The organism is Mesorhizobium sp. L-8-3, assembly GCF_016756615.1.
In the GTDB taxonomy this organism is placed as follows: domain Bacteria; phylum Pseudomonadota; class Alphaproteobacteria; order Rhizobiales; family Rhizobiaceae.
In genome coordinates, this window is sequence record NZ_AP023262.1 from 2,955,052 (window position 1) to 3,070,394 (window position 115,343).

General features: G+C 64.9%; 99 protein-coding genes, 1 tRNA gene and 1 pseudogene (2 of these 101 only partly in view). 45 read left to right on the forward strand and 56 right to left on the reverse strand.

Annotated elements, in window-relative coordinates:
- Both JN302_RS13875 and JN302_RS13880 read right to left on the reverse strand, forming a co-directional pair.
- Positions 1-631, reverse strand: partial view of an efflux RND transporter periplasmic adaptor subunit gene (locus JN302_RS13875; RefSeq protein ID WP_202333277.1) — the 5' portion only. 539 nt of this gene lie to the left of the window's left edge; the window shows 631 of its 1,170 coding nt (coding positions 1-631); the start codon lies at positions 629-631; its stop codon lies beyond the left edge, outside the window.
- A 251-nt stretch (positions 632-882) separates the two neighbouring features.
- The gene (locus JN302_RS13880) at positions 883-1,710 is read right to left on the reverse strand and encodes a MurR/RpiR family transcriptional regulator (protein ID WP_202333278.1); all 828 of its coding nucleotides are present in this window, start codon (positions 1,708-1,710) and stop codon (positions 883-885) included.
- 192 nt (positions 1,711-1,902) lie between these two features.
- Between JN302_RS13880 and JN302_RS13885 the strand changes: the two genes are divergently transcribed.
- The 16 genes from JN302_RS13885 (at position 1,903) to JN302_RS13960 (ending at position 21,368) form a co-directional block, all read left to right on the forward strand.
- A complete protein-coding gene (locus JN302_RS13885; RefSeq protein ID WP_202333279.1) occupies positions 1,903-2,727 on the forward strand; it encodes an N-formylglutamate amidohydrolase in 825 nt (274 codons plus the stop codon).
- Between the two features lie 9 nt (positions 2,728-2,736).
- Positions 2,737-3,249, forward strand: a complete 513-nt coding sequence (locus JN302_RS13890) for a TRAP transporter small permease subunit (protein ID WP_202312893.1) — start codon at positions 2,737-2,739, stop codon at positions 3,247-3,249.
- Complete coding sequence (locus JN302_RS13895) at positions 3,246-4,571, forward strand: TRAP transporter large permease (RefSeq protein WP_202312894.1); 1,326 nt, start codon at positions 3,246-3,248, stop codon at positions 4,569-4,571. Before JN302_RS13890 ends, JN302_RS13895 begins: the two co-directional genes overlap by 4 nt.
- A 119-nt stretch (positions 4,572-4,690) precedes the next feature.
- Positions 4,691-5,755, forward strand: coding sequence for a TRAP transporter substrate-binding protein (locus JN302_RS13900; RefSeq protein WP_202333280.1), 1,065 nt, complete (start codon positions 4,691-4,693; stop codon positions 5,753-5,755).
- A 118-nt stretch (positions 5,756-5,873) separates the two neighbouring features.
- Positions 5,874-7,244 carry a glutamine synthetase family protein gene (locus tag JN302_RS13905; RefSeq protein ID WP_202333281.1) on the forward strand — a complete coding sequence of 457 codons (1,371 nt, stop codon included), beginning with the start codon at positions 5,874-5,876 and terminating at the stop codon, positions 7,242-7,244.
- A gap of 116 nt (positions 7,245-7,360) precedes the next feature.
- Positions 7,361-8,746, forward strand: a complete 1,386-nt coding sequence (locus tag JN302_RS13910) for an aldehyde dehydrogenase family protein (protein ID WP_202333282.1) — start codon at positions 7,361-7,363, stop codon at positions 8,744-8,746.
- A gap of 27 nt (positions 8,747-8,773) precedes the next feature.
- Entirely contained in the window at positions 8,774-9,946 is a 1,173-nt protein-coding gene (locus tag JN302_RS13915; protein ID WP_202312899.1) for an iron-containing alcohol dehydrogenase, read from the forward strand.
- A gap of 317 nt (positions 9,947-10,263) precedes the next feature.
- Positions 10,264-11,370 (forward strand): ABC transporter substrate-binding protein, encoded by a 1,107-nt coding sequence (locus JN302_RS13920; protein ID WP_202312901.1) that lies wholly within the window; start codon positions 10,264-10,266, stop codon positions 11,368-11,370.
- 91 nt (positions 11,371-11,461) lie between these two features.
- Entirely contained in the window at positions 11,462-12,328 is an 867-nt protein-coding gene (locus tag JN302_RS13925; RefSeq protein ID WP_244846655.1) for an ABC transporter permease, read from the forward strand.
- On the forward strand, positions 12,325-13,116 hold the full coding sequence (locus JN302_RS13930; RefSeq protein ID WP_202333284.1) for an ABC transporter permease: 792 nt from the start codon (positions 12,325-12,327) through the stop codon (positions 13,114-13,116). Before JN302_RS13925 ends, JN302_RS13930 begins: the two co-directional genes overlap by 4 nt.
- A gap of 14 nt (positions 13,117-13,130) precedes the next feature.
- The gene (locus JN302_RS13935) at positions 13,131-14,195 is read left to right on the forward strand and encodes an ABC transporter ATP-binding protein (RefSeq protein WP_202312906.1); all 1,065 of its coding nucleotides are present in this window, start codon (positions 13,131-13,133) and stop codon (positions 14,193-14,195) included.
- A 503-nt stretch (positions 14,196-14,698) separates the two neighbouring features.
- The gene (locus JN302_RS13940; protein WP_202314752.1) at positions 14,699-15,832 is read left to right on the forward strand and encodes an efflux RND transporter periplasmic adaptor subunit; all 1,134 of its coding nucleotides are present in this window, start codon (positions 14,699-14,701) and stop codon (positions 15,830-15,832) included.
- Positions 15,829-19,014, forward strand: coding sequence for an efflux RND transporter permease subunit (locus tag JN302_RS13945; RefSeq protein ID WP_202333285.1), 3,186 nt, complete (start codon positions 15,829-15,831; stop codon positions 19,012-19,014). Before JN302_RS13940 ends, JN302_RS13945 begins: the two co-directional genes overlap by 4 nt.
- An 86-nt stretch (positions 19,015-19,100) precedes the next feature.
- A complete protein-coding gene (locus tag JN302_RS13950) occupies positions 19,101-20,003 on the forward strand; it encodes an endonuclease/exonuclease/phosphatase family protein (protein WP_202333286.1) in 903 nt (300 codons plus the stop codon).
- Between the two features lie 16 nt (positions 20,004-20,019).
- Positions 20,020-20,865, forward strand: coding sequence for an EamA family transporter (locus tag JN302_RS13955; RefSeq protein ID WP_202312909.1), 846 nt, complete (start codon positions 20,020-20,022; stop codon positions 20,863-20,865).
- Positions 20,866-20,984: 119 nt separating this feature from the next.
- Positions 20,985-21,368, forward strand: coding sequence for a rhodanese-like domain-containing protein (locus tag JN302_RS13960; RefSeq protein WP_202312910.1), 384 nt, complete (start codon positions 20,985-20,987; stop codon positions 21,366-21,368).
- 619 nt (positions 21,369-21,987) lie between these two features.
- Here the strand turns inward: JN302_RS13960 and JN302_RS13965 are convergent.
- Together JN302_RS13965 and JN302_RS13970 are read right to left on the reverse strand one after the other, a co-directional pair.
- Positions 21,988-22,581 (reverse strand): OmpA family protein, encoded by a 594-nt coding sequence (locus JN302_RS13965; RefSeq protein ID WP_202333287.1) that lies wholly within the window; start codon positions 22,579-22,581, stop codon positions 21,988-21,990.
- 41 nt (positions 22,582-22,622) lie between these two features.
- Positions 22,623-22,916 (reverse strand): hypothetical protein, encoded by a 294-nt coding sequence (locus tag JN302_RS13970; RefSeq protein ID WP_446720755.1) that lies wholly within the window; start codon positions 22,914-22,916, stop codon positions 22,623-22,625.
- Here JN302_RS13970 and JN302_RS13975 point away from each other — a divergent pair.
- On the forward strand, positions 22,825-23,082 hold the full coding sequence (locus JN302_RS13975) for a hypothetical protein (RefSeq protein ID WP_202333289.1): 258 nt from the start codon (positions 22,825-22,827) through the stop codon (positions 23,080-23,082). The genes JN302_RS13970 and JN302_RS13975 overlap by 92 nt on opposite strands.
- Before the next feature lie 394 nt (positions 23,083-23,476).
- Here the strand turns inward: JN302_RS13975 and JN302_RS13980 are convergent, their stop codons facing one another.
- From JN302_RS13980 to JN302_RS14000, 5 genes are all read right to left on the reverse strand, one after another.
- Complete coding sequence (locus JN302_RS13980; protein ID WP_202333290.1) at positions 23,477-25,090, reverse strand: FGGY-family carbohydrate kinase; 1,614 nt, start codon at positions 25,088-25,090, stop codon at positions 23,477-23,479.
- A gap of 127 nt (positions 25,091-25,217) precedes the next feature.
- Positions 25,218-25,946: an SDR family oxidoreductase gene (locus JN302_RS13985; RefSeq protein ID WP_202333291.1), complete on the reverse strand. Its 729-nt coding sequence runs from the start codon at positions 25,944-25,946 to the stop codon at positions 25,218-25,220.
- Positions 25,947-26,070: 124 nt separating this feature from the next.
- Positions 26,071-27,324, reverse strand: coding sequence for a sugar ABC transporter permease (locus tag JN302_RS13990; protein WP_202333292.1), 1,254 nt, complete (start codon positions 27,322-27,324; stop codon positions 26,071-26,073).
- Positions 27,321-28,139 carry an ATP-binding cassette domain-containing protein gene (locus JN302_RS13995; RefSeq protein ID WP_202333293.1) on the reverse strand — a complete coding sequence of 273 codons (819 nt, stop codon included), beginning with the start codon at positions 28,137-28,139 and terminating at the stop codon, positions 27,321-27,323. Before JN302_RS13995 ends, JN302_RS13990 begins: the two co-directional genes overlap by 4 nt.
- Positions 28,140-28,213: 74 nt before the next feature.
- Complete coding sequence (locus JN302_RS14000; protein WP_202333294.1) at positions 28,214-29,260, reverse strand: ABC transporter substrate-binding protein; 1,047 nt, start codon at positions 29,258-29,260, stop codon at positions 28,214-28,216.
- Positions 29,261-29,533: 273 nt separating this feature from the next.
- Between JN302_RS14000 and JN302_RS14005 the strand changes: the two genes are divergently transcribed.
- Positions 29,534-30,571 (forward strand): substrate-binding domain-containing protein, encoded by a 1,038-nt coding sequence (locus tag JN302_RS14005; RefSeq protein ID WP_202333295.1) that lies wholly within the window; start codon positions 29,534-29,536, stop codon positions 30,569-30,571.
- Positions 30,572-30,673: 102 nt separating this feature from the next.
- Here JN302_RS14005 and JN302_RS14010 read toward each other — a convergent pair.
- Together JN302_RS14010 and cpdR are read right to left on the reverse strand one after the other, a co-directional pair.
- Positions 30,674-30,748: transfer RNA gene (locus tag JN302_RS14010), tRNA-Val, on the reverse strand.
- 104 nt (positions 30,749-30,852) lie between these two features.
- Positions 30,853-31,215: a cell cycle two-component system response regulator CpdR gene (cpdR, locus tag JN302_RS14015; RefSeq protein ID WP_202312920.1), complete on the reverse strand. Its 363-nt coding sequence runs from the start codon at positions 31,213-31,215 to the stop codon at positions 30,853-30,855.
- 211 nt (positions 31,216-31,426) lie between these two features.
- Between cpdR and JN302_RS14020 the strand changes: the two genes are divergently transcribed.
- Complete coding sequence (locus JN302_RS14020; protein WP_202312921.1) at positions 31,427-32,320, forward strand: N-formylglutamate amidohydrolase; 894 nt, start codon at positions 31,427-31,429, stop codon at positions 32,318-32,320.
- Between the two features lie 311 nt (positions 32,321-32,631).
- A complete protein-coding gene (hisN, locus tag JN302_RS14025) occupies positions 32,632-33,405 on the forward strand; it encodes a histidinol-phosphatase (protein ID WP_202312922.1) in 774 nt (257 codons plus the stop codon).
- A gap of 108 nt (positions 33,406-33,513) precedes the next feature.
- Here the strand turns inward: hisN and JN302_RS14030 are convergent, their stop codons facing one another.
- Positions 33,514-34,500, reverse strand: coding sequence for an alpha/beta fold hydrolase (locus JN302_RS14030; RefSeq protein ID WP_202333296.1), 987 nt, complete (start codon positions 34,498-34,500; stop codon positions 33,514-33,516).
- A 379-nt stretch (positions 34,501-34,879) separates the two neighbouring features.
- On the opposite strand from JN302_RS14030, the gene JN302_RS14035 reads away from it, so the two are divergent.
- The gene (locus tag JN302_RS14035; protein WP_202312925.1) at positions 34,880-35,344 is read left to right on the forward strand and encodes an Hsp20 family protein; all 465 of its coding nucleotides are present in this window, start codon (positions 34,880-34,882) and stop codon (positions 35,342-35,344) included.
- Between the two features lie 87 nt (positions 35,345-35,431).
- Here the strand turns inward: JN302_RS14035 and JN302_RS14040 are convergent, their stop codons facing one another.
- The 3 genes from JN302_RS14040 to JN302_RS14050 form a co-directional block, all read right to left on the reverse strand.
- Positions 35,432-36,481 carry a threonine aldolase family protein gene (locus JN302_RS14040; protein ID WP_202312927.1) on the reverse strand — a complete coding sequence of 350 codons (1,050 nt, stop codon included), beginning with the start codon at positions 36,479-36,481 and terminating at the stop codon, positions 35,432-35,434.
- 295 nt (positions 36,482-36,776) lie between these two features.
- Entirely contained in the window at positions 36,777-37,193 is a 417-nt protein-coding gene (locus tag JN302_RS14045; protein ID WP_202333297.1) for a hypothetical protein, read from the reverse strand.
- Positions 37,190-37,441 (reverse strand): type II toxin-antitoxin system prevent-host-death family antitoxin, encoded by a 252-nt coding sequence (locus tag JN302_RS14050; RefSeq protein ID WP_202333298.1) that lies wholly within the window; start codon positions 37,439-37,441, stop codon positions 37,190-37,192. Before JN302_RS14050 ends, JN302_RS14045 begins: the two co-directional genes overlap by 4 nt.
- A 609-nt stretch (positions 37,442-38,050) precedes the next feature.
- Between JN302_RS14050 and gltB the strand changes: the two genes are divergently transcribed.
- The 4 genes from gltB to JN302_RS14070 all read left to right on the forward strand — a co-directional run bounded on the left by gltB (position 38,051) and on the right by JN302_RS14070 (position 44,995).
- Positions 38,051-42,757: a glutamate synthase large subunit gene (gene gltB / locus JN302_RS14055; RefSeq protein ID WP_202333299.1), complete on the forward strand. Its 4,707-nt coding sequence runs from the start codon at positions 38,051-38,053 to the stop codon at positions 42,755-42,757.
- Between the two features lie 131 nt (positions 42,758-42,888).
- Entirely contained in the window at positions 42,889-44,343 is a 1,455-nt protein-coding gene (locus JN302_RS14060; RefSeq protein WP_202333300.1) for a glutamate synthase subunit beta, read from the forward strand.
- Positions 44,344-44,489: 146 nt separating this feature from the next.
- A complete protein-coding gene (locus JN302_RS14065) occupies positions 44,490-44,744 on the forward strand; it encodes a type II toxin-antitoxin system Phd/YefM family antitoxin (protein ID WP_202333301.1) in 255 nt (84 codons plus the stop codon).
- Positions 44,741-44,995, forward strand: a complete 255-nt coding sequence (locus tag JN302_RS14070) for a Txe/YoeB family addiction module toxin (RefSeq protein ID WP_202333302.1) — start codon at positions 44,741-44,743, stop codon at positions 44,993-44,995. Before JN302_RS14065 ends, JN302_RS14070 begins: the two co-directional genes overlap by 4 nt.
- A 172-nt stretch (positions 44,996-45,167) precedes the next feature.
- Here JN302_RS14070 and JN302_RS14075 read toward each other — a convergent pair whose 3' ends face one another.
- Together JN302_RS14075 and JN302_RS14080 are read right to left on the reverse strand one after the other, a co-directional pair.
- The gene (locus JN302_RS14075) at positions 45,168-46,397 is read right to left on the reverse strand and encodes an SGNH/GDSL hydrolase family protein (protein ID WP_244846326.1); all 1,230 of its coding nucleotides are present in this window, start codon (positions 46,395-46,397) and stop codon (positions 45,168-45,170) included.
- Between the two features lie 152 nt (positions 46,398-46,549).
- Positions 46,550-47,773 carry a lytic murein transglycosylase gene (locus tag JN302_RS14080; RefSeq protein WP_202333303.1) on the reverse strand — a complete coding sequence of 408 codons (1,224 nt, stop codon included), beginning with the start codon at positions 47,771-47,773 and terminating at the stop codon, positions 46,550-46,552.
- Positions 47,774-48,139: 366 nt separating this feature from the next.
- Here JN302_RS14080 and galU point away from each other — a divergent pair, with 366 nt between their 5' ends.
- Entirely contained in the window at positions 48,140-49,024 is an 885-nt protein-coding gene (galU, locus tag JN302_RS14085; protein ID WP_202333304.1) for a UTP--glucose-1-phosphate uridylyltransferase GalU, read from the forward strand.
- Between the two features lie 558 nt (positions 49,025-49,582).
- Here the strand turns inward: galU and JN302_RS14090 are convergent.
- Positions 49,583-51,322 (reverse strand): outer membrane beta-barrel protein, encoded by a 1,740-nt coding sequence (locus JN302_RS14090; RefSeq protein ID WP_202333305.1) that lies wholly within the window; start codon positions 51,320-51,322, stop codon positions 49,583-49,585.
- Between the two features lie 174 nt (positions 51,323-51,496).
- Between JN302_RS14090 and JN302_RS14095 the strand changes: the two genes are divergently transcribed.
- A complete protein-coding gene (locus JN302_RS14095; protein ID WP_202312947.1) occupies positions 51,497-52,528 on the forward strand; it encodes a KpsF/GutQ family sugar-phosphate isomerase in 1,032 nt (343 codons plus the stop codon).
- A gap of 165 nt (positions 52,529-52,693) precedes the next feature.
- On the opposite strand, the gene JN302_RS14100 is transcribed toward JN302_RS14095, so the two are convergent.
- From JN302_RS14100 to JN302_RS14165, 14 genes are all read right to left on the reverse strand, one after another.
- Complete coding sequence (locus tag JN302_RS14100) at positions 52,694-53,677, reverse strand: isopenicillin N synthase family dioxygenase (protein WP_202333306.1); 984 nt, start codon at positions 53,675-53,677, stop codon at positions 52,694-52,696.
- A gap of 30 nt (positions 53,678-53,707) precedes the next feature.
- Positions 53,708-54,631, reverse strand: coding sequence for a pseudouridine-5'-phosphate glycosidase (locus JN302_RS14105; RefSeq protein WP_202312951.1), 924 nt, complete (start codon positions 54,629-54,631; stop codon positions 53,708-53,710).
- Complete coding sequence (locus JN302_RS14110; protein ID WP_202333307.1) at positions 54,621-55,742, reverse strand: carbohydrate kinase; 1,122 nt, start codon at positions 55,740-55,742, stop codon at positions 54,621-54,623. Before JN302_RS14110 ends, JN302_RS14105 begins: the two co-directional genes overlap by 11 nt.
- A 51-nt stretch (positions 55,743-55,793) precedes the next feature.
- Positions 55,794-56,288 carry an NfeD family protein gene (locus tag JN302_RS14115; RefSeq protein ID WP_202333308.1) on the reverse strand — a complete coding sequence of 165 codons (495 nt, stop codon included), beginning with the start codon at positions 56,286-56,288 and terminating at the stop codon, positions 55,794-55,796.
- A 12-nt stretch (positions 56,289-56,300) separates the two neighbouring features.
- Entirely contained in the window at positions 56,301-57,245 is a 945-nt protein-coding gene (locus tag JN302_RS14120) for an SPFH domain-containing protein (protein ID WP_202312957.1), read from the reverse strand.
- A gap of 145 nt (positions 57,246-57,390) precedes the next feature.
- Positions 57,391-58,428 carry a ferrochelatase gene (gene hemH, locus JN302_RS14125; protein ID WP_202333309.1) on the reverse strand — a complete coding sequence of 346 codons (1,038 nt, stop codon included), beginning with the start codon at positions 58,426-58,428 and terminating at the stop codon, positions 57,391-57,393.
- Positions 58,429-58,573: 145 nt separating this feature from the next.
- On the reverse strand, positions 58,574-60,550 hold the full coding sequence (locus JN302_RS14130) for a 5'-nucleotidase C-terminal domain-containing protein (RefSeq protein ID WP_202333310.1): 1,977 nt from the start codon (positions 60,548-60,550) through the stop codon (positions 58,574-58,576).
- A 192-nt stretch (positions 60,551-60,742) separates the two neighbouring features.
- On the reverse strand, positions 60,743-61,984 hold the full coding sequence (locus tag JN302_RS14135) for a phenylacetate--CoA ligase family protein (protein ID WP_202333311.1): 1,242 nt from the start codon (positions 61,982-61,984) through the stop codon (positions 60,743-60,745).
- Positions 61,985-62,153: 169 nt separating this feature from the next.
- The gene (locus JN302_RS14140) at positions 62,154-62,528 is read right to left on the reverse strand and encodes a hypothetical protein (protein WP_202312964.1); all 375 of its coding nucleotides are present in this window, start codon (positions 62,526-62,528) and stop codon (positions 62,154-62,156) included.
- 163 nt (positions 62,529-62,691) lie between these two features.
- Complete coding sequence (locus JN302_RS14145; protein ID WP_202333312.1) at positions 62,692-64,137, reverse strand: homospermidine synthase; 1,446 nt, start codon at positions 64,135-64,137, stop codon at positions 62,692-62,694.
- Between the two features lie 137 nt (positions 64,138-64,274).
- Entirely contained in the window at positions 64,275-65,201 is a 927-nt protein-coding gene (locus JN302_RS14150; RefSeq protein WP_202334285.1) for a heme-dependent oxidative N-demethylase family protein, read from the reverse strand.
- A 44-nt stretch (positions 65,202-65,245) separates the two neighbouring features.
- Positions 65,246-65,896, reverse strand: a complete 651-nt coding sequence (locus JN302_RS14155) for an aminotransferase class IV family protein (RefSeq protein WP_202333313.1) — start codon at positions 65,894-65,896, stop codon at positions 65,246-65,248.
- A complete protein-coding gene (locus JN302_RS14160) occupies positions 65,857-66,993 on the reverse strand; it encodes an aminodeoxychorismate synthase component I (RefSeq protein WP_202334286.1) in 1,137 nt (378 codons plus the stop codon). Before JN302_RS14160 ends, JN302_RS14155 begins: the two co-directional genes overlap by 40 nt.
- A gap of 58 nt (positions 66,994-67,051) precedes the next feature.
- The gene (locus tag JN302_RS14165; protein ID WP_202334287.1) at positions 67,052-68,866 is read right to left on the reverse strand and encodes a M3 family oligoendopeptidase; all 1,815 of its coding nucleotides are present in this window, start codon (positions 68,864-68,866) and stop codon (positions 67,052-67,054) included.
- A gap of 327 nt (positions 68,867-69,193) precedes the next feature.
- On the opposite strand from JN302_RS14165, the gene JN302_RS14170 reads away from it, so the two are divergent.
- On the forward strand, positions 69,194-70,720 hold the full coding sequence (locus tag JN302_RS14170; RefSeq protein ID WP_202312967.1) for a sigma-54-dependent transcriptional regulator: 1,527 nt from the start codon (positions 69,194-69,196) through the stop codon (positions 70,718-70,720).
- A gap of 283 nt (positions 70,721-71,003) precedes the next feature.
- Positions 71,004-72,836 carry a DUF882 domain-containing protein gene (locus JN302_RS14175; protein WP_342215952.1) on the forward strand — a complete coding sequence of 611 codons (1,833 nt, stop codon included), beginning with the start codon at positions 71,004-71,006 and terminating at the stop codon, positions 72,834-72,836.
- 127 nt (positions 72,837-72,963) lie between these two features.
- Here JN302_RS14175 and JN302_RS14180 read toward each other — a convergent pair whose 3' ends face one another.
- Positions 72,964-73,602, reverse strand: coding sequence for a 2-dehydro-3-deoxy-phosphogluconate aldolase (locus JN302_RS14180; RefSeq protein WP_202333314.1), 639 nt, complete (start codon positions 73,600-73,602; stop codon positions 72,964-72,966).
- A 259-nt stretch (positions 73,603-73,861) separates the two neighbouring features.
- On the opposite strand from JN302_RS14180, the gene trhO reads away from it, so the two are divergent.
- Both trhO and JN302_RS14190 read left to right on the forward strand, forming a co-directional pair.
- Complete coding sequence (gene trhO, locus JN302_RS14185; protein ID WP_202312969.1) at positions 73,862-74,782, forward strand: oxygen-dependent tRNA uridine(34) hydroxylase TrhO; 921 nt, start codon at positions 73,862-73,864, stop codon at positions 74,780-74,782.
- A 209-nt stretch (positions 74,783-74,991) separates the two neighbouring features.
- Positions 74,992-75,753: a tellurite resistance TerB family protein gene (locus tag JN302_RS14190; RefSeq protein ID WP_202312970.1), complete on the forward strand. Its 762-nt coding sequence runs from the start codon at positions 74,992-74,994 to the stop codon at positions 75,751-75,753.
- Positions 75,754-75,804: 51 nt separating this feature from the next.
- Here the strand turns inward: JN302_RS14190 and JN302_RS14195 are convergent, their stop codons facing one another.
- Together JN302_RS14195 and JN302_RS14200 are read right to left on the reverse strand one after the other, a co-directional pair.
- A complete protein-coding gene (locus JN302_RS14195) occupies positions 75,805-76,782 on the reverse strand; it encodes a LysR family transcriptional regulator (RefSeq protein WP_202312971.1) in 978 nt (325 codons plus the stop codon).
- 458 nt (positions 76,783-77,240) lie between these two features.
- Positions 77,241-78,209 (reverse strand): IS5 family transposase, encoded by a 969-nt coding sequence (locus JN302_RS14200; protein ID WP_202328731.1) that lies wholly within the window; start codon positions 78,207-78,209, stop codon positions 77,241-77,243.
- A 459-nt stretch (positions 78,210-78,668) separates the two neighbouring features.
- Here JN302_RS14200 and JN302_RS14205 point away from each other — a divergent pair, with 459 nt between their 5' ends.
- From JN302_RS14205 to JN302_RS14215, 3 genes are all read left to right on the forward strand, one after another.
- A complete protein-coding gene (locus JN302_RS14205) occupies positions 78,669-81,686 on the forward strand; it encodes a calcium-binding protein (protein WP_202333315.1) in 3,018 nt (1,005 codons plus the stop codon).
- A gap of 791 nt (positions 81,687-82,477) precedes the next feature.
- Complete coding sequence (locus JN302_RS14210) at positions 82,478-83,227, forward strand: SDR family oxidoreductase (RefSeq protein ID WP_446720725.1); 750 nt, start codon at positions 82,478-82,480, stop codon at positions 83,225-83,227.
- A gap of 81 nt (positions 83,228-83,308) precedes the next feature.
- Positions 83,309-85,045 carry an HAD-IIIC family phosphatase gene (locus JN302_RS14215; protein ID WP_202333317.1) on the forward strand — a complete coding sequence of 579 codons (1,737 nt, stop codon included), beginning with the start codon at positions 83,309-83,311 and terminating at the stop codon, positions 85,043-85,045.
- A 4-nt stretch (positions 85,046-85,049) separates the two neighbouring features.
- Here JN302_RS14215 and JN302_RS14220 read toward each other — a convergent pair whose 3' ends face one another.
- On the reverse strand, positions 85,050-86,234 hold the full coding sequence (locus tag JN302_RS14220; protein WP_202333318.1) for a pyridoxal phosphate-dependent aminotransferase: 1,185 nt from the start codon (positions 86,232-86,234) through the stop codon (positions 85,050-85,052).
- Positions 86,235-86,316: 82 nt separating this feature from the next.
- Here JN302_RS14220 and JN302_RS14225 point away from each other — a divergent pair, with 82 nt between their 5' ends.
- The 4 genes from JN302_RS14225 (at position 86,317) to denD (ending at position 89,262) form a co-directional block, all read left to right on the forward strand.
- On the forward strand, positions 86,317-87,003 hold the full coding sequence (locus JN302_RS14225) for a GNAT family N-acetyltransferase (RefSeq protein ID WP_202333319.1): 687 nt from the start codon (positions 86,317-86,319) through the stop codon (positions 87,001-87,003).
- 10 nt (positions 87,004-87,013) lie between these two features.
- Positions 87,014-87,952: a cation diffusion facilitator family transporter gene (locus JN302_RS14230; protein WP_202333320.1), complete on the forward strand. Its 939-nt coding sequence runs from the start codon at positions 87,014-87,016 to the stop codon at positions 87,950-87,952.
- A gap of 121 nt (positions 87,953-88,073) precedes the next feature.
- Complete coding sequence (locus tag JN302_RS14235; RefSeq protein WP_202315358.1) at positions 88,074-88,280, forward strand: hypothetical protein; 207 nt, start codon at positions 88,074-88,076, stop codon at positions 88,278-88,280.
- Between the two features lies 1 nt (position 88,281).
- The gene (gene denD, locus JN302_RS14240; RefSeq protein ID WP_202333321.1) at positions 88,282-89,262 is read left to right on the forward strand and encodes a D-erythronate dehydrogenase; all 981 of its coding nucleotides are present in this window, start codon (positions 88,282-88,284) and stop codon (positions 89,260-89,262) included.
- 38 nt (positions 89,263-89,300) lie between these two features.
- Here denD and JN302_RS14245 read toward each other — a convergent pair whose 3' ends face one another.
- From JN302_RS14245 to JN302_RS14270, 6 genes and pseudogenes are all read right to left on the reverse strand, one after another.
- The gene (locus JN302_RS14245; protein WP_202333322.1) at positions 89,301-90,125 is read right to left on the reverse strand and encodes an alpha/beta fold hydrolase; all 825 of its coding nucleotides are present in this window, start codon (positions 90,123-90,125) and stop codon (positions 89,301-89,303) included.
- Between the two features lie 91 nt (positions 90,126-90,216).
- Positions 90,217-91,823 (reverse strand): annotated as a pseudogene (locus tag JN302_RS14250) (MFS transporter).
- Complete coding sequence (locus JN302_RS14255) at positions 91,823-92,266, reverse strand: DoxX family protein (RefSeq protein ID WP_244743313.1); 444 nt, start codon at positions 92,264-92,266, stop codon at positions 91,823-91,825. Before JN302_RS14255 ends, JN302_RS14250 begins: the two are co-directional and overlap by 1 nt.
- Positions 92,267-92,299: 33 nt before the next feature.
- Positions 92,300-94,207 carry an amidohydrolase gene (locus tag JN302_RS14260; RefSeq protein ID WP_202334288.1) on the reverse strand — a complete coding sequence of 636 codons (1,908 nt, stop codon included), beginning with the start codon at positions 94,205-94,207 and terminating at the stop codon, positions 92,300-92,302.
- Positions 94,208-94,260: 53 nt separating this feature from the next.
- A complete protein-coding gene (locus tag JN302_RS14265; protein WP_202312982.1) occupies positions 94,261-94,536 on the reverse strand; it encodes a XapX domain-containing protein in 276 nt (91 codons plus the stop codon).
- A gap of 75 nt (positions 94,537-94,611) precedes the next feature.
- Positions 94,612-95,280, reverse strand: coding sequence for a hydrolase (locus tag JN302_RS14270; RefSeq protein ID WP_202312984.1), 669 nt, complete (start codon positions 95,278-95,280; stop codon positions 94,612-94,614).
- A gap of 58 nt (positions 95,281-95,338) precedes the next feature.
- On the opposite strand from JN302_RS14270, the gene JN302_RS14275 reads away from it, so the two are divergent.
- The gene (locus tag JN302_RS14275) at positions 95,339-95,722 is read left to right on the forward strand and encodes a winged helix-turn-helix transcriptional regulator (RefSeq protein WP_202333323.1); all 384 of its coding nucleotides are present in this window, start codon (positions 95,339-95,341) and stop codon (positions 95,720-95,722) included.
- Positions 95,723-95,834: 112 nt separating this feature from the next.
- On the opposite strand, the gene JN302_RS14280 is transcribed toward JN302_RS14275, so the two are convergent.
- The 4 genes from JN302_RS14280 to JN302_RS14295 form a co-directional block, all read right to left on the reverse strand.
- The gene (locus tag JN302_RS14280) at positions 95,835-96,950 is read right to left on the reverse strand and encodes a nickel/cobalt transporter (protein WP_202333324.1); all 1,116 of its coding nucleotides are present in this window, start codon (positions 96,948-96,950) and stop codon (positions 95,835-95,837) included.
- A 5-nt stretch (positions 96,951-96,955) separates the two neighbouring features.
- Positions 96,956-97,615 carry a DUF1007 family protein gene (locus JN302_RS14285; protein WP_202333325.1) on the reverse strand — a complete coding sequence of 220 codons (660 nt, stop codon included), beginning with the start codon at positions 97,613-97,615 and terminating at the stop codon, positions 96,956-96,958.
- Between the two features lie 79 nt (positions 97,616-97,694).
- Entirely contained in the window at positions 97,695-98,594 is a 900-nt protein-coding gene (locus JN302_RS14290) for a LysR family transcriptional regulator (RefSeq protein WP_202312992.1), read from the reverse strand.
- 6 nt (positions 98,595-98,600) lie between these two features.
- The gene (locus tag JN302_RS14295; RefSeq protein ID WP_202333326.1) at positions 98,601-99,788 is read right to left on the reverse strand and encodes an amidase; all 1,188 of its coding nucleotides are present in this window, start codon (positions 99,786-99,788) and stop codon (positions 98,601-98,603) included.
- Positions 99,789-100,335: 547 nt separating this feature from the next.
- On the opposite strand from JN302_RS14295, the gene odc2 reads away from it, so the two are divergent.
- Both odc2 and JN302_RS14305 read left to right on the forward strand, forming a co-directional pair.
- On the forward strand, positions 100,336-101,469 hold the full coding sequence (gene odc2, locus JN302_RS14300; RefSeq protein WP_202312996.1) for an ornithine/lysine decarboxylase: 1,134 nt from the start codon (positions 100,336-100,338) through the stop codon (positions 101,467-101,469).
- Between the two features lie 158 nt (positions 101,470-101,627).
- The gene (locus JN302_RS14305) at positions 101,628-102,215 is read left to right on the forward strand and encodes a GNAT family N-acetyltransferase (RefSeq protein WP_202333327.1); all 588 of its coding nucleotides are present in this window, start codon (positions 101,628-101,630) and stop codon (positions 102,213-102,215) included.
- Positions 102,216-102,286: 71 nt separating this feature from the next.
- Here the strand turns inward: JN302_RS14305 and JN302_RS14310 are convergent, their stop codons facing one another.
- Together JN302_RS14310 and JN302_RS14315 are read right to left on the reverse strand one after the other, a co-directional pair.
- A complete protein-coding gene (locus tag JN302_RS14310) occupies positions 102,287-102,799 on the reverse strand; it encodes a hypothetical protein (protein WP_202333328.1) in 513 nt (170 codons plus the stop codon).
- Between the two features lie 135 nt (positions 102,800-102,934).
- Positions 102,935-103,216 (reverse strand): SCP2 sterol-binding domain-containing protein, encoded by a 282-nt coding sequence (locus tag JN302_RS14315; protein ID WP_202312999.1) that lies wholly within the window; start codon positions 103,214-103,216, stop codon positions 102,935-102,937.
- A gap of 279 nt (positions 103,217-103,495) precedes the next feature.
- Between JN302_RS14315 and JN302_RS14320 the strand changes: the two genes are divergently transcribed.
- From JN302_RS14320 to JN302_RS14335, 4 genes are all read left to right on the forward strand, one after another.
- Positions 103,496-104,371: an SDR family oxidoreductase gene (locus tag JN302_RS14320; RefSeq protein ID WP_244743315.1), complete on the forward strand. Its 876-nt coding sequence runs from the start codon at positions 103,496-103,498 to the stop codon at positions 104,369-104,371.
- The gene (locus tag JN302_RS14325) at positions 104,371-105,981 is read left to right on the forward strand and encodes an acyl-CoA carboxylase subunit beta (protein ID WP_202313000.1); all 1,611 of its coding nucleotides are present in this window, start codon (positions 104,371-104,373) and stop codon (positions 105,979-105,981) included. Before JN302_RS14320 ends, JN302_RS14325 begins: the two co-directional genes overlap by 1 nt.
- 228 nt (positions 105,982-106,209) lie before the next feature.
- Positions 106,210-107,391: an acyl-CoA dehydrogenase family protein gene (locus JN302_RS14330; protein WP_202333329.1), complete on the forward strand. Its 1,182-nt coding sequence runs from the start codon at positions 106,210-106,212 to the stop codon at positions 107,389-107,391.
- Positions 107,388-109,343, forward strand: a complete 1,956-nt coding sequence (locus JN302_RS14335) for an acetyl/propionyl/methylcrotonyl-CoA carboxylase subunit alpha (protein ID WP_202333330.1) — start codon at positions 107,388-107,390, stop codon at positions 109,341-109,343. The genes JN302_RS14330 and JN302_RS14335 overlap by 4 nt, the downstream gene beginning before the upstream one ends.
- 15 nt (positions 109,344-109,358) lie before the next feature.
- Here the strand turns inward: JN302_RS14335 and JN302_RS14340 are convergent, their stop codons facing one another.
- The 8 genes from JN302_RS14340 to JN302_RS14375 form a co-directional block, all read right to left on the reverse strand.
- Positions 109,359-109,790 carry a MarR family winged helix-turn-helix transcriptional regulator gene (locus tag JN302_RS14340; protein WP_446720756.1) on the reverse strand — a complete coding sequence of 144 codons (432 nt, stop codon included), beginning with the start codon at positions 109,788-109,790 and terminating at the stop codon, positions 109,359-109,361.
- 284 nt (positions 109,791-110,074) lie between these two features.
- The gene (locus tag JN302_RS14345) at positions 110,075-110,626 is read right to left on the reverse strand and encodes a hypothetical protein (protein ID WP_202333331.1); all 552 of its coding nucleotides are present in this window, start codon (positions 110,624-110,626) and stop codon (positions 110,075-110,077) included.
- Positions 110,623-111,045 carry a hypothetical protein gene (locus tag JN302_RS14350; protein ID WP_202313008.1) on the reverse strand — a complete coding sequence of 141 codons (423 nt, stop codon included), beginning with the start codon at positions 111,043-111,045 and terminating at the stop codon, positions 110,623-110,625. Before JN302_RS14350 ends, JN302_RS14345 begins: the two co-directional genes overlap by 4 nt.
- Before the next feature lie 140 nt (positions 111,046-111,185).
- On the reverse strand, positions 111,186-111,731 hold the full coding sequence (locus tag JN302_RS14355; RefSeq protein WP_202333332.1) for a rod-binding protein: 546 nt from the start codon (positions 111,729-111,731) through the stop codon (positions 111,186-111,188).
- Positions 111,732-111,809: 78 nt separating this feature from the next.
- On the reverse strand, positions 111,810-112,193 hold the full coding sequence (locus JN302_RS14360) for a hypothetical protein (protein ID WP_202333333.1): 384 nt from the start codon (positions 112,191-112,193) through the stop codon (positions 111,810-111,812).
- Positions 112,194-112,197: 4 nt separating this feature from the next.
- The gene (fliR, locus tag JN302_RS14365; RefSeq protein ID WP_202334289.1) at positions 112,198-112,911 is read right to left on the reverse strand and encodes a flagellar biosynthetic protein FliR; all 714 of its coding nucleotides are present in this window, start codon (positions 112,909-112,911) and stop codon (positions 112,198-112,200) included.
- Between the two features lie 148 nt (positions 112,912-113,059).
- Positions 113,060-115,147 (reverse strand): flagellar biosynthesis protein FlhA, encoded by a 2,088-nt coding sequence (gene flhA / locus JN302_RS14370; protein WP_202333334.1) that lies wholly within the window; start codon positions 115,145-115,147, stop codon positions 113,060-113,062.
- A gap of 112 nt (positions 115,148-115,259) precedes the next feature.
- On the reverse strand, positions 115,260-115,343 hold the end of the coding sequence (locus tag JN302_RS14375; RefSeq protein ID WP_202333335.1) for a helix-turn-helix domain-containing protein. It continues 849 nt past the right edge of the window; only the last 84 of its 933 coding nucleotides appear in the window; its start codon lies off the right edge, out of view; it ends in the stop codon at positions 115,260-115,262.

Below are 115,343 nucleotides of genomic sequence, written 5' to 3' on the forward strand. Positions count from 1 at the left end.
TCTGGGTCGTGACGTAGTTGCCGACCTCGACCGGCAGGATACCGACGATGCCTGAAATGGGCGCTTCGACGGAGCGGCGCTCGAGCGCCAGCTCGGCATCGCGCACCGCCAGTTCGGCATTGCGCTGCGCCACCTCGGCATCGGCGAGCTGCACGGCCGTTGCGGTGTTGGAGGTGCGCAGCGTCTTCATGCGAACGAGTTTCGCCTGGGCATCGTCGAGCGCGATCTTCGCTCGGTCGAGCACGATCTCCTCGGCGTTGGAATCGAGTCTGGCGATGACATCGCCCGCCCGAACCAATGTGCCGGCTGTGACGGCGATCTCGGTCAGGCGGCCGGAGGTGAAGGGATTGACGGTGACGGAGGCGCGGGCGCGGCCCGTGCCGATCGCCTGCAGCCTGTCGTTTATCCTGGCCACGACGACCGGCGCGGTCACGACGTTGGGAGCCGCGCCGCCGCCACGCTGCCCGCCATTGTCGCCCGCCGGCTTCGCCGTATTTTGCGTCGCCGCGATCGCCCAGTCGATCCCCCACCGTGCCAGCACTTCGTCTGCGCCGGGGAAGAACTTCAGCCAGGCGAGGGCGGCCGCCGCCAGCAGCACAAGGGAAAAGGCGATCTGTTTCCAGACGGACATCAATCACTCCGGCGCGGCATCTGGCCCGCGGCTTGGGCCGTCGCGTCGTCCGATAGCGGAAGCGTAGGCCGGACCGGTCGATCGCACGCCCTTATGGCAATTCTCCGACGCCTGCGCATCCAGTTTATCATTAAATATCGGTAAGGTATGCAGCCGTCTTCGCGGCCGGCCGCACCGGGCCGAATCGGACGCGCCGCCTCGCGGCCGGGCGGCCCGAATCGAGGCCAGGCCTGCCTTCCGTCGCTGCCAGCTCAGCGAAGGTCCTCCATCTCGCGGATGCGCCTGGCGCTGTCCTGTTCGAGCGCGCGGGTCAATTCGCCGATCAGGGTTTCCGCGAAGACGAAGAGGGCGGCCGAGGAGTCCCAGGCCGAGGGCACGGCCGTGCGGCCGGCGACGACATGGCGGGAGAAACGGGCGATCGGCGAAAGCCACTGGTCGGTGAACAGGATGATCTGAGCGCCCCGCTGATGTGCCTTCTCGGCCAGGCGGACGAGGCTGTCCTGATAGCGGCGTATGTCGAAGATCAGCATCACGTCGCGCCTGCCCATGTCGATCAGCCGGTCGCGCCAATTGCTTTCCTGGCCTGCCAGATGAAACACGTTCGGCCGGATGATCGTCAGATGCGCCGCCATGTAGCGGGCGATCGGATCGGTGAAGCGGCCGCCGACAAGGAAGACCTTGGAGCGACGTTCGGCGAGCAGGGCGACCATCTCGTCGACCTGCTTTCGGGACACGTGGCGGAAGGTCTCGCGGATGTTCTCCAGCGTGGCCTCCACCACCGGCGTCGCGCCGCGATGCCCGACGGGTTCCGGCGCGGTCGTGCGCGATGCCGGCGACTGCAGCTGCGCCGCCAGTTCGTCCGTCAGCGCAGACTGGAACTCCGGATAGTTCTGGAAGCCGAGCCGGGCCACGAAACGCAGGATCGTGGGCGAGGAAACGCCCGCCTGGGCCGAGAAATCGGCGACCGTCTTCAAACCGATCATCGGATAGTTGGCGACCAGCGCCTGGGCAGCACGCCGCTCCCCGGTCGGCATAGCGTCGATGCGGTCGGCGATCAGTTCCGCGATGCTTGCCGCCATGTCCCCGTCTCCTCCCATCTGCCGGGGAGACGGCCCTGCCGGGCTCTCCCTCGCTCGATCTGTCCCACGGCTTCCCCAGAAGGCCTCAAAAGGCGTTTGACAAAGCGCGGCAAACTGTATGAAATCATCCGTGAAGGCGCAATGCTCTCTAATGTGTAACAAACGTTACGGCGTCGAGGGGAATGGGAGCGGATGGGAAACAGGCGGCTTGCCGAGGAAGTCTCGGAGTCAGTAACGGTCACGAACAGGGGTGGCCGGTCTCCGTTCGTCCTCCTCTGCGACCATGCCTCCAACGCCCTGCCTGCGGAGTTCGGGACGCTCGGCCTCGCCGCCCCCGATCTCGATCGCCACATCGCCTGGGATCCGGGCGCCGCGCCCGTGGCATCGCGGATGGCGGAGGCCCTCGATGCCGAGCTGATTTCCTCGCGTGTGTCGCGGCTCGTGATCGACTGCAACCGCCCGCTCGACGCACCCGATCTCATCCCGGCGGTAAGCGAGACCACGGCCATTCCCGGCAACCAGGCGCTGTCGGCATCGGCGCGGGCGCGCCGCGTCGCGCTGGCCTATGATCCCTACCATGCCGCGATCGACGACGTTGTGTCGCGCCGCCTCGCGGCGGGGCAGGAGACCATGGTCGTCTCGGTTCATTCCTTCACCCCAGTCTACAACGGAGTGTCCCGGCCGTGGCATATCGGCATCATCCACGATGCGGATCGTCGGCTGGCAGCGCCGCTGATCGAGGCGCTTTCGGCGTTGCGCGGCGTAACTGTGGGCGTCAACGAGCCTTACTCCCCGGCTGACCGGGTCTATTTCACGCTGGAGCGCCATGCGCGATCGCGCGGCCTGCCATGCGCGATGATCGAAATCCGCAACGACGAGATTTCGGCTCCGGCCGGACAGCGGAAGTGGGCGGACCTCCTGAGCGGCCTCCTCGCGCAAAGCGCGAGCGAAGCGCGCGTTCCTGCCGGGCAGGGCCTGTCACATCGTGTCGGGTCCGACGCCCAAACGGGTGAATAGGAGGAGACCTTGCCCAAGGCGACTGTGCTGTTCGTCCGTTACGTCGATGCCATGAACGCCTGGATCGGGCGTTTCGCCATGCATCTCCTGTTCGTCATGGCCGCGATACTCCTGACGTCGACGCTTTCGCGCGTCTTCTTCGGCGTGCCGATCAACTGGGCGCTGGAGATGTCGCAATTCCTGCTTTCCGCCTACTACCTGCTGGGCGGCGCCTACACGATGCAACTCGACCAGCATGTGCGGATGGATCTGTTCTATGCGCGCTTGACGGCGCGCAGGCGGGCCTTGACCGACGCGATGACCATTCTCTTCGTGATCTTCTATCTGGCGGTGCTGTTCGGCGGCGGCTTGTCCAGCACCAACTACGCAATCGTCTATGGCCAGAAGAACTATTCCGCCTGGGCCCCGCCGCTGTGGCCCATCAAGACGATCATGACCTTCGGCGTCTTCCTGATGCTCCTTCAGGCCGTCTCGGCCTTCTTCAAGGACATAGCCATTGCTCGTGGAAGGCCGATCGAATGAGTTCGGAAGCCATCACGCTTTTCATGTTCGGCACCATGATGGTGCTGCTCTTCACAGGACAGCGCGTCTTCGGCGTGATCGGTTTCGTCGGCTCGGCGGCCGCATTGCTGCTGTGGGGGCAGGGCTCGTTCGAGATGCCCTTCAACGCGTCCTTTCAGGTGCTCAACTGGTATCCGCTGATCACCGTGCCCTTTTTCATCTTCATGGGGTACATGCTGTCGGAATCTGGCATTGCCGGCGATCTGTACCGGCTGTTCCATGTATGGTTCGGGTCGGTGCGCGGGGGACTGGCGCTGGGAACGATCGGCCTCATGGTGCTGATCGCAGCGCTCAACGGCCTGTCGGTCGCCGGCATGGCGATCGGCGCCACCATCGCCATGCCGCAGTTGCTGCGGCATGGCTACGACAAGGTGATGGTGACCGGCGTCATCCAGGCAGGCAGCTCGCTCGGCATCCTCATCCCTCCGAGCGTCGTTCTCGTGCTGTTCGCCATGATCGCCCGTTTGCCCGTCCTCGACCTGTGGCTGGCAGGCGTCGGGCCGGGACTGCTGATGGCCGTCATCTTCGGCGCCTATGTCTATCTGCGCTGCCTCATACAGCCTGAGATCGGACCCGCGCTGCCGGCGGAGGAACGGGCCCACATCACCCGGGCCGAAAAACTCGCCCTGCTGCGCGAAGGCCTGCTGCCGCTGGCGATCTTCGGCATCATGATGGGCCTGTTCATGACCGGCGTGACGAGCCTCGTGGAGAGTTCCGCGGTCGGAGCGGCGCTCGCGACCGGGGCGGCCTACTGGGCGGGCAACCTGAACTGGAAGGTGTTCGAACGCTGCACCCGCAACACGCTGACCATAAGCTGCATGTTCTTGTGGATCATCCTGGGGGCGCTGTGCTTCAGTTCGGTCTATGACGGGCTCGGCGCGGTGAAGGCGGTCAAGGCGCTGCTCATCGACACCTGGGACCTCAGCCCGTGGATGGTGCTGACGCTGATGCTGGCTTCGTTCCTCGTCATGGGCGCATTCCTTGACGACACGGCGATGCTCGTGATCGTTGCGCCGCTCTATATTCCGCTGGTCCGAAGCCTCGGATTCGATCCGATCTGGTTCGGCGTGCTCTATACGATCACCTGCCAGATCGCCTACATCACGCCGCCCTTCGGCTACAATCTGTTTCTCATGCGCGCGCTGGCGCCGCCCGAGATTTCGCTCATGGACATCTACCGTTCGATCGTCCCGTTCTTCTTCCTGATGGTGCTGGCGCTGGTCACGATCATGGTCTTTCCGCAGATCGCCCTGTGGCTCCCCGGCCTCTATTCCGGACGATGACGGCCGCAGCAGCAACGAGAAAAGCAGGCTGACACCAGAAGGAAGGAGAACGTCACAGGGGAGAATTCCGGCCGGCAGCGGCACCTAATCCGATCCAAGAGCAATGGGAGAATCGTGACATGAAAGACAGGAACACGCTGAGCAAACGGGACTTCCTCAGGAGGTCCGTGCTGACGACGGCAGGCGCCGTCGGCGCCACGACGCTGGCTGCCCCCTATGTCAGGGCGCAAAGCCCGATCAAATGGCGGCTTCAGACCTATGCCGGCGCGGCGCTGGCGGAGCACGTCGTCAAGAACTCGATCGACGCCTTCAACAAGGCGGCCAACGGCGAGATGACGATCGAGCTCTACACGTCCGATCAACTGGTGCCCCAGGGCGAACTTTTCCGCGCAGTGCAGTCCGGAACGATCGATGCGGCGCAGAGCGACGACGATTCCGCCGCCGCACCGGTCGATGTCGCTGTGTTCGGCGCCTATTTCCCCTTCGCCAGCCGCTACAGCCTCGATGTTCCGGCGCTCTGGCACTGGCATGGGCTGAAGGAGATCTGGGAGGAGGCCTATGCTGAGGTTCCGGGCGTCACATGGCTGTCCACCGGCTCCTGGGATCCGTGCAACTTCGCGACCACGAAGCCGATCCGCTCGCTGGAGGACCTCAAGGGGTTGCGCGTCTACACCTTCCCGACGGGCGGGCGCTTCATGTCCCGCTTCGGCGTCGTTCCGGTGACGCTGCCCTATGAAGACGTGCAGCCGGCGATGCAAACCGGCGAACTCGATGGCGTCTGCTGGTCCGGCATCACCGAGGTTCACACGGTCGGCTGGTCGGAGGCGACGAAATACTACCTCACCAACCCGATCTCGGGAGCTTGGGCGGGATCCTATTTCGTCAATACCGAAAAGTGGAACGCGCTGCCCCCGCACCTGCAGCAACTCTACCTCATGTGCATCGACAACTCGCACTATTACAGGCTGCACTGGTACTGGGCCGGCGAGGCGAACTATCGCATAAACGGCAAGCTCGAACTGACCACCATCCCGGATGCGGAGTGGAAGCAGGTGGAGGACGAGGCGCTGAAGTTCTGGGATGAGATTGCAGCACAGAGCCCCCGCAGCGCGAAAGTGGTCCAGATCCTGAAAGACTACCGCGAAGCGATGACGAAGGCCGGTCCGCCGTACCGCTATAGCTGATCGGGATTGAACGAACCATCCGACAGACAAGCAGATCCGGCCGCGTCCGCGGCCGGACTTCCCTATGACGAGCAATCGCTCGACCTGAAAAGGCCAGCATGGCCGGAGTATGAATAGAATGGCCGGAAATTCCTCGTTCGATCAGTTGAAGACAGCGGTCGCCGCAGGCGAAATCGACACGGTTCTCGCCTGTGCCGTCGACATGCAGGGCCGCCTCATCGGCAAGCGTTTCCTGGCAAAGTTCTTCGTCGAATCCGCCTATGACGAGACGCATGGCTGCAACTACCTCCTGGCCAACGACATCGATATGGAGCCGGTGCCGGGCTACAAGGCGGCAAGCTGGTCGAAAGGCTATGGCGACTTCGTGATGAAGCCCGACCTGGCCACGCTGCGCCATATCCCCTGGCTGGAAAAGACCGCGCTGGTGCTGTGCGACGTCAAGGACCATCACAATCACGGCGACCTGGCGCACTCGCCGCGCGCGATGTTGCGCAAGCAGGTGGCCAGGCTGCAGGAGCGCGGCTATCTCGCTTATTTCGCTTCCGAGCTCGAATTCTATCTCTTCAGCGAGAGCTACGATACGGCACGCGCCAAGCACTGGCAGAACCTCGACACCGCCTCGCCCTATATCGGCGACTATCTGATCGGCATCACCACCAAGGAGGAGGACGTGATGCGCCGGCTGCGCAACGAGATGGAGGTGGCCGGTATCCCGATCGAGAACTCCAAGGGCGAATGGGGGCCTGGCCAGGAAGAGATCAATGTGCGCTATGCCGAGGCGCTGGAGATGGCGGACCGGCATGTCATCCTGAAGAACGGCGCCAAGGAGATCGCCTCCCAGATGGGCAAGTCGATCAGCTTCATGGCGAAATACAATTACGGGCTGGCCGGCAATTCGAGCCACATCCACAATTCGCTGTGGAGCGCCGACGGCAAGACCCCGCTCTTCTTCGACAGGCAAGGCGACTGGACGCTGAGCGAACTCGGCCGGCAATGGGCGGCGGGCCAGCTCAAATACGCCAAGGAGTTCACCTGGTTCCTGGCGCCCTACATCAATTCCTACAAGCGCTTCCAGGCCGGCACCTTCGCGCCGACCAAGATCATGTGGAGCGAGGACAATCGCACGGCCGGCTTCCGCCTGTGCGGGGAGGGGACAAAGGGCATCCGCATGGAGTGCCGCATCGGCGGCGCCGATCTCAATCCCTATCTCGCCTTCTCCGCGCTGATCGCGGCAGGACTTGCCGGCATCGACGAGAAGCTGGAGCTGCAGCCCCCCTTCGTCGGCGACGCCTATCAGGCGAGCCAATTGCCGGAGATCCCCAAGACGCTCCGCGACGCCACCGAGACCATGGCCAGGTCGGAGATGCTGAAGCAGGCCTTCGGCGAGGAGGTGATCGAGCATTATGTGCATACGGCGCGATGGGAACAGTTCGAATATGATCGCCGCATCACCGATTGGGAGCTGCACCGGGGCTTCGAACGGTATTAGAACCGTCGGACTCTTAAGCCGGCATCGATTTCCAACGCGGTCGATGCGGGGCGGGCGGCCACCGCGATCCGCTTCCTCCGTGAGGCGCGCGGCAACAACAGGAAAGGACCAGGAAAATGACCGAGACGGTCAAGCTGAAATCCCCGATCGACGGTTCGATCTATGCCGAGAGGCCCGTCGCCACCGACCAGGCCGTGAACCAGGCCGTGGAGCGCGCTCGCACGGCACAGGCGGCCTGGGCGCAGACCTCCATCGCCGAGCGCGGCAAGCTCATGCTCGCCTTCCTCGAGGCGCTGGTCGCCATGAGCGACGAGATCGTGCCGGAACTTGCCTGGCAGATGGGCCGCCCGACCCGGTATGGCGGGGAGTTCGGCGGCGTCAAGGAACGCGTCAACTATATGGTCGAGATCGCCGAGCGGGCGCTCGCGCCCGTCGTGGCCAACGACAAGCCCGGCTTCCGTCGTTACGTGAAGAAGGATCCGCTCGGCGTCGTCATGGTGATCGCGCCGTGGAACTACCCCTATCTCACCGCGGTCAACACCATCGTGCCGGCGCTGATGGCAGGCAGCACGGTGATCCTGAAGCATGCCGCGCAGACGCTGCTGGTCGGCGAGCGCTTCCAGCAGGCCTTCGACAAGGCCGGCCTGCCGAAGCACGTTTTCCAGAACATCGTGATGAACCACGGCCAGACCGAGAAAGTGCTCGCCTCCGGCCGGATCGACCATGTCAACTTCACAGGTTCGGTTGCCGGCGGACGGGCGATCGAGAAGGCGGCGGCCGGCACCTTCATGACGCTCGGTCTCGAACTCGGCGGCAAGGACCCGGCCTATGTTCTGCCCGATGCCAAGCTCGACCATGCCGTGGCCAATCTGGTCGACGGCGCCTTCTACAATTCGGGGCAGTGCTGCTGCGGCATCGAGCGCGTCTATGTGCATGAGAAGGTCTATGACGAATTCGTCGAGGGCTTCGTCGCCGAAACGAAGAACTATGTCGTGGGCAATCCGCTCGACCAGGCGACCACGATCGGGCCGATGGCGCAGGCACGTTTCGCCGACTTCATTCGCGAGCAGAAGGCAGAGGGCCTGCGCAAGGGTGCCAAAGCCCATATCGGGATGAAGGTCGAGAACGACCGCGAGGGCTCGCCCTATCTGGCGCCCGAGGTGCTGACCAATGTCGACCACCAGATGAGCGTGATGCGCGAGGAGAGCTTCGGACCCATCGTTGGCATCATGAAGGTGCGAAACGACGAGGAGGCGATCGCCCTGATGAACGACAGCCCCTATGGCCTGACCGCCTCGATCTGGACGCGCGACACCGATCATGCCGCGGCGATCGGCGACCGCGTCGAGACCGGCACGGTGTTCATGAACCGCTGCGACTATCTCGATCCGGCATTGGTCTGGACAGGCGTGAAGGACACCGGCAAGGGCGCAGCGCTGTCGGCGATCGGCTACGACAACCTGACCCGGCCGAAATCCTACCATCTGCGTGAAGCGATCTGATCCTTATTTCCCGAAAGACTCCCATCGATGTCCAAGCTTGTCTCCAAGTGGAACTACCCGACCACCGTCCGCTTCGGCCAGGGGCGTATCTCCGAATTGCCGGACGCGCTTGCCGCCACCGGCATCAAGCGCCCGCTCTTCGTCACGGATCCGGGCCTCGCCAAGCTGCCGGTGGTTGCCAGGACCCTGAAGCTGCTCGCCGACGCCAAGGTGCCGCACGGCGTTTTCTCCGAGGTCAAGCCCAACCCGGTGGAATCGAACCTCGCCGCCGGCATCGAGGTCTACAAGAAAGGCAAGCATGACGGCGTGATCGCCTTCGGCGGTGGTTCGGCGCTCGATCTCGGCAAGCTGATCGCGTTCCAGGCCGGCCAGACCCGGCCAGTCTGGGATTTCGAGGACATCGGCGACTGGTGGACCCGCGCCGATGCCGACGCGATCGCTCCCATCATCGCGGTGCCGACGACCGCCGGCACCGGCTCGGAGGTAGGGCGCGCCGGCGTGGTGACGCATGAGGCGACCCACACCAAGAAGGTGATCTTCCATCCGAAGATGCTTCCTTCGATCGTGATCGCCGATCCCGAACTGACGTCGGGCATGCCGCCCTTCATCACGGCGGGCACGGGTATGGACGCTCTCGCCCATTGTCTGGAGGCCTATTGCGCGCCGGGCTACCATCCGATGGCCGACGGCATCGCGGTCGAAGGCATCCGGCTGGTGTTCGAGAACCTGCCGAAGGCCTATGCCGACGGCAAGGATCTGACGGCGCGCGCCCATATGATGTCGGCTGCCGCCATGGGCGCGGCCGCATTCCAGAAAGGCCTCGGCGCGATCCATTCGCTGTCGCATCCGGTCGGCGCGCTGTACGACACCCATCACGGCATGACCAATGCCGTCTTCATGCCTTATGTGCTGGCCTTCAACCGCGACGCGGTGGAGGACCGGATCGCCAGGCTTGCCGCCTATGTCGGCATCAAGGGCGGCTTCGACGGCTTCGCCAAGGCGGTGCTGAAGCTGCGTAAGGAGTTGAAGGTGCCGCACGCGCTTCCGGGCCTGATCAAGGGGCTCGACATGGACAAGAAACGCAAGAACCTGATCGCCGACATGGCTGTGGTCGACCCCACCGCCGGCGGCAATCCGGTCAAGCTGACCAAGAAGGCGGCGCTCGCGCTGCTCGACAAGGCGATCGAAGGCACGGTCTGATCCTTCCCGAAGGAGGCGGGGAGAAGGGTTTGCCGCAAACGCATCGGCGCGAAAACCGGAGACGATTTCGCGAGGCACGATGCGTAGGCCAAGCGCTTGAAGCGTCCTTTGGGCGTCCATGGGACGCGCGGCGGGCGAAGCTTCGTACGGCATCGATATTTAGCCGGAAAAATAGTTCGGGCGATTGCGGCATGCTGGCAAAAGTAGTTAACTTTTCACGTCTCGGGGCTGCTCGCGCCTGCGTTTCACGCAACTGTCATCTGACAGGGATACCGCAGCGCTGGCGCCGAGTGACGCCAGTTCAACGGAGAGACACCATGTTCAAGTTTGCAGGGAAAGTGCTTTCCCTCACCGCAGCGTCGCTGATGGCGGCGACGGCGATCTCGTCGGCCCAATCCATGGACGAGCTGGTCGCGGCCGCGAAGGCCGAAGGACAGCTCACCACCATCGCGCTGCCGCATGACTGGTGCGGTTACGGCGCGGTCATCGAAGGCTTCAAGAAGAAGTACCCGGAAATCACGATCAACGAGCTCAATCCCGACGCGGGCTCCAGCGACGAGATCGAGGCGATCAAGGCCAACAAGGACAACAAGGGCCCGCAGGCGCCCGACGTGATCGACGTGGGCCTTTCCTATGGTCCGCAGGCCAAGGCCGACGGCCTGATCCAGCCCTACAAGGTCTCGACCTGGGATTCGATCCCGGACAGCGCCAAGGATGCGGAGGGCTACTGGTACGGCGACTATTACGGCGTGCTCGCCTTCGAGGTGAACAAGGACCTTGTCCCCAACGCGCCGCAGGACTGGGCCGATCTGCTCAAGGACGAATACAAGAACGCCGTCGCGCTGGCGGGTGATCCGCGGGCCTCGAACCAGGCCATCCAGGGTGTCTACGCGGCCGGCCTGTCGAAGGGCGCCGCGGCCGGCAAGGCCGCCGGCGAAGCCGGGCTCGAATTCTTCAAGGAGCTGAACGCGAACGGCAATTTCGTGCCCGTCATCGGCAAGGCAGCGACGCTCGCCCAAGGCCAGACGCCGGTCCTCGTCCGCTGGGACTACAACGCGCTCGCCGACCGCGACACGCTGAACGGCAATCCGCCCGTCGAGGTGGTCGTGCCCAAGTCGGGCGTCGTCGCCGGCGTCTATGTCCAGGCCATCAGCGCCTATGCGCCGCATCCGAACGCCGCCAAGCTGTGGATGGAATATCTCTACTCCGACGAAGGCCAGCTCGGCTGGCTGAAAGGCTATTGCCACCCGATCCGCTTCAACGATCTGGCCCAGAAGGGGCTGATCCCGCAGGAACTGTTGGACAAGCTGCCGCCGGCCGCTGCCTATGAGGCAGCCGCCTTCCCGACGCTCGACGAGCAGGGAGCCGCCAAGGAGGCCATCACCAAGGGCTGGGATTCCGTCGTCGGCGCCAACGTGCAATAGCTTCATCCTTCCGGGCGGCCGAGCGGCCGCCCGGATCATACCGGATCCACCCATGGCAGATGCCGCAGTCTCCAAGCCCGCAGATCTTTCGATGCCGCCCGCGACGGAACGCGGGCTGCGCCTTCCGACGCAATGGCTCGGCGTCGCGCCGTTCTTCCTCTTCGCACTGTTCTTCCTGATCCTGCCGACCGCGTATCTGGTCGTCGGCGCATTCCAGAACAATCAGGGCGAGTTCACCTTCGACAACATCGCCGCCCTGTCGCAGCCCTCCATCGTCGCGGCCTACTGGATCTCGATCCGGATCAGTCTGGCCTCGGCGCTGATCGGGGCATTGGTCGGCCTCGCCATCGCGATCGCCATCGTGCGCGGCGGCCTGCCGGGCTGGGTGCGCTCGGCCACGCTCACCTTCTCCGGCGTCGCCTCCAATTTCGCCGGCGTGCCGCTCGCCTTCGCCTTCCTCGCGACGCTCGGCCGGCTTGGCCTCGTGACCGTGCTGCTCGGCAGCCTCGGTTTCAATATCTACGCGCATGGCTTCAACATTCTGTCTTTCTGGGGCCTCACGCTCACCTATCTCTTTTTTCAGATCCCGCTGATGGTGGTGATCATCACGCCGGCCATCGACGGATTGAAGCGCGAGTGGGGAGAGGCGGCGGCCACGCTCGGCGCCACGCAGCTTCAGTACTGGCGCATGGTGGTCATCCCGGTGATCTGGCCGAGCTTCCTCGGCACGGTGATCCTGCTTTTCGCCAATTCCTTCGGTGCGATAGCAACGGCCTATGCGCTCACCGGCTCCTCGCTCAACATCGTGCCGATCCTGCTCTACGCGCAGATCCGCGGCGACGTGCTGCACAATCCGCATCTTGGCTATGCGCTGGCCTTCGGCATGATCGTCATCACCGGCCTGGCCAATGTGTTCTACATCTGGTTCCGGACCCGCAGCGAGAGGTGGCTGAGATGAAGGGCACCCGCTTCTGGGCCTGGCTCACCTTTGCCGTCGGCGCGATCTATTTCTTCGTGCCGCTGATCGCGACGCTGGAATTCTCGCTGCGCATGCGGCGCGGCGAATATTCCTTCGATGCCTACAGGGTCGTGCTCGGCGACGTCCGGTTCCAGGAGACCTTCCTCTACTCCGTCACGGTCGCCGTGTTCACGATCCTGCTCGGCATCCTCGTCGTGGTGCCGACCGCCTACTGGATCCGGCTCAGGATGCCGTGGCTCAGGCCTATCGTCGAGTTCATCACGCTGCTGCCGCTCATCATCCCGGCGATCGTCATCGTCTTCGGCTACATCCGCATGTATGGCTCGTCGTCGCCGCTGCCGTTCCTGGCCACGGCGCGCGGTACCGACGTGCTGCTCATCATCGGCTATGCGACGCTCGCTCTGCCCTACATGTACCGGGCCGTGGACACAGGTCTCAGGACCATCGACGTGCGCACCCTGACCGAGGCCGCGCAGATCCTCGGCGCGGGCTGGACCACGATCGTCGTCCGCATCATCCTGCCAAATGTGCTGATCGCGGTCCTGTCGGGTGCGTTCCTGACCTTCGCCATCGTGATCGGCGAGTTCACCATGGCTAGCCTGCTCAACCGGCCGGCCTTCGGCCCCTATCTGCAGAATATCGGCGCCAATCGTGCCTATGAACCGGCGGCACTCGCCATCATCGCCTTCGCCATCACCTGGGGCTGCATGTCGGTGATCCAGATCCTGTCGCGCTTCGCGCCGAAATCGGCCAGCCGGCCGAATTGAGAAAGTAGAAAGCCATGGCCGATCCCTTCCTCAGCATACGGCACATCCGCAAATCCTTCGGCAGCGCGACCGTCGTCCAGGACTTCAATCTCGATGTCGGCGCCGGCGAGTTCATCTCGCTGCTCGGGCCGTCCGGCTGCGGCAAGACGACCGTGTTGCGCATGGTGGCCGGCTTCGAGGAGCCGAGCGCCGGCAACATCGTCGTCGGCGGCAAGGACGTCACCAGGCTGAAGCCGAACCAGCGCAATGTCGGCATGGTGTTCCAGGCCTATGCGCTGTTCCCCAACCTCACGGTGGCGCAGAATATCGGCTTCGGGCTGAAGGTCGCCGGCGTGCCCAAGGCCGAGGCCGATGCCCGCGTCGCCGAGATGCTCGGGATCATCAAGCTGCCCGATTTCGGCGGCCGCTACCCCTACCAGCTCTCCGGCGGCCAGCAGCAGCGTGTGGCGCTGGCACGCGCGCTGGCGCCCAAGCCCAAGCTGCTGCTGCTCGACGAGCCGCTGTCGGCGCTCGACGCCAAGGTGCGAGTCGCGCTGCGCGACGAGATCCGCTCGATCCAGAAGGCGCTGGGGATCACCACGATCTTCGTCACGCACGACCAGGAAGAGGCGCTGTCCATCTCCGACCGCATCGTCGTCATGTATGGAGGGAAGGCCGAACAGGTCGGCACGCCGTTCGAGATCTACAACCGGCCGGCGACCCGTTTCGTCGCCAATTTCGTGGGCACGCTCAACGTGCTGGAAGGCACGGTGGCGGATGCTTCGAGCGGCACGGTGCGGCTTGGCGACAGCCAGCTTTCGCTCAAGGGATCGCTGAACGGCGCCAAGACCGGCGACGCGGTCTCGCTGGCGCTGCGCCCCGAAGCCATTGCGCTCGGCCGCCAGCCCGGCCGCGATACCAGCCTCGGCGGAGAGATCGCCGATGTCAGCTTCCTGGGCTCGGTGATCCGCGTGCGTGTCGGCATCGGCCAGAACGCGGTCTCGCTCGACACGTTCAACAATCCCGCCTCGCCGCCGCCCGCCGTCGGCGCCAAGACGGAGATCAGCTTCTCGTCGGGCGACGTCCTGGTCCTGCACTGAGGCTCGCGGCGCGCTGCAGGGCGGTCCGCCGGGGGACGGCGCCACTTTTCATGATGGCCGGCTACCGATCGTCGAACGGCTACACGTCGTCGTGATCGATCATCGGTCTCGCCACCCGGCTGCGGAATCGGTATAGAAAGGCGGGCGCGGGGAAGACGAGAAGTCCAGCAAGGTGACCTTATCGCGGCAAACACGGAAAACGGCCTTCGTGCCTTCGGTATCGCCCGGACGTCGGAAGGATCGGCCGACGGCGCGATGTATCGCTTCTGAAACCCGGAATGCCGATGGCGCGCTGAAGCGGCCGCGCGGAGCCCCGGGCATCGACATGGAAGCCTGTGACCGGCTCCCATCGCCGGCATGAAGCGGTGGGGTGGCGGCTACGGCCGGCCGGGGCGTAGCCTGGTGGTCGGTCGCTGGCATCCCTCGGCCCTCGAATGTCGAAACAACTCTGTAAAGGAACGGATGTGCAGCGCTTGAGAGAGTTTGGTCGCTCGACGCCCCTGATGCCGCGCCTCGCGGCCGTGCTTCTGCTGCTGTGGTTTCCCACCGGCCTGCGCGCCCAGGAAAATCTCCCTGTCGTGACCACCGCCAAGCCGGTTGTCCGCCAGGTTGTCGAAAGCGACAGTTTCGTGGGGCGCTTCGAGGCGGTCGATTCCGTCGACGTCCGGTCCCGCGTCGGCGGCTATCTCGACGAGGTTCATTTTACGGACGGCGCCATGGTGAAGACGGGCGACCTTCTCTTCACCATCGACAAGCGGCCGTATCAGGCCGCGTACGACTCGGCGAAATCGCGGGTGGACGTCGCGACCTCGGTGCTCGAATTCGCCACGTCGCAGCTCGAACGGGCCGACGCGCTCGCCAAGTCGGGCAATCTGGCGATCTCCGTGCTCGACGATCGCCGCCGCGAGCATCTCTCGGCGCTCGCCCAGCTCGAAGGCGCCAAGGCGGACCTGCGCAACGCCAGCCTCAATCTCGACTTCACGGAGATTCGGGCGGCGATCTCCGGGCGCATCGACCGCAGGCTGGTATCGCCGGGAAACCTCGTCCAGGCCGACAGTACCCTTCTCACCACCATCGTGTCGCTCGATCCGATCGACTTCTATTTCGACATCGACGAGCGTTCGGCCTTTGCCTATGCGCGCGACGCGCGCGAGCGCGGCGGATCGCTTCAGGAGGGCGCCGGCGGACTCGACGTCAGCGTCAGGCTGAACGATCGCGACCCGGTTTCGTTCGCCGGCAAGCTGGACTTCTCGGAAAACCGCCTGGATTCGCAGACGGGGACGATGCGCATGCGGGCCCGCCTCGCAAATGCCGACGGCATAATGCAACCTGGAATGTTCGGCAGGATCACCATGCCGGGCTCGCTTCCCTATAAGGGCATCCTCGTTCCCGACGAAGCGATCGGCGCCGACCAGGACCGACGTGTCGTGTATGTGGTGGACGAGACGGGAACGATATCGGCCAAGCCTATCCGTACGGGTCCCATACTCTACGGCTATCGTGTCGTCCGAACCGGCCTGACCGGAGACGAGACGATTGTCGTTGACGGGCTGGTGCGCGTCCGGCCGGGCGTGAAGGTCAAGGCCGAACAGGTGACGCTTCCCGCCGAAGCGGAAGTTGCGGAGCTGCCGCGATGAGATTCGCGCATTTCTTCGTCGACAGGCCGATCTTCGCCTCGGTCCTGTCGATCGTGTTCCTGATCGTCGGCTCGATCGCCTACTCCCAACTGCCTGTGGCGCAATATCCCGAGATCGCGCCGCCGACGATCGTCGTGCGCGCGCAATATCCCGGAGCGGACGCCGATACCGTCGCCGCAACGGTGGCGACGCCGCTGGAGCAGGAGATCAACGGCGTGGAGAACATGCTCTACATGTCCTCCTACTCGACCGGCGACGGCTCGATGTCGCTTACGATTACATTCCGGCTCGGCACCGATCTCGACCAGGCCCAGGTGCTGGTGCAGAACCGCGTGTCGATCGCCCAGCCGAAGCTGCCGGAGGAGGTGCGCCGGCTGGGTGTGACCACCACCAAGAGTTCGCCAGACCTGATGATGGTCGTCCACATGCTGTCGCCCGACGACAGCTATGACCAGCTCTACGTGTCGAACTACGCCCGCTCGAACATCCGCGACATCCTTCTTCGCCTCGACGGGGTCGGCGATCTCCTAATCTTCGGGGAACGTGAATATTCGCTGCGCGTGTGGCTCGATCCCGAGAAGCTCTCCATCTACGGCATGACGGCCGGAGACGTCGTGAACGCCTTGCGCGAACAGAACGTCCAGGTTTCGGGAGGCGCGATCGGAGCGCCGCCCACCAACCAGGGCAACGCTTTCCAGTATACGGTCACGACGCAGGGCCGTTTCAACGAAGCGCGCGATTTCCGCTATGTCATCGTGAAGTCGACCGAGGACGGCCGACTGGTCACGCTGGAGGATGTGGCGCGCATCGAGCTCGGCGCGCGCAGCTACGTCACCAATTCCTACCTGAACGGAAAGCCCGCGGTCGCCCTGGCCATTTTCCAGCGGCCCGGCACCAACGCGCTGGCCGCATCGGCCGAAATCCAGGAAACCATCGCGCGGCTGTCGCGCGATTTTCCACAAGGCATCGGCTACCAGATCATCTACAACCCGACCGAGTTCATCGCCGAATCGATCAACGAGGTCTACAAGACCATCCTCGAGGCGGTGCTGCTGGTCGTCATCGTCATCATCGTCTTCCTGCAGTCCTGGCGCATGGCGATCGTCCCGATCGTCGCTATTCCGGTTTCGCTCATCGGCACGCTGGCGGTCCTGCTGGCCTTCGGCTTCTCCCTCAACATGCTGACCTTGTTCGGCCTCGTGCTGGCGATCGGCATCGTGGTCGACGATGCGATCGTCGTGGTGGAGAATGTCGAGCGCAACATCGCCCTCGGGCTTGACCCCAGGGACGCGGCGCACCGCACCATGGACGAGGTGGGCGGCGCGGTGGTGTCGATTGCCCTGGTGCTCACGGCGGTGTTCGTGCCGACGGCGTTCATTCCCGGCATCAGCGGCCAGTTCTACCTGCAGTTCGCCGTCACCATCGCCGTGTCGACGATCATCTCGGCCTTCAACTCGCTGACGCTCTCGCCGGCGCTCGCGGCGCTGCTGTTCAAGCCGCATGCGGCGTCGCACGAGCCGCCCAGGTTCTTGCTCGCCCGCTTCGGCAATGCGCTGGCGAACGGCTTCAACAGCGGCTTCGATTGGATGGCGGATCGCTATGCCGGCATCGTCCGGGTCATGGTGGGGACGCGGGTCGCGCTCGGCGTCATGCTGGCGGCTTTCGCAGTTCTCCTCTACGCGACCTATCATATGCTGGAGACCGTGCCTCGCGGCTTTATTCCGGCGATGGACCAAGGTTATGCGATCGTGGTCGTCCAGTTGCCCGACGCGGCGTCCCTTTCGCGCACGGACGAGGTCATCCGGACGGCTTCCGAAATCGTGCGCGAAACTCCGGGGGTGGTCAATTCCGTCGCCTTCTCCGGATTCTCCGGCGCGACCTTCACCAACGCCAGCAATGCGGGCGTGATTTTCGCGCCCTTCGATAGTTTTGAGCATCGCCTGGCGCAGGGGCTGTCGCAGGACAAGATCATCGGCAACCTGTTCGGCCGGCTGCAGAGCATCCAGGAGGCCTTCATCATCGCCCTGGCGCCGCCGCCGGTCCGGGGCATCGGCAATTCGGGCGGATTCAAGCTGCAATTGCAGGAGCGCCAGGGCACCGATATTCGCAAGATCCTCGAACTCGCCCACCAGGTCGCCGCGAAGGCCAACCAGACGCCCGGTCTGATGGGGGTGTTCACGACCTTCTCGGCCTCCAGCCCGCAGTTCTTCCTCGACATAGACCGCAACAAGGCGCGCATGCTGAACGTGCCGATACCGAACATCTTCGAGACGCTGTCGGTCAATCTGGGTGCAGCCTATGTCAACGACTTCAACGCCTTCGGCCGCCTCTACCAGGTGCAGGCGCAGGCCGACCAGTCGTTCCGGCTGCAGCGGGAGGACATTCTGAGGCTGAAGGTCCGCTCCGCGACGGGGGCACTGGTGCCGCTCGGAACGCTGGTCGACATTCGCGATGTCACCGGCCCTCAATTGGTGCAGCGCTACAACATGTATGTGTCTGTCCCGGTCCAGGGCAGCGCCGCGCCCGGCGTCTCGACCGGCACGGCGCTCGACCTGATGGAGGGCATCTCCGAGGAGATCCTGCCCGAAGGCACATCCTATGAATGGACCGAACTGGCGTTCCAGGAACGCAGCACGGGCAATACGGCCGTCTTCATCTTCGCCTTGTCGGTGCTCTTCGTCTTCCTGGCGCTCGCGGCGCAGTATGAGAGCTGGGTCCTGCCCTTCGCGATCGTGCTGATCGTGCCGCTGGGCGTGCTTGCCGCGCTCGTCGGCGTCGCGCTGAGAGGGCTGGACAACAATGTGCTCGTCCAGATCGGCCTCATCGTGCTTGTCGGGCTGGCGGCAAAAAACGCTATCCTCATCGTCGAGTTCGCGCGTCAGGCGCAGGAACGTGGCGCCTCGGTTGTCGAGGCGGCGGTCGAAGCATGCCGTCTGCGGCTGCGGCCTATCCTGATGACCGCCTTCGCCTTCATCCTGGGTGTCGTGCCGCTTGTCATCGCCGTCGGTCCCGGCGCCGAGATGCGCCAATCGCTCGGCACGGCCGTCTTCTCGGGCATGCTCGGCGTCACCTTCGTCGGACTGTTCCTCACGCCGGTCTTCTATGTCGTGCTGCGGTCGCTGTTCCCCGTGAGGGTGCCTGCGCCGACGGCGCCGGCCGAGATGCCCGGCCCCGCCGAATAGCGAGTCCCTGCACGACCGGGGCCGGGCATGTTCCCTCCTTGCCAGTCGCCAGCCGACAAGCCACGCTGGGTGAGGGGGCAATCCGGTTGAAGTTCGTCAGCTACAACATCCAGTACGGTTTCGGCGCCGACGGCCGCTACGATCTGGAGCGCATCGCCCGCGCCGTGGCAGATGCAGACGTCATCGCGCTTCAGGAGGTCGAGCGTCACTGGAGGCGCAGCAACGATGACGACCAGCCCGAGATCCTGTCGCGCCTCCTGCCGGACCATCACTTCGTCTACGGGCCGGCCTTCGACATGGATGCCAGCACGCGGGACGCCGACGGTCGGCTGGTCAATCGGCGGCGGCAATTCGGCACCATGCTGTTGTCGCGCCTGCCGATCGTCTGGTCGCGGCTGCATCTACTACCCATGCGGCGCGTGGTGAGCCCGCTGAATACCCAGAACCCGGCGCTCGAATGCATGATCCGGACGCCGTGGGGGCCGCTGCGCGTGTTCTCCCTGCACCTTGCCCATATCGGCGCCGAAGAGCGGCTCGAGCAGATCGACTTTCTCCTGGAGCGCCATCGCCGCGTGCCGTTCGAGGGCGGTCCGTGGAGCGGCACCGACGACGAGCCGCATCGCGACTGGACGAATGGGGAACCAGAGCCCGAAGCGCCGCTCGCGGCAATCTGGATGGGCGATTTCAACAGCGAGCCCGGCAGCGCCGAATACCGGCGCATAACAGGTTCCAATCCATACCATCCGTCGGTCGCCTGTTTCGGCGGTTTCGTCGACGCGACGATGATGGCGGCCGGCGGGGAGGTGTCCCATACCCATGTGAGGCGGCTCGCCGACGACACGCTGCAGGAGCGCCGGCTGGACTATTGTTTCGTGAGCGGGATGCTGGCGCAGCGTGTACGCTCGCTGCGCGTCGATCTCGATGAACCTGCCTCCGATCATTTCCCGGTCTGGGTCGATATCGATCTCGAAACGGCGGACGGGCGGTGACGGAGCGTGTGCCGGAATGAGCGCCGCCGTCTTTGTCGCGGTGCTCGCCGCCGCTCTTATGCATGCGGTCTGGAACGCGCTGATCAAGGTTCGGCTCGACCGTTTCGCCTCGATCCAGCTCATGACTCTCGGGATGGGCGTGGCGGCCCTGCCGGCGCTGCCCTTCGTCGAGATGCCGCACGGCATGGTCTGGGTCTGGATCCTGACGTCGACCGCGCTGCACACCGGCTACCGGCTGTTCCTGATCAAGGCCTATGAGACGGGCGACCTTTCGCTCGCCTATCCTCTGGCGCGGGGCACCGCGCCCCTGCTGACGACGCTCGGTGGCATTCTGCTGGTGAACGAAGTTCCCGGTTCGCTTGCCATGGCCGGCATCCTGTTCCTGTGCGCCGGCACGGCGCTCATGTCCTTTCGCGGCGGCACCGATATCGGCGGGGTCGACCGCCGCGCCGTCGGCTTCGCGCTCGTCACCTCGCTTTTCGTGGCGGGCTATACGTTGACGGACGGTTCCGGCGCGCGGGCCGCGTCGACCGCTTCCTCCTATGCCGTCTGGTTGTTCGTCGTCGACGGGCTGTGGACTCTCGTTCTGTCGCTTTGGCTACGCGGCCGGCCGATCGTCTCGTCCATGCTGCTCGAATGGAAGACAGGCGTCGTCACCGGCGCGCTCGCCGCCGGGGCCTACTGGATCGCCATGTGGGCGATGACGAAGGCGCCGATCGCTTCCGTCGCCGCGTTGCGCGAGACCTCGATTCTCTTCGCCATGTCGATCTCCTTCCTCGCGCTGCGCGAGCGGCTGACGGCATGGCGCATCGCGGCTGCGCTGTTCATCGTCGCCGGGGTGATCGCGTTGCGGTTGGGCTGACATCCGCGAAGATCATCAGTCTTCCGCAACAGCCCGCCTGCCGGCTTGGAAGAAAAACGACCGCTTGTCGTTTTCCGCATCGGTTCTATTCTTGGACCTCTGCCCGAATGGAGGAAGACATGGCCACGAGCGTCAAGGAAATGATGGCAGCGGCAAATGCCGCGGTGCCGAAGGTCTCGCCGCAGGAGGCGCGCGAGATGATATCGAAGCAAGGTGCTCTCGTCGTGGATGTTCGCGACGCGCCGGAACTGCAGGCGAGCGGCAAGGTCAAAGGCGCGCTGCATGTGTCGCGCGGCATGCTGGAATTCCGTGCCGATGCCGACACGCCCTACCACAATGCGGAGTTTCGCAAGGACCGGCCGATCATCCTCTACTGCGCTTCCGGCGGCCGTTCGGCGCTCAGCGGCAAGGTGCTGAAGGACATGGGCTACGAGAAGGTCTACAATCTCGGCGCCTTCAAGGATTGGGCCGAGGGTGGCGGCGAAGTCGACAAGCCGGCCTGACGGGGGCTGCCGATCGGTACACGCCTCAGCGCGGTCCGGCCCGCCGCGCCGGACCGATTTGCATGCTCGCCGGTTCGAGCCGGCCGGCGCTACGGTGTGGATCGAGTGGGACGCGTACGAAACAATTGCCGACCATGGGCAGCGCAACCATCGCCAACTGGCAGTAGCGCCCAGGCAATGGTTCTCCAACAGATGAGATCGAGGACGACACGCCGACCGAAGGCGAGGGATAAATAAAGCAGCCGGCAGATCGGCAATGGATCGTCATGCCAACCGCCGGCCGCTTTTCGTTCGCCCCTGCGAACTACATCTTTTTGAACTTCAGAAGCCCGAGCCTCTCGCGCTCGGCTTCCGGGTAGGCGGCATCCCTTTCAGTGAATCCCACGTCCCGACTGGAAGTCTATCGCGCAGGTGACGGGCGGCTACCTGACCAAAAGGCGTATATGCAAGATGGCAAGCGACGAACTCCCGGGCCTCGGCCCGGGAGCCCGCCATAAGCTACGCATGCCCTTCTCCCGAAACCGGTACCCACTTTCGGGAGACATGCTTCAGCAAATTCTCAAATAGCGCCGCCCGCAATTGCTTCGAGGCGAGTCAGAAAGAACGCCTCAGCTGCTTGTCAGAGCGGACCAATATTGAGGATCGCGACACGCCGGTTGGCGCCGCTGAACGGGTCCTTTTGATCGAAGAGCTGCTCTTCCCCCAGGCCCAATGCAACCAACTGACCCTGTGGGACGCGGAACGTGTTCACCAGCATTTCCACGACCGCCGCGGCGCGTTTCTGGCTCAGTTCGAGATTGTAGGTCCGTGTTCCCTTGGCGTCTGTGTGGCCGACGACGAGGAAGCGGTTGCTCATGAGAAGCGGATGGTGAAGCGCATCGGCTATGCGTCCCACGGTAACCCAGGATTCGGGTCGGATGACGTCGGAGCCCAGATCGAACTGGATTTGAACGATGAAATTCGGAAGATTCTTCAATACGTCCGCAATAGGCGGGGCGCCGGTGGCATTTTCCGTGCCATCCGCCTGGATACGGGCCTGAATATCGCGACGAATTGCTTCCGTATCGACACCGACTTTCTCGGCAGATTTGCCAGTCTGACTTAACTCCTTGATCGCCTGCCCATATGTGATCCCTTCCTGCGCGTATGACTGGCCCGCGACCGCGCCGAGAGCGAGCATCGTTGCAAGGAGTAGCGCTTCTTTACTCTTCATCTTCCGTCCCCTGATCTGCCTTTCACCTGACCGCTGCCCTGCTACTGGATCTTCGCTATCTGATCGAGCCAGCCGGCGGCCTGCAGGGCCTGCTTGCAGGCTGTCGTCAGCCTCCGGAAATTGTCCCGCCGCATCAGGCAGTGCAGTTTCCGGGCCTGCCCTGTCCCTTGGCTTGCGCAGAATTCTTTGACGTCGAAGGCACAAAGCTGCGGCGCGGCCTGCTCGGCGGCAAGGCGGGCTTCCATGTTCGCGACAAATGCCGCCGTGGCGGACTTGCAGGAAGAAGAGGCCTTTGCCTGGAGGCATGAAGCCAGCTTGCCGCTGCCCGGCCTTATGCTCCTGCAGGATTTTTCGACATCGGCGCGGCAAGCCTGCGCCCACAGCCCAACCGAATCCCCGAAGCTCATGGTCTGGGCGGCAGCCGGATGCGTGATGAAAGACGAAGCGGTTAAGCAAAGCGCGAGGCAAATTGTCTTGAATCTCATACCTTCTCTCCATTGAGTAATCCAGGCACATCACAGCTCAGCACAAAAGCCGATTCTGTTGAAGTCCAGATCGCGGCGGCGCGCCGGCGACTTTCTCGAACTGCAATTCCAATCTGCTTTTCTCAAAGAATCTTGCCGTGCCCCTGAAAGTCAGCATAGGCAGATGCCGCGGGCAGATGGACGTAGTTTACGGTAGGTTACGGCGTGGGCGATCCCGCCCAAATCAAGATGCGGCCGAATGAACAGGAAGCTCGCGCATCCGGCGGCGAAGAGCCGGGTTCGAAAACTCTGCTCGTTCAATCTTTCCTGTCCGGCGGCTGTTCGACAGGACCGCTTTTCTCGACCCGGTGCGAAAAGCCTCGTCCGAGATGCGCGGCCTTAGGCCGGGGCGGCTGCCTCGCTGGCCGAGGCTAGCAGCTTCTGAGCGTCTGCGCGTCGATCTGCAACCGCTTGAAACCTTCGAAGCGCCGCCGGTGGATATCGGCGATCTCCCCCTGCGCGGGCCGATAGGTGCGCTCGGCGGAGGAAAGCCTCGCCATGGCGTCGCGCATGTCCGCGAATTTTTCAGCTGCGGCCGCGCCGAGGATCGCCGCTCCCAGCAGCACCGGCTCCGATGCCCTCGGTGCGACGACGGGCTTGCCGCTCGAGTCGGCCAGCAACTGGCGGACAAATTCGTGCTGGCCTGCGCCGCCGCTGATGACGACATTTTCGACCGCGGCACCTGCTTCGGCCTGGGTGTCGATGATCTGGCGCAGGCCGTAGCCAATACCGCAGAGACCGGCGACGTAGAGAGCAACGAGACTGTCGATGTCCCGCTCCATGCCGAGGCCGACGATCACGGCCCGCGCATGCGGATCGGCGTGCGGTGCGCGATTGCCGAGGAATTCCGGGACGACGTGAAGACCGGTCGCCAGCTTCACCGCTTCGCTCGGTGTGCTGCATTTCGCCGCCGCGAGATCGGCGAGCAGGACGGGCAGCGCGGCGCCCTTGCGTTGCGAGAGCTCGGCGGCTTCCGCAGCCGCAGGGTGGAAACGCAGAAGCTGGTCGATCGCCGCGCCCGCCGCGCTCTGGCCGCCCTCGTTCAGCCACATGCCGGGCACCATCGCCGAATAGTAGGGACCCCAGACGCCGGGGACGAAGACCGGCCCGGCGGTGCTGGTCATGGTGCAGGAAGACGTGCCGAACACATAGGCAAGATTGGCCTGCGGCGCACCGCCGATCCCCACCGTACCGATGCCGCCGGCGTGAGCGTCGATCATACCGGCGGCGACCGCGGTCCCCGTGGGTAGTCCGAGCTCTTTCGCGGCGCGCTCGGTCAAGCCGCTGGCCAGGGCCGTACCGGGGTCGACGATCTCCTGACCGATGCGGACAAAACTTTCGTCGGCCAGTTCCTCGAGCCCGATGGTGCGGAAGTAATTCGGGTCCCAGCGGCGCTCATGCGCGAGATAGGTCCATTTGCAGGTGACCGTGCAGGTCGACCGCGCGAGGCTTCCCGTCGCACGCCAGGTCAGGAAATCGGCGAGGTCGAAGAACTGCCAGGCGGCCGCGAACACTTCGGGACGGTTTTCCTTCAGCCACAACAGCTTCGGTGTCTCCATCTCGGGCGAGATACGGCCGCCGACATATTTCAGCACCTCATGGCCCGTGGCATTGATGCGCTCGGCCTGGCCGGTGGCGCGATGGTCCATCCAGACGATGATATCGCGGTCGGCGTCTTGGGAGGGGCCGACGGGAAGGGATTTGCCGCCCGGGCCCAGCACCACCAGCGAGCATGTGGCATCGAAGCCGATGCCGGCGACGGTGTCCGGGGCAATGCCGGCATTTTCGACGGCCTCGCGAACGGAGGCGCAGACAGCCTCCCAGATCTCCCCGCTGGATTGCTCGACCAGATTTCCATGTTCGCGCCACAGGGTGATGTCGCGCCTGGCCGAGGCGAGCATCCGGCCGTCGCGGTCGAAGACACCGGCGCGAGCGCTGCCGGTGCCGACATCGACGCCGATCAGGTGGATGCCAGGCTGCTTCATGCTACTCACCCTGTTCAGATAGATGCCGGCCGGCTGTCCCGTCTCCGAATGAAATCGAGCTTCAGAGGCGAGGGGATACGAACAACGCGCTTAAAAGGGACGGGCGGCGTCGATTTCGGGAGGTCTCCTACAGGTCGACGCTGTTCGGCAGGATGACCAGATCCCGGATCGTCACATTGCGCGGCCGCGTCAGCATGAAGAGCACGGCATCCGCGACCTCCTTCGGCTGCATCAGGCTGCCATTCGCCAGGGCCTCGTCCATCTTGGCCTTGGGCCAGTCGTCGAGCAGCGCCGTCACCACCGGGCCCGGAAGAACGGCGCCGACGCGGACGCCATGCTGGGCGACCTGGCGCCGCACCGTATGCACGAAGGCCTGCACCGCAAATTTCGATGCGGTGTAGATCGGCTCCCAGATGACCGGGACTACGCCGGCGATCGAGCTTGTGAACAGGACGTCGCCGGATTTCTGCGCGATCATATGCGGCAGGACCGCATGGACCGAGCGGAAAGCCGCGTTGATGTTGAGGTTGAGCATCCGGTCCCAGGCATCGGGGTCGCCCTCGGCGACCGGTCCGCCGATATAGGCGCCGGCATTGGCGTGGAAGATGTCGAGCCCTCCGGCCAGTTCGAGGATCCGCGGCAGGATGCCCGAAAGCTGCTTGCCGTCGAGCAGATCGACGACAAGCGGATAAGCATTCGGCCCCATTTCGGCGCAGAGCGCCTTCAACCGGTCCTCTGCCCGGTCTATCAGCACCACCCTGGCGCCTTCGCCCAGCAATGTGCGCGCGCATTCCAGCCCGATGCCGGAGGCCGCACCGGTGATGGCGGCCACCTTGCCTTGTAGTTGCTGAGCCATGGTCCGGTCTCCTTTCCTAGAGCATTTCCGCTTTTCTGCAAATCGCGGAAATTCTCTAACTCTTTGTTTTTACGCAATTCCGGACGCAAAACCGCTGCACACTTTTGCTGGAATTGCTCTGTTATCAGGCGCGGCCGTGGCTGACGCGAGAACGCCGGGCCAGCGAGTCGACGATGACCGCGATGGCGAGGACCCCGCCAGTGATCATGTAGCGAAGCGAGGAGGGCAGGTTGAGCAGCGTCAGCCCGTTGGAGATCGCCTGGATGACGATGATGCCGAGAAGCGCGGAATAGGCGCTGCCGCGGCCACCGAAGAGGCTGGTGCCGCCGATGACGGCCGCGGCGATGGCGTTGAGGTTCACGTCGCCGGTGCCGGCCTGCTGGCTCGAAGAGGCGAGCCGCGCCGCCGAGAGCACGCCGCCGAGGGCGGCAAGGGTCGAGCAGAGCACGAAGGCGGACATGTAGATCCGCCGCACATTGATGCCGGACCGGCGCGCCGCCTCGCGGTTGCCTCCGACGGCAAACATCGAGCGGCCCCATTTGGTGCGCGTGAGGGCGTAGTTCAGAACGACGGCCAGCAAGACGAACAGGCCGAACATCCAGGGCACGCCGCGGCCGAGATTGAGATAGTAGACCGCGAATTCCAGCGCCGCCGTCAGCAGGGCCGCCTTGACAATGAGGTTGGCAAGCGGTTGGGCGGAAAGTTTCGCTTCGCGTCGCCGGTTCATGGTGGCCAGGCCGGTGACGACAAGCACCAGGCCGGGAACCAGCGCCAGCAGATGCGACAGCCAGGCCGGCATGATCAGGATCTGGCCGAACCTGACGAGCGGCGACGCATAGGGAAGATTGATGGAGCCCGTCGGTCCCAGGATGTAGAGCTGCATTCCCAGTATCGCCAGAAGGCCGGCCAGCGACGCGATGAAGCTCGGCATCCCGAGGCGATTGTAAAGGAACGCATAGAGGGCGCCCACCGCCATGCCGGCCACGATGGCGACGGCGATCGCTCCGGCGACGGGCCAGCCGGAATTCACCCAGAGCACGCCCACCAGCGCCGAGGCGAAGCCGCTCATCGAGCCGACGGATAGGTCGATCTCGCCCAGCATCAGGACGCAGACGATGCCCAGCGAGATCACGCCGACAGTGGCGCAGTCGAAGAGCAGGTTGACCAGGTTGTTGGGAGCCAGAAACACCGGGTTCAGGCTGGAGAACACGGCTGAGATCACGATCAGCCCGACGACGACAGGCAGCATGCCGAGATCGCCCGAGCGCACCCGGTCGATGAAGCCGTTCAGCGCGCCCGTCAGCCCTTCGTCGTGGCGCACGCGCGTGTCGCCGCGGTCGAGCGCGGGAGCTTCCTGCTGCTTGACATCCTGGTTCATAGGCTCTGCTCCTGGGAGTGGGCCTCGGAGGCCTTCCGGTCCTGGCGGCGGGAGACGGCATTCTCGGTCGCACCGGTGATCGCGGCGACCAGTTCCTGGTTCGTGGCTTCGGGCGTGAACACGCCGTTGTTGCGGCCGAGCCGCAGCACCACGATGCGATCGGCGACGGCGCGTACGTCCTCCATGTTGTGGCTGATGATGATGACGCCGATGCCGCGATCGCGAACGCGCTCTATGAGGTTCAGAACTTCGGCGGTCTGCGCGACGCCGAGCGCGGCGGTCGGCTCGTCGAGCATGATGACCTTGGGGTTCAGCAGCAGCGAACGCGCGATGGCGACGGTCTGGCGTTGTCCGCCCGAAAGCGAAGCGATCGGCTCGCGCACCGAAGGAATGCGGGCGGCCAGTTCCCTCAGCAGGGTCCAGGCGCGGACTTCCATCTCGACCTCGTCCAGCCGCAGCGGCGAAAGCTCGTGGCCAAGGAAGAGATTGGCCACGACATCGAGATTCTCGCAGAGAGCGAGGTCCTGGAACACCGTGGCGATGCCCATATCAAGCGCGGCCCCGGGATCGGCCAGCGCGACCTCCCGGCCGTTGAATTCGATCGTGCCCGACGTCGGCTGGTGCACGCCGGCGAGGATCTTGATCAGCGTCGACTTGCCCGCGCCGTTGTCGCCGACGAGCGCCACGACTTCTCCGGCATGGACATCGAGCTCGATGTCGGTCAGGGCGGAAACGGCGCCGAATTTCTTGGTGATGTTGCGCAGGCTGAGGATGCGTTCACCCCGCTGCGGGGTCACTCGGGTGTCGGTGGTCATGCCCGTTACGCCTGTGGCCGGAGGGGACAGATGCCCGGCCGGCAGGGCCGGCCGGGCAAGCGAGCGGCTGTGTTCTACTGGGTGATGCCGAGCTTCTTGCAGCCTTCGGCATATTCTCCCGTGCAGATTTCTTCGGGCTTCTGGATGCCCTTGTCAAAGATTTCGGCCTTGATGTTCTCGACAGTGACGACGGCGGGAACGAAGAGTTCGGACGGCGTATCGTAGAGCGTCGTCTTCGCCTCGGGTGTCTCGCCTTTGAGGAACTTCACGGCGACGTTGGCGGCGGCTGCCGCGACGATCTCGGAAGGCTTCGAGATCGTGTTGTACTGGTCGCCCGAGATGATCAGCTGGAGCGCGGCGATCGTGGCGTCGTTTCCGGTTACCGGCGGCAGCGGGTTCACGCCCGCCGCCTTGAAGGCTGCGATAGCGCCGCCGGCGGTGCCGTCATTGGCCGCGACCACGCCCTTGATGTCGGCGCCGAAGCGGGTGATCTGCCCCGCAGCCCATTGCTGGGCTTTCGGCGGCGCCCATTCCGGCGTGTCGAATTCCGCAAGCGTCTTGTAGCCGGAGTTCTCCAGCCCGGCATGGATGCCGTCACGGATCAGCCCGGCCGCGGCATCGGTCGGCGACCCATTGATCTGGAGAACGCCCGATCCCTCGGCCACGCCGCTCGCCTTCATGTGCTTGACGAGCGATTCCGCAATCGCCTGGCCGATGCCCTTGTTGTCGAAGGAGACGTAATAGTCCGCCGGCGTATCCGGGATCGGGCGGTCATAGGCGATGATCTTCACCCCTTGCGACTGGGCGAGCGTGACGAGGCCGGCAGCTGCCGCGGAGTCGACCGGGTCCAGCACGACCACCTTGGCGCCCTGGGCGATGACCGAATTGAACTGCTGCTGTTGCAGCGCGACATCGGCGTTGGCGTTCTGGTAGATCACGGTGCAATTCGGGCAGAGCTTTTCCATCTCGGCCTTGAAGCCGGGGAAGTCGTGCTGCTCGTAGCGGGTCGATGCCTGATCGGGCATCAGGAACGCGACGGTGGCGTCTTCCTGGGCCGACGCTGCGCCGGCAAACCCGACGACCAGTGCCGCCGATGCCAACAAAAGATTGCGGTAGTTCATTCTCTCCTCCTTGGTGAAAGCGGAAAAGCAAGACATGATGACGTCACCGGATCGATGACTTCGACGATCGTCGACTTCAGTCGGCGTCTGTTTGAACGGCGTGGCAACATCTGCCCGGTGCCCTGGGCGCAGCCTGCTCCACGTGTTTGAAGTTCCTCCCTATGCCAGCGTCGACTGGCGACCTTCATCGATTGAGCATCGATGCTCAATCGATGAAGCAGTGTTGCCATCAATTGGCGATGGTGTCAAGTTGCGGCAAAGGGAGTGCGATTTGTGACCGACGTCCGTCAGCCGAAGAGACCGACCATCTATGATCTGGCGGAACTGGCCGGCACCTCTGCGAGCGCTGTCAGCTCCGTGCTGAACGGGAACTGGAGGAAGCGCAGGATCAGCAGCCAGCTCGCCGAAAAGATCACGCGATTGGCCGAGGAGCAGGGCTATGCGCTGAACATGCAGGCGAGCCTGCTGCGCCGCGAGAAATCGCACATGATCGGCATGATCGTCCCCAAATACGACAATCGCTATTTCGGATCGATCGTGGAGCTGTTCGAGGACATGGCTCGCACCAGGGGGCTGTTCCCGATCATCACCTGCACGCGCCGCGACCCGGAACTGGAAGTGGAAGCCGCGCGAGCGATGCTTTCCTATCAGGTCGAATGTATCATCGCGACCGGCGCGACCGATCCCGACAGGATCACCGAGATCTGCTCGGCGGCCGGCGTGCGCAGCATCAATCTGGATCTTCCGGGATCGCGCGCGCCGTCGGTCATATCGGACAATTTCGGCGGCGCGCGCGAACTGACCAGGCGAACCCTGCGGAATTGCGAACGAAGCTTCGGGCGGATGGAGCCGCTGATCTTCGTCGGCGGCCGCGGCACCGACCATAACACCTCGGAGCGCGTGAGAGGGTTCCGGACCGCGCATGAGGAAATGGGGGTGGACGTCGACGACAGCCATATCCTTACCTGCGGCTACGCGGCCGCAAAGGCCGAGCGTGCCTTGATCAATCTCGTCGAGGGCGGCGCGGCCTTGCCCCGGGGCATGTTCGTGAACTCGACGATCTCGCTGGAAGGCGTGCTGCGCTGGATCCGGGAGCGCAGGATCGATGGCCCTTTCGAGCCGGTGCTGGGATGCTTCGACTGGGACCCGGTCGTGCAACTGCTCGACGACAAGATCGAGATGGTGCGCCAGGACGTGCCGACCATGCTCCAGGCGATCTTCGAGATCATCGAATCCGGATCGACCAAGGAAGGTGTGGTCCAGGTGCCGACCTTGTTCTTCGGCGCGCAGGGCGGTGCGCAGCAGGTGTGATCTGCGGAGGGCGGAAGGCGAGCGTCGGGACGCATCAAGAGTCGATTTTGACACCCGGAGGCGCGGTCGTCGCCCAAATGCTTTGGTCTTTCCGGGAACGAATGGTGGGCGTGACAGGGATTGAACCTGTGACCCCTACGATGTCAACGTAGTGCTCTCCCGCTGAGCTACACGCCCATTCGCGATGGCGCATACACCACTTTTGATCGGACACGTCAATAGTGGTTGATCGTCAAATGCACAGGCTGCGACAGCCTGTGCACGATCCACCTTGGCGGCGCTCAGGCCGCCTTCAGCATTTTCTCGACCTCGTTGACGAGATCGCGCAGGTGGAACGGCTTCGACAGCACCTTGGCATCCTTCGGCGCCTTCGAATCGGGATTGAGCGCGACCGCCGCGAAGCCGGTGATGAACATGACCTTCAGGTCCGGGTCGATCTCGGTTGCCCGGCGGGCGAGTTCGATGCCGTCCATCTCGGGCATCACGATGTCGGTCAGGAGCAGCGAGAACGGCTCCTCGCGAAGCCGCTCGTAAGCACTCGCCCCATTGTCGAAGTCGCTGACGTCGTAGCCGGCGCGCTCCAACGCCTTCACCAGGAAACGGCGCATGTCGTCATCGTCTTCCGCCAGAAGAATTCGTGCCATAGGGTCCCGTCCGACTCATTCTCGAGCCTGCTGCCCGGCAGGCCCGTTAACCATCAGCCATATGAATAGGCGACGGTAAAGATCAAGTGAATGGCGAAGGTGTGGCGGGCGGCCGGACATGCCGAAACGGCAGGTCCCGCGCACTGGACAGGAGCCTGTGCCGGTGGCAGGTTCGCTTCATGTCCGACACCATTTCCCGGCGTATCCGCCGATGACCAGCGTTGCCGACGACTTCTCCGTGATCCGTCCTTTCGAGATCAGGGCAAGCGCTGAACAGCGTGTCCCCTTCGTCTTCAACTCGCCCCATAGCGGCCGGCACTATCCCGACCGCTTCCTTGCCATGACGCGGCTCGACCGCAATCAGATCCGCCGCTCGGAAGACTCCTTCGTCGATCAGCTCTTCGCGGGCGCCGTGGCCCTGGGCGCGCCCATGCTGGTCGCCAATTTCCCGCGCGCCTATCTCGACGCGAACCGCGAGCCCTGGGAACTCGACCCCCGCATGTTCACCGAGCCGGTGCCGTCCTTCGTCAACATCCGCTCGGCGCGTGTGGCAGGTGGCCTCGGCACGGTGCCGAAGCTGGTCGGGGAGGGGCTCGACATCTATCCCGGAAGGTTGCCGCTGGCCGAGGCGGTCGACCGCATCGAGATCGTCTACAAGCCCTATCACGAGTGCCTGAAGCTGCTGATCTCCCATACCCATGCGCGCTTCGGTTCGGCCGTGCTGATCGACTGCCATTCCATGCCGGCGAGCATCCGCGTCGGTGATACGGGCGTCCGGCCGGATTTCATCGTCGGCGATCGTTTCGGCGCCTCGGCGCCGCCGGCACTGACGGAGCACGCGATAAGCCTTCTTACCGCGATGGGCTACACGGTCGCGTACAACAAGCCCTATGCGGGCGGCTTCATCACCGAACATTACGGCCGTCCGGCGCGCGGCCTGCACGCGCTGCAGATCGAGGTCAATCGCGGTCTCTACATGAACGAGCGGACCTTCGAGAAGGGCGTCGGCTTCGACGCGCTGGCCGACGACCTCACCCGCTTCGTCGCCGATCTGATGGCGTTGCCGGAGCACCATATCGATGTGCCGCCGCTCGCTGCCGAGTGACAGGGGCCGAGTGACAGGGGCCGAGTGACAGGGGCCGAGTGACTGGGCGATCCGTGGCCGGCCGGTGTCCGGCTGCCGCTCGGACTCAAAAAAAGACCGCGCCGAGGCGCGGTCGAAGTCTAGGGAGGAAACGCCCAAGGAGGGCATGGACAGGAGAACCTGTCCGATAAGCAGCGTATGGTGCGGCGCACAAATGTCAAGCCGACTTCAGGCTTTTTTAATTCACTGTGATGTGGCAAATGCGCTGTGATCCGCCTGAGTTGCATTTGTGCAACAATTTGGGCTGCTCAAAAAATGATCAGGATGCGGGCATGCTAATCGAAACCGAATTCATGAGGCGCATTGCCGCCGCCGCCGCGGCCGAGACGCTGCCGCGTTTCCGCCAGCAGGGGACGGTCACGAACAAGCTCGCCTCCGGCTTCGACCCGGTGACGGAGGCCGACCGTGAGGCCGAAAGGGCGATCAGGGCCCTGATTCGCCACGAATATCCCGACCACGGCATATTGGGCGAAGAGCATGGCGGCGAGAACATGGGGGCGAACCATGTCTGGGTGATCGATCCGATCGACGGTACCCGCGCCTTCATCTCCGGCCTGCCGGTGTGGGGAACGCTGGTGGGGCTTACATCGGGCGGCGATGCCGTGGCGGGCCTGATGTCGCAGCCCTTCACCGGGGAACTCTATTTCGCCGATGCCAGAGGCGCCTTCTACGAGGGGCCTGGCGGGGATCGCGTGCTCGCCACCCGCAAGACAACGACGCTCTCGGACGCCACGCTCACCACGACGACGCCTGCCCTGTTCAAGGGCGAGGGGCGCCAGCGCTACGACCGGCTGGAGCAGGCGGTGCGGCTCGCCCGCTACGGGATCGATTGCTACGCCTTCGCCATGGTCGCCGGCGGCAGCGTCGACATCGCGGTCGATGCCGGCCTGCAGCCTTACGACATCGTGGCGCTGATCCCCATCATCGAAAAAGCCGGCGGCGTCATCACCACTTTCGACGGCGGGCCGGCGGAAAAGGGCGGCGACATCCTGGCGGCGGCGACGCCTGAACTGCATGCGGCGGCGATGGAGTATTTGAGGCGGTGAAATAGTGAATGGTGAATGGTGAATGGTGAATGGTGAATGGTATAAACGATGGTCCTTGTGATTTTTCCGTGGCCTCGGAACTAGATATTATTATCTCCCATTCACCATTCACCATTCACCACCCGGCACAAACGCATCGAACGCCGCCAGCAGCTGCTCGCGGAAGAAGTCGGCCTCCTGCAGGATCTCATGGCGGGCGCCGTCGATGGTCAGTACCGAGGCGGTCTTGAGCCGGCGGGCATAAGCCTCGATGGCCGGGGTCGAAACGACGGCGTCGGCGCCGGCCGCGATCAGCAGGATCGGGATGCGCATCCTGGCGAGGAATTCCGGCTGCTGCACGCGTTCGGAGGCCCGGCAGGCCGCATGGATCCAGGCGACGGTAGGCCCGCCCACGGCGAGGCCGGGATGGGTCTCGTAGATGAGCGCGTTGCGCCTGTAGCGCGCCGGGTCCGATGTCAGCACATTGCCTTCGAAAGGCGGCGTTTCGCGGGGGCGCGGGCCGCGGCCGAGATAGATGGTGCCGAGGCCGAGGCTGTAGAGGAAGGCCGAGACCCGGCGCACCGACGTCATCGGCAGCGGGAATCCGGCCAGCGCGAGCAAGGGCACGCACAACACCATGCGCTGAATTCGGTTGATCATCGCCGGTGAGGCGAGCAGGGCGACCAGGCCGCCGGTCGAATGGCCCAGCACGCTGAAGGGGCCGCGGCAATCGGGCAGCACGATCTCGGCAAAGAATTGCTCGAGATCCAGAACATAATCCTGGAAGTCCTCGACATATCCCTTGGCGGGATTGCGCAACAGCCGGTCCGAGGCGCCCTGACCGCGCCAGTCCAGCGTGGCGACGGCGAAGCCGCGTGCGGCAAGGTCCCCGATCGTCTCGAAATATTTCTCGATGCACTCGTTGCGGCCGGCGAGCAGGATCACCGTGCCTTTCAGCGGCCGTACCCTGGTATCGAACAAGGCGTAGCGGATCTTCCTGCCGTCCCGTGCAGTGAGGAATCCGGCACGGGCATCGTCCGGCGCCGGGTTGCCCGGGATCTCGAAGAAGCCGGTGCCGACGGCAGGGCTGTCGTGGCTGAGATCTGAGGCGTCCATGACGAAGGTGATAAGAAGCGCCGCGCCCAAAAGCAAAGGAAAAGGTGGCGGGCCGGAAGCGGGGGCCCGCTTCCGGCCTCTGTCGATCCGGGGGAGAGGGAACGGAACGCCCGGCTCGGCTTCGTCGCGGCGGCTTGTCCGTCGCTGTCCTTTGTCCCGAACACTGTAGCCAATGCGCCTGAATGCCGTCCGAAAGGCCGGTTCATGCTGCGTTCACGTCGAGAAGACCGGCGGCGCGCACAGTCTTGAAATCGGGCGGGCGGGCACCCAGATCATGGATGCGGCCGCCGGAACCGGGGCCGCTGACCCCCAGGGAAACGCCAGAACGGGTTTCCGAGAGCGGTCAGAACGCCATGTTGCTCAACAGGAGAACAGAACCATGCGTCATGTTGATTTTTCGCCCCTCTATCGCTCGACCGTCGGTTTCGACCGGCTGTTCACCATGCTCGACTCGCTCGGCCAGCCCGAGGGCGGCCAGAGCTATCCGCCCTACAATATCGAGCGCACCGGTGAGGACGCCTACCGCATCAGCATGGCCGTTGCCGGCTTCTCGGAAGACGAGATTTCGATCGAGGCCCATCGCAACGTGCTGACGGTGAAGGGCGAGCGCAAGGAGGAGAACACCGGCGAAGGCTCCGAGCTGCTTTATCGCGGCATCGCCTCCCGCGCCTTCGAGCGTCGTTTCCAGCTTGCCGACCATGTCGACGTGACCGGCGCCGCGCTCAAGAACGGGCTCCTTCACATCGATCTCAAGCGCAACATTCCGGAAGAGCTGAAGCCTCGCAAGATCGAGATTTCGGTTGCTCCCGCGAAAGCCAAGCAGATCGAGGCCTCGGTCAACTAAACAGAGCTCCATTCCAGGAGTTCGGCGGCGCCTTCGGGCGCCGCTTTCATTAGCGGGGTTTGCCGCAATCGCAGTATCCGAGGCCTGTCAGGCTATCAGTTCGCCAAAGCGCTCGACCTCGTCCGCAGTCGTGCGGAAACTCGTCACGAAACGATAGAGCCCTTCGTTTTCACCGATCCCGTCGCCGAAGCCATGCGGGATCGCCCAAGGGTAGAATACAGCGCCCTTTTCCTGCAGTGCCTTCGCCAAGGCATTGTCGATCACCGCAAAGAGTTCGTTGGCATCCGGCTCCCAGGCCAGCCGCAACTTGCGTGACGCGCGTATGCGATCCGCCAGACGCGCGGTCATGGCGTTGGCGTGGCGGGCCGTCTCCAGCCAGAGGTCGTCGCGGAAATAGGCGTCGAACTGGGCGGCGACAAAGCGCGACTTGGAGAAAAGCTGCGCGGCGCGCTTGCGGATGAAAGCCAGTTCCTTCGCCTTGGCGAGGTCGAAGAGCACGATCGCCTCCGCGCACCAGCAGCCGTTCTTGGTGCCGCCGAATGAAATGAGGTCGACGCCTCGTTTCCACGTCATCTCGGCCGGGGTTGTCCCGAGCGCGACCAGCGCGTTGGCAAAGCGCGCACCGTCCATATGGAGGGGCACGTCGTGGCGCCTGGCTACCGCAGCGATTTCCGCGATCCGGTCGAGATCGTAGACCGTTCCGATCTCGGTCGCCTGGGTGATCGACACGGCCGCCGGCCGGCCGCCATGGACGAATTCGGGGTCGAACCTGGCCATTGAGCGCTCGAGTTCGGCCGGGTCGATGCGGCCGAATGCGCCGGGCACGCGAAACATCCTGCTGCCGCCGGTCAGATACTCCGGCGCGCCGCATTCGTCTTCCAGCATGTGGGCTTCGTGGTGGGCAAAGGCCACGCCGCCGGGACGGCTCGCCAGGGCCATGGACAACGAATTGGCGGCCGTGCCGGTCGCGACGAAGAAGATCGCCACCTCGCGTTCGAACAGGGTGCTGAAGCGATCCTGGACAGCATGGTCGAGCTCGCTCGATCCGTAGGCCGAAGCATAGCCTCCGGCGTTGGCCGCCAGGCTTTCGGTGATTTTCGGATGGGCCCCGGCCCAGTTGTCGGATGCAAAGATCATCGGTTCTTCCAGATGGCTGTCTATCGGCTTTCCGCCGCGGACCATGTGCGGTTTTGTCCGCCAAGTTCAAGGGCCGGGGGGCACAAAACAATTGGATCCGGTAGCCGGTCGATGGGCCCCCGGGACGGAAGCGCTGGAGCGGGACCATCGCCCTGCAGCATGTCGCGTGAGAAAGGATTCGCGCGACGTATTGTAGCTTCTTGATATGGCGCATGTCTTTTCCCCGAAAACCGCTGCACAGTTTCGGGAGACTTGCTTTTGGCGGTGGCGGTCGGCCTTCGGCGGCGTCGGGTTGTCAGCGCCAGCGCTCGACGCCTTGCGCCTCGGATCTGCGCCTGACGAATTCGCGCATCAGGGGCGCGAAGAACGCCTTGCTGAATTGCCCTAGCGGGGGAACCGGCTCAAGGTGAAAGGACCGGCCTACGATGTCGGTGTTGTAGTCGTCAAAGATGATCCAGAGCCGCAGTGCGCTGTCGAGGCCCGCGCGCCGCTTCTCGATCTCGGGGATCTCGACGGCGAATCGTCCGGGCTGCGGCGGCTGGCTGGTGATCGGAAAGAGGACAAGCAAATCCTCGCCCTTTGGCCTGGGCAGACGGAACCCGACGGCGGTCGGCCGGTCCTTTCGCCCTGCAGTCTCGCCTTTGACCGCCTCCCGTGTCCATAGATAGGCGAAGCGAATGACGCAACCGGATCGGATTGCGTCATAGCTCATGAGTCGATGCCTTCCTGCTCATAGCGGGCCAATTCGGTCTTGATCTCTTCGAACAGGTCATCGGGCATCGTTTCGAGCGTCCCGGTTGTACGGGTGTCGGCCCGCTCGATGAGGCGTCGGTAATCCTCGATGCTGAGCAGGACCAGGCGAGGCTTGCGACGCTGGGTGATGGTGACCGGATGGCGCATCGCGTCCGCGATGATGTCTCCGGATTTCCGCGATAGGTCACTGGTTGAATAGGTGTTCATGGCGCATACCCCTGTTAATGCCGTAATTTACAGCAATGCGGTAAATTCCGCAATTAGCGGACTCCCATCCCGCCTCCGATTGAGGCGGCTCCTAGAACCGGGTTTTTATCCTCGGAAGAAGCGAGGCGCAGCCATCGTAGAGGCGCAACCCTTTTGGTCAGGTTGGTCAGGCGAAAGATGCGCGGCCCTGGGCGATTGGAACGATTCTTTCGATCAAGACTGCCGCAGACCCGAATCAGAAAATTATGATCCGAAGCGCCATTGCGAAATTTTATTTCGTCATTGGGATGCCGAACTTAACTTTGTATCTTGATGCCCGGGCCGATTTCTGCCATACGGGAGATAGGACAGTAGTGCTGTCTTAATTATCGACGCAAGCTTGCCGGATAAGGCGTATAGTGACGCCGTCCGGCTTGCTGCGCGCCTGGCGGTCGCCGGTTCGCTTCGATGCGACCGTCGCCGCGGCCGAGGGCGGGAATGTGCCGGTCCCACCGGTGTTCCCGCCATTTGCAGGACATGCCGCATGAGCACGAGAAGCCGGGCGCTTCACGGACCATGCCGGCCCGACGAAAACGCCCGGGACGGGCTCGAACGGAGGAAGGGACGACGATGACGGAAGTGGCGCCATCTGTGACGACGGAATTCTTGCCGGCCGCGCAGACGAAAGCGGCCGCCGTCGAGAAAAATACCCTCCGAGGCCTCTACGATCCACGCAACGAGCATGATGCCTGCGGTGTCGGCTTCATCGCCCAGATGAAGAACGTCAAGTCTCACCAGATCGTCAGGGATGGTCTGGCGATGCTGGAGAACCTCACCCATCGCGGCGCCGTGGGCGCCGACCCCCTGATGGGCGATGGCGCGGGCGTGCTCGTGCAGATTCCCGACCGCTTCTTCCGCGAGGAGATGGCGAAGCAGGGCATCGAGCTGCCGGAGCCGGGCCAATACGGCGTGGGCCATTGGTTCATGCCGCGGGATCCGGCGATGCGCGCCCATATCGACGAGATCATCGCCGAGTCGGCGCAGTCCGAAGGCCTGCCGCTGCTGGGCTTCCGCGACGTCCCCGTCGACAATTCCTCGCTTTCCAAGGCGCCCGACATCGCCGCGGCCGAGCCGTTCCATCGCCAGGTGTTCATCGGGCGCACCCCCGATATCGAGGACGACGAGGAATATGAGGCGCGCCTCTATCTGCTGCGCAAGGTCATCTCGGGCCGCATCTATGCCGAGAACAACAACCGCGACATTGGCGCCTACAGCGTGTCGCTGTCGGCGCGCACCATCGTCTACAAGGGCATGTTCCTGGCCTACCAGGTCGGCGCCTATTACAAGGACCTTTCCGATCCGCGCTTCGAGACGGCGCTGATCCTGGTCCACCAGCGTTTCTCGACCAACACCTTCCCGTCGTGGAAGCTGGCGCATCCCTACCGCATGGTCGCCCATAACGGCGAGATCAACACGGTGCGCGGCAACAACAACTGGATGGCGGCGCGCCAGGCTTCCGTCGACAGCGAGCTGTTCGGCAACAACATCTCCAAGCTGTGGCCGATCTCCTATGAAGGGCAATCGGACACGGCCTGCTTCGACAATGCGCTCGAGTTCCTGTTCCAGGGCGGCTACTCGCTGGCGCATGCCATGATGATGTTGATCCCGGAGGCCTGGGCCGGCAACAAGCTCATGGATGCCGACCGCAAGGCGTTCTACGAATATCACGCCGCATTGATGGAGCCGTGGGACGGCCCGGCCGCCGTGGTCTTCACCGACGGCCGGCAGATCGGTGCGACGCTCGACCGCAACGGCCTGCGGCCGGCGCGCTACATCGTCACCGACGACGACCGGGTGATCATGGCCTCAGAGGCAGGCGTGCTGCCCGTCGCCGAGGAGAAGGTGGTGCGCAAGTGGCGCCTGCAGCCGGGCAAGATGCTGCTGATCGACCTGGTCAAGGGGCGCATCGTCTCGGACGACGAGATCAAGTCCGAGGTTGCCGCCAGGCATCCCTACAGGCAGTGGCTCAAGAACACCCAGCTCATCCTCGAAGAGCTGAAGCCGGTCGAGCCGCGCGAGCTGCGCAGGGACGTCAGCCTTCTGGACCGCCAGCAGGCCTTCGGCTACACGCAGGAGGACATCAAGCTCTTGATGTCGCCGATGGCGACGACCGGACAGGAGGCGGTCGGCTCGATGGGCACCGACACGCCGATCTCGGCGATGTCGGACAAGGCGAAGCTGCTCTACACCTATTTCAAGCAGAACTTCGCCCAGGTCACCAATCCGCCGATCGATCCGATCCGCGAGGAACTGGTGATGAGCCTGGTCTCCTTCATCGGGCCGCGGCCGAACATCTTCGACCTCGTCGGCAGTTCGCGCCGCAAGCGGCTGGAGGTGCGCCAGCCGATCCTGACCAATGCCGATCTCGAGAAGATCCGTTCGATCGGCCATACCGAGGACCGCTTCGACACCAAGACAATCGACATCACCTATTCGGCGACCGAGGGAGCGGCCGGCATGCCGGCCGCGATCGAGCGGCTGTGCGAACGCGCCGAGGCGGCGGTTGCGGGCGGCTACAACATCATCATCCTGTCCGACCGCCAGGTCGGCCCGGACCGCATCGAGATCCCGACGCTGCTCGCCACCGCGGCCGTGCACCATCACCTGATCCGCAAGGGCCTCCGCACGGCAGTCGGCCTGGTGGTGGAATCCGGCGAGCCGCGCGAGGTGCATCATTTCTGCTGCCTCGCCGGCTATGGCGCGGAGGCGATCAATCCCTATCTCGCCTTCGACACGCTGCTTGACATGCACAAGCGCGGCGAACTGCCGCCCGAGGTCGACGCCAACGAGGTCGTCACGCGCTACATCAAGTCGATCGGCAAGGGCATATTGAAGGTGATGTCCAAGATGGGCATCTCGACCTACCAGTCCTATTGCGGCGCGCAGATCTTCGATGCCGTCGGGCTGAAGTCGGACTTCGTCCAGAAGTACTTCACCGGCACGGCCACCACCATCGAAGGTGTCGGGCTGGAGGAGATCGCGGAAGAAACCGTCAGCCGCCACGCGGCGGCCTTCGGCGACGATCCCGTGCTGCGTAATGCGCTGGAGGTGGGCGGCGAATATATGTTCCGCATGCGCGGCGAGGCGCATATGTGGTCGCCGGATGCCGTGGCCACGCTGCAGCACGCCGTGCGCAAGGGCTCCTGGGCGACCTTCAAGGAGTATTCCGAGCAGGTCGACAGCGAGACCGCCGCGGCCCAGAACATCCGCGGCCTGTTCCGGTTGAAGCTCGCCGGCGAGATCGGCCGCGACCCGGTGGCGCTGGATGATGTCGAGCCGGCGTCCGAGATCGTCAAGCGCTTTTCGACCGGGGCGATGTCCTTCGGTTCGATCTCGCGCGAGGCCCACACCACGCTTGCCCGCGCGATGAATGCGATCGGCGGCAAGTCGAACACGGGCGAGGGCGGCGAGGAGCCGGACCGCTATCTGCCGCTGCCTGGCGGCGGGGCCAATCCGGAACGCTCCGCGATCAAGCAGGTGGCATCGGGCCGCTTCGGCGTGACGACGGAATATCTTGTCAATTCCGACGTCATGCAGATCAAGATAGCGCAGGGCGCCAAGCCGGGCGAGGGCGGTCAGTTGCCGGGCCACAAGGTCGATGCGACGATCGCCAAGACCCGCCATTCGACGCCCGGCGTCGGACTGATCTCGCCGCCGCCGCATCACGACATCTATTCGATCGAGGATCTGGCGCAGCTCATTTACGACCTGAAGAACGTCAATCCGGCCGCCGACGTTTCGGTGAAGCTGGTATCGGAAGTGGGCGTCGGCACGGTGGCGGCCGGTGTCGCCAAGGCGCGCGCCGACCACATCACCATTTCGGGCTATGACGGCGGCACCGGCGCGTCGCCTTTGACATCGCTCAAGCATGCGGGCTCGCCCTGGGAGATGGGGCTCGCGGAGACGCATCAGACGCTGGTGCTCAACGGGCTGCGCTCGCGGGTCGCGCTGCAGGTCGATGGCGGCCTGCGGACCGGCCGCGACGTCGTCATCGGCGCGCTGCTCGGCGCCGACGAATTCGGCTTCTCGACCGCGCCGCTGATTGCGGCGGGCTGCATCATGATGCGCAAGTGCCACCTCAACACCTGCCCGGTCGGCGTGGCCACCCAGGATCCGGTGCTGCGCAAGCGCTTCAAGGGCACGCCGGAGCACGTCATCAACTTCTTCTTCTACGTGGCGGAGGAGGTTCGGCTGCTGCTCGCGGATATGGGCTTCACCCGGCTCGACCAGATCATCGGCAACACCGACCTCGTCGAGAAGCGGGAGATGATCGACCACTGGAAGGCGAAGGGTCTGGATTTCTCGCGGGTCTTCTTCAAGCCCGATGCGCCGGCCGAGGCCACCCATTGGACCGAGCGGCAGAAGCATCCGATCGACGACGTGCTCGACCGCAAGCTGATCGAGGCAGCGAGGCCGGCGCTGGAATCGAAGCTGCCCGTGCGCATCGAAATGCCGATCCGCAATGTCGACCGTTCGGCCGGCGCCATGCTGTCGGGCGAGGTCGCGAGGCGCTACAAGCACAAGGGCCTGCGCGAGGACACGATCTCCGTGAGGCTGACCGGTACGGCTGGCCAGTCCTTCGGCGCCTTCCTGGCGCGCGGCATCTCCTTCGATCTCGTCGGCGACGGCAACGACTATGTCGGCAAGGGCCTGTCGGGCGGCCGCATTGTCATCCGTCCGCCGGAGAACAGCGGTATCGTCGCCGAAGAGTCGATCATCGTCGGCAACACCGTGCTTTACGGCGCGACCGAGGGTGAGTGCTATTTCCGCGGCGTCGCGGGCGAGCGCTTCGCGGTCCGCAACTCGGGCGCGGTCGCCGTCGTCGAGGGCGTGGGCGATCACGGCTGCGAATACATGACGGGCGGCGTCGTCGTGGTCATCGGCAAGACCGGCCGCAACTTCGCCGCCGGCATGTCGGGCGGCGTCGCCTATGTGCTCGACGAGGAAGGCGATTTCGCCGAGCGCTGCAACATGGCGATGGTCGAACTCGAGCCCGTGCCCGAGGAAGACGACATGCTGGAGAAGCTGCATCACCATGGCGGCGACATCGCGCATAAGGGCCGGGTCGACGTGTCGGGCGACATGACCAAGCATGACGAGGAGCGGCTGGTGCAGCTCATCTCCAACCACATGCATTATACCGGCTCGACCCGCGCGAAAGCCATTCTCGAGAACTGGGCGACCTACCGGCCGAAATTCCGCAAGGTCATGCCGGTCGAATATCGCCGCGCGCTGATCGAGATGGAGCGCATGCGCATGGGCGTGGCGGCGGAATAGCGTCGCGACAATCTGGCTCGCCGTCCGGCCCGGCTCGGGCTGGACGGCGCGTGCACAGCGCTTCTAAAAGAGCGAACCCCGAAACAGAGACCTGCCGCAGGCAGGCTTGATGCTCGAGAGTTGGAACTGCAATGGGCAAGGTGACAGGCTTTCTCGAAATCGATCGGCAGGTGCACAAGTACCAGCCGGCCTCCGACCGCATCCGGCACTTTCGCGAGTTCACGTTGCCGATGTCGGACAAAGAGGTCGAGAAACAGGCCGCCCGCTGCATGGATTGCGGCGTGCCCTACTGCCATGGACCGACGGGCTGCCCGATCCACAACCAGATCCCGGACTGGAACGACCTCGTCTACAATGGCGACTGGGACAACGCGATCCGCAACCTGCACTCGACCAACAACTTCCCCGAATTCACCGGCCGCATCTGCCCGGCGCCCTGCGAGGAGGCGTGCACGCTGAACCTCGAGGACATCCCGGTCGCCATCAAGACGATCGAGCAGGCGATCGCCGACAAGGCCTATGAGAGCGGCTATGTGCGCCCTTATCCGGCGGACAAGAAGACCGGCAAGCGTGTGGCCGTCATCGGCTCCGGACCGGCCGGCATGGCAGCGGCCCAGCAGCTCGGCCGTGTCGGGCACGACGTGCATGTCTACGAACGCGAAAGCCGTCCCGGCGGTCTGCTGCGTTTCGGCATTCCCGACTTCAAGATGGAGAAGCACTATATCGACCGCCGCATCGTTCAGATGGCAGGCGAAGGTGTGACATTCCACTGCGGCGTGAACGTCGGCGTCGACAAGAAGGTGTCGGAACTTCTCGCCGAATATGACGCCGTGCTCTATTGCGGCGGCTCTGAGACCCCGCGCCCGGCGGGCATCCCCGGCGTCGAACTCGAAGGGGTGCACGACGCGATGCCCTATCTGGTGCAGCAGAACAAGCGTGTGGCCGGCGAGGACATCCAGTCGGTGGCCTGGCCGGCGCAGCCGATCCTGGCCGGCGGCAACCATGTCGTGGTGGTCGGTGGCGGCGATACGGCGTCGGACTGCGTCGGCACGGCATTCCGCCAGGGCGCGGTGCGTGTCACCCAGCTCGATATCCGGCCGCAGCCGCCCGAGAAGGAAGACAAGCTCTCGGTCTGGCCCTACTGGGCGACGAAGATGCGCACTTCCTCCTCGCAGGCCGAGGGCGCGGAGCGGGAATTCCAGGTCGCGACGCTGGAGTTCCTCGGCGAGGACGGCGTGCTGATGGGCGTCAAGTGCTGCGAGGTCGACGAGAAGCGCAAGCCGATCCCGGGTACCGACTTTGTGATCCGGGCCGACCTGGCCTTCATCGCCATCGGTTTCTCCGGCCCGATCGACGGCGGTGTCGTCGCCGAGATGGGCGACAGGCTGGCGGTTACGGTCGACGCTCGCCGCTCGACCAACGTCAAGGCGAACGACCGCGACTACCGGACGAGCGTCGACGGCCTGTTCGCCGCCGGCGACGTGCGTCGCGGCCAGTCCCTGGTGGTCTGGGCGATCCGCGAAGGACGACAGGCCGCGCGTTCAATCGACGAGTTCCTCACGGGCGCGTCGGTTCTGCCGCGGTAGCGGCGCGGGTTCGATAGCGTCGGAGGCGCTGGGCGGGCCTCCGACGAGTTCGGTCAGGGTGGCTCCCCGCTTGTGCAAGGCGCCTGGGCTCCGGCCGTCAGGCGTCGCGCTTGCTTTGTTGTACCTGTTCGCGTACAATTCAAAACATGCGTACCACCTCCTACAGCGACCTTCGCAGGAATCTCGCGGCCATGATCGACCGGGTCAATGCCGATCATGAGCCTGTTATAATCACACGCGACCGCGGCAAGCCTACGGCGGTGTTGATGTCGATGGAGGACTTCGCCTCCTATGAGGAAACTCGGTATCTGCTGAAGAGTCCCCGCAACGCGGAGCGACTTGCCGAATCGATCGCAGAGCTTGACGCGGGCAAGGGAACGAAGCGTGAGCTTTCGGAGTGAAACTCATCTTCAGCGAGCGCGCCTGGGAGGACTGCCTCCATTGGCAGACCCATGACCGCAAGCTGCTCCTGCGCATAAACGATCTCATCAAAGAGTGCAGCCGGACGCCGTTCGCCGGCAGCGGCAAGCCGGAACCGTTGCGCGGCGCCCTATCCGGCTGGTGGTCGCGGCGGATCTCTCGGGAGCACCGGCTGGTGTACCGACCCACCGAGGAGGGGCTGCTGATCGCGCAGTGCCGGTATCATTATTGATTGCCAAGCTTGTCTCAGCGATCGCACGCCTCATCGTCGCCCTTCGACATTCCCATCAGGATGGCTGACCGCCAGCCGAGCCGGCTGACGGTGCGGGCGCCGCCGCGACGGTCGGCGACTGTTCCGTCAGAATGATGCCGGCAAGTGTCGTTGAGACTGTGTCGGCTTGGACTCAGCGCCGGGTGCCGCTGGTCGTGGCGGCCTGCGAGGTCGCGGTGGGCGCTGCTGGCGGCGCGGCCGCCGCCACCGACGGCGTTGCCGGTTGGCCGAAATCATCGGCGCGGCCCGGCGTGGGAGCCGGAGCGAGCCCTTCGATCGCGAGGCGCTCTGCCGCGTTGCGGGCATCGCCCTTGCCCTCGATCTTCTGGCCGAGAAGCTCCGAGCCGCCGTCGAGTTGCGGGTCGTCCAGCGCGATGGGCGGCGTCCTGTCGACCGGCACGGCCGATCCGGACCCCGCGTCGGGAAGTGCCGCGATGCCGGGCGCCGCCGCGCCGGCGCCGAGACCGAGGATCTTGTTCAGAGGCTTCTCCGTATAGAAGGCCACCTTGCGCTTGCCGGCCTTGCTGAGATTGATGCCGTCGGCGGAGCGCAGCCTGACGGCCTGTCCGTTGATATCGGGACCGCTGGCGACGTAAGCACCGTTCTCGTCGACAAAGCCGTCCCAGATATCGACGAAAGTCGCCTCGGCGGCTTCGGCAGCCTGGCTGTATATGCCGTTGAGCGCGAGCATGTCGGACAGCATCTTCTTGGACTGGAAGGACGGCTGTCCGACCCAGATCAGCGGCACCTCGCGCTCGCTCACCGCTGCCGCGAAGGCCAGGGCTCGCGCCTGATATTCCCTGGTCCAGCTTTCGCTGAGCGGCGCCTCGCGTGTAGTCCCCACGCGCATCTGCTGGCGATCGTTCGAGCCGAGCATGGCGACCACCACGACAGGCTTTTCCTCGTCGATCAGCTTCTCGACCTCGGTCGGCCAGTCGTAATAGTCGCTGCGCACGAAACCGGACGAGCCTTTCGTCCTGTCGATCACCCTGACCTCTGGGTTCTCGGCGAAGACGGCCTCGAGGCCTTCCGCGAGGCCCGAGCCCATGAAATCGCCGACGACCAGCACGGCTTGTGCGGTCTGCGACTTGTCAACGACGACGATCTCCGGTTCCGGCGACGGCCTGGGGCGGACCTTTGCCGACTTCTTACGCGTCTTTTTTGAGCCGGCGGCCGGCCGCTGCGGCCGGACCTGTTCGGCCCCCCTGTCGCTGCGGCCAAACAGGAGCTCGAGCAGGTTGCGCGGCCTGCGCTGCTGCTCCTGCGCCAGGGCGGACGGCGCGGCGATTGCAATCGCAGTCAACACGACCAGCATCACGGGGATCGCGTGCGACAGGCGCCATCCTTTCCGCGATCCCGGCACGCGTCATCTCCCTGTTCCAAATGGCCCGGATGCCGAGACATCCGGGCGACTTCAATTGCCGGCGCGGCGACCCGGGCCGCCTGGTTTTCGCGCCAGCCGGCGCAACCCAAAGCCGCGCGCTCCAACGCCGATCTTGTCGACCGCCGATGATCCTACTGGCCGCGCAGCTTCGACAGGACTTCCATGCTGGGATGACCGTCCTGCGTCAAGCCGGCCTGTGCCTGGAACGCCTTGATCGCGTTCCTCGACCCTTCACCGATCTTGCCATCGAGCTTGCCGTCATAATAGCCGTGGGTCGAGAGCCTCTTCTGCAACTCCTGCTTCTCTGCGAAGCTCAGCTTGGTGAATGGCCGGCTCCAGTCCTGCACGAGGCCGCCATAGCCGGCGATCTCGTCGGCCAGCAGGCCGACGGCCAGGGCATATTTGTCGGCATTGTTGTACCTCTTCAGCACGAAGAAGTTCTTGGTCGCCAGGAAGGCTGGACCCCGCCGGCCGTCCGGAACCTTCAGCGTGGCGCTGTCGCTGCCGCGCTTGAACGGCTTTCCGCTGGCGCGGGTGACGCCGAGGCTCTGCCATTTGGACAACGACAAGGAGCCGCCCGGCAGCTTGCCGGCGGGAAGGTTGACCTCGTAACCCCAGGTCTTGCCCGCCTGCCAGCCATTCTTGCGCAGGAGATTGGCCGCGGTCGCCAGGGCGTCAGGCACCGAATTCCAGATGTCGCGCTTGCCGTTTCCGTCGACGTCGACGGCATAGGCCTGGTAGCTGGTCGGAATGAACTGGGTATGGCCCATGGCACCGGCCCAGGAGCCGGTGAGATGGCTTTCGTCGATGTCGCCGCTCTGCAGGATCTTCAGCGCGGCGATGAGCTGGGTGCGCGCGAATTTGGCGCGTCTCTTGTCGGCATAAGCGAGCGTGGCGAGCGAACGCACGACGTTGCGCATGACCTTGTCGTTCTTGAGGATCTCGCCATAGTTCGATTCCATCGACCAGATGGCGAGAAGAATGTAGCGGTCGACACCGTATTTCGCCTCGATGCGGTCGAGCCACGGCTTCCACTGCCTGGCCATCTGGCGGCCGACGGCAATCGAATGCTCCTGCACCCTGTTGTCGAAATAGTCCCACACCGGCGCCGTGAATTCAGGCTGGTAGCGGGCCTTCTCGAGCACCTCGGGGTCGATATCCTTCACATTGCGGAAAGCGCGATCGAACGTGGTGCCGGAAATGCCGCTTTGCATCGCGGACGAGCGGAAGCTGCGCACCCAGTTCTGGAAACCGGCATCGGCCGACGCGGTTGACGGAGCAAGCAGCAAGGCTGCAGCCAGACCGGCGGCGGCGAAGGCCGAGGTGAGGCGGCTGGCGGCTTTGCGAACAGGCATCAAATCCTCCTGAGTCTTCATGAAGGGATCATTCAACGCCGAACCGGTTAGGAATGAGTTTACCATAGCATCTTTTGCGCCTAATAAACTCATCAGGAAGCTGCTTCATTGCGCCCAATTCCGCATTCGGCGGCGCACGGTCCGTGAAGCGGCCCGGGGGGACAACTTCGAACATGACAGCATGGCGGCCACGTTCGACACTCCGGTGGCGATCTCCAGCTGTTCGAGGCGAATTGGCACTGACGCAATGAGACGGAACCCTCCAATCCCTTCCCACAGGCATCACGTCGATAAACTTCAATTCAGGCGCGAAGATGTCGTGGGAAAGCCAGTATTTCAGTCGACCGTAACCGGATGTTCCAACGCATGAAAAGAGTTCGCAAGGCCGTCTTTCCCGTCGCCGGTCTCGGCACGCGCTTCCTCCCCGCCACCAAGGCCGTTCCCAAGGAAATGCTGACCGTCGTCGACCGGCCGGTGATCCAATATGTGGTCGACGAGGCCAAGGAGGCCGGCATCGAGCACTTCATCTTCGTGACCGGCCGCAACAAGACGGTCATCGAGGATCATTTCGACGTGCAGTTCGAGCTCTACAACACCCTGGCGCAGCGCGGCAAGGATGACCAGCTCGCCAAGCTGCAGCAACTGCAGCCGACGCCGGGCCAGACCAGCTACACGCGCCAGCAGGTGCCGCTCGGCCTCGGGCATGCCGTCTGGTGCGCGCGCGATCTCGTGGGCGACGAACCCTTCGCCCTGCTCCTGCCCGACATGATCATGCAGTCCGACAGGGGCTGCCTGAAGGACATGGTCGAGCTCTACGCGCGCACTGCCAACAACATCATCGCCGTGCAGGAATGCGACCCGGCCGAAGCCCACAAATACGGTATCGTCGGCAAGGGGCGGGATGCCCATACCGGCTTCGAGATCACCGGGATGGTCGAGAAGCCGAAACAGGGAACCGCGCCGTCCAATCTCTACATCAACGGACGCTATATCCTGCAACCCGAGATCTTCAGCATATTGGAGAAGCAGGAGCGAGGCGCCGGAAACGAGATCCAACTCACCGACGCGATGCTGAAGCTCGCGGACAGCCAAGCCTTCTACGGCTACCACTTCAAGGGCCGGACCTTCGATTGCGGATCGCCGGAAGGCTTCGTCGAAGCCAATGTTGCTTTCGCGCTCTGGCGGTCCGACATGCGCCCGAGGCTCGCTGACACGATCGAGCAGTTGGTCGAGGAATCCAAGTCGCGCTAAGCGGACATTCCTTGGCAAGCCAACACGGTACACGACAGTGGTCGCGGCGGCATGGCGAGATGAGAACATCGAAGGTCGAGAATCTTCGAGATCGCCACATCACGGCGCCCTCGACCACTCTGTCGTCTGCGATGACCGGTAGCGCATGATGTGCCGGCTGGCCGGAAGCAGCCCCATATCGCTGCCCCATTCTCGGGCCCGGAGGCGAGCGCAGCGAGCCGCAGTGACTCGAGAATCCATGCCGTGAGATCGCGGACGACTGCTTCGGTGCAGAATATGTGCAGGTCTGGGCGGTGGATCGGGGATTCCTCTTCCTCGACCGCCGGCGGTCTCCGGAGCTGTCACGGCATGGATCCACGGGTCGTCGCGCTCTCCGCTTCGCTGCGTGCGCTCGCCCGTGGATGACGAAGCGGGTAAGTCGCCGCTGATCACCCGCCACTGCTCTGTCGTGTACTGCGGCAAGCCAACGGATCGTCTGCTTAGGCCTTTGTTTTGTCGCCGATTCTTGTCGGAAAACCGTGGGACACTTTTCCAGAATCTGCTTAGGCGGGGCAAGCCTCAACGCTGCATGCGGAGGCCGACGAAGACGCTGTTGACCTGGTAGTCGCGGTCCGGAAGGCTGCTCGTCTGCTGCTCGTGCCGAAGCCGGCCGGTCAGGCCGGCATAGCGGTTGAACCAGTAGGTGAGGCCGGTTTCAGCGCTGAATATCACGTCGTCCCCGTCGATCCCTGTGTAGTCGCGATAGCCGAGGCCGAACGCCAGGTTGCCGGTGAGGTTGGAGCGCATCTGGCGCTCGAGGTTCAGCCGGCCGGCATAAAGCACCGAGCCGCTCTCGCCTGGTGTCGTGGCGCCTTCGACCGTCGTTTCACCGATCAGCCCCACCGTAGTGCCGCGAAGAGGCGACCAGGCCAATTCGGCCGAGACGCTCGGCGCCGAAATCGGCGCCAGCCGCGGGTCGTCGAATGTCTCCTCGATCCAGCCGGCGGAGACCTCGCCCGAGAGTTTCTCGCCGAGGTCGATCTCGACGCCGGCACGCAAGCCCAAGAGGTTGCCCGAACGTTCGTAGCCGGCGTCATCTACCCGTTGCTCGTAGATGCGCCGCCCGACCTGGGCCTCGACGAAGGGCGTGACGGCGGGCGAGATCTCGTAGCCGCCGCGCAGCGCCAGCGTGCCGAGGGTCGAGTTGCGATCCTGCTGGGAAAGCACCTCGCCGGTCGATAGCTGGGCGTCGCCATACCAGTCGCGTTCGGCGGCGCCGGTGAGGCCGAAACGGAACTTGCCGATGTCCTTCTCCACGCCGAGGCTGCCCGCAAGCGTCTGGCGGATCGGGCGTTCCGCGGTGCCTTCGATGGTGACCGGAGAGGATGCCGATTCAGGTGCGATCACGTAGCCGAGGGCAGCGAGCGCCTGGTATTCGTTGCCGAGATCGAGCTGCAGCGTGCCGTCGATGCCGGCCGGCTTCTCGTCGAGTTCGGCGCCGGAGATCGATTTGCGGAAGGTGCCGAAGGCATTGAACGTCGCTAGGTTGCTCGACCAGTCCGAAACCGCGTTGAGACGAAGTGTCGTCTCCGACAGAACGGCCGACTGTGGCTGCGGCTCGTAATTGGCGTTGGAGGTCCAGGTGATGCCGCTTTCGACGGTCGGGGTGACGATGAAGGAGCCGAGCCGCAGGCCGAGCGGCGCATAGGGATCGTCGTCGGCCTGGCGCGCGAGCGTCTCGATCGCCGCGGCGCGTTCTGCCCTGGGATCGACGCGCAGATCGAGATCGTCGTCGATACGGCCGGTGCGGACGGTGCCGGTCGGCGTCTCGTCGACCGGTTCGGCGCGTTCCGTCGGCTGCCTGGCTTCTGCCGGCTCCTCCGCAGTGGCCGCCACGTTGCGGGCGGGTGCGGCGCGCTGGCGGGCTGCTTCGGCTCGTTGCCGTGCCGTCGTGGGCGGCCTTGCCTGTTCCTGCGTCGCATCCTCGTCGAAAGTGTCGTCCGGGTTCTCCTCCCGGAACAAGGAACGCTGCGCCCGTGCCGGTTGCCGCTGTTGCTCGTCAGGAACGGCACCGGGGCTGACCGGCTGATATCGTGGCGTCGGAATGCCCGCTTCGGCTGGCTGCGGATCAAGCGGCGAAGGCCGTTGCGCCAACTGCTGCCGGCCGAGCAACTCGTTGTTGATATTGTCTTCAGTGACTGCGCCGCGCAGGGGCGAGGTCTCCTGTGCCCAGGCAGCACCGATCGACGCCGCGGTTCCCGCGGCCAGGAACAGGGCGTGGAGCAGTACGCGGTTTGCTGCGGGCCGTACCCCTGACATTTTCACCTTGGCTGCCTGAACGGGCGCAGAAGCGCCATGCTTACTGAACCGTAAATTGCGATGGTTAACGGAGGGTTGAGGAACGCCCCCGCCAGAGGCTGGACGTGCAACCCGCCCTGGCCGCGGGCAATGATCAATGGACAGCTTCGACCGAACGCGCTAAGCGCTTCAGCCATGCACACAGGCAGCTTGAAGAAGGCGGCAGACCGGGAGGCCGGTGGCTTGAGGAAGACGGCGAACAGGGAAGCGGCGATCGCTTCCGCGCTGAGGACCGTGACGGTCGAGCAGGCAGGCCTCTCCGCCCTGGCCGCGGCGCTGGATAACGGGCTCGCCGAGCCTTTCGGCCAGGCGGTCGAACTCCTGTCCGCCATCCCGGGGCGCGTGATCGTCACCGGCGTCGGCAAGAGCGGGCATATCGGGGCGAAGATCGCTGCCACGCTCGCCTCCACAGGCACGCCGGCCTTCTTCGTGCACTCGGCCGAGGCGAACCACGGCGATCTCGGCATGATCTCGCGCGGCGACGTCGTCCTTGCCCTGTCCTGGTCGGGCGAGACCACCGAGCTCAAGAGCATCGTGGCCTATGCGCGCCGCTTCTCCATACCGCTGATCGCCGTGACAGCCGGAGAGACGTCGACGCTGGCGCGCGAGGCGAGCGTTGCGATATGCCTGCCACGAGCCGCCGAAGCCTGCCCGCACGGCCTGGCGCCGACCACCTCGGCACTGATGCAACTGGTCGTCGGCGACGCGCTCGCGATCTCGCTGCTGGAAGCACGGGGCTTCACGCCGGAGCATTTCCGTACTTTCCATCCGGGCGGTCAGCTCGGCGCCAACCTCACCCAGATCCGCGACGTCATGCATATCGGCGAGAAGCTGCCGCTGGTGACCTCCGGCTCGGACATGAGGGATGCGATCGTCGAGATTTCAAGCAAGGGCTTCGGATGCGTGGCGATCATCGCGGCTGACGGACGCCTTTCGGGGATCATCACCGACGGCGACCTGCGCCGCAGCATCGGCAAGGATCTGCTGGCGATGACGGTGGATGAGGTGATGACGCGAGCGCCCAAGACGGTCAACCCGGACACGCTCGCAGCCACCGCGCTGCAGATCATCAACTCCTCCGCCATCACGACCTTGATGGTGGTCGAGAAGGACAAGCCGGTCGGCATCGTGCACCTGCACGACCTCTTGCGGATCGGGGTCGCCTGAGAGGGGCCGCTGGGCGCCGTCGCGCCACGCATCGGAGATGGATGCCTAATCCGCTGGCCGATGCTGATGCCGCTATTCCAATGGAACCGTTGTTGCTGCCTCTCATCCGGCTGCTGTCCAGCGGATGAGAGGCAGCACGACCGACAAAGTTCATGAAGGACGGTGCTACCTGGTCGTCGCCTTGAACTTGCCCATGAGATAGGGCCCTGACCGGACCGGCTCGTATCTGGGTGTCTCGCCGGCGCCCAGGCAGGCATCCAGCACGACGATCTCGGCATCCCAGTTGGGCTGGTGGAAGAAGGCCATGGACTGGCGACGATCCATGCCGCCTTCATCCGCCGGAGGATTTACCACGCGGTGCACGGTGGAGACCCATCTGTCGTTGGTCCAGCGCGCCATCAGATCGCCGATGTTGATGACGAAGGCGCCCGGGATCGGCGGCACCGGCGTCCACGCTCCGTCCGGCGTGATGATCTCCAGTCCGCGCGAGCCAGCCTGCGGCAACAGGATGGTAAGGCTGCCATAGTCGGTATGGGCGCCGGCACGGATCTGGCCGGGTTTCGGCGGCACGTGCTGTTCCGGATAGTTGAGGGCGCGCAGTGCGCTGATCGGCGCGTCGATGAAGCGGTCGAAATAGGTCTCCGGAAGCTCGAGCGCGGTCGCGAACAGCCGCATGACGCGCATGGCGAGATCCTCGAGCGCGGCGTAGTAGTCCCTCCAGGCCGCGACGAAGCCGTCCGGCGCCTCCGGCCAGATGGTCTCGGCATAGCAGAAGGCGAGCGCCTCGGGATCGTTCATGCCCTCGGGCACCCTGAGCGGGCCGCCGTTGAAGCTCTCCTTGAGGTCCGGCGGGGAATCGATATTGCGGGACCTTGCGAGGGCTTCCAGCTCCGGCCCGAGATAGCCGTAGGGATAACCCTTGTACGGGGCCTTGGCGCGTTCCTTTTCTTCCGCCGGAAGATCGAAGAAGGCGCGCGCCTTCGACCATGCGGCATCGATCACGGGCTGCGGAACGCCGTGATTGGTGATGGCCAGGAAGCCGGTCGTGCGACAGATCCTGTCTACTTCGGCCCCGAGCGCCTTTTTCTCCCCGGGACCGGCCTTTTCGAACCGCCCGAGATCGAATACGGGGAATGTCGAAGCCTGCATCTTGATCCTCCAGTCGTGCCTGCAGTCGGTTTACCGCGAACCGTCGCCCGCGGCCGCGATGCGCGCGGCGAGCGCCGCATTGTTGAGCACCAGCGCGATGTTGGCCTCGAGGCTCTTGCCCGAAGTCAGCTCGTTGAGCCGTGCAAGCAGGAAGGGCGTCACCTCCTTGCCCGATATGCCGCGCTGCCGCGCCTCCTCGACCGCCGCCGCGATGGTGGCATCGATCCCGGAATGATCGAGTGCGGCAGCTTCAGGAATAGGATTGGCAATGAGCAGGCCGGTGCCAGATCCCAGACGATGATGGAGCGCGATCGTCCGGGCGATCGCCTCCGGCGTGTCGAGCCGCTGGTCGACATGGACGCCGCTGTGCCGCGTATAGAAGGCCGGGAACTCGGTCGAGCCGAAGACGATCACAGGCACGCGCTGCGTTTCCAGATATTCGAGCGTCTTGGGGATATCCAGGATCGACTTCACGCCCGCGCAGACCACCGTCGTCGGCGTATGGCCGAGTTCGGTCAGGTCGGCCGAGATGTCGAAGGTCGCTTCCGCCTCGCGGTGGACGCCGCCTATGCCGCCGGTGGCGAAGATGCCGATGCCGGCGAGCTCGGCGATGCGCATCGTTGCCGAGACCGTGGTGCCGGCCGAACCTCCGGCCGCGAGCACGCAGGCGAGGTCGCGGGACGAGGCCTTCACCACGCTTTTGTCATCGCCGAAACGCTCGAGCATCTCGGCGTCCAGTCCGGCACGCAGCACGCCATCGAGCACGGCGATGGTGGCCGGCACGGCGCCGTTCGCGCGAACGGTCGCCTCGACGGCGCGCGCGGTCTCGACGTTTTGCGGAAATGGCATGCCGTGGGAGATGATCGTGGATTCCAGCGCGACGACTGGCTTGCCTTCCGCCAGGGCGTCGGCGACTTCCTCGCTCAGCGTCGGGCGTAGTGGTTCATGGCGCATGGTCGGCTCCGCTAGCAAGCCGGCTCCTGGACCTTTCCAGGAAGTCCGGCGACAGTTCGTGATGGACGGATAAATGGCTCTCGGTCGTCCTGGCCGCCAGGAGACATCCCGTGCGGACAGCCTCGAAAAGGTCCTCGCCGGAAAGCAGGCTGTACAGGGTACCTGCGATCAACGCGTCGCCTGCGCCGGTCACGTCGACCGGATGGGTTTCGATCGACGGACAATGTTTCACACCATCGGCGGTGGCGATAAGCGCCCCCTTGCTTCCCCGGGTGATGACGACGCTTTCCGGTCCTCGGGCCCGCAACGCGACCGCCGCAGCCTCGGGTGCAAGAGACGTGTCCGCGAGATACTCGGCCGCTTCGTCCATGTTGAGGAACAAAAGGTCGAGGCCGCTGAGATCGGCCGGCAGGCGGTGCACCTTCGGCGCCGACACGGCATCGATGGCCAGCCTGAAACGGGCCGAACGCTTGCGTGTGACAAGCTGCTCCAGGAGCTCTGCCGTCGCGTTGCAATCGGCGAAGACCCAGGAAGAGGAGGCGAGGCTCGACCAGACGCCGTCGAGGAATGCGCCGGTGAGGTTGTCGAAGATGCCCATGTCGGCGAGGCCGACGACGAGGCTGCTGTCCGGAGCCACGACGGCAACATATTCCGCGGTCGAGCCGTCCTGTTGCGCCACCACGGCGGTCGTGTCGCAGCCGAGATTGCGCATATGGCTCACCAGGGCTCGTCCGGCATCGTCGTCGCCGACGATCGAGGCGAGGCCGGTGCTGACGCCGAGGCGGGTCAGGCTCTCGCAGACGTTGCGCGCCACGCCGCCGAAACTGCGCTGGCTGGAGACAGGGTTCGAGGTTTCCAGCATCACCGCCCTCGCGGCGTGATACTTGCGGTCGACGACCGCGCCGCCGAGACACAGGATGCGCTTCGCGTCGGGAAGGACGTAGCCCCGCCCGAGGATATAGCCCTTGTTGCCGAGCGAGACGATATGGGCCGCCACGGTCGAGCGGGCGAGGCCGAGCGCGGCGGCGATCTCCGACTGGCTGATGAACGGGTTCGCGGCGATCGCCGCCAGAACAGCGCGCTCCTGCTGGCCGAGTTGGTGATTGTTCATGCGACCTCCCGACGAGGTCGCATCATTATAAACTGATGTTTATTGTGTCAACTATTGTTTGAGGGCGGCTTCGCCCGACGTCTCGACAGCCTCGACCACCAGTTCCAGGTCGAGATCGGTCGCCGCCGTCACCTTCACCTTGACGCCGGCGGGAAGGTCGGGCCCGGAGACCCGCCAGATCGTGTCGCCGATCCTGACGCGGCCGCGCCCGTCGACGATCGGTTCCGTCAAGGTCGCGATGCGACCGACCAACTGGTCGCCGCGACGATTGAGCAGCGGCTGGTCGGTATGATCGCCTTTGCCCGCCATGATCTTCTTGCCGGCATAGGCGGCGACCAGCGACAGCAAGAGAAACACCAGCACCTGAACCTGCCAGGTCCAGAAGCCGGCGTGCCACAGGAAGAGCGACATTGCGCCGGTCGCAAGCGCGGCGAGCCCGATCCACAACAGGAACACGCCCGGAACGAGGATCTCCAGGGCAAGCAGCACGAAGCCGAGAACCATCCAGTTCCAGGGGCCCAGCTCGGAAAGAAGGCTCTCGATCATGACGGCCTGTCCTCAGCCTTGTTCGGGAAAGCGCGGCGGACGGCTGGCGGGTCGCGGCGCGCCTCCCGGCGTTTCGCCGAAGACCTCCTTGGCGATGGCGCCGATGCCGCCCAGCGAGCCGATCAGCGACGACGCCTCGAGCGGCATGAGGATGACCTTGTTGTTGCTCGACGAGCCGATCTTGGCCAGCGCTTCGGTGTATTTCTGCGCCACGAAATAGTTGATGGCCTGCATGTCGCCGCGCGAGATGGCTTCGGACACCACCTGCGTGGCACGCGCCTCGGCCTCGGCTGCTCTCTCTCGCGCTTCGGCGTCGCGGAAGGCGGCTTCCTTGCGGCCCTCTGCCTCCAGAACCTGCGCCTGCTTCTTGCCCTCCGCCTCGAGGATCTGGGCGCGTTTCTCGCGCTCGGCCATCATCTGGCGTGCCATGGATTCGACAAGGTTGGCGGGCGGGTTGATGTCCTTGATCTCCACGCGGGTGATCTTGATCCCCCATGGGTGAGCCGCCTCGTCGACAACGCGCAGCAGGCGCTCGTTGATCGCATCGCGGTTCGACAGCAGTTCGTCGAGATCCATCGAGCCCATGACGGTGCGGATGTTGGTCATGGTGAGGTTCAGGATGGCATTCTGCAGGCCCGAGACCTGATACGCCGCCTGCGGGGCGTTCAGCACCTGGAAGAAGGCGACGCCGTCGACGGCCACGATGGCGTTGTCGCGGGTGATGACCTCCTGGGTAGGCACGTCGAGGACCTGCTCCATCATGTTCATCCTGGCCCCGATACGATCGATGAATGGCACGATGAGGTTGAGGCCCGGCGTCAGCGACCTTGTGTAGCGGCCGAAACGCTCGACGGTGTAGTTGTAACCCTGCGGCACGGTCTTGATGCCGGTGAACAGCACCAGCAGCACGAGAATGACAAGTACCGGAATGATGACGTCCAGGCCCGTGAAAGGCATGCCGTTCTCCCCTCGCTCTGGCTTGTTGCCGATCGCCCGGTCGCCAACTCCGGACAGGAGCAGAATTAAGGACGAATTGCGGCGGACACAATCGCTCGGATTGCATTTCGTTCCGCCCGGAAGGGCAGGGCGGGACGATGCAGGGTCAGACCCAGCCCAACAGTTCGCGTCGCACCATCGCCTCGATGACGGCCATGCCCTCGTCGCTGTCGTTGAGGCAGGGTATATGGGTGAAATTCCCGCCGCCGGCATGGAAGAATATCTCGCGCGCCTCGACGGCGATCTCCTCGAGCGTCTCGATACAATCGGCCGAGAAGCCCGGGTTGACGACGGCGATCGACTTGACGCCTTCCTTGCCCAGGCGCTCGACGGTCTTGTCGGTATAGGGCTGAAGCCATTTCTGGGCGCCGAAACGCGACTGGAAGCACGTGATCAGCTTGTCCTCGCTCCAGCCGAGGCGCTCACGCAGCAGCTTTGTGGTCTCCATGCAGTGCTGCCGGTAGGGATCGCCCTTGTCGGAATAGGGCTTGGGAATGCCGTGGTAGGATGCGATCACGACCTCGGGCTCGAAACCGATGCCGGCCAGATGTCCCTCGACCGAGCGGGCGAGCGCGTCGATATAGACGGGCTCGTTGTAGTAGGGGGGCACGCTGCGCACGGCCGGCGCGTCGCGCATCGTCATCAGGGCGCGGAACAGCTTGTCGTTGGCCGTCGCGGTCGTGGTGGCGGAGTATTGCGGATAGAGCGGAAAGGTGAGGATCCTGTCGCAGCCCGCCGCTTTCATCCTGGTGACGGCGCTGGCGATCGACGGGTTGCCGTAGCGCATGCCATAGTCGACGACGATGTCGGGTCGGGCGGCGAAGGTGGCCGCGAGCTTTTCGCTCTGGGCGCGCGTATAGGTGCGCAGCGGCGACTCGTCGCGTTCGCGGTTCCATATCTTGGCGTAGTTCGCGCCCGACTTGGCCGGCCGGGTCGTCAATACCAGGCCGTAGAGGATCGGATACCAGACCAGCTTGTTCAACTCGATGACACGCGGATCCGACAGGAACTCGCGCAGATAGCGCCACATCGATCCGAAATCGGTGCCGTCGGGCGTGCCGAGATTGACCAGGAGGATGCCGACCTTGCCGTTGCGGGAAGGAGCGGGGATGTCGGTCGTGGCTTTGCTGCTCGTCAGGTTCATCTTCGCCTCGTTGATGGGCGGAACCTAGCGATGCCGGGCGCGAATTCAATGCAGCGTCTGGCCGCAGCCTGCCAGGGGCAGATCGGCGGGCCCCGGTTGCCCGCCGCGTTTCGCGCCAAAGTGCGAAATCGTCGGCCGTTGGGTATCAGTTGGCGGCCGGAATCCTGAGCGTGGCGCCCACGGGAAGACGGCGCGGCCTGTATTCGGGGTTGGCGGCCGAGATTGCCTTCCATTTCGCCCCGTCGCCGTAGCTCTTCTCGGCCAGGTCCCAATAGGTGTCGCCGGTCTCGATCACGTGGCTCGATTCGCCCGCCATGGACTGGGCCGGAGCTGTCTGGGCCGGTGCGGCTTCCATCGGGGCTGCGGGGGCAGGCTGCGCAGGCGCCGCATCGCTGGGCACGGTCGGCGGCGTGTTGGCGATGTCGCCCGAAGCGGTCGGCAGTTCCGGCACGGCGGGCGCCGCTTGCGCGGTTTCCGCCGGCTTCGCCGGTTCGCCGGCCGCGACCTGCGTGGCGCCGACTTCGCTGACGCGGCCTTCGAGCTTCGGCGTATAGGGCTGGTTGGCCGCGAGATAGTCGGCGACCACCTGCTCCAGGCTGGGGCCGAAATCATAGGCGTTCCGGGCGTTGGATGCGAACAGCTTGTAGCCGTCGCCGCCGCCTCTGACGAAGTTGTTGGTGGCGGCCAGGTACAGCTTCTCCGGCTCGATCGGCTTCCAGGCACCGTCTTCCATCACCTCGACCGACTTGATGCGCCCTTCGTTCGGCTTGACCGACTTGTCGAAGGAGTATCTCAGGCCGCCGACCTGTGGGAACTTGCCCTTGCCTTCCTCGATCTCGCTGACCCCGCTCTCGAGCGAAGCCACCAGGTCCTTGCCGGAGATCTCGAACGTCGCCAGCGTATTCTGGAACGGCAGCACGGTCAGCACTTCGCCCATGGTCACCGGACCCTGGTCGATCGATGCGCGGATGCCGCCGCCGTTCTGGACGGCGATGGTGACGCCCTGGCCCTTCAAGCGGTCGAGCATGGCGTCGGTGATGAGGTTGCCCATCTCGCATTCGCGTGCCCGGCATGTCTCGCGGCTGCCATCGATCGGCGCGGCTGTTTCGGCGACCACCTTGGACTTCATCTCCTCGATCGGGGCGCCGAGCGCCTTGATGCGCTCAAGCACCCCTGCGTCGGGCATGATCGACTTGTCGAGCAAGATCGGATCGCCCTTGGCCTCCTTGACCACGCCGTTGTCGTCGAAGGTGACGGCGAACTCTCCCAGATATTTGGAATAGGAGGCAGCCTGCGTGACCGGAACCTCGTAGCCCTCCGGATTGTCGATCATCGTCGGGTAGGGGCCTTCGGCCTTCGGATCGGTGTTCGAGAGCAGCGAATGTGAATGGCCGCCCACGACCACGTCTACGCCGGGAATCTTCGCGATGGCCTCCTTGTCGCGCGGATAGCCGACATGGGTGAGCGCGATGATCTTGTTCACGCCCTCGGCCTTCAGCTTTTCGACCTCGGCCGCGATCGCCTTCATGTCCTCCTCGAAGGTGATGTTGGGGCCGGGCGAGGCGATCTCGGGCGTGTCGTTGGTGACCGCGCCGATGATGCCGATCTTCTGGCCGCCGACCTCGACCACGATCGACGGCTTGATCTTGTCGCCGACCTTCGACTTGGCGTCGGCATGGACATTGGCGCTGAGCACCGGGAAGTTGACCTCCTCCAGGAAGGGCACCAGCACCTCTTCGCCGTCGTCGAACTCGTGATTGCCGACGGTCATGGCGTCGAACTTCATCATATTCAGGAACTCGGCCTCGGCCGTGCCCTTGTAGGTCGTGTAGAAGAGCGAGCCCTGGAAATTGTCGCCGCCGTTGAGGAGCAGCACGTTCTGGCCGTCGAGCGCCTTGCGGCGGTCGGCGATCGCTGTCACCAGGCGAGCGGCGCCGCCGAAGCATTCGCCCTTGCCTTCTTCCTCGGCAGAACAGGTCGATTCGTATTTGTTGTTGGATTCGATACGGCTGTGCCAATCGTTGATATGCAGGATGGTCAAAGTATAGTCGGCAAAGGAAGCGCCGGCCGACAGGGCCAGCATCGAGGCTGCGCCCGCGGCGATCGCAGACATCTTTCTCATCGTTCGAACTCCCAGTTGAACCAGCGGTGACTTAGCGCCACTCGTTGAAGCCTGTGCTACGGAGAGCCTCGTATCGCAGGCTTGCCCCCGGCGCGCCTATCCCTCCGGATGCGTCTCGTTCATATGTTCACATTGCGATTGGGAGGATGCAAGCGGAAACGGCAGCCGGCCGGCTGCCGTTTCGGGAGGCGATCAGCGGGAATAGTCGCGCTCGTCGGCGATGACCTTGCCGTCGTTCGGCAGCGAGCCGGCGGCAGCAAGCACGACGCTTCCCCCGAGCTTGGTGACCTCGCGCAAGGTCGTCTCGATCCCGCCGGCATCGGCATGCCCCTCCACTTCGACATGGAGCGCCATGACGTCGCGGTCTTCGGCGCGGCCGACGACCAGGCGCGCGCGCCTGATCTCCGGGTGGCGGGCGACGATCTCCGCTACCTGCCGCGGGTCGACGAACATGCCCTTCACCTTGGTTCGCTGGTCGGCCCGGCCCATCCAGCCCTTGATGCGCGTATTGGTGCGGCCGCATGGCGACCGACCGGGCAGCACCGCCGAAAGGTCTCCGGTGCCCAGCCTGATCATCGGATAGGACGGGTTGAAGCCGGTGACGACGACTTCGCCCACCTCGCCCTCCGGAACGGGGTCGCCGGTACCCGGCCGCACGATCTCCACGATCAGCTCCTCGTTTACGATCATGCCTGGATAGGGGGTGCCGTCCGGTCCGGCGCTCTCATAGGCGATGACGCCCATTTCGGCGGTGGCGTAGCATTGCAGCACGTCGACGCCGCGCATCCGGTATTCCGCCCGCATCGAGGGAAACAGCGCCCCGGCCGAGACCAGACCCGCGCGGAAGCCGGACAGGTCCTTGCCCATTTCCCCGGCCTTGTCGAGCAAGACCTTGAGGAAGTCGGGCGTGCCGCAATAGACGCGGGGCCTCAGCGTCGCCGCCGCCTCGACCTGCATCTCGGTATTGCCGGTGCCGGCGGGGAAGACGGCGCAGCCCAGCGCCCGCGCGCCGGCATCGAGAAGGAAGCTGCCAGGCGTCATATGATAGGAGAAGGTGTTGTGGACGATGTCGCCGGACCGCACGCCGGCCGCATGGAATGCGCGGGCCGCGCCGCCCGGATCCGAGCCGGCACCTTCGGGCTCCCACAACGGGCCGGGAGACATGAAGACGTGCTTTCCGGCGAGCGCCGCGGAGGCGGCAAAGCCGCCGAAGGGCGGGTTCGCCTGCTGAAGCTCCATAAGTTCGGACTTGCGCAGCACCGGCAGCGCCGCAAGCGCGGCGCGATCACGGATCGCCGCGGGGTCGGTTCCCTCCAGCCGGGCGGCAAGCGCGGGAGCGCCTGACATCGCCTCGGCGAGAAAGCCCGGAAGCCTGGCGAACAGGTCACGCTCGCGCTGCTCGGGATCGCGGGTTTCCAGGCTGTCGAAAAACATGGTTCCTCCCGATCGTTTCAGGAGGTTATCGCAATCCGGCGCGCACGGCGCAAGCAGGCGCCGCGAAGCACGCTACGGCGTGTGGCGTGAAGCGTTCAGGCAACACGCAGCTTTGGCCCATGTCTTATTCCCGAAACCGCTGCACGCTTTCGGGAGACATGCCTTGATGTCATGCGCGAGCGCGCCGCGTCAGGACGAATTGCTGGCCGGTCGAGCTGGTGCAGTTGAGCTGCGTGGGCGCGACCAGCGCGCAGTTCACGCTCGACGTGGTCTGGCGGATCAGCGAGCGTACGGTGATCGAGGCCGTCCTGGCGTCTACAAGGTGATAGTTGCCGTCGGCGAGCTTGTTGCCGGTATCGGTTGCGATCGTCTCGAAGACGCCACCGGAGAAGCGCGAGATGGCGACGCCGTCCGTGCTCATCCATTCGCCGTCGAAGGGGCTGGAAGCGTTGGCCACAGGCCCGCCGCCGGGGCCGGCTGCGACGCACCCGGCGACCATCGCGGCCGACGCGGCCATTGCCAACACGTTGCGCATGATCGTCATATCGGCGAATCCTCTCCTCGGCCCGCACCCCGGCGGATCAATCGCCCGATTTCCCGGCGAATGCAAGGCGTGAAAGAGCGCCGCACGCCCATCCCGGGCGCGCAAGGGGCGCTGCGAAATTGAAGCTGCGGCGGCCCTGGCCGACTGCTGGACGCAGGCGCGATCAGCGCACCAGAACGTTGCGGAACTGCCAGGGGTCCTCTTCGTCGATATCCTCTTCGAACAGGCCCGGCCGGCCCTCCAGCGGCGTCCAGTCGGTGTAATAACCTTTCACCGGCCCGAGATATGGCGTCTGCACTTCGAGACAGCGCCGATAGTCCATCTCATCGGTCTCGACGATGCCCGCCTCGGGATGCTCCAGCGCCCAGACCATGCCGGCGAGCACGGCCGAGGTGACCTGCAGACCGGTGGCGTTCTGGTAGGGCGCCAGCTTGCGGGCCTGCTCCAGCGTGAGCTGCGAACCGTACCAGTAGGCGTTCCTGGCGTGGCCGTAGAGCAGCACGCCCAACTCGTCCGAGCCGTCCACCAGCTCGTTCTCGTCGAGCACATGGTGCACGGGCTGGGCCTTGCCGGCCGCCCCGAACATCTCGTGAAGCGACAGCACGGCCTCGTTGCAGGGATGATAGGCGTAGTGGCACGTCGGCCGATATTGAACCTTGCCCTTCTTCGAGCGCACGGTGAAGAAGTCGGCGATCGAAATCGCCTCGTTGTGGGTGACGAGGAAGCCGTATTGCGGCCCGGGCGTCGGGCACCAGGTGCGCACGCGGGTGTTGGCGCCGGGCTGCTCCAGGAAGATCGCCGCCTTGGACCCGTATTTCTGTTTCCTGGCGTTCTTCGGCATCCAGTTCTCATGAGTGCCCCAGCCGAGCTCGGCCGGCTGCAGGCCCTCGGAGATGAAGCCCTCCACCGACCAGGTGTTCCAGAACACGTTCATCTGCTTGGGCTTCTTGGTGCGCTGCGTGTCCCGTTCGGCGATGTGGATGCCCTTGACGCCGGCCTTCTGCATCAGCTTGGCCCAGCCCTGGCGGTCGTGCTGTGCCGGTTCCTCGAAGTCTAATCCGAGCTCCTTCGCGAGATCGACCAGCGCCTGCTTGACGAACCAGGAAACCATGCCCGGATTGGCGCCGCTGCAGGAAATCGCGGTGGTGCCGCCGGGATTCTTCTCCTGCTCGTCGACGACCGTCTGGCGCAGCGCATAGTTGGTGCGGGCCGCATTGTCGGCCTTGGCATCGAAATAGAAGCCCAGCCAGGGCTCGACGACCGTGTCGATGTAAAGCACGCCGAGCTTGCGGCAGAGCTTCATCAGGTCCAGCGACGAGGTGTCGACCGACAGGTTGACGCAGAAACCCTGGCCGCCGCCATTGGTCAGCAGCGGCTTCAGCAGTTTCTTGTAGTTCTCCTTCGTCACGGCCTCCTTGAGGAAGGTAATGCCGCGATCGTCGAGCAGCTTCCTGTCGGCGTCCTGCGGGTCGATGACGACCATGCGCGACTTGTCGAATTTGAAATGGCGCTCGATGAGGGGCAGTGTGCCGCGGCCGATCGAGCCGAAGCCGATCATGACGATCGGGCCGGTGATTTCGCCGTGGACCGGCCACTCCGTTTTTGCCATTTCAAGAACTCCTTGGATGGGGGGATGTCGCCGACTCGATGCCGGGCGCAAGGCGCGTGAATTGCACGAAATGCGGGCTAACCACAGATTGCCGTCACAATAAAGAAGATTTCGCGGTCAGGGTTTACGCCGGCCGGTCAGGTTGCGTCCGCGGCAATCGTCCGCAGCGCCGAAACCAGGCGGTCACGGTCGGCCGTGAGACCCTTGTAATCGAGCTGCGACCCTTCCAGCGCGGCAAGCTGATCGGCGAAGGAGGCCGCGATGCGGGCGCGGTCGGGATGGCGTGCGAGCCTCTCGATCGGGTCGAGATAGGTGCGGATGGTGAACAGGATATCGCCGCTTTCCGGCAGCTTGCGCAGCGTCTGGCGCTCGACCCGCATGAAGGCGTGCGCGGCGATGTCGGCCTCTGGAAATCGCGACGGGCGGACAACCGCGCGCTCCGTGCGCTCGGCGCCGGAAAGCGGCTTGTACAAATCCCCGCCGGCCTGCAGCGACCAGTTCCGGCGTTCGACCGGTTGAGCCGCGGCGAGACTATCGAAGATGCGGCCGATGATGTCGGCGGTGCGGGTGCCGCGGCCGAAGCCCGGAACCGGCGCATGAATGTCCTGCAGCGGCCTGCCGAATTTTTCCTGGAGCGACCAGGAGGCAGGGAAGCAGAGTGTGGCGGCGACAAGCCGCCAGCCGTCCTCACTCTTTCGCATCAGGACCAGGTCTTCCTGAACCAGTCGGGCGGCGATGAGCAGCGGCGGAGAACCGTCGTCCAGAACCTGGCGACGTATCCGGCCGACCAGCAGCGCGTCGCCGTAGCGCCGGTAGGTCTCCGGGAAGCGGCCGGGCAGATAGCTGGCCAGAAGGTCGAGCACCTCCTGCTGGGCCTGGCGCGTGTCTCTCTCCTCGACAAAGACCTTGTCGGGGATTTGGGCGTGGAGCCGGTCCTTCTCGGCGAGATAGGCGTCGATATCGTCGTCGACCTCGATCCATTCGTCGAGGTCGAGGGGCTTGAGGCCGATGGTGAACGGCTTCGTCGAGCCGTCATAGGGAGTATGGGTGGGCGTCACGCTGATCCGGACTGGATTGGTCTTTGCCGGCAAGATAGCCGAAGCGACTGCTAGCGCAAGGCGGCCCGGATCAGGCCGCGCAGGGAGTTGCCGACATATATGACGCTGGCGTTTGCGAGGTCGCCCGGCGTCAGTTCCCTTTCCACTGCGTGTCCGGTGTCGATCAGTTCCGCCCGCAGCACGCCGGGCAGCAGACCGCAATCGAGCGACGGCGTGAGCAACGGACCGCCATCGCCCATATCGAGGAATATGTTGGTGATGGTTCCCTCGCAGAGCTGACCCTCGCGGTTGGTGAGGATTACCTCGTCTACGGCCTCCGGCGGGAACTCCTCGCGAGCCGCCTGGTAGACCTCCCGCCGTGTCGTCTTGTGGCGGACCAGCGGGTCGTCGCGGTCGAGGCACGTGGCGGCGATCGCGAGTTTCCAGACTGTGGACGGCGCGATCGGGGCGAAGGGATGGACGGTGCAACTGACACCGCCGCTCCATGCCAGGGCGAGACGCACCCGCAGCATCTGTGTCGGGTCGACAGCGCGCGCGATTGCGTCATGGACCGCAGTCGGATCGCATCGAAAGCCGAGTTCGCGCGCCGAGGCAGCCAGCCGGGCCAGGTGCCGCTCCGATCGCACCAGGCCAAGGCCGGGCTCGTGGCGCAGCGTCTCGATCAGTTCGAAGCCGTGGCGAAGCGTGCTTTCAGGAGACATTCCTCATACTCCGCTTCCACCGAAGAATCGAAAACCACGCCGCCGCCGACATTGAACACCGCGTCGCCGCCGGCATGGAGCGAAATCGTTCGGATGGCGACGTTGAAGCGCATGCGCCCGCCGGGCTCGATCCAGCCGATCGAGCCGCAATAGGCGTCACGCGGGCGCTCTTCCAGCGCATTGAGAATCTCCATCGCCCGGATCTTCGGCGCACCGGTGATCGAGCCGCATGGGAACAGCGCGGCGAACAGCCGGCGGATGGTGAGGTCGGGCAGCAGCCTGGCGCGCACGCGGCTCACCATCTGATGCACCGTCGCATAGCTCTCGATGCGGAAGAGTTCCGGTACATCGAGCGTGCCGACCTCGCTCACCAGCGAGATGTCGTTACGCAGGAGGTCGACGATCATCCGGTTCTCGGCCTGGTTCTTTGGGTCGTTGCGCAGGAAGCGCTTGAGCCTGGCGTCCTCGGCCCTGGTCTTGCCACGCGGCGCGGTGCCTTTCATCGGATGGGTCTCGATCCAGCGGTCGGCATCGACCTTGAAGAAAAGCTCAGGGGAACGCGACAGCAGGACGGGATCGCCGAGCGAGACCAGGGCACCGTATTTGACGGGCTGGCGCGCGGCGAGCGTGCGGAAGGCGGCCAACGGATCGCCGCTCCACTGCGCATCGATCGGGAAGGTCAGGTTGGCCTGATAACAATCGCCTTCGCGCAAATGCCGATGAAGGCGCGCGAAGCGCTTCTCGTAGTCTTCGAAGGACCAGGACGGCCTGGCATCGAAGATCGGTCCGTTGCCCAGCGGCTCGGGTGCAGACGACAGCCTCCGCGCGGATGGCCCGTCGAAGATGCCGAGGCTGAGAAGCGGCGCGCGGCGGCCCCCCGGCAGGAGCGGCCGCAGCTTCGGCTCGAGCAGATAGCCGGCTTCATAAGAGAGGTAGCCGGCGAGCCAGCGGCCGGAGCGATGGGCATCTTCCGCCGCCTCCAGGGCGGCGTCGAACTCATCGGGCGTTTGAGCCGTCAAGACCCGAATAGGCTCGTCGAACAGCAGCTCGCTGCCGGAGAAGTCATCCCGGAACAGGACGAAGGGCGAGGGCGGCATGGGTGTCGTCACGATGTCCGAGAATGCCGGCAGAGCGCCGGCACGCTTGTTTTCCGCCTCAGTCCAGGGCTTCGAGTTCGTCGATCAGCCCGCCGATCACCGAAAGACCGATCTGCCAGAATCCGGGATCGGAAGCATCGAGGCCGAACGGGGCGAGAAGCTCGGAATGATGCTTGGTGCCGCCGGCCTTCAGCATCTCGAAATACTTCTCCTGGAAGCCGCGCTCGGCATTCTGGTAGACCGCATAGAGCGAGTTCACCAGGCAGTCGCCGAAGGCATAGGCATAGACGTAGAAGGGCGAGTGGATGAAATGGGGGATATAGGCCCAGAAGGTCTCGTAGCCCTCGCGAAGCCTGATCGCCGGGCCGAGGCTCTCGGCCTGCACCTCCAGCCAGAACTCGCCGACCCTGTCGGAGGTCAGCTCGCCGTTGCGCCGCTCCGTATGGATCTTCCGCTCGAACTGATAGAAGGCGATCTGGCGCACCACGGTGTTGATCATGTCCTCGACCTTCTGGGCGAGCATCGCCTTGCGCTCACGCGGGTCGGTGGTCCTGTCGAGCAGAGAGCGGAAGGTCAGCATCTCGCCGAACACCGAGGCCGTCTCGGCGAGCGTCAGAGGCGTCGAGGCCATGAGCGCGCCCTGTCCGCCGGCCAGGACCTGGTGGACGCCGTGGCCGAGCTCATGGGCAAGCGTCATCACGTCGCGCGGCTTGCCCATGTAGTTGAGCAGCACGTAGGGATGCACGGAGGGCACCGTCGGATGAGCGAAGGCGCCCGGCGCCTTGCCGGGCCTCACCGGGGCGTCGATCCACTTGCGGTCGAAGAAGGAACGCGCGATCTCGGCCATTTCGGGCGAGAAGCGATGATAGGCCGAGAGCACGGTTTCCCTGGCCTCGTCCCAGGCGATCGTCGCCTGCGGGGTCTCCGGCAGCGGCGCGTTGCGGTCCCAGTGATTCATCGCGTCCATGCCGAGCCATTTCGCCTTCAGCGCATAGTAGCGATGGGAAAGCCGGGGATAGGCGTCGCGCACCGCGGCAGCCAGCGCGTCCACCACGTCGCGCTCGACGCGGTTCGCCAGATGGCGGGAATCGGCTATGTCCTGGAAGCCCCGCCAGCGGTCGGAGATCTCCTTGTCCTTGGCGAGCGTGTTGGTGATCAGCGTGAAGGTCCGCAGGTTCTGCTTGAAGGTGTCGGCCAGCGCTCCGGCCGCCTTACGGCGGATCTCGCCGTCAGGATCCTGCAGCTTGTTGAGCACCGGCTCCAGAGCGAGCTCCTCGCCGTCGACGTCGAAGCGCAGGTCGGTCATTGTTTCGTCGAAGAGCCGGTTCCAGGCGCCGCGGCCGGTGACAGATTTCTCGTGGAAGAGCTGTTCGACCCGGTCTTCCAACTGGTAGGGCTTGTCCTTCCTGAGATCGAGCACCCAGGGGCGGTAGTGGCCGAACGCCGGATCGGCATCGAGTGCGGCCTCGATGAGGGCGTCGTCGACGAGGTTCAGCTCGAGCGGGAAGAACAGGAGATGCGAGCCGGAGTCGGTCATCTTCTCCTGCACGTCGCCATAGAGCTTGGCGCGCTTCGGATCGGACGTGTTGCCGGCATAGATCAGCCCGGCATAGGAGGCGATGCGGCCGATCAGTTCCTCCAGCGCCTCATATTCGCGCAGTGCCGCGCCGAGCCCGCCGGCGGCGCCTTTGCCGGCCTCCGCGGCCAGCCTGCCCTTCCAGCGGCTCTCGAAATCGATCGCCTGCTTGCCGGCTTCGTCGATGTCGCGGCGGAGCTCCGGGGCTTCCATGCCGGAATAAAGATCGCCCAGATTCCATTCCGGCAGGTCACCGAGCGCCGGGCCGGATGCGCCGGCGGAGGCGGGTTTCGACATGGTCGTGCGGGATGCGAACGCCGACAGCTTCGAGCGAATGGGCATTTCAGGGCCTTCCGGTTACCGGGGTAAGCCGCTCTCCTAGCGCATCGGCCGGAAAATCGGAACGGTTTTCGGAAAGCACGATGCGCAAGTCGACGGCGGCTGGGTGTCCTGACGCATCAGGCGTTCCTTTCTCCTTCGGCGACCCAGGTCTTCGCGAGGGCCCTGCCGGTCCGTGGCAGGGGAAAGGTTTCGTTCACCGGCTTTCTTGAAGGCTTATTTAGAACCGCTGTGGCAAATTCCAGGCGACAACCACCCGCCTGCGGGCGACAATCCATTTGTTTCATGGCCGGTCCGATCCTCATAGTCGATGACGACCCCGTCCAGCGCAGGCTTCTCGAAGCGGCGGTGACGAAGTTCGGCCACGAGGCGATCGTCGTCGACGGCGGCGAAGCGGCGCTCGCGGTACTCGACGGGCCGCGCGGACGCGATGTGTCGGCAGTCATCCTCGATCTCATGATGCCCGGCCTTGACGGCATCGGCGTCATGGCCGCCATGCGCGAGCGCGACATCGCCTTGCCCGTCATCGTGCAGACGGCGCAAGGCGGGATCGACACCGTTGTCGCCGCGATGCGGGCCGGCGCCTTCGATTTCGTCGTCAAGCCGGCGTCGCCGGATCGGCTGCAGGCAGCGATATCGAGCGCCCTCAAGGTCGAGGCGGTCGGGGAGGCGGTGCGCCGGGCGCGCAAGCCGTCGGGCGGAACGCTGACCTTCAAGGACCTCGTCACCCGCAGCGAAACCATGGAGCGGGTGATCCGGCTCGGTCAGAAAGCGGCTGCGTCCAGCATCCCAATCCTGATAGAAGGGGAGTCCGGTGTCGGCAAGGAGATGGTGGCCCGCGCCATCCAGGGATCCGGCGAACGCCGCTCGAAACCTTTTGTGACCGTGAATTGTGGGGCAATCCCCGAAAATCTGGTGGAAAGCATCCTGTTCGGCCACGAGAAGGGGGCCTTCACCGGCGCAACGGAAAAACACACGGGCAAGTTCGTCGAGGCCCATTCGGGTACGCTGTTCCTGGACGAGATCGGCGACCTGCCGCTCGACGTCCAGGTCAAGCTGCTGCGCGCCGTACAGGACGGCGAGGTCGACCCGGTCGGCGCGCGGGCCACGGTCAAGGTCGACATCAGGCTGATCTCGGCGACCCACCGTAACCTGCTTCAGCAGGTGAAGGAGGGCAAATTCCGCGAAGACCTGTTCTACCGCCTCAACGTCTTCCCTATCTTCGTGCCGCCGCTGCGCGACCGGCGTGACGACATTCCGCATCTGGTCAGCCATTTCATGGCCCGCATGACGGCATCGGGAGGCCGCGGGATCGGCGCCATCTCGGAGGAGGCGCTGCGGATGCTGCAGGCCTATGACTGGCCGGGCAACATCCGGCAGCTCGAGAACGCCGTCTTCCGCGCCACCGTGCTTTGCGACGGCGACGTCCTGACCGCCGCGGACTTCCCGCAGATCCGGGCGCAGGTCGAGGGCATCGAACTGTCGCCGGAGATCGCCGGGGCGCCGGAGGCCCCCGCCGCAACTGCACCCTCCGTTCCCGCGCCAGTCGCTGCGCAGTCCCCGGCAGCGGCGGCCGCCCCTGCCGGCGGCGAGAAACAGTTCGGGATCCTGCGCGCGCTCGACGAGCGCGGCAATGTCAGGGCACTCGCCGAGATCGAGCTCGACCTGATCAAGCTGGCCATCGAGCGTTACAACGGCCAGATGAGCGAGGTCGCCCGGCGCCTGGGGATCGGGCGTTCGACCCTCTACCGCAAGCTGAAGGAATACGGCATCGACCCGGATCAGCAGCGTTCGGATCGGTTGGCTTCCTGAGGCACGTCCCGTCGTCCGAACGTCTGGAGCAAGGCCCGGGATGTGGCTCGTCCGGCCCGAATCAGTGATCGGTCCGTCTGGCCGCCGTCCACAATTTCTCGTGTAAACCTCCGGTTTACCTTGATCTCAGCCGTAGATTTTTCGGCGGATTGTCGCCATGGTCTTACCGCATTTCGGCTTCAATAAGCTCTGATTAACCATTAGGAACGATATTCGGAGAGCACCTGAGGGGCATCCGGGCATCAAATCCGGGGACAAACGGCAGTCTGCAAGGCCTTTTGATTTGATCAAGATCGACCTGGGAATTCGCGGACGGGATCCGAGGGGAGCCGTCTGGCCGAAATGGCTGGCACTTCTGATGCTGGCGACCAGCATCCTCCTGGGAGGGGGAGCGGCGGCGAGCGCGGAGACGCGCACGTTGAAGCTCTATTTCATCCATACGGGCGAGAAGGCCCAGATCACTTTCAAGCGCAATGGCCGTTACGACGCCAACGGACTGAAGCAGATCAACAATATCCTGCGCGACTGGCGGCGCAACGAGCCGACCAAGATGGATCCGCGCCTGCTCGATCTTGTCTGGGAGGCCTATCGCGCTTCGGGGTCGAACGACTATATCCATGTCGTTTCGGCCTACCGCTCGCCCGCGACCAACTCGATGCTGCGCAGCCGCTCCAAGGGCGTTGCCAAGAAGAGCCAGCATATGCTCGGCAAGGCGATGGATTTCTATCTGCCCGACGTCAGGCTCAAGAAGCTTCGCGAGATCGGGCTCAAGATGCAGGGCGGCGGCGTCGGCTACTATCCGACATCCGGCTCGCCCTTTGTTCATTTCGACGTGGGCAATGTGCGTCACTGGCCGAAGATGAGCCGCAAGGAACTGGTGGCGCTGTTCCCGAGCGGCAAGACCCTTCATGTGCCGAGCGACGGCAAGCCTTTGCCGGGCTTCGAACAGGCCGTGGCCGCATACGAATCGCGCAGGAAGAGCGGCGGGTCCGCCATCGCGCTGGCGAGTTCGGGCGGCCGCTCGCGTTCCGGCGGCCTGCTGGCTGCGCTGTTCGGCGGCGGCGCGGATGAAGAGGAAGAAAGCGGCGGCGCTGTCGTGGCGGCCGCGGCCGACGAACCCGAGCCGAAGCCGGCCCGCCAGCAGAAGCCTGCGCCTCAGAAGGTCGAGAACCCGGCAAACGGACAGATCCGCATTCTTCCGCCGGAACTGGCGCGCCCGGCCGACGTCGCGCGCCCGGCCGAAGAGCCCGCCCAGGAAACCATCGTCGCCGCGCTGCCGACCCGCGACGTGCCGCTGCCGGCGGTGGCGCCGCGCCCCAAGACCGACGTCGGCGCGCCGCTCGTGGACCTCGACAGCAATCGGGGCCCGCTGGTCGACCTGTCCAGTCAGGGTGACGAGCCCGCGGCGGAAGTCGCGCTCAACGTGCCGCTGCCGACCCGCCGGCCGGCCTATGCGCCGCCTGCCGAACTCGCCACCGCCCAGGACGCGCTTCTGGTCGCGAGCACACAGGTGGAAGAGCTGCAGAACGCGGTGGCCGTGCCGCTTCCGTCGAGCCGTCCGGCCGACACGATCGCGTCCGCCGCGGTGGCCGCCCTTCCGGCATCGATGACGGCCGTGCCGGAGGCTGCTGCCTATGCCGCGCCCGAACCTCGCGCGCCGGTGCCGTCCGCCTCGCCTTTGCTGGAGACGGCCGGGTTCAAGCCGGCGCCCGAGGAGATCATCGCGGTGCCGAAGATGGAGCGCACCGCCGCGGTCGCCGCGTCGCCGAAAATGGCGCTTGCGGCCCGTGCGCCCGGTTCCGATCCGGCCTCGGCGTTCAGCGGAGTGAAGACCACGGCCAAGTCGGCGCGTCCGGGAGCCGCCGACAGCAAGCCCGAGCCCAAGCCGGTGGTTCTGGCGGCGCAGCCAAGGGCAGCCCGCTGGGCGCTCGACGGCAACTACATCGCCAACAACACCGACGGCACGAAGGCGCCGTCCTATGCAAACAAGATCGTCTACTCGGCGCCGCGCGAGGTCTACACCGCCGGCTTCCAGCAGGGCGACCAGCAACTGGCCGATGCGAACCGGTTCACCGGCAAGGCTGTGACCTTCCTGTCGGTGGCGCGTTTCAACTGACCCGCTTGCCAGCGTTTTCCGGTTCGGTGGATTCCGCAGTCCACGCGGGGAGGCCGGGCCGGACGAAGCGGCGCGGCTTCTCTGCTTGAGTGCCTTTTCACAGCGTCATGTCGGGATGCGGGCCTGCTCAGCCCGCCAGCGCCGCTGCCTCGCGCGCGAGCGCCTCGATCTTGTCCCACTGCTGCGCCTTCACCATCTCGTCGGGCGCCACCCAGGAGCCGCCGACGCAGACGACGTTCGGCAGGCCGAGATAGTCGGGCGCATTGCCTGACGTGACGCCGCCGGTCGGGCAGAAACGAATGCCGGCGAAAGGCGAGGCGAGCGATTTCAGGAAGGCGATGCCGCCTGCCTGCTCGGCCGGGAAGAACTTCAGGAAATCCAGGCCTTCCTCGGCGGCGGTCATGATCTCGGCGGGCGTGATCGCGCCGGGCAGCAACGGCACCTCGCTGCCGCGCGCCGCGGCGAAGAGCTGGCTCGTCGCGCCGGGGCTGACGATGAAGCGCGATCCGGCCTGTGCTGCCTGCTCGAACTGGCCGGCGTTGAGGATGGTGCCGGCCCCGACCACGGCCTCTTCCACCTCCCGGGCGATGCGGCGGATCGCCTCGATCGCGTCGGGGGTCCTCAGCGTCACCTCGATCATCGGCAGTCCGCCCCGCGCCAGCGCCCGGGCAAGGGGAACCGCATCCGCGACGTCGGCGATCTTCAGGACGGGAATGACGGGCTGGCCCTTGAGCAGCGCGAGGAGCTTTTCTGACTTGTTCGCCATGGCAGTCCCGTCCTGTCTGTTTGAACCGATTTAAAGCGTGGGCCCGAGAATCGTTGTCGATCTTCGGAAAACACGAAGCGTGAGGAAGTGCCGGGGCGTCACGCGTCCCTGAGGACGCGTGTCGTCCCGACGGCCCGAAATATCAGAGCCGGCGCCGCCGGTCCATCGTTCAACACCTCGTCGCATCGACCGGTTGCATCGCGAAAGGCCGCTCCAGCCATCGGCTTGCATCCGGGCGCGCCAGGGGCTAGGGCAGGCCATGCATTCCACCGCGCCCTTCCGGGTCGCCGCGCTCTACCGTTTCACGTGGCTCCCCGACTTCACCGATCTCAAGGCGCCGCTGGCGCAGTTCTGCTGCGGCCACGGCATCAAGGGAACGCTGCTGCTCGCCCATGAGGGCATCAACGGTACTGTCGCCGGAAGCGAGGATGCGATCGCCGCGCTGATCGATCGGCTGAGGGCTGTGCCCGCACTGGCCGGGCTCGAGGTCAAATACAGCACCGCGCCGCAAATGCCGTTCCATCGCATGAAGGTCCGCCTGAAGAAGGAGATCGTGACGATGGGCGTGACCGACATCGACCCGCGCGAGAGTGCGGGGACCTATGTCGAGTCGCGCGACTGGAACGCCCTGATCAGCGATCCCGATACGCTCGTTGTCGACACGCGCAACGACTATGAAGTGGCGATCGGCACTTTTCGCGGGGCGGTCGATCCCGCGACCGGGAGCTTCCGTGACTTCCCGCAATGGGCAAGTGAGAACCGTGCCGCGCTGGAGGGCCGCAAGGTGGCGATGTTCTGCACCGGCGGCATCCGCTGCGAAAAGGCGACGGCCTATGTGAAGTCGCTGGGGATCGCAGAGGTCTTCCACCTCAAGGGCGGCATCCTCAAATATCTGGAGGAGGTTCCGGCGTCCGAAAGCCTGTGGCAAGGCGAGTGTTTCGTCTTCGACGAGCGTGTGTCCGTGGGCCATGGCCTGGAGATCGGCGATGCGGAGCTCTGCCGCGCATGCCGGCGCCCGCTGACCGCCTCCGACAGGGCAGCCGGGACCTATCGCGAAGGCGTCTCCTGTCCGCATTGCCATGACCTCCGCAGCGATGCCGACCGCGCGCGCTATGCCGAGCGGCATCGGCAGGTCGAACTCGCCGAGGCGCGCGGCGGCGCGAGGCACATCGGAAGCTGACCGGCTTCCCAGCCGCCTTCATCTCGGTCATTGTAGTGTCGCCAAGGGCTGCATAGATCAAGCGGATCGGCCCGAAAGTCGTACTCGATTTTCGGAAAGCATGATGCGTTGTTCAAGTGATGGAGCGTCCTTTGCGCGTTCGAATGGGCGAGCGGCGCTCGCAGGAGACCTGTCGCCGCGGGCGACGGGACCACCAGATGGAGGCCAGGATGCTCGACCCCAAGAAACTGCTCGACGATTTGCTCGGCTCGACGATCCCCGGGACCAGCGGGACGCTGCGCGAGAAGGCAGGCCAGGCGACCCAGCTTGCCAAGGACAATCCGCTGGCGACGGGCGCATTGGTGGCCGTGCTGCTCGGCACCAGTGCCGGGCGTCAGGTCACCGGGTCGGCGCTCAAGGTCGGCGGGCTCGCGGCCATCGCCGGACTGGCCTACAAGGCCTACCAGAACTACAGGAGCGGCGATCAGCCGGCCCAGCAGACGGACGCCTCGGGCACGCCCGCCCGCGAGCCCGAACTGCTGCCGCCTCCTTCGGATACGGAGTTCCATCCCGCCCAGGCACCGCAAGGGGAGGATGAGTTCGCCCTCATGCTGATCCGCGCCATGATCGCGGCCGCCAATGCCGACGGCCATATCGACGACGAGGAACGCAAGAAGATCGCGGACCGGGTCAGCCTGGCCGGCCTGGACGGTGAGGCGCAGGACTTCCTGATGTCCGAGATCGAGCATCCGCTGTCGATCGACGCCCTGGTGGCCGCCGCGCAGACCGAGGCGCAGAAGGTCGAGCTCTACACAGCCTCGCGCCTTACGATCGAGCCGGATTCGCGTGCGGAACGAGGCTATCTCGACCTGCTGGCCGGCCGACTCAAGCTGCCCGATGCATTGGTGGATCACGTCGAGGCGACGGTATCCTCGATCAAGACCGCGGCGCCGACGTCGACCGACGCACCGAAGTCGAACATCCCCTGGTAATTGCGCGAAAGCGCGGCGGGGCGAGGCACCGTCACCGTCCCGCCGCAAAGGTCATGCGATCAGACGCGGGACCGCAGGATCGGCCCGGCGCCTCATCTTGAGCTCGAACTCGTCCCTGACCTTGCAGACCTGCAGGCGCAGCCATTGATGGCCTTTGTCGGCGTCGTGGCGGGCATGCCAGAACATCTTGATGTCGGTCGCGGGCAGCGGCACCGGCGCCCGGTAGATCTCGAGGCCGAGATTGGGCGCCACCAACTCCGCGAACTGCCGCGGGACGATGGCGAGATGGAGCGAACGTGCGGTGGCCAGTGCGACGCCGAGCGTATGCGGCAACATCAGCGCCACATGGCGCTTGCGCCCGATTCTGGCGAGCGACGTATCCACCGCGCATTTCACCATGCCGTTGACTGACCGCACCGCATGATGGAGCTCGCAGAACAGGTCGAGCGGGATCGTTCCCCAGGAGGGGATGCCGGCAGCCGCGATCGTCGGGTGGTCGGCCGAAGCAACGGCGACATAGGGCGCGCGCAGCAATTGCATGCTCGATGTCCAGTCGGACATGTCGAGCTCGGTGTCGATCGCAATGTCGACGGCATCTTCCTGGAGCAGTTTCTCGGCGGTCCCGCTCGCATTGTCCACGAGCTGCAGCGAGACGCCTGGCGCCTCGTCCGCGAAGCGCCTGGAGAGGGCCGGCATCATCATCATCGAGAACACGTCCGAGCCGAGCAGCGTGAACCGCCGTTGCATGGTCGCGGGGTCGAAGTGCCGGCGCTTGTGGAAGGCGAACTCGATCTTGCCCAGCGCCTCCCGCACGGATGAGCCGAGCTCGAGGGCGCGCGGCGTGGGAATCATGTCGTTGCCGCGACGAATGAAGAGCTGGTCGTCAAGGATTTCGCGCAGGCGCCGCAGCGCCGCGCTGACGGCGGGCTGGCTCAGCCCGATCTGATCGCCGGCCCGCGTCACGCTGCGCTCGCGCATCAGTGCGTCGAAGACCCGGAGGAGATTAAGGTCGAAACCGTTCAAGTTCATGTGCGTGTATGCCCCCATACAAGCGCTGGATTCATCCGGAAGGCGACCGGAATTAGTAGATCGTCAAATGACGCCTGAGTTGACTGAAAGATTAAGTAACAAATCACTACGACATCGGGCCCCCGTCCAATGCGGCATTTTTTGGAAATGCAACCGACAATCGAAGCTAAGAACGATTGTGGCTATTCCGCGACGTCCTTCACTGCAGTTCTGATTGTTTCTGAGAATTCTCCTTCGCGCTTGGCGTAGGGCGAACACAATTTGCAGAAAACGAACTCCATGAGTGCTTTTCTAAAGTTGGGGCGTCCCGCCCTTAGACGTTCTTCGCCCGTATGTGGCGGGCATCAGCGGCCCGTCGCCGCCGATCCGCGCAACTTTCTCCAGCCTATCGGCTCAGTTTCTGCTCACTTGCTCCCGATTTTGCCCTCGATTTCCTGATTTTGGACGCAGCCTTCCCCTCAGGCCGTGCCGGCCTTGACGAGAACGAGCGCCCGTTTGGCATTTATCGCGCAGGCGACAAGCTGCAGATGGCAGTGGTTGCGCGCCAGGCCGAGATAGCGAACCCGGGCCATGCCGTACCAGTTCTTCATCGTCGCGTTGGTCCGCTCGATGCCGGCCCGCACGCTGGCGGCGACCTTGTTCATCCACTTCTGCCAATTCGGCTGCTGCTTGCCCCGCTTGGCCTTGTAGGCAATCCGGTCCTTGATGCCTCGATCCGCCAGTTCGTCGCGCAGCGCCTGACTGTCATAGGCCTTGTCGGCGTAATAGGCCTCTTCGTCACCTTGAATGAGCACAGCGCCCATCTGGCTGTCATGCAGATCGGCCGAGCTCATCTCCGCCTGGCGTATCAGCCCGCTCTCCGCGTCGCCGGCGAGATGGGCCTTGTAGCCGAAATAGGTCTTGCCGTGCTTGTGCGTGAAGCCTGCATCCGGATCGCGCGCCGACACCTGGCCCTTCTCGTAGTCGGGCCTGGCCACCGCCGCCGAGATGATGGTGGCGTCAACCAGCGTGCCGCGCCTTACCAGAAGACCGCGCCCTTCCAACTGCCGGTTCAATTCGGCAAGCAGCTTATCTTGAAGCGCCAGTTCGACCAGCCTCTGGCGGAAGCGCCAGATCGACATGTGGTCCGGTGTCTTTTGATCGAGCGGAAACCCACAGAAGCGGCGGAACGACAGCCGGTCGGCCACCGCTTCTTCCGCCGCCGGATCGGACAGGCCGTACCATTGCTGCAAGAGCGCAATCTTGAACATTGCTATCGGCGGGTAGCCGGGCGCCCCCAGAGCATCGTTATGGATTTCCCGGAACAGCACCTCGAAAGCCGACCAATCGATCAACTTCTGCACTTCTTCCAGAAACTTGTTACCCCTGCTCACGTCACGCACCAATGCATCGGCGAGTGAAGGTTGCGCCAAGTTACGACGAGACATAGCCGAATCAATCCTAACTTTTCTCTATTGAATCATAGAGTTGGGACTTTTGAAAAGCGCTCTCCATTTGCGCCGTGGATGACGGCCATATCAACATTGGATTTCCCAGGCTTCGTATCAGCCCCTAAATGACACGCTGTCTATACGACTCTGGTCAGGAAGCGAAGAAATCCGAAACATCGCGAAAGCGGCGACTCGATTGATGCTCCCCGCGGAGCCGCGCGGTCGGCGTCTGCAGGCGCGGACCTGTCGTGGTGACGGGCAGGGACGTGGGGCCGACGGCCAGGGGCCGCTCGGCTCGAGGGTTGGCCAAGGCAGGGAAACGGAGCCGGCCATCCTCCCAAGCAAAAGCCGCGCCCGCGTCTGAACCAGACCAGCGGTCCGGCTATCGAAGCAACGGTTTGAACTGCCCCGGATGCCGCGGGCGGACATGAGAGTTTTAACTACGGAGAGACAGACGTGGCAAACATTCCTGGAAACGACGCGCCGAACCAACTCAACGGCACTTTCGGCGCCGACGTCATCACGGGTGGGCTGAGTAACGACATGCTTCTGGGCTTCGACGGCGCCGACACGCTGTCGGGCGGCTTCCAGAACGATACGCTCTTCGGCAACGAAGGCGCCGACGTCATCAATGGAAATTCCGGTAGCGACATCATCGAAGGTGGCGAAGGCGCCGATAGGATCGACGCCGGAACCGGTGCCGACATGATCATGGTCGGCTTCCTCGAAGAGGCTAACGGCGACACGGTCGACGGCGGGCTCGGTTTCGACAGGCTGATGGTCGACTACTCGATGGAGGCGGCGGGCATCAACTTCGTTGCCCAGGATCCGATCGCGCAGACGACCGTGCTTGGCGGGATCAAGGTCATCAATGTCGAGGAATACCAGATAACGGGCACCGACTTCGCCGATTCGCTCACCGGTGGCCGCTGGAACGACATGCTGAATGGCGGTCTCGGCAACGATACGTTGAATGGCGGCATCGGCATGGACTTTCTCAACGGTGACGAGGGCGACGACACGCTGAACGGCGGCAACGGCATCGACTTCCTGACCGGCGGCGACGGCCACGATAGGCTGAGCGGCGGTTTCGGCATGGACTTCCTCGATGGCGAAGTCGGCAACGACCGCCTGGACGGTGGCTATGGCAACGACTCGATGACGGGTGGAGAGGGCAACGACACCGTCGTCGGCGGCGAGGGCAATGACAGCCTGGCAGGCGACGAAGGCAACGATACGCTCGACGGCGGCAATGGCAACGATATGCTCGAAGGTGGTCTGGGCACCGACATAGTCCGCGCCGGATACGGAAATGACACCGTCGAAGTGGTGATCGGCCAAGGCAAGGATACGATCGACGGCGGGATAGGCCTTGACGTGCTGCGGGTCGAACGGCTGGCCGGCACCTTCACAGCCAAGGCGTCGAACCTCTCCAACACGCTTTCGGACGGCACGACCTTCGTCGGCATGGAGGCCTACTGGCTCGAAAGCAGCGCCGGTTCGACGAGTGCCGACCGCTGGACCGGTTGGGACGGCAGCGACAGAATGATGAGTTGGGGCGGCAACGACGTGCTGTCGGGAGGCAAGGGCAACGACTATCTCGATGCCGGAACCGGAGTCGACACGGTTGACGGCGGCGACGGCAACGATGTCATCTCCGTTGGAAGCGGCGGCCGGGACGTCGTGAGGGCCGGCGCAGGTACGGATTCGGTTTCGATCCTGCGCTCCGATCTTACCGCCGCGCTGACCTTCTCCATATCGGGCGTCACCGGCAGGCTGAGCGACGGAACCACCGTCACCGACGCCGAGCACTATTCCATTGCCGCCGGGTCTGGCAGCGATACGCTGACGGCCGGGAGCGCCCTTTCCGTGAAGTTCTACGGCAATGGCGGCAATGACCGGCTGACCGGAGGGAAAGGCAGCGACACGCTGGACGGCGGATTGGGCAACGACACGCTCATCGGCGGCGACGGAAACGACTCGATCGTCGACTCCGGCGGCGCCAACGTCATCGATGCCGGCACGGGCAACGACGCTGTCAGCGTCGAGCTCCAGGCGGGCACCTACGTGAACTCGATCCAGTTGGGCACCGGCAATGACACCGCCAGGATCAACTACGCGAGGGGGAGCACGGCGGGCAAATTCTCTGTCGATGGTGGCGTCGGCTTCGATGTGGCCTCGGTTAACCGCAGTCAGTCGGCCAAGAACCTGAGCTTCGTGCTGTCAGCGAATGCCGTGCTGACCAACGGCGACGTCACGCTCAAGAACGTCGAAGCCGTCCAGATCTGGTCGGGCTCAGGCGCCGACAGTCTTACCGGCGGGGCCTATTCGGATCTGTTCAATGGCGGTGCCGGCAACGACACGCTGAGGGGTCTCGGCGGTAACGATACGCTCCATGGCGGCCTTGGCGCCGACCGGCTCGAAGGCGGCGACGGCAACGACACGTTGCATGCGACCGGCGGCTCAGGCATCGACGGCCATGCCGACCGGCTCTATGCCGGCGCCGGGAACGACTACCTGCGCATCAACCACAGCGACTATGCCGATGCCGGCGTCGGCACGGACCGTATCGCGGTCGATCTGTCCAACCAGGCGAACGGCGTGAGTTTCGTCGTCACCAGCGGCCTGGTGAGGGTCAACGCGACGACCAGCTTCACCGGTGCGGAGAGCCTGGAATTCTACGGAACCAGCGGCAACGACACCGTTACGGGAGGAACGCTTGCCGACCGCCTTGTCGGCAATGCCGGCAACGATACGCTACGCGGTGGCGCCGGCAACGATGTCCTCCTCGACGGCGCTGGCAACGACAAGCTCTATGGCGACGCCGGCAACGACACGCTCGTACGAACGGCGGAGGTTGGAACCGACCTGATCGACGGCGGCCTCGGCATCGATTCGCTGAAGTTCGACTTCCTCTCGACCAAGTCGGTGATCCTCGATCTGGCCAACAACGCCAACAATCGCGGCATGGCCAAGGGCCTGACCGTCACGGGTGTCGAGATCGTCCATGGAAGCATGCTGGACGACGACATCCGCGGCACTGCGGCGAACGAGACGTTCTATGGCGGTGGCATGGATGACTTCCTCTCTGGCGGTGCGGGCGACGATGTTCTCGAAGGCGGTGCGGGCGGCGATCTCCTCATCGGCGGCGCCGGCAGGGATCAGTTCGTATTCCGCTTCGACGGCTTCGGCACCGGCGACCAGATCACCGACTTCACGCGCGGTCAGGACAAGCTGGTCATCGACCGTTCGGATTTCGGAATTGCCGCCTCGGGGAATCCCGGTTTCGTGGTGGGCGCGAATCCGGCCGTCTCGGGCACGGGTGCCCAGTTCCTGTTCGAGACCGACAATGGGCGGCTCTGGTTCGACCGCGACGGCACCGGCAACGAGCACGATGCCGAACTGATCGTGACGCTCAAGAGTGGCGCCGGGCATCTCCCGACCTTGGCATTGAGCGACTTCCTGTTCGTCTGAACATCGAAGCCCCGGTTCGCAAGAGCGGCTTCGAACCGATCCGACATCGCGACGGCGGCTGGGGCGGCGGAGAGTTGCCGCCCCAGGCCTGGGACGGCCCGCACTGCGGCGGGGCGGGCCGTCTCTTCTTTGAAGACGAGCGAGGGAACCGATCATGGCCGATATTCCTGAATCCGGAATCTTCGTCGGAGCGTTTCGTCTGCGGCAACGCGCGAGGGCGAACGCTCGCCGTCGACAACTTCCCGTTCGCCTGAAGCTTGGTTGCCTGAGCATCCGAGCCGATCGTGTTCACCAACCCGGGACAACGCTCCTCTCGTTTCCCGGCCCTCCCAACCCCTAGGCGCCATCGGCGGAGCCGCTTTGCTCAGCGGCCGTCCAGGGCCCGGCACCCACCCCGGTGCGAAGGTTGGGTTGCGGCACTCGCCCTGGTCCGGTGGGTGCAGCCTTTTCTTCTCGTGCGAGCGATCGCGGACCGGAACGGCGTGCCGAAGGTGCGTCGCGTCGTTGCAAACACGATTTCCTTGCGTGGCGGTTGGTCTCCTTGCAAGATCGCGGGTGAATACTTTCATGCCAACTTTGCGTTAACGTCTTGTTAACCCAGCGGGCGCATCATTTGCTTCATCGGGCCTGCTTTTCCTCCTCCCAAGCGTGGTTCGAAACTGGGCGGCCGCAAATGGCCGCCCTTTCGTTGGCGGTCGCCGCCGCAACCGCCACTGCCCGGCGCGCCGTTTGCGGCTTGCCACACCGGCCTCCATTTGCAATGCCTTCTCCCCGGAATGGAGGATCAAGGCATGGCCAAAACTGCGATCGTTACGGGCGCCGGCACTGGTATCGGCAAGGCGGTGGCCACCGCGCTCCTGAAGGACGGCTGGAACACGGTGTTCTGCGGTCGGCGGCTCGCAATGCTCGAGCAGGCTATCGCCGAGGCCGGCCCGACAGAGGCGAGGGCGCTGCCCGTCGCCTGCGACATCTCCAGCGCGACGCGGGTGGACGAGATGTTCGAGACGGTGGCCGAGGCCTTCGGCCGGGTCGACCTGCTCTTCAACAATGCCGGCATGGGATACAAGTCGACCCCGATCGACGAGATTCCCGTCGAGGTCTGGAACGAGGTGGTCGGCGTCAATCTCACCGGCTCTTTCCTCTGTGCACGCGCCGCGTTCCGGGCGATGCGCAGCCAGAGCCCGATGGGCGGGCGCATCATAAACAACGGGTCGGTCTCGGCCTATGCGCCCCGCCCAGGATCCGTTCCCTATACGGCCACCAAACACGCCATCACCGGCCTTACCCGGACCCTTGCGCTGGACGGCAGACCCTACGACATCGCCTGCGGACAGATCGATATCGGCAACGCGCTGACGGATATGGCCGCGCCGATGACCGTGGGCGTGCCGCAAGCCAACGGCAGCATCGCTCCCGAAGCGGTGATGGACGTCAAGCATGTGGCCGATGCGGTGTTGCACATGGCCAGCCTTCCGCTCGACGCCAACGTGCTGTTCATGACTGTCATGGCGACCAAAATGCCTTATGTCGGGCGCGGCTGACTATTCGCGCCCTCCGCATATCTCGCGGGCCGGCGTCGGTGCGATGATCTACGCGTCGGAATCCAGGCGCGGGGGTGAACCATGTCGTTGACGGGGCGGCGGACCGACTGGCTTCGCCTGTCGCGCGCCGGAAGGGCGCCGGGAAACGAGCATATCGTAATCGCGGCAACCTTCACCGCGGATCCGCTCGTGCCCTATCTCGGTTCCCGCCTGGTCGATGATCCTGTCCGGCCACCGGCGCTGACCGTCGCGTCCTACAATCAGCTGATTCAGCTCTGCCTCGGCTGGAAGGCCGACTATGGCGACCGGCCGCCCACCGCCATTGTGATGCTCTGGCGGATCGAGGATTTCGCGCGCGCCGATTTCCAGGCAGTGGTCCGCGGCGGCGGCGCAGCCGGATTGTTCGAGAAAGTCGAGGAACTCGCGGAGGCGGTCGCAGGCTTGCGCGGAAGCTTTCCCGGGCGGATCGTCTGCACGGTGCCGCCGTTCCCACATTCGTCGGACCATGCCATCGAAACGCTCGGCAGTGCCGCCACGATCGGCGCGCTGCACCGGCAGGTCGTCGACATCTGGATCCGCCGGATGCGCGAGATCGGCCATGTCGGCCTTCTCGATCTCGACGGGATCCAGCGGCTGGTCGGTGCCGAGAACTCGCTCGACTGGCGCAAGTGGTACCTGTACCGGCAGCCTTACAGCGAAGCGTTCTGGGACAGGATCGCCGAAAGCTGCGCATCGCTGATCCGCTCCCAGTCGGCAGCGGCAAAGAAATGCGTCGTCGTCGACTGCGACAACACGTTGTGGGGTGGCGTGGTCGGCGAGGACGGGTTGGCCGGCATCCGGCTCGGCGACGATTTTCCGGGATCGGTGTTCCGGGACTTCCAGCACCAGCTTCAGACCCTGCGCAGCCGGGGCATCATGATCGCGCTCTGCAGCAAGAACAATGAGCAGGATGTCTGGGAGGTCTTCGACCGGCACGACGGAATGGTGCTGCAGCGAAAGGATCTCGTCGCTCACCGGATCAATTGGCTGGACAAGCCGAGCAACATCACGAGCCTTGCCGAGGAACTGAACATCGGCCTGGACAGCATGGTCTTTGTCGACGACAGCGCGATGGAGATCGGCCATGTCGGCGAAACGTTGCCGATGGTGACCTGCATCCAGGTGCCGGACGAACTGACGGCATTCCCCACGGTGTTCGGCGCCTTCCGCGGCTTCGACAGCGAGACGGTCAGTGCCGAGGATCGCGGGCGTTCGGAGATGATGCTCCAGGAACGCCGGCGTCGCGATCTCGCCGGGGCGCTCACATCAGAGGAGTTCAGGCGCCAGCTCCAGCTTCGGGTCGACCTCTTCGAAGTCAAGGCCGAGCACATTGCCCGCGTCGCGCAACTCATCAACAAGAGCAACCAGTTCAACCTGACCACGCGGCGCAAGACCGAGGGCGACGTCGCCCGGCTGCTCGACGATCCTGCCGTCACGATGCTCGCCTGGCGCGTCTCGGACCGGTTCGGCGATTATGGCCTCGTCGGCGTCCTGATCCTGAAACATGACGAAGAGCAGGCTGAGATCGAAACGCTGCTGATGAGCTGCCGCGTGCTCGGGCGCGGCGTCGAGCGCTCGGTCTTCGCCGCGCTCTGCGATCTGCTGCGGGCGCGCGGCGCGAAACGCCTTGTCGGAACCTATCTGAAGACCAGCAAGAACCAACTCGTCGCTTCACTCTATCGCGACCACGGCTTCCGACAGGTCTCGCCCGAGGAATGGGTGCTCGAGGACTTCACCGGCATAGGCTGGCCGGAAGAGATCGCCCGGCCGGGCTTGTGATCTCCTATTTCTTCAGGAACGCCTCGATCCGCTCGATCGCCCGCAGGATATTCTCTTCCGAGTTGGCGTAGGACAGGCGGATGTAGCCTTCGCCGAGTATGCCGAAATCGGGACCGCCGATCAGTGCCACGCCCGTTTCCTCCAGCAGCGCCGAGGCAAGCTGCTTGGCCTTCCAGCCCGTGCCAGTGATGTTGGGGAAGGCATAGAAGGCGCCTTTCGGCGTGATGCAGGAGACGCCGGGCAGGCTGTTCAGCCCTTCGACGACGATCCTGCGGCGCCGGTCGAAGGCGCGCATCATCCTCTCCACCTCGTCCTGCGGCCCGTCGATCGCTGCGATGCCCGCGAATTGGCTCGGCGCGTTTACGCAGGACCAGCAGTTCACCGCCAGCTTGCGCACCTTGTCGTAGAGATGGGCGCCCTCCCGGGAGTTCGGCCAGATCGACCAGCCCAGGCGCCAGCCCGTCATGGCCCATGTCTTCGACCAGCCGTTGAGCACGATCAGCCGCTCGCGGATCTCCGGGAACTGCAGAAGCGACGTATGGGTTTCGCCGTCATAGGTCATGACGTCGTAGATCTCGTCCGAGAGGATCGCGACATCGGAATGTGCCTCGAGGCCCTTGACCAGCTTCTCGATCTCGGCCCGTGGGGTGACGCCGCCGGTGGGATTGGCCGGCGAGTTCAGGATGAGCAGGCGGGTCCGCGGCGTGATGAGGGCCAGCGTCTCCTCGGCCGAGAAGGCGAAACCGTTTTCCTCGCGGATCGGCACGGGCACGGGCGTCGCGCCGGTGAACTCGATCATCGATCGGTAGATCGGAAAGCCCGGGTCCGGATAGAGGATCTCGGCACCCGGCTCGCCGAACATGATGATGGCGGCATACATCGTCGGCTTGCCGCCCGGCAGGATCATCACGTTGTCGGGCGAAACCTCGACGCCCGTCGTGCTTAGTGTCCGGCGCACCACCGCCTCGCGGGTCGCGAGCAGGCCGGTTGCCGGTGTGTAGCCGTGGTGGCCGTCGCGCAGGGCCTTGATCGCGGCCTCGACGATGTGCTGCGGTGTCTTGAAGTCCGGCTGGCCGATGCCGAGGTTGATGACATCCTTGCCCTCGGCCGCCAGCGCGGTCGCCCGGGCCAGCACCGCAAAGGCATTCTCTTCCCCGAGGCGGTCGAAAGCGGCGATCGTTTGGAGCATTGCGGCTGTCCGTCTGGTTCTTTTCCGGTAGGTCTGTTTTTGTGAGCCTCCGGCAGCAAAAGTCAACGGAAGGAAGGTCGGCATGACAGGCGATCTGAAGCATTGGCAGCCGCGGCCGCGGCCGGCGCGAGAACCGCTCGAAGGGCGTTTCGTCCGGCTCGAGCCGCTTGACGCTGCGCGCCACGGCGACGGGCTCTATGAAGCCTCGACGGTCGCCGATGCCGGCGAGCGGTTCCGCTGGCTGTTCGAATATCCGCCCGACAACCGCGCCGCTTTCCAGCCCTGGCTGGAAAAGGCCGAGGCGAGCGCCGATCCGCTGTTCTTCACGGTGATCGACAAGGCGAGCGGCAAGATCGCCGGCCGCCAGACCCTGATGCGCATCGAGCCGGCCTTCGGCGTGATCGAGATCGGCAACATCTATTGGGGGCCGTTGATGTCGCGCAGGCCCGCGGCAACCGAGGCGCAGTTCCTGTTCATGCGCCATGTCTTCGACGGGCTCGGCTATCGCCGCTATGAATGGAAATGCAACAATCGCAACGAGCCTTCCAAGCGGGCCGCCGAACGCTTCGGTTTCGTCTTCGAGGGCGTCTTCCGCCAGCACATGGTGGTCAAGGGCGAGAATCGCGACACGGCATGGTATTCCGTCACCGACAAGGAGTGGCCGCCGTTGCGCCAGGCCTATGAGGAATGGCTCGATCCCGCGAACTTCTCGGCGGACGGCAGCCAGAAGCGACGGCTGGAGGATATCAAGGCCGCCCTTCGCCGCTAGGAGAACACCTTTGGCACATACGCACGGGCAGGGCGGACGCGATCATGGCCATGGGCACGGCCAAGGGCATGATCGTGGCAAGGGCACCACCGACAAGACCAGGGTGCTGGTCGTCGCCTGCCTCACCGGCGGCTTCATGATCGCCGAGGTCCTGGGCGGCGTCGTGACCGGCTCGCTGGCGCTCATCGCCGATGCCGGCCACATGCTGACCGATTCTATCGCGCTCTGGCTTGCCTTGTACGCCTTCCATCTCGCCGATCGGCCGCCCACCGTGCGTCTGACCTATGGCTTCGGCCGGGTGAAGACGCTGGTCGCCTACACCAACGGCATCACCATCTTCGCGATCGCCGTCTGGATCGTCTATGAAGCCGTGCGCCGGCTGATGGAGCCGCCCGAGGTCCTGGCCGGCCCGATGCTCGTCGTCGCGTTGCTGTGCCTCGCGGTCAACATCGTCGGTTTCGTCGTGCTGCGCGGCGGCGACCGCGGCAGTCTCAACATGCGCGGCGCCCTCATTCATGTCCTGGGCGACATGCTGGGATCGGCGGCGGCCATGGTGGCGGCAATCGTCATCCTCGCCACCGGCTGGACGCCGATCGACCCGATCCTCTCCGTGCTCGTCGCGCTGCTCATCCTGTCGACGGCCTGGTCGCTCATGCGCGAGGCGGCCCATGTGCTGCTCGAAGGCGTTCCGGCCGGGCTCGACCGCGACCGGATTGCCAGCGAGTTGCAGGACAAGGTCGCGGGCCTGCGCGAGGTCCGCCACATGCATGTCTGGTCGATCGACGGATCGCGCAATATGGCGACGCTGCGCGCCTGCCTCGACGACGATGCGGATGCAGTTGCGACGATCCGCGCGATCAAGATCGAGCTTGCATCCCGGCACGGTATCGATCATGCCACTGTCGAGCCCGAATATGGCGCTGGCGCCGAGACCGACCATCGGCACTGAGCAGGTTTTCGGAAAGTGTCCCACGGTTTTCCGACAAGAACCTGCGGCAAGAAAAGAGGCTAGGCAGGTGAAGCGTACGGGAAGCCACGTAAAGCTGCTCAAGAGCTGAAAGGGAAGGGCCGTGCAGAACAGCAACCGCAATTCGGCCATCGCCGCGGCCGCGATCATGATCGGCTTCGGCCTCGTCGCCTATTACCTGCCCACCATCATGCTGGCGGTGGGAAATCTCTCCACCGCCGCGGCCGGGGTGGTGGCCGTGGCTTTCGTGGCGGCATTCTTTCTGATCTTCTGGCTGAGGGCGCGTGCGCAAAGACGTGGGGAGAATTGACATGCGGATCCTGATCACGGGCGCGGCCGGAATGGTCGGCCGCAAGCTGACCCAACGGCTGGTGCGAGAAGGAACGCTTGCCGGCCGGCAAATCGAGGCGCTCGACCTGCACGATATCGTCGCGCCGGAGCGGCCTCAGATGGGCGGTGTCGACATCGCCATCCATGCCGGCGATCTCGCCGCCCCGGAAACGGCCACGGCCTTGGCGGCGAAGCGGCCTGACGTGGTCTTTCATCTTGCCGGTATCGTCTCTGGCGAGGCGGAGGCGAATTTCGAACTCGGCTACCGGGTCAATCTCGACGGAAGCCGTCTATTGTTCGAAGCGCTCCGCGAGGCCGGCAACCGGCCGCGCGTGGTCTTCACCTCTTCGATCGCGGTGTTCGGCGCGCCGTTCCCCGACATGATTCCGGACGAGTTCCATCCGACGCCGCTCACCTCCTACGGTACGCAGAAGCTGATCGGCGAAGCGCTGCTCGCCGACTACACGCGTCGCGGCTTCTTCGACGGGATCGGCATCCGGCTGCCGACCATCTGCGTACGTCCGGGCAAACCGAACAAGGCCGCATCGGGTTTCTTCTCCGGCATCATCCGCGAGCCCCTCAACGGTCTTCCCGCCCAGCTTCCGGTGCCGCGCTCCGTCGTCCATACCCATGCCAGTCCGCGCTCGGCGGTGAACTTCCTCGTCCATGCGGCCGGCCTCGACGGCGCCCGCGTCGGTCCGCGCCGCAATCTCACGATGCCGGGTGTCGCGGTCAGCGTCGGCGAGCAGATAGACGCCTTGCGCCGCGTCGCAGGCGATCACGTCGCCGCACTGATCCGGGAGGAGCCAGACGCTGCCGTCTGGGCGATCGTCCGGAACTGGCCGACGCGTTTTGCCGCTACGCGGGCACGCGACCTCGGCTTCGTCGCCGAGGAGAGTTTCGACGACATCATCCGGGTCTATGTCGAGGACGAACTGGGCGGCGCGCTGCCGGGCCTGTAAGGGGCCGAGCCCGGGCGCCGGGCCCGGTCGAGCCAGGCCTATCCCTCGACGAAGGCCAGGAGGTCTGCGTTGATGACATCCGGATGGGTCGTGCACATGCCGTGCGGCAGGCCCTCATAGACCTTGAGCGTGCCGTGCTTGAGCAGTTTCACCGCAAGAAGCGCGGAATCGGCGATGGGCACGATCTGGTCGTCGTCACCATGCATCACCAGCACGGGCACGTCGATCTTCTTCAGGTCCGCGGTGAAATCGGTCTCTGAAAAGGCCTTTATGCAATCATAGTGCGCCTTGGCGCCGCCCATCATTCCCTGCCGCCACCAATTGTCGATGACGCCTTGGGAGACCGAGGCGCCGGGGCGGTTGTAGCCGTAGAAGGGACCCGACGGAACGTCCTTGTAGAACTGCGCGCGATTGGCCACCAGCGCATTGCGGAACCCGTCGAAAACCTCGATCGGCAAGCCGCCGGGATTTTTGTCCGACTTCACCATGACGGGCGGCACCGCGCCGATCAGCACGGCCTTGGCGACACGGCCCGCCTCGGCGCGCGCGACATAGTGAGCGACTTCGCCGCCGCCGGTGGAATGGCCGATATGCACGGCGTCCTTCAGGTCGAGCGCGGCGGTGAGCTCGGCGACGTCAGCCGCATAGGTATCCATCTCGTTGCCCGTTGCCGTCTGGGTGGAGCGCCCGTGTCCACGCCGGTCATGGGCGATCACGCGATAGCCCTTGTCCAGGAAGAAGAGCATCTGGTTGTCCCAGTCGTCGGCGCTCAGCGGCCAGCCGTGGTGGAAGACGAGCGGCTGGCCGCTGCCCCAGTCCTTGTAGAAGATCTCGGTTCCGTCCTTGGTCGTGATCATGCCCATGAGAAAGCTCCTTTGAGACCATCGATAGATATTAAGCTCTTCCAGCATCGACCACGTCAATGTCGCCCATGCGACGCGGCGCGATGGAGTTTCACTGACCTGCCCGCTTCGTCTGCAACGCCAGATGATGCGAGACCCGCGGCTCGGCCGGCCCCCTGTGGAATGCGAGGACGGCCTTCTGCAAGTCGGCGTCGGCCTTTGAAACCCGCTTATGCTGCCGCATATGTTCGGCCCAGGATTCCATCATGAACCACTCGATGATGCGCTCGGGATCGGCGGCGTCCTCGGTGATCCCCCAGTTGAAGGCGCCGTCGCGCCTGCGTTCTCCCGCCAGGTGCCGCATTGCATCGAGGAAGCCGGGCCGATCCTTCTTTTCGATGCGGTACTCGACCTGGATGAGCACCGGCCCACGGTCATTGTCGACCGGCTCGGCGGTCAGCGGCTCGGGCCAGTGCCGTGACGGCATCAGGTCGTCCTCGCCGGCCGGAAGCTTGACCAGATGCAGGCCGAATGCTGCGAGTGCGAGGCCGACGCCGGCCACTATGAGTGTCGTCGGAACCCCCAGTTGCTGGGCTACGAGGCCCCAGCCCAGGCTCCCGCCCGCCATGGCGCCATTGAAGACGGTGAGATAGACCGCCAGGCCCCGACCACGCACCCAATTGGGCAGGATCGCCTGTGCGGCGCGTTGAGCGTTGTCAGCGCCACGATCCAGGCGGTTCCGAGGAGCAGCAGCGCCAGGATCGCCGCCCACCGCGGCGGTGCGAAAGCAAGGGCGCCCATTACGGCCGCGGCAACCAGCGAGGCGCCGAGCAGGAGTGCGTCGGCATCGAGACGACGCCGGAGCGCCGGCAACAGCAATGCCCCGGCAATGGCCCCCACGCCCACGGCACCGAGAAGAATGCCGTAGAAACCGGCGTCGCCGTCCAGAAGATTCCTGGCCACCAGCGGCAGCAATGCCCATACCGCGCTGGCGAAGGCGAAGAAGATCACGGCCCGCAACAGCACCACATGCAGGGGCCGGCTGGCCCGGGCATAACGCAGGCCGGCGCGGAAGGCGCCAGTGAAGTGCTCCGACAGGTCATCGTCGGCCTCGGGGATGCGCCGCCACCAGAGCAGCGCGGCGATAACGAAGGCATAGCTCAGCACATCGACGCCATAGGTGAGTGCCGCGCCGAAAGAGGCGAGGAGCAGGCCGCCCGCGGCCGGCCCGATCGAACGGGCGATGTTGATCCCCAACGAATTCAGCGCGACGGCATTCTTCAGGTCATGCCGCGGCACGAGCTCGGGGACGATCGATTGCCAGGTCGGCCCCATCAGGGCTGCGCCAACGCCGCCCGCGAAGGTGAGGGCGACCAGCAGGCCCACCGTTAGCTGGCCCGACTGCGACAGGAGCATGAGGGCCGCGCTCACAGCCGCCAGCATCACCTGCAGGGCGATCAGAAGTCGGCGCCGGTCGAGTATGTCCGACAGCACGCCGGCCGGAATGGCGAGAAGGAAGATAGGCAGCGTACCGGCCGTCTGCACCAAGGCGACGGCTGCCGGCGAGGCCGAAAGGTCGGTGACCAGCCAGGCGCTGGCCACGTCGCGCATGAAGCTGCCGGTATTGCCGAGAACGGTCGCGGCCCATAGCACGGCGAAGACGGGCTGCCTGAGCGGCGAGAAGGCCGAACTGCCGCTCTGCTCGACGGTCGCCGCCATCAGCCTCGAGCCCGCGACGGCTTCACCGTCAGTATGGCGAGCAGGATCAGGCCGCCTGCGATCGCAACGTGCTCGAAGAAGATGTTGCGATGGAGGAACTGCTCGGCCTCGGCCTTCAGCCAGAAGGAATGCGCCAGAAGCGTCGCGACTGCGGTGAAGCCGGTGAGCGTCAGCGCACCGATCCACGCGAGCCGCCCGCCCGCGATCAGCAACGCCGAACCGCCGAGCTGGACGACGATCACGAGAACGGCGAGCGGCAATGCGGGTTCGATCGCGGTCAGGCCTCGCACCTCGGCCACGGCTCCCGGGAAGTCGAACAGCTTCGATATGCCGCTGATGAGAAACGGCACTGCGACCGCGAAACGCGCGGCCGCCTCAATCCAGCGGACGGCAAGCAAGCGTTCGACGACGGACTGCATTCCTGAGGCGACGGCTGACGGCATGGGCTGTGTCCTCGCTGGTGGTCGTTTCACGTCTCAGAACGCCCAGCAAGAGCAGCCGAGGGCGCCCCAGAAAGCGCCTTCGTCGGCGGCCGGCGTCTGCGCTGCAAAGGCGCGCGCATGGTCGTGCCCGTGCACGCCGCAAGCATTTGCGCAGCCGCAGCCCACGAACGCGTAACGCGTTCCGCCGGCATCGGCACGCTTCTGGTATCCTTCCCAGCGGCGCACCGGCGACCAGTCCGGCATGGCCGGTGGCAGGTCGGGCGCGAGGCCCGAATAGTCGCCCGCGCCGTGGACCACCTTGCCGCCAAGCAGGGTAAGGACGCTCTCGATGTCCTGGATCTCGTCCTCGGGCATCGAGAAGTAGTCGCGATCGAGCACCGCGAGATCCGCAAACTGGCCGGCCTTGATCTGGCCTTTTCTGCCCGTCTCGTTGGAGAACCAGCCATTGGCTTCGGTCCAGAGCCGCAAGGCCGCCTCGCGGTCGAGAAGATTACGCTGCGGGTAGAGCCTGAGACCGCCGAGCGTGCGTCCCGTCACCAGCCAGGAGAGCGAGACCCAGGGGTTGTAGCTCGCCACCCGCGTCGCATCGGTGCCGGCACCGACCGGAACGCCGGCCTCCAACATGCGGGCGACGTGCGGTGTCCGCTCCGCCGCCTTGGCGCCGTAGCGTTCGATGAAATCCTCGCCCTGGAACATCATGCGGTGCTGGACGGCGATGCCGCCGCCGAGTTGGGCGATGCGATCGATGTTCCGGTCGGAGATCGTCTCGGCATGGTCGAAGAACCAGTTCAGCCCCTGCAAAGGAATATCCTTGTCCACCGCCTCGAAGACGTCGAGCGCCCGCGATATGGTTTCGTCGTAGGTGGCGTGCAGCCGCCAGGGCCAGTGGTTCTCGGCGAGCAGTCGCACGACCGGCTCGAGGTCGGCCTCCATCGAGAGAGGCATCTCCGGCCGTTCGACGCGGAAGTCCTCGAAATCGGCGGCCGTGTAGACCAGCATCTCGCCGGCGCCGTTGTGGCGGTAGAGATCATCGCCCTGGCCGGGACGCACCTCTTTCACCCATCCGGCAAAGTCGGCCAGTTCCTGTTTCGGCTTTTGCGTGAACAGGTTATAGGCAATCCGCATTGTCAGTTCGCCGTCGGAGTGCAGCTTCTCGATGATCGCATAGTCCTCGGGATAGTTCTGGAAGCCGCCGCCGGCGTCGATGATCGAGGTGACGCCCAGCCGGTTCATCTCGCGCATGAAATGTCGCGTCGAGTTGAGCTGATATTCCGGCGGCAGCTTCGGCGCCTTGGCGAGCGTCGAATAGAGGATGCTGGCATTCGGGCGCGCGAGCAGCAGGCCGGTCGGGTTCCCCTTGGCGTCGCGCTGAATTTCGCCGCCCGGCGGGTTCGGCGTCTCGCCGGTGTAGCCGACGGCGCGCAGGGCGGCGCCATTGAGCAGGGCGCGGTCGTAAAGATGGAGGATGAACACCGGCGTGTCTGGCGCGATCGCATTGATCTCATCCAGGGTCGGCAGTCGTTTCTCGGCGAATTGGTGTTCGGTGAAGCCGCCCACCACGCGTACCCATTGCGGGGGTGGCGTCGCCGCGACCTGGCGCTTCAGCATCTCCATGGCCTGGCCGAGCGAGCGCACGCCATCCCAGCGCAGCTCCAGATTGTAGTTGAGGCCGCCACGGATGATATGCATGTGGCTGTCGATCAGACCGGGCACGGCGCGCCGTCCGCCGAGATCGACGATCTGCGTTCCCGGGCCTGCCAGTGCCCTGATCTCCTGTTCGTCGCCTGCGGCGACGAACAGCCCACCGGATATGGCCACGGCCTTCGGCGCCGGGTTCTCGCGGTCGAGCGAGGTGAAACGACCATTGACGAGGATCAACTCGGCATGCATGGGAGCCCTTTCCATTTGGTCGGCGGCGAAGGCTGTCCTTCCGCCAAGCATCGACACGGCTCCGAGAAGCGCAGCGCCGGTGTTCAGGTTGCGGCGGGTCAGGCTCACGACGGTCGTGCTCCCGCGGCCCCACCCGAAGACTTCGGCCGCTGCGGAAGTTCGCCGAGCACATGCGGCGCGCATTCCGACGACAGCCACGACGTCGTGACCGGCGCGCCCGAGACAAGACGCTTGGCGACGGGCACGACCTGCTCGCCGATCAGAATGCCCAAGAGCCCGATCAACGCCACGATCGGCGGCGCTGGCGAGCGGACATTGAGCAGCGCATAGATAACGCCGACGAGGACGCCGGCGCCCAGGGAGACGAGATAGAGTTTCATCGTCGGGCTCCGAGGTTGGAAGGTGGCGCCGTCGAAGCGGCGCCCTTGGGACGGCATCTGGCGGTTACACCTGCCTCAGGCGGCCGCGCCTGCCTCGCTGGCATGCTCGCCCAGCATCGTCTTGGCGTAGATGATGCCCAGGCCGTAAGCGCCGCCGTACTTCCTGGCGATGCCGGTGGTCAGATCGTAGGTTTCCGAGCGGGCCCAGTCGCGCTGAAGCTCCAGCAAATATTGCAGCGACGTCATCGGCCGGGCGCCGGCCTGGATCATGCGGTCGACGGCGCGTTCATGCGCTTCCTTGGAGACATCTCCGCAAGCGTCGGTGATGACATAGACTTCAAATCCCTGGTCGAGCGCCGAAAGCGCAGGGCCGACGATGCAGACGGAGGTCCACAGGCCGGCAAGGACGAGCCGGCTCTTGCCGATCTCGTTCACGCGCCTGATGACGGCCTTGTCTTCCCAGGTGTTCATGCTTGTCCGGTCGAGCATCGCCTGTCCGGGGAAGGCCTCGCTTATCTCGTCGAACATCGGGCCGGAGAAGCTCTTCTCCGCGACCGTCGTGAGGATGGTTGGCACGCTGAAGCCTGCCGCGGCATGAGCAACCAATGCCGCATTGGTTCTCAGCGTGATCGCGTCGATCGAATGGGTGGCGAAAGCCATCTGTGACTGGAAGTCGATGAGGATCAGCGTATGGTCCTTCGGCGAAATCAAGCCTCTGGCGGGAACGGGGGTTGCATTCGGCATTAACGTCTCGCTCCTTCGATTCGGGATTGTGCCTGAAAGCTAGATTGAACGGCGGCATATGAACAGTAGTGACCGGAAAGTAACCATCGATCAAAGCAACAATATAAGAGAAGATAGTATTGATGGCAAAAATACCGGGTGCGTTCTGGATGATTTTCTTAATTTTCTTGCGCAGCGGTGGATGAGTCACATCATCTGGACCTTGGGTCGTCATGAGGCGATCCGGTTCGGCGCCTTGCGCCGCGCGCTTCCCGGGGACATCTCGGCGCGTGTTCTGTCTCAAAGACTGAAGGCGCTCGAAGACGAGGGGCTGGTCGTCAGACGGGACTTCGGCACCATGCCGCTGCATGTGGAATACAGCTTGACGTCGAAAGGGCGCGCGCTTGACGCCGAGCTTCAGCGCAACGAGGCGCGCGTGCGATCCCTGGACGCCGCCAGTTGAGGACGCGCCGGCCGCACTGGCTCGGAAATCGGATCTGATTTGTCGGAAAGCCGGCTACGCAGAGCCAAACGATGCAGCGTCAGTCGCGCGTTCGAAAAGACGCGGCCAAGTTCTACGCTGAGAGGCTCGCCGTCAGCAGAGTGAGGCCGAGCAGCATCACCAGGGCGGCGCCGCCGATTTCGATCATGGCATGGATGCGGTTGCCGGCGCGGCCGTCGCCCGCGGCAGCCACCGCCCAGTTCTTGGCCGTTACCGCAAGCGTGGCAAGAACCGAGACGGTCAGTGCGGTCCCCAGCGCCATGGCGAAGACCGACAGGATGCCGCCGGCCCACAGTCCGTTAAGGAAAGCGAAGGTCAGCACGATGAGCGCGCCCGAGCAGGGCCTGATGCCGACCGCGGCGACGGCCGACCATGCCGTCTTCCATTCGAAACGATCGCCGGCAAGCAGCGCCGGATCCGGCGCGTGCGAATGACCGCAGGTCGCGCAGACCTCGCCCGGTCCATGGCTGTGGGCATGACTGTGATGGTCGCGGTCATGATGGTGGTGTTCATGGCCATGGTGGTCGTGGCCGCACTGGGAATGATCGTGGGCGTGACCGTGTCCATGGTGACCGGCATGGGAATGCGCATGGGCGTGGGCGGCCGACAGGCTACGCACCGGTGCGCCGCTGAAGCGCGCGGCAACCAGCGGAGCGGCCTTGCGCCAAAGCAGCCAGGCGCCGAAGACAGTGATCAAGGCATAGCTCGCCACCTCGAGCGTCCATGTCGCCCTGGTCATGGAGATCGACGTGCCGCGCAGCACCAGGAATAGCAGCGCCATGACGACGATGGCGGTTATCGCCTGCAGGAAGGCCGAGACGAAGGAGAGCATGATCCCGCGCCGCAGGGCCACTTCGTTGGCCAGCATGTAGGACGAGATCACCGCCTTGCCGTGGCCGGGGCCGGCCGCGTGGAAGATGCCGTAGACGAAGGAGAGGCCGACCAGCATCCAGAGCTGGCTGCCGTCCTGGCGCATCGCCTTCAGCGCGCCGGTGAGCGAACGGTAGAATGCCTGCTGCTGGACATTGATCCAGTTCAGCCAGCCCGCGAACATTCCGGTCGATGGCAGCGTCGCCTCGCTGGTGCCGATGCCGAGCGAACTCTGGGCATGGGCGAGACCAAGGAAATGGGTGAAGACATAGGCTGCGACGAGGAAGCCGAGAACCGTGCGGATGCTTGTCTTGCTCACGGGGCCTATCCTTGGCAGGTGAGTTCCAGCTTGGTGGCGAAGATCTTCGACATATCCGTTCCGGCCGGATCGTTGAAGAACTGCTCGGTCAGCGTCGCCTGGTTCTGGGCGAGCGCCTCGTCGGGATCGGGTCTGATGACGGACCGGCTGCAGCCGGCAGGCAGGTCGGCAACCGCCATGTTGGTGTCCTCGGTAAAGTCGATCGCCGTGTAGAAGGTCGGATCATAGACGCCGAAATCGACCTTGCCGGTGAGCTTCAGCGGCGCCTTCGGCTCCGATTCGAACAGCACGATCAACTGGTCCTGCTCGTAATTGACCATCAGGGCCGGCGGCGGCTTCATCGCCACGTCCTTCCCGTCGAGAGTCACCACCTGGAAGTAGTTGTATTCGGCGAGCGAGGCGTGGATCGTTTCGGCGATCTCCTGCAGTTCAGCGTCGTCGAGCTTGAGATCGGCGTTCTTGTCGAATTCCATCAGCACCGTGCTGGAGAAGACGTCGTCGAAGCGCCACAGGTGGCGCAGCGATTTCACCGTCCGGTCGGAATTGAGCATCACCTCGAGCCGAGCCTCGGCAAAGACGTGCGGATGAACGCTCGCCGGCACGGTCGACGTCAGGAGCGCAACGAGGGCGGTCGCCGGAATCGCTCGTCGTCCTTTCAGTTGCATGCCGATTTGTCCCCACGGATTGGAGTTGCCACAGTTAGCACAAAACCGGCGAAATTGGGACCGCACCATGACGAGGCGATCACATCTGATCGCGGGTCTTGAACCATTGCACCAGGAAGTCGACGAACACGCGCACCTTGGCCGGCAGGTATCGGCGGTGCGGATAGACCGCAAAAATGCCGCCTCCGGTCAGGACGCGATCATGCAGCACCGTCACCAGGCGCCCGGCCTCGACCTCGGGCGCCGCGATGAAGTCGGGCAGGATGGCGAAACCGAGACCGGCGAGCGCAGCCGCACGTGAGGCGAGCGGGCTGTTCACCTCGATCGGGCCGGCGACCGAGACGCTGAACGTCTCGCCCGAATCGCCCTTGAACGGCCAGTTGGAGAGCCAGCGGCCATTGGTGTCGATGATGCAGGGCAAGGCGGCGAGCTGCTGCGGGCGCTCGGGCAGGCCGTGCTTCTCGATGAGCTCGGGCGACGCGCACACGACCACCGAGAACGGCGAGAGCCGCCGTGCGATGAGCGAGGAATTCTCCAGGCGCGAGATGCGGATCGCCAGGTCGAAACCTTCCTCGACCAGATCGACGAACCGGTCGTCGAGGTCGATCTCCAGCACGATGTCAGGATATTCCTTGGCGAAGTCGATCAGCGATTGCCCGATCGGCGCGTCGGCGAAGGTGCGCGGCGCCGATAGCTTGATGCGGCCGCGCACGTCGCCCGAGGATTCGCGCACCGCATCGGCCAGGGTGTCGATCTCCCGCAGGATCTCGGAGGCGCGCCGATAGTAGGTATGGCCCGCCTCGGTCAGCGAGAACTGGCGGGTCGTGCGGTTGAGCAGCAGCGCGCCGAGTTCGTCCTCGAGCTCGCGCACATATTTGGACAGCAGCGCCTTCGAGCGGCCGATCCTGCGGGCCGCGGCCGAAAAGCCTTCGGCTTCGACCACGTCGATGAAGGCGCGCATGCGGGTCAAGGTGTCCATGTGAAATCAGCCGCCCTTCGCTCTTTCGAGAAGCTTCCTGCCGAGGCGGATCAGCGCGATGTCGCTGCCGGCGGGACCGAGCAGCGACAGGCCGAAAGGCGCACCCTGGACCTTGCCGAGCGGCAGGGTGATCTGCGGGAAGCCGGATAGTCCCGAGAGGCAGAGCATGCGCAGCGCCTGCTCGCGATAGGCCTGTGTCGTCTCGAAGCCCGACGCCTTGAGCGGCGCGGCTCCCGGCACGGTCGGCAGGACGAGCACGCCGTCGGCACCGAGCAGGGCCTCCAGCTCCGCCCGAAAGACCAGCCGGCGCACCGTCTCGGCCTTGACCGTCTTGTCCCCGATGCCGGCGCCGAATTCGAAGCGTTCCTTGACCCCTGGCCCCAGGCGCCGGTCCGCCGCCGATATCCAGGCGCCGTGGGCGGCCCAGGCCTCGTGCGACTGGAGACGGCGGAAACACCAATAGAGTTCGTCGACGGTCGAGGTGAAGGGCCAGGGCGTTTCCTGGACCGCACCGGCGAAGGCCCCTATCCGCCGGTATTCGGCCGTCTCTTCCGGACCGGCAAGCAGTGCTTCCTGGTCGGGCAGGGTGAGAGCCCGGGCAAGCGAAGCGCGGGCCGGATCGCGTCCGAGCAACAGCTTGCCGACGGCCTCGTAGACCTCGATGTCCTCGGCGAACCAGCCGAAGGTGTCGAGGCTCGGCGCGAGCGGCATCGCGCCCTCCAGGGAAATGCGGCCATGCGTCGAGCGCAGGCCGATCAGCCCGCAGAAGCTGGCCGGCGCGCGGATGGACCCGCCGGTGTCCGAACCGACGGCGATCGCGGCGAGCCCGGCGGCGACGGCGGCGGCCGAGCCGGAGGACGAGCCGCCGGTCACCCGGTCCGGGGCGGCCGCATTCACCGGGCTCGGGAAATGCGCGTTGAGCCCCATCATCGAGAAAGCCAGTTCGTCGGTCTGGGTCTTGCCGACGAATCGCGCCCCGGCGTCGAGAAGCGTCTGCACCGCAGGCGCCGTCCGCGTCGCCGGCCGAGCCTCCGCGAACTTGTCGGGATTGCCGCAACCGGTCCTGTAGCCGGCCACGTCGAATATATCCTTCACGGCCAGCGAAAGCCGTGCCAGCGGGCCGGATTGCGCATTGGGAACAGCCACTTGGCTGTAACCGAGGAAAGCGTTGAAGCTGTTGGCGCCGCCAGCCATCGTTCAGAATCCGGATACAATTGCGAGAGCATTGTTCGCAGGACGGATTTTTTCAAGCGGCGTCGCGATTTTAATTGATTGTGACGGTCGACCCTCCTATATCCGCCCTTGCCCAAAGTCGCACGTGCCTGTGGGCGTCCCCCGACCCTCGAATGGCGAGGTCATCGGGACGGTACCCGGGAGTTAACGAGCCCGGTCGGTTAAGCGGCCAACCGCATAGCCGAGGACGCCTTGAAGCAACGACGGTGCGGGCCTTTCTGGTGTCTGCCGGTCGTCCATAGACCGGGGTTACTGAAGAGGCACACCTTCATTGCCGGCAGTGCGGAGCGGGTTTCCCAATCCAAGCCAAGGCAGACAAAGCGAGCTTCAGCCGCGAAGGCTTTTGCTCATCGCCGTGTGGTCACGCGTTCATGGTTCCGGTGTCTCCACCGACTGGCACCATGGGCATGCGACCGCGACCTTTGTCCAACTGCGTGTTCGCGAGGCCGACTGCCCGCGCAACCGCTGCCTGTTTGCGCGCCCGAATGGGCGTGATTGGAGAGACCCGATGGCCACGCAGCGCATCCTCGATTTCCTCGCCGCCCGACGTCCGAACGGCCCCTGCCTCATCGTCGACCTCGATGTCGTGCGCGACAATTTCCGCGCCTTCGAGAAAGCGCTTCCGGATTCCCGGATCTACTATGCGGTGAAAGCCAATCCCGCGCCCGAGATCCTGCGGCTGCTGGCCTCGATGGGCTCCTGCTTCGACACCGCCTCGGTCGCCGAGATCGAGATGGCGATGGATGCAGGCGCGACCGCAGACCGCATCTCCTACGGCAACACCATCAAGAAGGAGCGCGACGTGGCGCGCGCCTACCAGCTCGGCATCCGTCTCTTCGCCGTCGACAGCGTCGAGGAGGTGGAGAAGGTCGCGCGCGCCGCTCCCGGCGCCCGCGTTTTCTGCCGGGTGTTGACCGACGGCGCCGGCGCCGAGTGGCCGCTGTCGCGCAAGTTCGGCTGCGTGCCTGATATGGCCGTCGACGTGCTGCGCCATGCCCGGACGCTCGGGCTCGACGCCTATGGCGTGTCCTTCCATGTCGGCTCCCAGCAGTGCGATCTGTCGGCCTGGGACCGCGCGCTGGGCGATGCCAAGGCGGTCTTCGCGGCGCTTGCCGAGGAGGGCATCGTGCTCGGCATGGTCAATATGGGCGGTGGCTTCCCCACGCGTTATCTGAAGGACGTGCCGGTGGCGCAGGCCTACGGCCAGGCGATCTTCAGCGCGCTGCGCAAGCACTTCGGCAACAATATCCCGGAGACCATCATCGAGCCGGGCCGCGGCATGGTCGGCAATGCGGGCGTCATCAAGTCGGAAGTCGTGCTGATCTCCAGGAAGGCCGACAACGATAATGTGCGCTGGGTCTACCTCGACATCGGCAAGTTCGGCGGCCTCGCCGAGACGATGGACGAGGCGATCCGCTACCCGATCGTGACCCCGCGCGACGGCGACGTCGTGGCGCCTTGCGTGCTGGCCGGCCCGACCTGCGACTCGGCCGACGTGATGTACGAGAAGACGCCCTATCCGCTGCCCGTTTCGCTGACCATCGGCGACGAGGTCCTGATCGAGGGGACGGGCGCCTACACGACGACCTACGCCTCGGTCGCCTTCAACGGCTTCGAGCCGCTCCGATCCTACGTGATCTGACGGCTCGGGCGCCTCCGCCGGAACCGGTTCCGACGCGCACCCGCCAAACGGCTTTCCGATGGGAATCCGCTTGGACCGTCAGATCCCCGCAGCGCGCGGCTTTTCGCGCGCGGCGGCTCGCTCGTGGACAAATCTCCGCTGGTGAAGGATCGCGGAAAATGGACAAATCGCTTCTCTCGTCGCCCTCCGGCGACATCGTCCCCGACGCATCGGCCGTCGTCGTCGTCGCCGAGACCGCGGCCGACATGCCGGCGCGCGAGGCTCTGCTCGACCGTGCCATGGGTTCTGGCCGCAAGCGCAAGTCGTCGGAGAAGCTGCGTCGCGGCCGCAGGCCGTCGGAAGGCCTCGCCTTTGCCGCGCGTGACGCGTCGGGTGCGCTCATCGGCACTGTGCGGCTGTGGGACGTCAGGCTGGGCGAGCATGGCGGCAAGGCGCTTCTGCTCGGTCCGCTGGCGGTCGATCCCGACTTGAAGGGCGCCGGCCTCGGCTCCGCGCTGATGCGTCATTCGATAGAGGAGGCCAGGAGGCTCGGGCACCGGGCGATCCTGCTCGTGGGTGACGCGCCCTACTACGAGCGCTTCGGTTTCTCGGCCGAAAAGACCGGAGACCTCGCCATGCCCGGCCCCTACGAGCGCCACCGTTTCCTAGGGCTGGAACTGCAGCCGGGCGCGCTCGACGGTGCGGAAGGCGTGCTCAGGGCGAGTGGCCGCCGGACGAGACGCCGCGCCGCCTGGCTCGCAGCCTGAAGGCACGAAGGAAGACGGCCCGAAGATCTCCGACTTCGGGCCGTCGGTCGAACCGCCGATTGACTTTCTTGTCAGCCGCCGGCGCGGCGCGGCTGAGGTTCGGGCTGGATTATCTCGCCGGCCGGGTTGTCCGTGCCGCCTGTGCCCGTACGGCGTCGTGCGCATTCCACCCGGTTCGGCGTTGCCGTGCAGTCCACGGTTTGCGGACGCGACGGGCGGGGCTCCTCCCTCGGACGCGAAGGACGAGGTTCTTCACGGGGTGGCCGTGGACGGTACTCGCCGCGCGGCTCTTCGCGCACCGGCCTCGGACGATACTCACCACGCGGTTCCTCGCGCGGTGGGCGTGGGCGGTAATGGTCGCCGCCGGGATAGCGCGGCCGCGGCTCGTAGTAATCCGGACGAGGCTCGTAGCGAGGGTATCGCGGCCGCGGCTCGTAGCGCGGGTCATATTCGTAGTCCGGCCGGCCCGGCTCGTAGATCGGCGCGTCCCAATCCGGCCCGTCGTAACGCTCTTCGACGCAGCCGGCGAGAAAGGCCGCACATGCGATGGCCGCCACGGATATGGCCCGGCTTCTGACTGTCATGAATGTCCCTGCGGAATGACTACTGCAGCCCGATCTCATGCATCAGGATTGCGCCTGCATTGCGCCGAAGCGCTTGTCGGTGCAACAAAAGCCCGGCGTCGATCCGGGCTTTCCGTGCTCAGGGGTGCTGGCTGCTCAGAGCAGCTGGCTCAGTGCCATGGCGACGCTCATGTCGCCCTCGACCTTGATCTTGCCGCTCATGAAGGCCATGGTCGGATTGAGGTCACCGGCGATCAGCGCCTCGAAATCCTCCAGCGACAACTTGATCGTGCAGTCGGCCGGCGCATCCGTCGTCGACACGCCGGCGCCGTCGATCACGATCACCCCATCGGCGCCGGTGTCGAATTTCACCGAACGTTCGAAACCAGCGCTGGCGACGCGTTCCTTGAGCTTCTCGGCAATGTCCTGGATGGCCATGATCGTTCCTGTCCTTCTGATTGTTCCCGACCGATTTGCGCGATCGCCCGACTCTAAAGCAGGTTTGCGTGGCTTCGCCCACGCCAAACCTGCCTAGCCTATCCTCTTGCCGCAGGTTCTTATCGGAGAACCGCAGAACACTTTTCCGAAACCTGCTTAGCGCGAGCGTGTGACAAGGACAAATCCGTCCTCGGCAGCAACCGGTGCCGGCATATAGCGGCGGATTGACGTTTACGTCAACGTGATTTAGCGTCCCGGACCAAGAGGAGACTGCGTCATATGGGTTACAGGAGCGTCCTGCGTGACGGCTGCTTCGGCGGCGAGGTGCATGTCGTCACCGGCGGCGGCAGCGGAATCGGGCGCTGCATCGCGCATGAGCTCGCCAGCCTCGGCGCCCATGTCGTGATCACCGGCCGGAAGCAGGAGAAACTCGACCGCGTCCTTGCCGAGATCGTGGAGGACGGCGGCAGCGCGGAAGCCCATGCCTTCGACATACGAGACGAGGAAGCGGTGAAGGCGGCCGTCGGCGCGATCGTCGGCCGGAACGGCCGCATCCACGGGCTGGTCAACAATGCCGGAGGCCAGTTTCCGGCGCCGCTCGCCGCCATCTCCAGGAAGGGCTTCGAGGCAGTGGTCGCCAACAATCTGACGGGCGGTTTCCTCGTCATGCGCGAGGTCTTCCTCCAGTCGATGGAGCGTCATGGCGGAGCTGTCGTCAACATGGCCGCCGATATGTGGCGCGGCATGCCCGGCATGGCGCATTCGGGCGCAGCGCGCGCCGGCATGGTCAATCTGACGAAGTCGGCCGCCTATGAGTGGGCGCCCGCCGGCGTCCGCGTCAATTGCGTCGCGCCGGGTTGGATCGCGTCCTCGGGCATGGACACCTATGGCGGCATGACGCGGACGCTCATTCCGCAACTGAAGAGCCATGTGCCGCTCGGCCGGATCGGCGTCGAGGCGGAAGTGTCTTCCGTCGTCTGCTTCCTGCTGTCGCCGGCGGCCTCCTTCGTGACCGGCGTGACCGTTCCGATCGACGGCGGCGGGCCGCTCGGCTCGGCGCTGTTCCCGATCGGCAAGGGCAGAAGCACCGCGCCCTTTGACGGTTTTCACCGAGCTGTCGTGCCCGAGGTGCTCTCCGGCGAGGACAAGGGCTGATGCCTGTCATCGCCAGCGCGCTCGATCCGCGTTCGCCGAGCTTCCAGGCCAATGCCGAGGCGATGGCCTCGAAGCTGGCAAGGGTGCGGACACTCGAAGACGCGGTGCGGCGCAACTCGGCCTCCAGGAAGGCGCGCTTCGAGGAGAGGGGCCAGATCCTGCCGCGCGAGCGGGTCGAAAGGCTGCTCGATCGCGGCGCGCCGTTCCTCGAGCTTTCGCCGCTCGCCGGCTACAGGATGCATGACGACGACGGCGGCAAGAACATCATGGGAGGCGGCACCATCGCCGGCATCGGTGTCGTTTCCGGGACCCGGTGTATCGTTTCGGCGTCGGACAGCGCCATCAAGGGCGGCACCATCCCGCCAATGGGATTGAAGAAGGCGCTGCGCCTGCATGAGATCGCCTTCGAGAACGGCCTGCCGCTCATCTACCTGGTGGAAAGCGGCGGCGCGAACCTGCTCTACCAGTCGGAAATGTTCGTAGAGGGCGGGCGGGCATTCGCCAACCAGGCGCGGCTGTCGGCATCAGGTATCCCGCAGATCGCCATCGTGCATGGCTCGTCGACCGCGGGCGGCGCCTATCTGCCCGGACTGTCGGATTATGTCGTGCTGGTTCGCGGCCGCTCCAGGATCTTCCTGGCCGGGCCGCCGCTGGTCAAGGCGGCGATCGGCGAGGATGCCGAGGACGAGGATCTCGGCGGCGCCGATATACATGGCCGGGTCACCGGGCTCGGCGAATATGTCGCCGAGGACGATCTGCAGGCCGTCGCCATCGGTCGCGAGATCATGCGCAATCTCGATTGGGACCGGCTCGAGGCTCGGGCGGCGGGCAGGGCGCCGCTTCACGACGCCGAGGAGCTTCTGGGTCTCGTGCCCGCCGACGACAAGGCTCCCTTCGATATGAAGGAGATCGTCGCCCGCATCGTCGACGGCTCGGAGTGGCTGGAGTTCAAGGCGGAATACGCGCCCGACACGCTGTGTGGCCATGCCGCGATCGACGGCCACCGGGTCGGCATCGTCGCCAACAATGGCCCGATCATGCCCGGCGGATCGGTGAAGGCGGCACAGTTCATCCAACTCTGCGACCAGGCCGGCACGCCGCTTGTCTTCCTGCAGAACACGACGGGCTACATGGTCGGAACCGCCGCCGAGCGCGAAGGGGCGATCAAGCACGGATCGAAGATGATCCAGGCGGTCGCCAACGCCCGTGTGCCCAAATTCACCATCGTCGTCGGCGGTTCCTATGGCGCGGGCAATTACGGCATGTGCGGGCGGGGCTTCTCGCCGCGCTTCATCTTCTCCTGGCCCTCGGCCCGAACGGCGGTGATGGGCGGCGAGCAGGCCGCCAAGGTGATGGAGATCGTCGCGCGCGGCAAGTTGGCGCGCGACGGCTCGGCGGTCGACGAGGCGGCGCTGGAGAAGAGCTCGCGGCAGATCAAAGCGGGCGTGGAGGCGCAGTCCGATGCGCTGTTCGCGACGGCGCGGCTATGGGACGACGGCATCATCGATCCGCGCGACACCCGCGCGATCCTGGCGCTCTGCCTTAGCATCGCGGCCGAAGGTGCGCGCAGGCGACTGCGGCCGAACAGCTTTGGCGTGGCGCGGATGTAGGTGGATGGTGGCGAGTACCCCTCATCCGACCGCGCTTTCGCGCGGCCACCTTCTCCCACAAGGGGAGAAGGGAGTGCTGCAGCTGCCCCCCGGCCGATCGCAGACGTTGACGATTTGCAGAGCAGGTGAAGCCAGGCTCCGGCCTTCTCCCCTTGTGGGAGAAGGTGGCCTCGCCCGCGAGGGCGAGGTCGGATGAGGGGTTTAGCACAGACCCGGGAGGAGAAATCGATGCAGTTCACGCCGGAACATGAGGAGCTTCGCAGGACGGTCGCGAGATTCGTCGAGACGGAGCTCAACCCTTACGTCGACGCCTGGGAGGAGGCGGAACAGTTCCCCTCGCACGAGGTGTTCAAGAAGCTCGGCGATCTCGGCCTGCTCGGCATCAAATACGATCCGGCCTATGGTGGGCTCGGCCTCGACTTCTCCTACTCCATGGTGATGGCGGAGGAACTGGGCCTGGTGAATTGCGGCGGTGTGCCGATGGCGATCGGCGTGCATACCGACATGTCGACGCCGGCGCTCAACCGCTTCGGCTCCGACCATGTGAAGCGCAATTTCCTCGCCCCGTCGATCGCCGGCGACGTCGTCAGCTGCCTCGGCGTTTCGGAACCGGGCGGCGGCTCCGACGTCGCCGCGATCCGCACGACCGCCCGAAAGGACGGCGACGATTATGTGATCTCCGGCACCAAGATGTGGATCACCAGCGGCATGCAGGCCGACTGGTGCTGCCTGCTCGCCAACACTTCGGAGGGCCAGGTCCACCAGAACAAGTCGCTGATCGCCGTGCCGATGGACGCCAGGGGCATCACCCGCAGCAAGATCCGCAAGATCGGCATGAATTCGTCCGACACGGCGCAGCTCTTCTTCGACGAGGTGCGGGTGCCGCGCCGGAACCTGATCGGCGAGGAGGGCATGGGCTTCACCATGCAGATGATACAGTTCCAGGAGGAGCGCCTCTATGCGGCAGCGAGCTCGCTGAAGGGGCTCGACCGCATGATCGATCTGACCATCGAATACACCGGCCAGCGCCAGTCCTTCGGCAAGCCGGTGCTCGACAACCAGGCGGTGCATTTCCGGCTGGCGGAACTGCGCACCGAGGTCGAGGCGCTGCGCGCGCTCACCTGGAGCGCCGTCGAGCAATATGTGGCGGGCGGGGACGTCACCCGGCTTGCCTCCATGGCGAAGCTGAAATGCGGGCGCCTGGTGCGCGAGACATCCGATGCCTGTCTGCAATATTGGGGCGGCATGGGCTTCACATGGGACAATCCGGTGAGCCGGGCCTATCGCGACACGCGCCTGGTGTCGATCGGCGGCGGCGCCGACGAGGTCATGCTCGGCATCATCTGCAAACTCGAGGGCACGCTGCCGGGAATGTCGAACAAGAAGCGCGCGGCGAAATCGGAACAATGACGATCCGCAAGCTGCTGATCGCCAATCGCGGCGAGATCGCCTGCCGCGTGACGCGTACGGCGCGACGGATGGGCATCGCGACGGTGGCCGTCTACAGCGACGCCGACCGCGACGCTTTGCATGTGGCCATGGCTGACGAGGCCGTCCGCATCGGCGGCGACCTGCCGCGGCAATCCTATCTCGATATCGGCGCGGTGATCGCTGCGGCTCTCCAGGCCGGGGCGGATGCGGTGCATCCGGGCTACGGTTTCCTGTCGGAGAATGCCGACCTCGCCGAAGCCTGCCTGGCAGCCGGCCTGACCTTCGTGGGACCGTCGCCGACGGCGATCCGAGCCATGGGCGACAAGGCCCGCGCGAAGGCGCTGGTGGAAAAGGCCGGCGTTCCAGTCGTGCCGGGCTATGCGGCCGACGACCAGTCCGCGGAGCGGCTCGCCGTAGAGGCCGATCGCATCGGCTACCCGCTGCTGATCAAGGCGGCGGCCGGCGGCGGGGGGCGCGGCATGCGCCAGGTCATGAAGGCTGCGGATCTCCCCGCGGCAATCATTGGCGCACGCAGCGAGGCCGAGAACGCCTTCGGTGACGGAAGCCTGCTTCTGGAGCGCCTGGTCGTCGAGGCACGGCACATCGAAATCCAGGTCTTCGGCGACAGCAAGGGGAACTGCATCCATCTCGGCGAGCGCGATTGCTCCACGCAACGCCGTCACCAGAAGGTGGTCGAGGAGGCGCCGTCGCCGGCCGTCGACGCAGCGTTGCGCGCGGCGCTCGGCGCCGACGCGGTCAAGGCGGCGCGCGCGGTCGACTACTGTGGCGCCGGTACCGTCGAGTTCATCGTCGGGCCGGACGGCAGCCACTTCTTCCTGGAGATGAACACGCGGCTGCAGGTCGAGCATCCGGTGACGGAGATGATCGCTGGCCTCGATCTGGTCGAATGGCAGCTGCGGGTGGCGTGTGGGGAGGAACTGCCTGCCGGGCAGGGTGACATCGCCTTGCGCGGCCACGCGATCGAAGCGCGCCTCTATGCCGAGGACCCCTATGCGGGCTTCCTGCCGCAGACCGGCGAGATCCTGCACTGGCGGCCGGCCGAGATCGAGCGGCTTGATGGCATCAGGGTGGATTGCGGCGTCAGGGAAGGTGACTTCGTGACGCCCTTCTACGACGCGATGCTGGCGAAGATTGTCGCCCACGGGCGCGACCGCGACGAAGCCACGGCCCGGCTGCGTCAGGCGCTGCGCCGCGCGCCGCTCATCGGCCCCGGCACCAACCGGACGTTCCTCGTCGATCTGCTCGGTACTGACGAATTCGTCGCTGGGGCGGTGACCACCGGACTGCTCGACCGATGGGTCGCAGACGGCGCGGCGATGCTTGCCGCGCCTGTCCCGACGCCGGAGGACTTCGCCCTTGCCGCCGCGATTTTGGCGCTCGCTTCGGGCGGCGGCTGGTTCCGCTCGACCGGCGTTGCGGAATGCCCGATCACGCTGCGGTGCGGTGATCTCAGCCGGGAAACCGTGGTCCGCTTCGAACGGGGAAGGCTGGCTGCGATCCTTGTCGACGGCGTCGAGGCCGGGATCGGCGACCTTCGGCTTGCGCTGCCTCAGATTCGCTATACGCATGGCGGCCTCGCGCGAAACTCGCTGGCGCTCGTTGGCAGCGATGGGCTCCGGCTCGACCGCGACGGCCGCACCTTCCATTTCACCGAGCCCGACCGTCTCGCGGCCCGCGCGGCGGCGGCCGACCCCTCGCGCGTCGTCTCGCCTGTCTCTGGGCTGGTGCGCGCGGTCGCTGTTCAGCCGGGCGATGCCGTGTCTGCCGGGCAGATGCTGGTCGTCGTCGAAGCGATGAAGATGGAGACGACGCTGCCGGCGCAAGGGGCTGGCACAGTCCGCGCCGTCCATGTCGCGGCCGGCGAGCAGACAAGGGCCGGCGATCTTCTGATCGAGATCGCCGTTTCCTGACTTGTCTGTCGCGAATCACCGCCGGGCAGACGGATCGATGATCTTGTCCAGCAAGGCGATCAGCCGCTCCTTCTCCTCCGGGCCGCCGAGCCTTTCGACAAGGCGCTCTTCATGTTGTGCCCATATGACGGCCATCTTCTTGACGAAGCGCGTGCCTTCCGGTGTCAGATGGACCGAGTGCGAGCGGCGGTCGCTGTCGGCCTTGCGCCGTTCGGCCAGCCCGCGCCGCTCAAGCCCGTCCATCAGCGCGACGAAATTGGCGCGCTTGATGCCGAGTTGCTCGGCGATCTTGCTTTGCTTCTGCCCCGGCGTCTCCGCGATCAGCGCCAGGACCGAGAATTCGGCCGGGCGTAGCTTCATCCTGGTGAAAGCCTGCAGGAAATCCTGGAAGACGGAGAGTTGCGCGCGCCGGAGCTTGTAGCCAAGTATCTTTCGCAATGGCGGCACGCTCGGTGGCGCAGCGGCCTCATGCGGCCGGTTCGTCTCCGGCTTGGCGTTTTTCGAGTTCCGGGCGGGGGGACGACTGATTGTGCTCACAGACATGCTGCCTCGACGCTTCTGGCGATCTTTTCATGGCACAGATCGCCGTCGCCTGCGACTGAGTCCCGTCCGTGATCGGCCGGGACGGCGCTTATGTCCCCGCGATGGAACGACATCACATATTATAACATAATATAACGTCAACTTCCAAAAGGATGCAGCATGCGCTGCGCGAGGCAGCGAGTCGCGCTTCAATGGCTGCCTGTGGCCTCCGCCGGAGCTGCCGGCGTGACGGTTGCATCGTGGCCGGCCGGACCTGCGGTGACCTGGCGCGGCGCGACGCGGCGCTGCGGGGTCTTTTCGCGAATGTCGGATTTCGGGATGTAGTCGATCTGCTCGACAAGGATCTCGTGGATGAGCTCGGAGCCGACCCGTTTGTTGATGCTGTCGCGCAAGCCGGTCTTGAAACCCTCGAGGTCGAATCTCGTCATGTCGAAATCCGGGTCGGAATAGATGTAGGAATAGACTTGGTCGAGAAGCAGGTTCTGGATCGGGATGCTGAGCTTGTTGAGATCGGCCGGCTTCGCCGTATAGACGAGTTGGGCCAGCACATAGCCGTCGACCCTGGCGTCCCGGATATGGGGGACCGAGATCATGTCGGCCTTCACATAGTCCAGGCCGCCGAAATAAGCCGGTGCGCTTTCGGCCCGCCCGGCCTGCTGGCTGGCCTGCGAGAAGGAATAGAAGACCGTGCCGACCGTGACGGCGCACAGCCAAAAAGCGGCGGCGACGAATTTGATCATGGCCGCATCGCCACCGCGAAGCCGGTCGAGGAGTAGGTGCCGTCTGCTTCATGCCGCTCGATCGCGTTCTGCACGAGTGCCGCGATCTCCGACACGGCGCCGAGATGGGCGCGGATCGTCGCCTCGTTGAGGGCCAGCTTGTGGCGCAGGCGCAGGATGCCCTCCCGATCCTCCGGCCGCAGGTCGTCGGGCCCGAGACCCTTGATCGCCCGGTTCAGCTCGTAGAGATGCCTGCTCTTGCGAGCATTGGAAGCCTTGAGGTCGAAGTTGACGTCGCTGCGGATCGACTGTGTCTCGCTCTCGATCGTCTCTTCGATCCGGGCGACGACGGCGGCCAGCATATGCGGGCGCCCGCCCGGGAGCGCGGCAAGGTCGGGCCGGGCGTTCGTCTGATTCGGGGTGTCCGAGTTTTTCGACATTGCATCCGTTCTTCGTTTCGGTCGCTCCACGTGGGAGGACGCTCAGATGATTCCTCCGCGGGTTGGCATCGGCGTGTCGATGCACTGCCCGCCTCGCTCTGATTCTGCCAGCAGACTGAGGTAGGCTCCTGCGGAACCGCTCAGCTCTTTTCGCCCCAGCGCTCCGCCGTCGGATCCTCGCCGTAGGCCTTCATGACGTTGCGCTGGATCTCCTGCACCAATGCGTCCGAAAGCATGGCCTGGGTGTCCCTGGCTTCGCGCTCGGGGCCTTTCGAAACGCCCGACAGCGCGACCTTGCGGTCGCCATCCACATAGAAATCGCCGAGCACGCGGTCGGCGATGCCGATGCCGCCGCGCTCGGCCATCACATCCGAGATCTGCTCCGCCAGCATCGATTTCCACATATCGCCGGCCAAGCCCTTGCCATAGACGGACTCGCTCTGCTTGGGCAGCATCGCCTCGACGAAGTTGCGCAGCACCATGGACTCGAACTTGACGAAACTCTCCTTGCCTTTGCGCGTCGCCTCGGCTTCCGATCCCGCCTCCGTCGGCTCGCTCAGCGCGAAGGCACCGGCGCGCCGTGCCGCGCTCGCATCGGCGAGCCGGGCGCGGGCGGCCTCGATATCCGTCTTGCCCACCGCCTGGGCCACGTCGAGAACGATGTCGCTGGGAGGAGAGATTGCCAAGTCCGGGAATCCTGTGGCTGTTCGCGATAGTCGCACTATGGGCGATCAAGCTTGCCGCAGGCTTGCTCGGAAAAATGCTTATTTTTCAGTCGCTTGTCGCGTGATCGTTTCCAGCGCCTCCCGTTCGGCGGCTATCCTTTCCTCCTGCAGCAGCGCTTCCTGATAGTATCGCCTGACGATGTTGGCGCGCGCTGTCTCGGAAGCGATTCGACCGGCTTCCTCGCGGGCGAGGCGGTCCTTCTCGTCCTTGCGAACAAGCGCGGCGCCGATGCGCCTGGTGTAGAGATCGGCGAACACGCTGGCGACCGGCGATTGCTCCGCGGACTGAGCCATCAGAGCGTCCGCTTCCTCCCGGGCGGCGGCGGCTTCGCGCACGAGGCCTGCATGGCGAATCTCGTGTATCGCCTTCAACTGCTTCTGCAGCTCGACGAGCTGGCGAAGGCGATCTGTGCGGGACGTCATGGGTTCAGCGCCCGATCGTCATCGGCACGAAGCCGTCGGCATAAAGCCGCAGGAACGGACCGATGCCGAAATAGACGAGGACCAGGCCGGCCCCGAGCACGAAGGGCAGGGAGATGAAGTAGACCGGGATCTGCGGCGTCAGCTTGTTGACGAAGCCGATGGCGAGATTGACCAGTAGCGAATAGGCGATGAAGGGGCTGCCGAGCCTGAGCATGGCCATGAAGCTCTGCGACAGCGTGTCGGTCAGGTCGATCAACGCCGACTGCGGATTGAACAGCGTGCCCGGCGGCAGGATGCGGTAGGAGGCGAGCAAGGCCTTGACCACCTCATGGTGGAAGTCGAGCACAAACAGCAAAAGCAACGCCGAGAACGAGATCAGCGTGGCCAGCGCGGCTTGCGGCTCCGCCTCTTCGATGGCCGTGCCGCCCATGCCGTTGAAGCCCACCGTCATGGCGATCGCCGAGCCGATGAACTGCAGCGCCAGGAGATAGAGGCGCGCCAGAAGGCCGATGAGCACGCCGATCAGCAGCTCGGAGACCATCAGGATCGATACGGCGTCGAGTTCCCTGCGCGCGAAGGGCGCGATCTGGTCCCATGTGTTGGCGAGCAGCGCCATGGCAACGGCCAGGGAGACGAACAGCCTCACCTGCATCGGCACCCTGATGCTGGCGAGGCCGGGCATCACCATGAAGCAGCCGCCGATGCGGCAGAATGCCATGAAGGCGGCCAGCACGAGCTGCGCCGCGTCGAAACCGTTCACCACCCGATTTGATCCATTCCGTTTTTCGGGCGCCCGCCGCCCGAAAGCCCGAAGGTCCGTCTGTCACCTGCGGAATGGGCCGATACGGGTGGCAAACCGTCTGAAGTCATGAAATCGCCCCGAGCACCCGGATCTCGACACCTTTGGCGATCTCGACATGGCTGAGCACGGGCAGCGTCGCGAACAGGCGCTCGATGATCATCCGCACATAGGGCCGGGCGTCGGGCGCCGTCACCAGGGCGAAACGCTCGCCTGCCTCCATCTGCGCGCGGATGACCTTCGAGGCGTCCTGGCCGAATTCCTCCAGCAGCCTGGGGTCGATGTCGAACTCGCGGATCTCGCCCTTGGCGTCGCGCTTCAGGCTCTGGTGGAAGGCGAGGTCCCAGCGGTTGCCGAGCCGCAGCACCTTCAGCACGCCGCCCTCGGTCAGGTCGCCGCAGATCTGCTGCGACATGCGGATGCGGACATGCTCCACGATCTGCTCGGTGCGACGGACATGCGGCGCGATCTCGGCGATGGCCTCGATGATGAGGTGCAGGTTGCGGATCGACACGCGCTCGGCGAGCAGCAGCTTCAGCACAGCCTGAAGGCCGGGATAGGTGATGTGCGAGGTGCAGATCTCATCGGCGAGCTTGCGGTATTCCTGGTCCTGCCGCTCGATCAGCGCCTTCATGTCCTTGTAGGACAGGAGCTGCGGCAGGTTGTTGCGGATCACCTCGCTCAGATGCGTCAGCAGCACGGACATGTTGTCGGCGAAGGTGAAGTTGTCGCGCTTCAGGTCGTCCGCGAAGGTTTCCGGCACGGAGAAGGCGCGCATGCCGAAGGCCGGTTCGCGCACCTCTTCGCCGGGCAGGTCCGGCGGGTGGCTGGAACCCAGCAGTACCATCACCTCGCCGACGCGCATCTGGTGCTCGGCCACCACCGTGCCATGGACCTTGATCTGATAGGTCTTGGAAGGGATGCTGAAATCGTCGGTCAGCCGTACTTCGGGCACCACGAAGCCGTATTGTGTCGCGAACTTCTTGCGCATCTTGCCCATGCGGAAGGCCAGTTCCTGATGCGAGGCGAGAAGCCTCGTCGAGAGCTGCTTGCCGATGAGAAGCTCGATCTCGGGCGTGCGCAACGAGTTCTTGATCGAGTGCTTTTCCTCTTCATCCTTGCTGGCCTGCTTCTCCTTCTCCGACCTCGCCGCTTCGGCGATGGCCTGGTCGCGGCGCAACGGGATGACGTAGCCGACCGAGGCCAGCAGTGCCGCCAGTATCATGAAGGGGAAGGCCGGCAGGCCGGGCATGAGGGCCAGCAGGATGAGCAGCAGCGAAGCGACGTAGAGGGCGCGCGGATAGGCCGAGAGCTGGCCGAACACTGCCTGGTCGGCCGAGCCGCGTGTGCCGCCCTTCGACACCAGCAGGCCTGCGGCGAGCGACACCACCAGCGCGGGGATCTGCGTCACCAGGCCGTCGCCCACCGACAGCTTCACGAAGACGTCGGCCGCTTCGCCGAGGCTCATGTTGTGCCGCATATAGCCGATGGTGATGCCGCCGACGATGTTGATTGCGGTGATGATGAGGCCGGCGATCGCATCGCCGCGCACGAATTTGGAGGCGCCGTCCATGGAGCCGAAGAAGGAGCTTTCCTCCTCGAGCTCGCGGCGGCGCAGCTGTGCTTCCTTCTCGTTGATCAGCCCTGCCGAAAGGTCGGCGTCGATCGACATCTGCTTGCCGGGGATGGCATCGAGGGTGAAGCGGGCGCCGACCTCGGCGATACGGGTCGAACCCTTGGTGATGACGATGAAGTTGACGACGATGAGGATCAGGAAGACGATCAGGCCGATCACGAAGTCGCCGCTCATCACCAGCTTGGAGAAGCCGCCGATCACGTAGCCAGCCGCGTTGGTGCCTTCGTTGCCGTGCGACAGGATCACGCGGGTCGTCGCAATGTTGAGGGACAGCCTCAGCATGGTGGCGATCAGAAGCACCGTCGGAAACGAGGAGAAGTCGAGCGGGCGCGGAATCCACAGCGCCACCATCAGGATCAGCACGGAGAGAGCGATCGAGACGGCCAGGCCAACGTCGATGAGGAAAGCCGGGATCGGCAGGAACAGAACCGACAGGATGGCGAGGATGCCGATCGCGAAGCCGATGTCGCGGCCGTGCCTGCCGATCGGGGGAACAATTGTAGTGTCGGTGATCGCCATTCGACTGCTTCGCCATTTCTTGCGGAACGCACGGCGCAGAGCGCCGGCAGCCGAAACTAGCGGTCCAAGCTTGTGCGAGGATGAGGCGCGGCTTGAATCGGCTCGGCCGCAGTCAGCTCAAGGTGCGGATGCCGGTTTCACATTGGCGACGAGGAATTCGAACCGCGTATTCGCTCGGTGTGCAACCGAACCGCGA

Bases quoted from the DNA above. Each gene is read 5' to 3' on its own strand.
- JN302_RS13880 (WP_202333278.1), bottom strand. From the start codon at position 1,710: ATGGCGGCAAGCATCGCGGAACTGATCGCCGACCGCATCGACGCTATG.
- JN302_RS13885 (WP_202333279.1), top strand. From the start codon at position 1,903: ATGGGAAACAGGCGGCTTGCCGAGGAAGTCTCGGAGTCAGTAACGGTC.
- JN302_RS13895 (WP_202312894.1), top strand. From the start codon at position 3,246: ATGAGTTCGGAAGCCATCACGCTTTTCATGTTCGGCACCATGATGGTG.
- JN302_RS13900 (WP_202333280.1), top strand. From the start codon at position 4,691: ATGAAAGACAGGAACACGCTGAGCAAACGGGACTTCCTCAGGAGGTCC.
- JN302_RS13905 (WP_202333281.1), top strand. From the start codon at position 5,874: ATGGCCGGAAATTCCTCGTTCGATCAGTTGAAGACAGCGGTCGCCGCA.
- JN302_RS13910 (WP_202333282.1), top strand. From the start codon at position 7,361: ATGACCGAGACGGTCAAGCTGAAATCCCCGATCGACGGTTCGATCTAT.
- JN302_RS13915 (WP_202312899.1), top strand. From the start codon at position 8,774: ATGTCCAAGCTTGTCTCCAAGTGGAACTACCCGACCACCGTCCGCTTC.
- JN302_RS13920 (WP_202312901.1), top strand. From the start codon at position 10,264: ATGTTCAAGTTTGCAGGGAAAGTGCTTTCCCTCACCGCAGCGTCGCTG.
- JN302_RS13925 (WP_244846655.1), top strand. From the start codon at position 11,462: ATGCCGCCCGCGACGGAACGCGGGCTGCGCCTTCCGACGCAATGGCTC.
- JN302_RS13930 (WP_202333284.1), top strand. From the start codon at position 12,325: ATGAAGGGCACCCGCTTCTGGGCCTGGCTCACCTTTGCCGTCGGCGCG.
- JN302_RS13935 (WP_202312906.1), top strand. From the start codon at position 13,131: ATGGCCGATCCCTTCCTCAGCATACGGCACATCCGCAAATCCTTCGGC.
- JN302_RS13940 (WP_202314752.1), top strand. From the start codon at position 14,699: ATGCCGCGCCTCGCGGCCGTGCTTCTGCTGCTGTGGTTTCCCACCGGC.
- JN302_RS13945 (WP_202333285.1), top strand. From the start codon at position 15,829: ATGAGATTCGCGCATTTCTTCGTCGACAGGCCGATCTTCGCCTCGGTC.
- JN302_RS13955 (WP_202312909.1), top strand. From the start codon at position 20,020: ATGAGCGCCGCCGTCTTTGTCGCGGTGCTCGCCGCCGCTCTTATGCAT.
- JN302_RS13960 (WP_202312910.1), top strand. From the start codon at position 20,985: ATGGCCACGAGCGTCAAGGAAATGATGGCAGCGGCAAATGCCGCGGTG.
- JN302_RS13965 (WP_202333287.1), bottom strand. From the start codon at position 22,581: ATGAAGAGTAAAGAAGCGCTACTCCTTGCAACGATGCTCGCTCTCGGC.
- JN302_RS13975 (WP_202333289.1), top strand. From the start codon at position 22,825: ATGTTCGCGACAAATGCCGCCGTGGCGGACTTGCAGGAAGAAGAGGCC.
- JN302_RS13980 (WP_202333290.1), bottom strand. From the start codon at position 25,090: ATGAAGCAGCCTGGCATCCACCTGATCGGCGTCGATGTCGGCACCGGC.
- JN302_RS13985 (WP_202333291.1), bottom strand. From the start codon at position 25,946: ATGGCTCAGCAACTACAAGGCAAGGTGGCCGCCATCACCGGTGCGGCC.
- JN302_RS13990 (WP_202333292.1), bottom strand. From the start codon at position 27,324: ATGAACCAGGATGTCAAGCAGCAGGAAGCTCCCGCGCTCGACCGCGGC.
- JN302_RS13995 (WP_202333293.1), bottom strand. From the start codon at position 28,139: ATGACCACCGACACCCGAGTGACCCCGCAGCGGGGTGAACGCATCCTC.
- JN302_RS14000 (WP_202333294.1), bottom strand. From the start codon at position 29,260: ATGAACTACCGCAATCTTTTGTTGGCATCGGCGGCACTGGTCGTCGGG.
- cpdR (WP_202312920.1), bottom strand. From the start codon at position 31,215: ATGGCACGAATTCTTCTGGCGGAAGACGATGACGACATGCGCCGTTTC.
- JN302_RS14020 (WP_202312921.1), top strand. From the start codon at position 31,427: ATGACCAGCGTTGCCGACGACTTCTCCGTGATCCGTCCTTTCGAGATC.
- hisN (WP_202312922.1), top strand. From the start codon at position 32,632: ATGCTAATCGAAACCGAATTCATGAGGCGCATTGCCGCCGCCGCCGCG.
- JN302_RS14030 (WP_202333296.1), bottom strand. From the start codon at position 34,500: ATGGACGCCTCAGATCTCAGCCACGACAGCCCTGCCGTCGGCACCGGC.
- JN302_RS14035 (WP_202312925.1), top strand. From the start codon at position 34,880: ATGCGTCATGTTGATTTTTCGCCCCTCTATCGCTCGACCGTCGGTTTC.
- JN302_RS14040 (WP_202312927.1), bottom strand. From the start codon at position 36,481: ATGATCTTTGCATCCGACAACTGGGCCGGGGCCCATCCGAAAATCACC.
- JN302_RS14045 (WP_202333297.1), bottom strand. From the start codon at position 37,193: ATGAGCTATGACGCAATCCGATCCGGTTGCGTCATTCGCTTCGCCTAT.
- JN302_RS14050 (WP_202333298.1), bottom strand. From the start codon at position 37,441: ATGAACACCTATTCAACCAGTGACCTATCGCGGAAATCCGGAGACATC.
- gltB (WP_202333299.1), top strand. From the start codon at position 38,051: ATGACGGAAGTGGCGCCATCTGTGACGACGGAATTCTTGCCGGCCGCG.
- JN302_RS14060 (WP_202333300.1), top strand. From the start codon at position 42,889: ATGGGCAAGGTGACAGGCTTTCTCGAAATCGATCGGCAGGTGCACAAG.
- JN302_RS14065 (WP_202333301.1), top strand. From the start codon at position 44,490: ATGCGTACCACCTCCTACAGCGACCTTCGCAGGAATCTCGCGGCCATG.
- JN302_RS14080 (WP_202333303.1), bottom strand. From the start codon at position 47,773: ATGCCTGTTCGCAAAGCCGCCAGCCGCCTCACCTCGGCCTTCGCCGCC.
- galU (WP_202333304.1), top strand. From the start codon at position 48,140: ATGAAAAGAGTTCGCAAGGCCGTCTTTCCCGTCGCCGGTCTCGGCACG.
- JN302_RS14090 (WP_202333305.1), bottom strand. From the start codon at position 51,322: ATGTCAGGGGTACGGCCCGCAGCAAACCGCGTACTGCTCCACGCCCTG.
- JN302_RS14095 (WP_202312947.1), top strand. From the start codon at position 51,497: ATGCACACAGGCAGCTTGAAGAAGGCGGCAGACCGGGAGGCCGGTGGC.
- JN302_RS14100 (WP_202333306.1), bottom strand. From the start codon at position 53,677: ATGCAGGCTTCGACATTCCCCGTATTCGATCTCGGGCGGTTCGAAAAG.
- JN302_RS14105 (WP_202312951.1), bottom strand. From the start codon at position 54,631: ATGCGCCATGAACCACTACGCCCGACGCTGAGCGAGGAAGTCGCCGAC.
- JN302_RS14110 (WP_202333307.1), bottom strand. From the start codon at position 55,742: ATGAACAATCACCAACTCGGCCAGCAGGAGCGCGCTGTTCTGGCGGCG.
- JN302_RS14115 (WP_202333308.1), bottom strand. From the start codon at position 56,288: ATGATCGAGAGCCTTCTTTCCGAGCTGGGCCCCTGGAACTGGATGGTT.
- JN302_RS14120 (WP_202312957.1), bottom strand. From the start codon at position 57,245: ATGCCTTTCACGGGCCTGGACGTCATCATTCCGGTACTTGTCATTCTC.
- hemH (WP_202333309.1), bottom strand. From the start codon at position 58,428: ATGAACCTGACGAGCAGCAAAGCCACGACCGACATCCCCGCTCCTTCC.
- JN302_RS14130 (WP_202333310.1), bottom strand. From the start codon at position 60,550: ATGAGAAAGATGTCTGCGATCGCCGCGGGCGCAGCCTCGATGCTGGCC.
- JN302_RS14135 (WP_202333311.1), bottom strand. From the start codon at position 61,984: ATGTTTTTCGACAGCCTGGAAACCCGCGATCCCGAGCAGCGCGAGCGT.
- JN302_RS14140 (WP_202312964.1), bottom strand. From the start codon at position 62,528: ATGACGATCATGCGCAACGTGTTGGCAATGGCCGCGTCGGCCGCGATG.
- JN302_RS14145 (WP_202333312.1), bottom strand. From the start codon at position 64,137: ATGGCAAAAACGGAGTGGCCGGTCCACGGCGAAATCACCGGCCCGATC.
- JN302_RS14155 (WP_202333313.1), bottom strand. From the start codon at position 65,896: ATGTCTCCTGAAAGCACGCTTCGCCACGGCTTCGAACTGATCGAGACG.
- JN302_RS14160 (WP_202334286.1), bottom strand. From the start codon at position 66,993: ATGCCGCCCTCGCCCTTCGTCCTGTTCCGGGATGACTTCTCCGGCAGC.
- JN302_RS14165 (WP_202334287.1), bottom strand. From the start codon at position 68,866: ATGTCGAAACCCGCCTCCGCCGGCGCATCCGGCCCGGCGCTCGGTGAC.
- JN302_RS14170 (WP_202312967.1), top strand. From the start codon at position 69,194: ATGGCCGGTCCGATCCTCATAGTCGATGACGACCCCGTCCAGCGCAGG.
- JN302_RS14180 (WP_202333314.1), bottom strand. From the start codon at position 73,602: ATGGCGAACAAGTCAGAAAAGCTCCTCGCGCTGCTCAAGGGCCAGCCC.
- trhO (WP_202312969.1), top strand. From the start codon at position 73,862: ATGCATTCCACCGCGCCCTTCCGGGTCGCCGCGCTCTACCGTTTCACG.
- JN302_RS14190 (WP_202312970.1), top strand. From the start codon at position 74,992: ATGCTCGACCCCAAGAAACTGCTCGACGATTTGCTCGGCTCGACGATC.
- JN302_RS14195 (WP_202312971.1), bottom strand. From the start codon at position 76,782: ATGAACTTGAACGGTTTCGACCTTAATCTCCTCCGGGTCTTCGACGCA.
- JN302_RS14200 (WP_202328731.1), bottom strand. From the start codon at position 78,209: ATGTCTCGTCGTAACTTGGCGCAACCTTCACTCGCCGATGCATTGGTG.
- JN302_RS14210 (WP_446720725.1), top strand. From the start codon at position 82,478: ATGGCCAAAACTGCGATCGTTACGGGCGCCGGCACTGGTATCGGCAAG.
- JN302_RS14215 (WP_202333317.1), top strand. From the start codon at position 83,309: ATGTCGTTGACGGGGCGGCGGACCGACTGGCTTCGCCTGTCGCGCGCC.
- JN302_RS14220 (WP_202333318.1), bottom strand. From the start codon at position 86,234: ATGCTCCAAACGATCGCCGCTTTCGACCGCCTCGGGGAAGAGAATGCC.
- JN302_RS14225 (WP_202333319.1), top strand. From the start codon at position 86,317: ATGACAGGCGATCTGAAGCATTGGCAGCCGCGGCCGCGGCCGGCGCGA.
- denD (WP_202333321.1), top strand. From the start codon at position 88,282: ATGCGGATCCTGATCACGGGCGCGGCCGGAATGGTCGGCCGCAAGCTG.
- JN302_RS14245 (WP_202333322.1), bottom strand. From the start codon at position 90,125: ATGGGCATGATCACGACCAAGGACGGAACCGAGATCTTCTACAAGGAC.
- JN302_RS14255 (WP_244743313.1), bottom strand. From the start codon at position 92,266: ATGCCGTCAGCCGTCGCCTCAGGAATGCAGTCCGTCGTCGAACGCTTG.
- JN302_RS14260 (WP_202334288.1), bottom strand. From the start codon at position 94,207: ATGCTTGGCGGAAGGACAGCCTTCGCCGCCGACCAAATGGAAAGGGCT.
- JN302_RS14265 (WP_202312982.1), bottom strand. From the start codon at position 94,536: ATGAAACTCTATCTCGTCTCCCTGGGCGCCGGCGTCCTCGTCGGCGTT.
- JN302_RS14270 (WP_202312984.1), bottom strand. From the start codon at position 95,280: ATGCCGAATGCAACCCCCGTTCCCGCCAGAGGCTTGATTTCGCCGAAG.
- JN302_RS14275 (WP_202333323.1), top strand. From the start codon at position 95,339: ATGAACAGTAGTGACCGGAAAGTAACCATCGATCAAAGCAACAATATA.
- JN302_RS14285 (WP_202333325.1), bottom strand. From the start codon at position 97,615: ATGCAACTGAAAGGACGACGAGCGATTCCGGCGACCGCCCTCGTTGCG.
- JN302_RS14290 (WP_202312992.1), bottom strand. From the start codon at position 98,594: ATGGACACCTTGACCCGCATGCGCGCCTTCATCGACGTGGTCGAAGCC.
- JN302_RS14295 (WP_202333326.1), bottom strand. From the start codon at position 99,788: ATGGCTGGCGGCGCCAACAGCTTCAACGCTTTCCTCGGTTACAGCCAA.
- odc2 (WP_202312996.1), top strand. From the start codon at position 100,336: ATGGCCACGCAGCGCATCCTCGATTTCCTCGCCGCCCGACGTCCGAAC.
- JN302_RS14305 (WP_202333327.1), top strand. From the start codon at position 101,628: ATGGACAAATCGCTTCTCTCGTCGCCCTCCGGCGACATCGTCCCCGAC.
- JN302_RS14310 (WP_202333328.1), bottom strand. From the start codon at position 102,799: ATGACAGTCAGAAGCCGGGCCATATCCGTGGCGGCCATCGCATGTGCG.
- JN302_RS14315 (WP_202312999.1), bottom strand. From the start codon at position 103,216: ATGGCCATCCAGGACATTGCCGAGAAGCTCAAGGAACGCGTCGCCAGC.
- JN302_RS14320 (WP_244743315.1), top strand. From the start codon at position 103,496: ATGGGTTACAGGAGCGTCCTGCGTGACGGCTGCTTCGGCGGCGAGGTG.
- JN302_RS14325 (WP_202313000.1), top strand. From the start codon at position 104,371: ATGCCTGTCATCGCCAGCGCGCTCGATCCGCGTTCGCCGAGCTTCCAG.
- JN302_RS14330 (WP_202333329.1), top strand. From the start codon at position 106,210: ATGCAGTTCACGCCGGAACATGAGGAGCTTCGCAGGACGGTCGCGAGA.
- JN302_RS14335 (WP_202333330.1), top strand. From the start codon at position 107,388: ATGACGATCCGCAAGCTGCTGATCGCCAATCGCGGCGAGATCGCCTGC.
- JN302_RS14345 (WP_202333331.1), bottom strand. From the start codon at position 110,626: ATGATCAAATTCGTCGCCGCCGCTTTTTGGCTGTGCGCCGTCACGGTC.
- JN302_RS14350 (WP_202313008.1), bottom strand. From the start codon at position 111,045: ATGTCGAAAAACTCGGACACCCCGAATCAGACGAACGCCCGGCCCGAC.
- JN302_RS14360 (WP_202333333.1), bottom strand. From the start codon at position 112,193: ATGACGTCCCGCACAGATCGCCTTCGCCAGCTCGTCGAGCTGCAGAAG.
- fliR (WP_202334289.1), bottom strand. From the start codon at position 112,911: ATGGCATTCTGCCGCATCGGCGGCTGCTTCATGGTGATGCCCGGCCTC.
- flhA (WP_202333334.1), bottom strand. From the start codon at position 115,147: ATGGCGATCACCGACACTACAATTGTTCCCCCGATCGGCAGGCACGGC.